The following is a 110,467-nucleotide window of genomic DNA, read 5'->3' as shown; positions in this document are numbered from 1 at the left end:
TCGAGCAGGTCACCGCCGACGGTGGTGGTCGGCAGCTCGGCCTTGCGCAGCAGGACGGCGGTGCCGGGGTCGAGCCGGTCGGCGGAGAAGACCCCGCTGGCCGAGGCCAGGATGTAGTCGCGCCCGGCGACGGAGAACTCGACCTCCCGCGGGCGCGCCGCAGCGGTGGGTTTGGTGGAGAAGTAGTGGTCGCCGGTCACGTCCGGCATTCTCCCACCGGGCCGCAGCGCGGTCGCGGTCGCCTCGGCGGGGCGGACCCCGACGCGCCCGCGCCGGAATTTCCCGTTATTACCCCCTAAAGGGGCAATGGCTCCTACTCTGGGCGACATGGTGTATCGGTACGAGTCCGATGAGGACGCCTTCGTGGACCACCCGCGGTCCGAGTCGGACCTGCCGGAGTTCCCGCCCGGCCCGCCCGCGCCGGCCGGGCCGTCTCCGTCCCGCTTCCCCACCCCGTCACTGCCGCGGACCACCCGGCCGACCCTCCCGGCCGCCGAACCGGTTCCGGTCCGCTCGTCCGTCCAGATCCCGCCGCCACCCACCCTCCCCCGCGAGTACGCCCCGACCGAGCCGCTGGAGCCGCTGGAGCCGCCGGCGCCGCCCGCGTCCGGCCCGTCCGGCTCCGGGCGCGGCGGCGGCCGGCTGTGGCAGGTGCTCGTCGGCGGCGCGGCGGTGCTGGTCCTGCTCGCGCTCTGCGGCCTCGGCGCGGCGGCCCTGCTCGTCGACCGCACGCCGAGCGACGACCCGACCGCGGCGGCACCGCAGCCCACCACGGCCGCTCCGGTCGACGAGTCGACCGCCGGCCACCTCGACTCCCGCGACACCGACCAGCAGCCGCTGACCGCCCGCGAGGTCTTCGCAGGCAAGAAGCTGGTGGTGGCCGACGGACGACCCGCCTACGACGTGCTGAAGACGCAATCCGGCGGCAGTTGCGCGGTCGCCGCCACCGGCGAGATCGCCGACCTGCTGGTCCGGCTCGGGTGCAGCCAGGTGGTACGGGGCACACTGCGCTCCCCCGACGGCCAGCACCTGGTCACCGCCGGCCTGTTCAACCTGACCGACAAGGCCAGCGCGCAACGCGTCCGGGACCGGATCCGGCAGCTGCTTGACGAGCGGCAGGGCCGCTTCCGCGGCCTGGCCGCCGGTGACGGCACCGAGGCGCTCACCACCGCCGCCGCCCGGGTCGGCTGGCAGGTACGCGGCCACTACATCGCCTACTGCCTGGTCGTCCGCACCGACGGCGGCGCCGTGCCGGCCGGCGACACCGCGGTCCGCGACATCATCTACGACGTGATCGAGCTGCACCTCGACAAGGGCGTGCTCGAACGCCGGGCCGCCGGCGGCAGCGCCGTCCAGCCCACCGCGAAGGCGACCGAGGGCACCGGCACCCAGGGCGGGAACGCCACTCCCGACGAGCTGCCCGGCGACTGATCCGCCGGTCGACAGCGACCCGACGCGAGGCCCGGTCCGAGTCCTGCGGACCGGGCCTCGCCACGTCTCCTGGCTCGCCTCGCCTCGCCTCGGCACGGCCCGGTCACGCGTCACGCCGCCTGCCCGGGCGCGCGCCGCGCACCGGCCCGGCGAGGATGCGGTCTCGCGAACCCCGGTGGGCTCAGGCCTCGGTGGGGACGCGGAGGCGGCGGGTCAGGTCGGCGCGGCGGGCGTACTCGGCCGGGTCGTCCGGGTAGCCGACCGCGACCAGGGTCAACCCGTGCGCCGCCGCGACGCTCACCTCGCTGGAGCGTTCCCGCCGGCTCAGCAGGCTCGCCGGCCACTCGACCGGCCGCCGGCCGTCCCCGGCGACCAGCATCGCCCCGACCAGGCTGCGCACCATCGCCTGGCAGAACGCGTCGGCCTGCACGGTGGCCACGAGGATGCCGTCCGGGTCGCGCCGCCAGTCCAGCCGGGTCACCTCGCGCAGCGTGGTGGCGTTCTCCTTGCGCCGGCAGTACGCGGCGAAGTCGTGCTCCCCCACCAGCCCGGCCGCGGCGGCGTTCAGCGCCGCCAGGTCCAACGGCTTCGGCCAGGCGAGGGTGTCGTGCCGGCGCAGCGGCTCGGCGCCCCACGGGGCGTCGGTCACCCGGTACTCGTAGCGGCGGAAGGTCGCCGAGAAACGGGCGTCGAAGTCGGCCGGCACCTCGCTCATGGCGCGGATCCGCACGTCGGTCGGGAGCAGCCGGGCCAACCGGCGCAGCAGCCGCCCGTCGTGCTCCCGCCACACGGCGGTGGGGAGGTCGAGGTGGCAGACCTGACCGGTGGCGTGCACCCCGGCGTCGGTGCGGCCGGCGACGGTCAGCCCGGTCGCCGTGCCCGCGCCGAGGACGAGGTCCAGCGTCTGGGTCAGCACCCCGGCGACCGTCCGCCGGGTCGGCTGGGCGGCCCAGCCGGAGAAGTCCGTGCCGTCGTACGAGACGTCCAGCCGCAGCCGGGTCCGCTCGTCCACCTCGTACCTCCCGTTCACGCCGTCGGGCCCGGCACCCCAGGAAGGGATACCGGGCCCGACGAAGGTGCCTTTGCTCAGGCCTTGTTCTCGTTGGCCTCGTCGCTGTCCTCGCGGGCGGCGTCGGTGTCACCGGACGCCGACACCGGCGGCTCGGAGTCCTGGTCCGACGAGTTCGACTCCGGGGTCTCCTCGGCCGGGGCCAGGGCCTCGACCTTGTCCTGCTGGGCGGCCTTGCGGGCGGCGGTCTTCTTGTTCGCCTTGGGCTCGGCGACCTGAAGCTCCTCGACCAGCTCGATGACGACCATCGGAGCGTTGTCACCCTTGCGCGGACCGGTCTTCACGATCCGAGTGTAGCCGCCGGGGCGGTTGGCGTACCGGGGCGCGATCTGGTCGAACAGGGCGTAGACCACGTCCTTGTCCTTGACGACGCCCAGCACCCGCCGGCGCGCGGCGAGGTCGCCACGCTTGGCCTTGGTGATGAGCTGCTCGGCCAGCGGACGCAGCCGCCGGGCCTTCGTCTCGGTGGTCTTGATCTTGCCGTGCTGGAACAGCGCGGTGGCCAGGTTGGCCAGCATCAGCCGCTCGTGCGCGGGGCTGCCGCCGAGGCGGGGGCCCTTGGTGGGCGTGGGCATGCTTGGTGCTCCTCAGGTGTGGCGGCAGCGCGGACTAGAGCTGCTCGGTCTCGCGGTAGTCGTCGGTGTCGTAGTCGGCCTCGCCGAAGGCGTCCACGACGTGCGCCGGGTCGAAGTTCGGGGCCGAGTCCTTCAGCCCGAGACCCATCCCGGCGAGCTTCATCTTGACCTCGTCGATCGACTTCTGACCGAAATTCCGGATGTCGAGGAGGTCGGCCTCGGTACGCCCGATGAGCTCACCAACGGAGTTGATGCCCTCGCGCTTGAGGCAGTTGTAGGAGCGGACGGTGAGGTCCAGCTCCTCGATCGGCAGGGCCAGGTCCGCCGCGAGCTGGGCGTCCTGCGGGGACGGCCCGATGTCGATGCCCTCGGCGGTCTCGTCCAGCTCCCGGGCCAGGCCGAAGAGCTCCACCAGCGTCGAGCCGGCGGAGGCCAGCGCGGTACGCGGGCCCATCGACGGCTTGGTCTCGACGTCGATGATCAGCCGGTCGAAGTCGGTCCGCTGCTCGACGCGGGTCGCCTCGACGCGGTACGTCACCTTGAGCACCGGCGAGTAGATCGAGTCGACCGGGATCCGGCCGATCTCGGCGCCGGCCTGCTTGTTCTGCGCCGCCGTGACATAGCCACGACCCCGCTCGACGGTCAGCTCCATGTCGAGCCGGCCCTTGCCGTTGAGGGTGGCGAGCTTCAGGTCCGGGTTGTGCACCGAGACGCCGGCCGGGGGCTGGATGTCGCCGGCCGTCACATCGCCCGGGCCCTGCTTGCGCAGGTACATGCTGACCGGCTCGTCGTGCTCGGAGCTGACGCACAGCTCCTTGATGTTCATGACGAGCTCGACCACGTCCTCCTTGACACCGGGGATCGTGGTGAACTCGTGCAGCACACCGTCGATCTTGATCGAGGTGACCGCCGCACCCGGGATGGACGACAGCAGCGTGCGCCGCAGCGAGTTACCCAGGGTGTAGCCGAAACCGGGCTCCAGCGGCTCGATGGTGAACCGGGACCGGGTCTCGTTGATCGACTCCTCGGAGAGGGAGGGTCGCTGGCTGATGAGCATTTTTTCTCTTCTCTTCCGGGACGCCCGCTATATGACGCCCACGACACAAACTGTTCCGGTGGCCCGCCCCGGAGGGCGGGCCACCGCAACGAGCCCTTACTTGGAGTAGAGCTCGACGATCAGCTGCTCCTGGACCTGGGTGTCGATCACCTGGCGGGCCGGGAGCGAGTGCACGAGGATCTTCATCTGGCTCGGGATGGCCTCAAGCCACGCCGGAACCGACCGCGAACCGGCCTGAGCCTGCGCCACCAGGAACGGGGTGAGCTCCTTGCTCTTGCCCCGGACCTCGATGATGTCGTGCTCCTTGACGCGGTACGACGGGATGTCGACCTTCTTGCCGTTCACGGTGAAGTGGCCGTGCTTGACCAGCTGGCGGGCCTGGTCACGCGAGCTGGCGTAGCCGGCCCGGTAGACCACGTTGTCCAGCCGCGACTCGAGGATCTGCAGGAGAACCTCACCGGTCTTGGCCTTCTTGCCCACGGCCTCTTCGTAGTAGCCGCGGAACTGCTTCTCCAGCACGCCGTAGACACGACGGGCCTTCTGCTTCTCACGGAGCTGGAGCAGGTACTCCGTCTCCTTCGTGCGGCCGCGTCCGTGCTGCCCGGGCGGGAACGGCCGGGACTCGAACGGGCACTTCGGACCATCGCACTTGCTGCCCTTGAGGAACAGCTTCATCTTCTCCCGCCGGCAACGGCGGCAGTCAGCACCGGTGTAACGAGCCATCTCTCTCTAACCTCTCAGACCCGGCGACGCTTCGGCGGACGGCATCCGTTGTGCGGCTGCGGGGTGACGTCGGAGATCTGCCCGACCTCGAGGCCCACGGCCTGCAGCGAACGGATGGCGGTCTCCCGGCCGGAGCCGGGGCCCTTGACGAACACGTCGACCTTGCGCATGCCGTGCTCCATCGCCCGACGCGCGGCGGCCTCGGCGGCGAGCTGCGCGGCGAACGGGGTCGACTTGCGGGAGCCCTTGAAGCCCACCTGGCCGGACGAGGCCCAGGAGATGACCGCACCGGTCGGGTCGGTGATCGACACGATGGTGTTGTTGAAGGTGCTCTTGATGTGCGCCTGCCCGTGGGCGACGTTCTTGCGTTCCTTGCGCCGGACCTTCTTGACAGCGGCTCCGGCACGAGCCTTCGGTGGCATAAGTCTGTGCGCTCCTAGTTACTTCTTGCCGGGCTTCTTCTTGCCGGCGACGGTCCGCTTCGGGCCCTTGCGGGTCCGGGCGTTGGTCTTGGTCCGCTGGCCACGCACGGGCAGGCCCCGGCGGTGCCGGATGCCGGCGTAGCAGCCGATCTCGACCTTGCGGCGGATGTCAGCGGCGACCTCGCGGCGCAGGTCGCCTTCAACCTTGTAGTTGCCCTCGATGTGGCTGCGGAGCTGGACCAGCTCCTCATCCGTGAGGTCCCGAACGCGCTTGTCCGGCGAGATGCCGGTAGCGGTGAGCGTCTCCAGGGCGCGGGTACGACCGACCCCGAAGATGTAGGTGAGCGCGATCTCCATCCGCTTCTCGCGGGGGAGGTCGACGCCGACTAGACGTGCCATGTGCGGGCGTACTCCTCGTGGTGTTGTGGCGGAGGTCTGGACCCGTCCCACCCCGCTACCGGCCGTCCCGTCCTTCCGACGCTGTCAGCGCCGGCGACCGGGATCGGTCGTGCCCGAGCGGGCCCCGGCCTCCGACCGGGGGTCAACCACGATTGAGTACGCACTGCGTACCGCTCGCGGCTGGAACGAGCTGATGATGTGCTGTCTGGATCTGCGGCCCGGACCGATCCGACCGGCCGTGTCACGACCGGTGGGACTGGTTCAGCCCTGGCGCTGCTTGTGGCGCGGGTCGGTGCAGATGACCATGACCCGGCCGTGCCGGCGGATCACCCGGCACTTGTTGCAGATCCTCTTGACGCTCGGCTTGACCTTCACGGTTGCCTTACTTCCCATCTGGCCCGGTGACGCGACCACGCGCGACGCCGGACGTCGAAGACGGACACGGGGACGTCCCGGCCGTCGTCAGGATTACTTGTAGCGGTAGACGATGCGCCCGCGGGTCAGGTCGTACGGCGAGAGTTCGACGACGACCCGGTCCTCCGGCAGGATACGGATGTAGTGCTGCCGCATCTTGCCGCTGATGTGAGCCAGCACCTTGTGGCCGTTCGCGAGCTCCACCCGGAACATTGCGTTCGGCAGGGGCTCGATGACCCGACCCTCGATCTCGATGGCTCCGTCTTTTTTCGGCATGTCCTCCGCTGTCCTGACGTCGGTTACTCCGGACGGCCCACAACGTCTTACACGGGCAACCGACCGAGATCGGAGAGCCCGCGCCAGCCGCGGCTCCGACTCCCACCGAAGCGCGTAGTGGGCATGCCGGAGTGGACGCTGTGCGCCGATCTGAAAGTGTACGCCCGAGTGCGGGCCGTCGCCAAACCGGCCACCGATCGACACGGCGGATGGCACGAAAAGTGACGCGCACCATCCGCACCGCCTCTCTCTGGGCAGTCAGTCCTGCTCCGCGCCCTCCGGCTCCCCCGCGCGGCGCGCCACGCGGCGCCTCCGCTCGGCGGCCCTGGCCCGGCGCCTGCGGGCCCGCCTTGCCGCCCGCCGCTCCTGCTCGACCGCCCACCGCCGCGGCTCTCCGCCCGCCACGCCGGTGACGGTACGCACCAGGAGCACCGCACCCCACGGCCCGGCCACCCACGCCGGCCAGAAGTAGAGCACCTCACCGGCGAGCATCGAGGTCACCGCCCAGACCGCCACCACGATCGGGATCACCCGGAGATACGGCTGCCACACCTCGGCGAGCCACCGCCGAACGACCGGGCGCAGGTCCGTCGGGAGCGCCGGCAGCGGGTCGGTTCCGTCCGGCATCGCCAGCGTCGACGCGCCCGGCGCCGCCGGCGTCGGCAGGTCGGCCACCAGGCCGTCCAGCTCGGCGTACGTCCGGGCGGCATAGGCCCGCTGCAGCCGCTCGTCGTAATCGTGCAGGTCCAACCGGCCCTCGTCGACGGCGATCCGCAGCCGGTCGGCCACCGCCCGGCGGTCGGCGTCGGCGGCCCGCATTCCGTCCCGCCCGTCCATGCCGCCCAGCATGGCACCACCCCGCCACCCGCCGATCCGGACAGCCCGTACGCTCCGGCGCGAGCTGCGCGAACGGCGACTGAGAGGGCCAACCGTCGCGGGGGCGATCCGAAGCGCCGCGGTCAGACCGCCGGGGAGTCGGCCGGCTGGCGGGACGTGACCAGGTCACCGAGGCGGGCCCGCCCGCCGTCGAAGGCGGTGAGCACCCAGACCCCATCCTCGAGCAGCGCCATCGAGTGCTCCACGTGCACCGCCATCGACCGGTCCCGGGTGACGACCGTCCAACCGTCGGCCAGTTCGACGGTACGCGGCGACCCCATCGTGATCATCGGCTCGATGGCCAGCGCCAGGCCCGGCACCAGGCGCGGACCCTTGCCGGGCCGCCCGTGGTTGAGCACGTGCGGGTCCTGGTGCATCTCGGTGCCGATGCCGTGCCCGCCGTAGCCGTCGACGATGCCGTACCGGCCGCCCTTGCGGACCGCGTTCTCCACCGCGTGCGAGATGTCGGTCAGCCGGCCCTTGCCGCTGGCGGCGCCCCGGGCGGCGGCGGCGATCCCGGCCCACATGGCGTCCTCCGCCACCTCGGCCATCTTCAGCAATGCCGGGTCGACCTCGCCCACGCCCACGGTGATCGCGGCGTCGCCGTGCCAGCCGTTCAGCACCGCGCCGCAGTCGATGGAGATCACGTCGCCGTCGCGGAGCACCTGCTGCGCCGACGGGATGGCGTGCACCACCTGCTCGTTCACCGAGGAGCAGATCGAGGCGGGGAAGCCGTGGTAGCCCTTGAACGAGGGGACGGCCCCGGCCTCGCGGATCGTCGACTCGGCGATCGCGTCCAGGTCGGCGGTGCTGACGCCGGGGGCGACGGCCTCCCGCATCCGACGCAGGGCCTCGGCGACCACCAGGCCGGCGGCCCGCATCTTCTCGATCTGGTCGGGGGTCTTCAGCTGGATGTCCAGCTGGGGACGGCGCATGGAGCCAATACCTTTCGTTGCCGGACAGCGATCAGCGGGGCACGTCGCACGTACCCCGCTGATCGCACTCTATCCGCCGGAGTCCGGCAGGACCTCAGCCGCCGTACGACCGCAGCGCGTCTATGGCGCGGACCGTGACGTCCTCCACCGGCCCGGTGGCGTCGATCCCGACCAGCTTGTTCTGGGCGCCGTAGTAGTCGACCAGCGGCGCCGTCTTCTCGGCGTACTCCCGCAGGCGGGCCGCGATCGTCTCCGGCTTGTCGTCGTCCCGCTGGAACAGCTCGGCACCGCAGCGGTCGCAGATGCCCTCGCGGGTGGTGGCGTCGAACTCGACGTGCCAGATCTTGCCGCAGCCGCGGCAGGTGCGCCGGCCGGAGAGCCGCCGGATCACCTCGTCGTCGTCAACGACCAGCTCCAGCACCAGGTCCAGCGCGGTGCCGAGGTCCGCGAGGAGCTTGTCCAGCGCGGCGGCCTGCGGCGTCGTACGCGGGAAGCCGTCGAGCAGGAAGCCCTCGGCGGCGTCCGGCTCGGCGAGCCGGTCCCGGACCATGTTGATGGTGACCTCGTCCGGGACCAGCTTGCCGGCGTCCATGTACCGCTTGGCCTCGACACCCAGCGGGGTGCCCTGCGAGACGTTCGCCCGGAAGATGTCACCGGTCGAGATCTTCGGCACCGAGAGGTGCGCGGCGATGAATTCCGCCTGCGTGCCCTTGCCCGCGCCCGGCGGGCCAACCAGAACGAGTCGCATCTACCGCAGGAACCCTTCGTAGTTCCGCTGCATGAGTTGGCTCTCGATCTGCTTCACGGTCTCGAGACCGACGCCGACCATGATGAGCACAGCGGTGCCGCCGAACGGGAAGTTCTGGAACTGCTGGCTGTTCAGCCAGATGAAGAAGAAGTTCGGCAGGATCGCGACGATGCCCAGGTAGAGCGCGCCCGGCAGGGTGATCCGGCTGAGGATGAAGTCGAGGTACTCGGCGGTCGGCTTGCCGGGGCGGATGCCCGGCACGAAGCCGCCGTACTTCTTCATGTTGTCCGCGACCTCGGTCGGGTTGAACGTGATCGACACGTAGAAGTACGTGAAGAAGATGATCAGCAGGAAGTACATCACGATGTGCAGCGGCGAGTCGGCCTGCACGATGTTGTTCTGGATCCAGGCCTGGGTCTTGCCCGGGTTGGTCTGGTCGAAGAACTGGAGCGCCAGCTGCGGCAGGTAGAGCAGCGAGGAGGCGAAGATGACCGGGATGACACCCGCCTGGTTGACCTTGAGCGGGATGTAGGTCGAGGTGCCGCCGTACATCCGCCGGCCGATCATCCGCTTGGCGTACTGCACCGGGATCCGGCGCTGCGCCTGCTCGATGAAGCAGACCGCGGTGATGACCAGCAGGACCAGGACGAGGACGAGGACGAACTTGCCCCAACCCTCGTTGGTCTTGATCTTCCAGCCCTCGCTGGGGAGCCGGGCGGCGATCGAGGTGAAGATGAGGACGGACATGCCGTTGCCGACGCCGCGGTCGGTGATCAGCTCACCGAGCCACATCACCATGCCGGTGCCGGCGGTCATCGTCATGACCAGGATGCTCAGCGTCAGCCAGTTCGGGATGCCGGTGCCCTCGGGGATGATCGGGAACTGGTCGCAGCGGTTCTGGAACAGCTGCCCGGAGCGGGCCAGCGCCACGAAGGCCGACGACTGGAGGATGCCCAGGCCGAGGGTCAGGTAGCGGGTGTACTGGGTGATCTTCGCCTGGCCGGCCTGGCCCTCCTTGCGGAGCTGCTCCAGCCGCGGAATGACCACGGTGAGCAGCTGCAGGATGATCGACGCGGTGATGTAGGGCATGATGCCCAGCGCGAAGACCGAGAGCTGCAGCAGTGCGCCGCCGGAGAAGAGGTCCAGCAGGTTCAGCACTCCGGTGCTCTGACCCTGGAGGGTGTCGAGGCACTTCTGCACGTTGCCGTACGAGACGCCGGGGCTGGGCAGAGTGGCGCCGAGCCGGTAGACCGCGATGATGCCTACTGTGAACAGCAGCTTCTTGCGCAGGTCAGGCGTACGGAACGCACTGAGAAAGGCGGACAGCAACTTCTTCCTCCTGCGCGAGGCGGGCCGCCGGTGATCCCTGGCGGGGGCGGGGTGGGTGCCGGGCGAGTGCCCGATATCCATAGCTGGGAAGGGACTCTAACAGCCCGCTCCCGGTCCGGGCAGATGCGCCCGGCTACATAAACCGAATCCGATGTTACCCGGCGCACACATGCCTGGTAGACCACGGCGCCCGCCCAGTTGGGGACAACTGAGCGGGCGCCATGGGTCGTGCCTTACAGCTCGGTGACGGAGCCACCGGCAGCGGTGATCTTCTCCTTGGCCGACGCGCTGAAACCGTGCGCCGACACCTGGAGGGCCACACCGCCGAGGTCGCCGGTGCCGAGGACCTTGATCGGCTGGCCCTTGCGGACCGCGCCGACCTCGACCAGCTCCTGCGGGCCGACCTGGCCGCCGTTCGGGAAGAGCTCGGCCAGCCGGTCCAGGTTGACCACCTGGAAGACGACCTTGAACTTGTTCTTGAAGCCCTTCATCTTCGGCAGGCGCATGTGGATGGGCATCTGCCCACCCTCGAACGCCGCCGAGATGTTCTTGCGGGCCTTGGAACCCTTGGTACCGCGACCGGCGGTCTTGCCCTTGGAGCCCTCACCGCGACCCACCCGGGTCTTCGCGGTCTTGGCGCCCGGGGCCGGGCGCAGGTGGTGAACCTTGATCGTCATTACTCGACCTCCTCGACCTTCACGAGGTGGTTTACCGCGAAGATCATGCCGCGAATCTCGGGCCGGTCCTCCTTGACCACCACGTCGTTGATCCGCTTCAGACCGAGCGAACGCAGCGACTCACGCTGGTTCTGCTTGGTGCCGATGCCGGACCGGACCTGGGTGACCTTCAGGCGTGCCATCAGGACGCCACCCCCGCCCGCGACGCCAGCATGGCGGCCGGCGCGACGTCCTCCACCGGCAGACCACGACGGGCCGCGACGGCCTCGGGGGACTCGAGCCCCTTCAGCGCCGCCACCGTGGCGTGCACGATGTTGATCGGGTTCGACGAGCCGAGGCTCTTGGAGAGCACGTCGTGGATGCCCGCGCACTCCAGCACGGCACGCACCGGGCCACCGGCGATGACACCGGTACCGGCGGACGCCGGCTTGAGCAGCACGACACCGGCAGCGGCCTCGCCCTGCACCGGGTGCGGGATCGACTGGCCGATCCGCGGCACCTTGAAGAAGTGCTTCTTGGCCTCCTCGACACCCTTGGCGATCGCCGCGGGCACCTCCTTGGCCTTTCCGTAGCCCACGCCGACGGTGCCGTCGCCGTCGCCCACGATCACCAGGGCGGTGAAGCTGAAGCGACGACCACCCTTCACGACCTTGGCGACGCGGTTGATCGCGACGACCCGCTCGAGGTGCGGGGTCTTCTCGACGGGCGCGTTTCCGCGGCCGCCCTCACGGCGGTTGTCGCGGCGACCACCCTCGTTGCCACCGGACCCGCCGCCACGGCGCTGTTGACCTGGCATCAGCAGCCTTCCTTATCTCTCGTGACGGGGTTTCTAGAACTCGAGCCCGGCTTCGCGGGCGGCGTCGGCAAGCGCGGCGACCCGCCCCGCGTACCGGTTGCCACCGCGGTCGAAGACGACCTTGGAGACGCCGGCGGCCTTGGCGCGCTCGGCGAGCAGGGCGCCCACCTTGCCGGCCAGGGCGCTCTTGTCGCCCTCCGCACCACGCAGCGACGCGTCCAGGGTCGAGGCCGACGCCAGGGTGTGACCCTTGGTGTCGTCCACGATCTGGGCGACGATGTGCCGCAGGGAGCGGGTGACCACCAGGCGGGGACGCTCGGCGGTACCGCTGACGTTCTTGCGGACCCGGAAGTGCCGGCGCGCACGCCCGACGGCACGCTTGGCGGCGACGCCGCGGCGGCGCTTGAGCAGCGTGGCGCTCACTTCTTACCTGCCTTTCCAGCCTTGCGGCGGATGACCTCGCCCTGGTACTTCACGCCCTTGCCCTTGTAGGGCTCCGGCGGGCGGATCTTCCGGATGTTGGCGGCGACCTCACCGACCTGCTGCTTGTCGATGCCGGCCACGTGGAACAGCGTCGGCTTCTCCACCGTGAAGGTGATGCCGTCCGGAGCCGGCACCAGCACCGGGTGCGAGAACCCGAGCGCGAACTCGAGGTCCTTGCCCTTGGCGGTGACGCGGTAACCGGTACCGGCGATCTCCAGGCTCTTGCGGTAGCCCTCGGTCACACCGACGATCATGTTGGCGACCAGGGTACGGCTGAGGCCGTGCAGTTCCTTGGCCTTGCGCTCGTCGTTCGGCCGGTTGACGTGCACCTGGCCGTCCTCGCCCCGCTCCGCCTTGATCGGCTCGGCGAGCGTGTGCGACAGCTCGCCCTTCGGGCCCTTGACCTTGACGGTCTGGCCGTCGATCGTGATGTCGACGCCGGAGGGTACCGGGATCGACTTACGTCCAATACGCGACATTTCTACCTGTCTCCCGTTACCAGACGAAGGCGAGGACTTCCCCGCCAACGCTCCGCTTGCGGGCCTGCCGGTCGGTGAGCAGCCCCTGGGACGTCGAAATGATCGCCACGCCCAGCCCGCCGAGCACCCGCGGGAGCCCGTCCGACTTGGCGTACACCCGGAGACCGGGCTTGGACACGCGCTTGATGCCGGCCAGGCTCCGCTCGCGGTTCTGGCCGTACTTCAGCTCGACGACCAGTCGCTTGCCGACGGCGCCCTCCTCGGGCTCCTCGACCAACCAGGTGGCGATGTAACCCTCGGCCTTGAGGACCTCGGCGATGTTCGCCTTGATCTTCGAGTAGGGCATCGTCACCCGGTCGTGGTACGCCTGGTTGGCGTTACGCAGACGCGTGAGCATGTCTGCGATCGGGTCGGTCATCGTCATGAAATTCGTCAACCTTTCTCGCCGGGGTTCCCCGGGCTGGGCCCGGGGCCTACGGCGAAGAGACAGTTCAGCTGACGCGCGAAGCGCGCCGGGCTATTACCAGGAAGCCTTGGACACGCCGGGCAGCTCACCGCGGTGGGCCATCTCCCGGATGCACACCCGGCAGAGACCGAACTTGCGGTAGACCGCCTTCGGACGCCCGCACCGCTGGCAGCGGGTGTAGGCGCGAACCGAGAACTTCGGCTTCGCGGCCGCCTTGATGATCAGCGCCTTCTTGGCCATCTCAGTTCTCCTTGAACGGGAAGCCCAGGAGCTTGAGCAGCGCCCGGCCCTCGTCGTCGGTCGTGGCGGTCGTGACCACCGTGATGTCCATGCCCCGCTGGCGATCGATCTTGTCCTGGTCGATCTCGTGGAACACCGACTGCTCGGTCAGACCGAACGTGTAGTTGCCGTGCCCGTCGAGCTTGCGCCCGTCCAGGCCGCGGAAGTCACGGATACGCGGCAGCGCGATCGACAGCAGCCGGTCCAGGAACTCCCACATCCGGTCGCCGCGCAGGGTGACCTTCGCGCCGATCGGCATGCCCTCGCGGAGCTTGAACTGCGCGATGGACTTGGTCGCCCGCCGCACCAGCGGCTTCTGGCCGGTGATGGTGGCCAGGTCACGGACCGCGCCGTCGATCAGCTTGGCATCCCGAGCGGCCTCGCCGACACCCATGTTGACGACGATCTTGACGAGCCCGGGCACCTGCATGGGGTTGCCGTAGTTGTGCTGCTCCTGCAGCTTCGCCACGACCTCGTTGCGGTACCGCTCCTTGAGGCGCGGCATGGTCTTGGTTTCGGTAGCCGTGGTCATCAGAGGTCCTTACCGGTGCTACGCGCGATGCGGACCTTCTGGCCGTTGTCGTCGATCCGGTAACCGACCCGGGTCGGCTTCCCTTCGGAATCCACGACCTGCACGTTCGAGACGTGGATCGGGGCCTCCTGGGTGACGATGCCACCGGTCTTGGCGCCACGCTGGGTGGTGCTGATGCGGGTGTGCTTCTTGACCCGGTTCACGCCCTCGACCAGGACCTTGTCCTGCCGCGGGTAGGCCGCGATGACCTTGCCCTTGGCACCCTTGTCCTTGCCGGCGATGACGACGACCGTGTCGCCCTTCTTGACCTTCACGGTCACAACACCTCCGGCGCGAGAGAGATGATCTTCATGAACCGCTTGTCCCGCAGCTCCCGACCCACCGGGCCGAAGATACGGGTACCGCGCGGGTCCCCACCGTCCTTGATGATGACGGCGGCGTTCTCGTCGAAACGGATGTACGAACCGTCCGGCCGCCGCCTCTCCTTGGCGGTGCGGACGACGACCGCCTTGACGACGTCGCCCTTCTTCACACCGGCACCCGGGATCGCGTCCTTGACGGTGGCCACGATGACGTCGCCGATGCTCGCGTAGCGCCGACCGGAGCCACCGAGAACCCGGATGCACAGGATCTCCCGGGCACCCGTGTTGTCGGCGACGCGCAGTCGCGACTCCTGCTGAATCACGTCTATCTCCTATGTCTGCCGGTTCTCCGGCCGCCCTCGCGGACGGCCGGAGCCTGGCGGAACCTGCGCCCGACCGATACCGGCCGAGCTCGAGCCTTCGCTACTTGGCCTTCTCGAGGATCTCCACGAGCCGCCACCGCTTGGTGGCGGAGAGCGGCCGGGTCTCCATGATCAGGACCCGGTCGCCGATACCGGCCGAGTTCTGCTCGTCGTGCACCTTCAGCTTGCGGGTACGACGCATGATCTTGCCGTACAGCGCGTGCTTGACCCGGTCCTCGACCTCGACCACGACGGTCTTTTCCATCTTGTCGCTGACCACGAGGCCCTCACGCACCTTACGGCGGGCCCGCGTGGTAGCGGTGGTGTTCTCGCTCATGATGCAGTCACCTCAGTCGGCGCGGCCGAGAGCCCCAGCTCGCGCTCACGCATGATCGTGTAGATCCGGGCGATCTCCCGACGGATGATCTGCAGCCGCCGGTTGTTGTCCAGCTGCCCGGTCGCGGCCTGCACGCGGAGGTTGAACAGCTCCGCCTTGGCCTCCCGCAGCTTCGTGACCAGCTCCTCCTCGGAGAGCTCACGCAGCTCGGTCGCCTTAACGCCCGCTGCCATCAGGATTCACCCACTTCGCGCGTCACAATGCGGCACTTCATCGGGAGCTTGTGGATCGCGCGACGCATCGCCTCTCGCGCGATCTGCTCGTTGGGGAAGGACATCTCGAAGAGAACCCGCCCCGGCTTGACGTTGGCGACCCACCACTCGGGCGAGCCCTTACCGGAACCCATCCGGGTTTCGGCCGGCTTCTTGGTCAGGGCCTGGTCCGGGAAGATCGTGATCCAGACCTTGCCGCCACGCTTGATGTGACGAGTCATCGCGATACGCGCCGACTCGATCTGGCGGTTGGTCACGTAAGCCGGCTCGAGAGCCTGGATCCCGAACTCGCCGAACACCACCCGGTTACCACCCTTGGACGCGCCGTGGCGGTCCGGGTGGTGCGGCTTGCGGAAGCCCTTCGGGGGCTTGCGCGGCATCAGCATCTGTCAGCCCTCCTGCTGCGTTTCTGCCGGAGCAGCCGCGGCCGAGGCGACAGCAGCACTGTCGATCGGCTCGCCACTCGGCGTCTCGGCCTGCTGAGCGATGGTGGTCGCAGCAGCCCGGCCGGCCTCGGTGCCGCCGGCGGTCGTGCCGGACGAACCCGACCGGCCACGGCGCGGCCGCTCGGGGCGGTCGCCGCGGTCACGGCGCGGGCGGGACGGACCGGCCTCGGCCGGAGCCTCCCGGCCCGGGACGGCGTCGCCCTTGTAGATCCAGACCTTCACGCCGATCCGGCCGAAGGTGGTACGGGCCTCGAAGAAGCCGTACTCGATGTTGGCCCGCAGCGTGTGCAGCGGGACGCGACCCTCGCGGTAGAACTCGGTCCGGCTCATCTCGGCACCGCCGAGACGACCCGACACCTGGACCCGGATGCCCTTGCAGACCGGGTTCTTCATCGCCGACTGCATCGCCTTGCGCATCGCCCGACGGAAGCTGACCCGGCTGGAGAGCTGCTCGGCGACGCCCTGGGCGACCAGCTGCGCGTCCGACTCGGGGTTCTTCACCTCGATGATGTTCAGCTGCACCTGCTTGCCGGTGAGCTTCTCCAGCTCGCCGCGGATCCGGTCGGCCTCCGCACCCTTCCGGCCGATGACGATGCCCGGCCGGGCGGTGTGGATGTCCACGCGGACCCGGTCACGGGTGCGCTCGATGTCGACCTTGGAAATGCCGGCACGCTCGAGGCCCTTGGACATCATCCGGCGGATCTTGACATCCTCGCCGATGTAGTCCTTGTAGAGCTTGTCCGCGAACCAACGGGACTTCCAGTCGGTCGAGATGCCGAGCCGGAACCCAGTGGGGTGAACCTTCTGACCCATTACTCGGCGCCCTCCGTCTTGCTCTCCGTCTCAGCGGCCTCGGCCTGCTTCGCCGGGGCGGCCTTCTTCGCGGCAGCCTTCTTCGGCGCAGCCGGCGCGACCGCCTCGACCGCCACGGTGATGTGGCAGGTGCGCTTGCGGATCCGGTACGCCCGGCCCTGCGCCCGCGGCCGGAACCGCTTCATAGTCGGGCCCTCGTCGACGAACGCCTCGCTGACGAGCAGCGCGTCGGGGTCCAGCCGCTCGTTGTTCTCCGCGTTGGCGATCGCGCTCGCGAGCACCTTGTACACCTGCTCGCTCGCAGCCTGCGGCGCGAACTGCAGCACCGTGAGCGCCTCCTTCGCGGGCAGGCCGCGGACGAGGTTGACCACCCGGCGCGCCTTCATCGGCGAGATGCGCACGTGCCGCGCAACCGCCCGCGCGCCCGGAAGCACCGGAGCGTCGCCCTTTCCTGGCATCGCTGTAACCCCTTGTTCCTCTATCCGTATGCCCGCGGCGTCAGCGCCGACGGCTCTTCCGGTCGTCCTTCTCGTGACCCTTGAACGTGCGGGTCAGCGCGAACTCGCCGAGCTTGTGCCCGACCATCGCCTCGGTCACGAACACCGGGACGTGCTTGCGTCCGTCGTGCACGGCGATCGTGTGACCCAGCATCTCCGGGATGATCGTCGAGCGCCGCGACCAGGTCTTGATGACGTTCTTCGAGCCCTTGTCGTTCTGCGTCTCCACCTTCTTGAGCAGGTGGTCGTCGACGAACGGGCCCTTCTTCAGGCTGCGAGGCATGTCTTATCTCCCTCAGCCGCGCTTACGCGTGGCGTAGCGACGGCGGACGATCAGCCGGTCACTCGGCTGGCCCTTACGACGGGTGCGGCCCTCGGGCTTACCCTGCGGGTTGACCGGGTGGCGACCGCCGGAGGTCTTACCCTCACCACCACCGTGCGGGTGGTCGACCGGGTTCATCGCGACACCACGGACGGTCGGGCGCCTGCCCTTCCACCGCATCCGGCCGGCCTTGCCCCAGTTGATGTTCGACTGGTCGGCGTTGCCGATCTCGCCGATGCTGGCGCGGCAGCGCACGTCCACCCGCCGGATCTCACCGGACGGCATGCGGAGGGTCGCGTACACACCCTCACGGCCGAGCAGCTGGATGCCGACGCCGGCCGAGCGGGCCAGCTTGGCGCCGCCGCCCGGACGAAGCTCCACGTTGTGGATCGTCGTACCGACCGGGATGTTGCGCAGCGGCAGGTTGTTGCCCGGCTTGATGTCGGCGCCCGGACCGGACTCGACGCGGTCGCCCTGCTTCAGGTCCTTCGGCGCGATGATGTACCGCTTCTCGCCGTCGGCGTAGTGCAGCAGCGCGATGCGCGCGGTGCGGTTCGGGTCGTACTCGATGTGCGCGACCTTCGCCGGCACGCCGTCCTTGTCGACCCGCTTGAAGTCGATCAGGCGGTACTGCCGCTTGTGGCCGCCACCGTGGTGCCGGGTGGTGATCCGGCCGTGGGCGTTGCGTCCGCCCTTCTTCGGCAGCGGAGCCAGCAGCGACTTCTCGGGCGTCGACCGGGTGATCTCGGCGAAGTCGGCGACGCTGGAGCCACGCCGGCCCGGCGTCGTCGGCTTGTACTTACGGATAGCCATTGTCTACACCCCTCAGCTGACCGGGCCGCCGAAGGCCTCGATACGGTCACCGTCAGCCAGCTTCACGATCGCCCGCTTGGTCGCCTTGCGCTGACCGAAACCGGTCTTGGTGCGCTTGCGCTTGCCCTCGCGGTTGAGCGTGTTGACCGTCAGGACGCGGACGTTGAAGATCTGCTGGATAGCGATCTTGATCTCGGTCTTGTTCGCGTCCGGGTGCACCAGGAAGGTGTACCAGTTGCGGTTCAGCTCGCTGTAGCTCTTCTCCGAGACGACCGGCGCGACGATGATGTCGCGCGGATCGGCGATCGTGCTCACTTGCCACCCTCCTCGGTGGTCTCGGCGGGAACGCCCAGGAACTCGTCCAGGGCCTCCTTGGTGAAGACCACGTCGTCGGCCACCAGCACGTCGTACGTGTTGAGCTGGCCGGCCTCGATCAGGTGCACCCGCGGCTCGTTGCGCAGCGACACCCAGTTCAGCTCGTCGGTGCTGCTCAGCACGACCAGGACCCGACGGGCCTCGGTCAGCTTCACCAGCGTGGCCAGAGCGGCCTTGGTCGACGGCTTCTCGCCCGAGACGAAGGCCTCGACGACGTGCACCTGGCCGGCGCGCGCCCGGTCGGAGAGGGCGCCACGCAGGGCGGCGGCCTTCATCTTCTTGGGGGTGCGCTGGCTGTAGTCGCGCGGGACCGGGCCGTGCACCACGCCACCGCCGGCGAACTGCGGCGCGCGGATCGAGCCCTGCCGGGCACGACCGGTGCCCTTCTGCTTGTACGGCTTCTTGCCGCCACCGGCGACCTCGCCGCGGGTCTTGACCTTGTGCGTGCCCTGCCGGGCCGCCGCGAGCTGGGCCACCACGACCTGGTGCATCAGCGCGAGGTTGGCCTGGACGTCGAAGATGTCGGCCGGCAGCTCGACGGAGCCGCTCTTGGCGCCCTCGACGTTGCGGACGTCAACGGTGGTCACTTGGCCGCACCGCCCTTCTTCACCTTGGTCTTGGCCGCGGTACGGACCAGGACCAGCGCGCCCTTGGGGCCGGGGATGGCGCCACGGACGAGCAGGAGGTTGTTCTCGGTGTCGACCGCCTGGACGGTCAGGTTCTGGACGGTGTAGCGCACGCCACCCATCCGGCCCGCCATCCGGGTGCCCTTGAAGACGCGACCCGGGGTGGCGCAGGCGCCGATGGAGCCCGGCGAGCGGTGCTTGCGCTCGACACCGTGGCCGGCGCCCAGGCCGTGGAAGCCGTGCCGCTTCATCGGGCCGGCGTAGCCCTTGCCCTTGGTCTTGCCGGTGACGTCGATGGTGACGCCGGCCGGGAACTGCTCGACCGTGACCTCCTGGCCCAGCGAGTAGTCCGCGGCGTCCGCGGTGCGCAGCTCGACGATGTGCCGGCGCGGCGCCACGTCCGCCTTCGCGTAGTGCCCGCCCACCGGCTTCTTGACCTTGCGCGGGTCGATCGTGCCGTAGGCGAGCTGGACCGCGGAGTAACCGTCCTTCTCGGCGCTACGAACCTGGCTGACGACGCACGGGCCGGCCTGAACCACGGTCACCGGAACAACACGGTTGTTGTCCCAGACCTGGGTCATGCCGAGCTTTGCGCCCAGGATCCCCTTGACTTGCCTGTCCATTTGTCCGGTCCCTACAGCTTGATCTCGATGTCGACGCCAGCCGGCAGGTCGAGGCGCATGAGCGAGTCGACCGTCTTCGGGGTCGGGTCGATGATGTCGATCAGCCGCTTGTGCGTGCGCATCTCGAAGTGCTCGCGCGAGTCCTTGTACTTGTGCGGCGAGCGGATGACGCAGAAACGGTTGATCTCCGTGGGCAGCGGCACCGGTCCTGCGACCTGCGCCCCGGTACGCGTCACCGTCTCGACGATCTTCCGAGCCGAGGAGTCGACGACCTCGTGGTCATAGGCCTTGAGCCGGATGCGGATCTTCTGTCCCGCCATGGTGGCTTCTGTTCCTTCTCTCGATGCCGCTGTGTTGCGGGCGCCTGTACCGGCTGGTACAGGCCCACTTCGCCGACCCCCGCGGTCGGGCGTGTCGCGCCCTGGGGCCAGGCTCCGCCCCGGGACTCCGGAGCGGTTCTTGAACCACGCGGTGGGTCAAGGCGCCGATCGCATCACAGCGATCCGGACGCCGTGCGAGGGTGGTTGACCGCCAGGGGCGATCAACCACCCTGCGCGCGACTGTTGGTCTCCCGGAGGTCCAGCATTCACCGGACGCAGGTGACTAACCGTCGTTACGCAACCTGACTAGTATGCCGCACGACCGGCGGCGACGCTAATCGGGGTTACCCAGCTCACTTGAGGATGTTGGTGACGCGACCAGCGCCGACCGTACGTCCACCCTCGCGGATCGCGAACTTGAGGTTCTCCTCCATGGCGATGGGCTGAATCAGCTTCACCGTCATGGTGGTGTTGTCGCCCGGCATGACCATCTCGGTGCCCTCGGGCAGCGTGACGACGCCGGTGACGTCCGTGGTCCGGAAGTAGAACTGCGGACGGTAGTTCTGGAAGAACGGGGTGTGCCGGCCGCCTTCCTCCTTGGAGAGGATGTAGACCGTCGCCTCGAACTCGGTGTGCGGGGTGTTGGAGCCCGGCTTCACCACGACCATGCCACGCTCGACCTCGTCGCGCTTGGTGCCGCGCAGCAGCAGGCCGACGTTCTCGCCTGCGCGGGCGTCGTCCAGGGTCTTGCGGAACATCTCGATCGCGGTGACCTTGGTCTTGAAGCCCTTCTCCTTGATACCGACGAGCTCAACATCCTCGTTCGGCAGGAGAACGCCGCGCTCCACGCGACCGGTGACGACGGTGCCACGACCGGTGATCGTGAAGACGTCCTCGACCGGCATCAGGAACGGCTTGTCGACGTCGCGCTCCGGCTGCGGGATCGCGGTGTCGACCGCGTTCATCAGCTCCAGGAGGCGGCCGGTCCACTCGGGGTCGCCCTCGAGGGCCTTCAGCGCCGAGACCCGGACGACCGGCAGGTCGTCACCCGGGTACTCCTGCGAGGAGAGCAGCTCGCGGACCTCGAGCTCGACGAGCTCCAGGAGCTCCTCGTCGTCGACCATGTCGCTCTTGTTGAGCGCCACGACGATGTACGGCACACCGACCTGACGGGCCAGCAGCACGTGCTCGCGGGTCTGCGGCATCGGGCCGTCGGTCGCCGCCACCACCAGGATCGCGCCGTCCATCTGCGCGGCACCGGTGATCATGTTCTTGATGTAGTCGGCGTGACCGGGGCAGTCGACGTGCGCGTAGTGACGCGCCTCGGTCTGGTACTCGACGTGCGCGATGGAGATCGTGATGCCGCGGGCCTTCTCCTCCGGCGCCTTGTCGATCTGGTCGAACGGCGTGTACGGGTTCAGGTCCGGGAACTGGTCGTGCAGGACCTTGGTGATGGCCGCCGTCAGCGTCGTCTTACCGTGGTCGATGTGACCAATGGTGCCGATGTTGACGTGCGGCTTAGTCCGCTCGAACTTAGCCTTCGCCACTGGTGTCCTCCTGTGGACTTCTTGGTTCGTTCGCCCCGGCGCGCCGATTGGCGCTTAGGACTCTGTCGACAGCCTTTCCGGCCTGACGGCCGGAGAGCTTTGGTGGGTTCTGCGGCGATGAAGCCTACAGGCCCGGTCTCACGCAACCCGATCCAGGTGGCCGCGGGCGGGAAGGCCCTCCCGCGACCAGCCTCGACTCATCGGATCAGCTCAGGTGAGCGTCACTCACCCGTCGCCTTGGCGATGATCTCCTTCGCCACGCTCTGCGGAACCTCGGCGTAGGAGTCGAACTGCATGCTGTAGCTAGCCCGGCCCTGGGTCTTCGACCGCAGGTCGCCGACGTAGCCGAACATCTCCGACAGCGGCACCAGGGCCCGGACGATGCGAGCGCCACTGCGCTCCTCCATCGCCTGGATGATGCCCCGCCGGGAGTTGAGGTCGCCGATGACGTCACCCATGTTCTCCTCAGGAGTGGTGACTTCAACGGCCATCATCGGCTCGAGGAGCGCGGGGTCGGCCTTGCGGGCCGCCTCCTTCATCACCATCGAGCCGGCGATCTTGAATGCCATTTCCGACGAGTCGACCTCGTGGTACTGGCCGTCCAGCAGCGTCAGCTTGACACCCACCAGCGGGAAGCCGGCGAGGATGCCGTACTGCATCGCGTCCTGGGCACCCGCGTCCACCGACGGGATGAACTCCCGGGGGATGCGGCCACCGGTGACGGCGTTGGCGAACTCGTAGGTCGGCGAGTCGTTGTCCAGCGGCAGCGGCTCGATGCTCACGATGACGCGGGCGTACTGGCCGGAACCACCGGTCTGCTTCTTGTGGGTGTACTCGATCTTCTCCACCTTGCGGCGGATCGTCTCGCGGTACGCCACCTGCGGCTTGCCGATGTTCGCCTCGACGTTGAACTCGCGGCGCATCCGGTCGACCAGGATGTCCAGGTGCAGCTCGCCCATGCCGGAGATGACCGTCTGACCGGTCTCCTCGTCCAGCTTGACGCGGAAGGTCGGGTCCTCCTCGGCCAGCCGCTGGATGGCCGTGCCCAGCTTCTCCTGGTCGGCCTTGGTCTTCGGCTCGATCGCCACCGAGATGACCGGCTCCGGGAAGGTCATCGACTCCAGGATCACCGGGTTCGCCGGGTCGCAGAGCGTGTCACCGGTGGTGGTCTGCTTGAGACCCTGCACCGCGATGATGTCGCCAGCCTGGGCCGAGCCGCGCTCTTCCCGCTTGTTGGCGTGCATCTGGTAGATCTTGCCGATCCGCTCCTTCCGGTCCTTGGTGGAGTTGACCACCTGAGATCCGGAGTCGAGCGTGCCGGAGTAGACCCGCACGTAGGTGAGCTTGCCGAGGTGCTTATCGGTCTGGATCTTGAAGGCCAGGCCGGAGAACGGCTCGTTCTTCGACGGCTTCCGCTGCAGCGGGGTCTCGCCGTCGGTGGCCGTACCCTCGATGGCCGGGACGTCCAGCGGCGACGGCAGGAAGTCGACGACGGCGTCGAGCATGGGCTGCACGCCCTTGTTCTTGAACGCCGAGCCGCAGAGCACCGGGTTGGCCTTGCTGGCGATGGTGGCGCGCCGGATGGCGGCCTTGATCTCCGCGACGGAGATCTCCTCGCCCTCCAGGTACTTCTCCATCACCGCGTCGTCGACGTCGGCCAGGGTCTCCATCAGCTTCTCGCGCCACTCGGCCGCGGAGTCGGCCAGCTCGGCCGGGATCTCCTCGATGGCGTAGTCCTCACCCTTCTGGGTCTCCCCGCGCCAGGTGAGCGCCTTCATTTCGATCAGGTCCACGACACCGATGTGGTCGCCCTCGAGCCCGATCGGGATCTGGAGCACCAGCGGGGTGGCGTTGAGCCGGTCGATCATCATCTGCACGCAGCGGAAGTAGTCGGCACCGGTCCGGTCGAGCTTGTTGACGAAGCACATCCGGGGGACGTGGTACTTGTCGGCCTGACGCCAGACATTCTCCGTCTGGGGCTCCACGCCGGCGACACCGTCGTAGACCGCGACCGCACCATCCAGCACCCGCAGCGACCGCTCGACCTCGACCGTGAAGTCGACGTGACCGGGCGTGTCGATGATCTGGATCGTGTGGCCCTTCCACTCACACTTGGTAGCAGCGGAGGTGATGGTGATACCACGCTCCTGCTCCTGCTCCATCCAGTCCATGACGGCAGCGCCCTCGTGGACCTCACCGATCTTGTACGTGATACCGGTGTAGAACAGGATCCGCTCGGTGGTCGTGGTCTTACCGGCATCGATGTGGGCCATGATGCCGATGTTGCGTACGTTGGCGAGCGCGTCTGCGGCGGCCACTTCAATCCCTACTTATCGTCGTCTCGACTCAACTGGTGGCGGTTCCGGCGCCGGTCCGGCGCCGGAACCAGGGTGTTACCAGCGGTAGTGCGCGAAGGCCTTGTTCGACTCGGCCATCTTGTGCGTGTCCTCGCGCCGCTTGACGGCGGCACCCAGACCGTTGCTCGCGTCCAGCAGCTCGTTCATCAGCCGCTCGACCATGGTCTTCTCACGACGGGCCTTGGAGTAGGTCACCAGCCAGCGCAGACCGAGGGTGGTCGCGCGGGCCGGACGAACCTCGACCGGCACCTGGTAGGTCGCGCCACCGACGCGGCGGCTGCGGACCTCGAGGGTCGGCTTGACGTTGTCCATCGCGCGCTTGAGCGTGACGACCGGGTCGGTGCCGCTCTTCTCGCGGCAGCCCTCCAGGGCGGCGTACACGATGCGCTCGGCGAGCTGACGCTTACCGCGCATCAGGATCTTGTTCACCAGCTGGGTGACCAACGGCGAGTTGTACACCGGGTCAGCGACCAGCGGCTTCCGCGGAGCGGGTCCCTTACGCGGCATGTCAGCTCTTCTCCTTCTTCGCGCCGTACCGGCTGCGCGCCTGCTTGCGGTTGCGGACACCCTGGGTGTCCAGCGAACCGCGGACGATCTTGTAACGCACGCCGGGGAGGTCCTTCACCCGGCCGCCGCGGACGAGCACGATCGAGTGCTCCTGCAGGTTGTGACCGACGCCCGGGATGTAGGCGGTCACCTCGATCTGGCTGCTGAGCTTGACACGAGCGACCTTGCGGAGCGCCGAGTTCGGCTTCTTGGGGGTGGTGGTGTACACGCGGGTGCACACACCGCGCCGCTGAGGGCTGCCCTTCAGCGCCGGGGTCTTGGTCTTGGTCGTCTTGGCCTGGCGGCCCTTTCGGACCAGCTGCTGGATGGTGGGCACCGGGTTTCTCCGCTCCCTTCGGCCGCTCACGCGGCCGCGCCGTCTGCTCGTTAGCCGCCCTGATGGACGGCTCTCCTACATTCCGGCCAGGGCCACCTCACGGAGGTCCCGGCACCCGCGGTCGGGCGTGTCGCCCAGATCACGGTCCCGGTGCCGTCGCTCGCGCGTCGCACCGGATTCTGTTCGCCGGCACGCGATGGACCGTGCGCCGGGTCTTGGACTGTGTCGTACGGCCACTCGATCGCCGGATGAACCGCGACCCGCGCACGCACGAGTTGCCCGGGCAGGCCCGGGCACAAGGGGAAAGAGTACCTACCACAGCCTCGCAGGTCAAAACGGAATGGTCCGGCGGATCTCAAACCCCGCCGGTCGCCGCCCCGTGGCGCCTGCTCGCCCGTGCTGGGCACCTACGGCTCCAAGTGTACCGGCTGCCCACGGAAGCGGCCCGTCGCCCCCGCCGCGACCGCCGTCACCCGAACTGCAGCAGCAACGCCAGCCCCAGGCCGGCCAGGCAGAGCAGCAGACCCGTCGCGCCGCAGCTGATCCCCGCCGTGGCCAGCCCCCGCCCGGTGAACCGGACCGCCGGCGGCGGCGCCGCCCGCCCGATCTGCCGCCGGGCCAGCAGCCCGGCCACGATCGCGGCCGCCCCGGCCAGCACACCCGGCACGGTGAACGCGCCGGCCGCCCAGGCCCCGCCGTACCGCGCCGCCCCGACACCGAAGCAGACCACCAGCACCGACACCAGGATCGACACCACCCCGGCCACCAGCGAGCCCACCGCCGGACCGGAGGTCACCGCCGGCACGTCGAGATGGACCACCCCGAACGGGGTACCCGGTACCGCGTCGACCCGCTTGGGCGGTTTGGGCGCCTCCCGCGGTGGCGGGGGCAGCCACCCCGGGCCGGCCGGCCACCCGCCGCCCGGCGTCCCACCGGGGTACGCCCCCGCCGGCAGCGGAGACGGCCCCGGGTACGGCCCGGACACCTGGCCCGGCTGCCCCGGCGACAACTGCCCGGGATGACCACCGGAAACCTGACCCGGCTGCGCCGGCGACAACTGCCCGGGATGACCACCGAAGGGCTGACCCGGCGACAACTGCCCGGGGTACGCCGGCGCCGGCGACGCGTACCCGATGGGTGCGGCCTCCGGCGGCGTGCCGGTGCCCTGGTCCGACCGCTCGCCCGTGGCGGCCCCCGGCGCCGACCAGGGCGACACCTCGGGTGCGGCGGTCGCGGGCGGGGCCACACCGGCGGAACCGGGCGGGCCCGTCTCCGGGGGCCCGGCGGGCTGGCCGCCCGGGTCGGCTCCCGACGGCGGCGCCGGTTCCGTCACGTGGTCCTCCTGTCGACAAGCCAGATCCCTCGCCGCGCGACGGACACCGGCCAGGCTACCGTCGGCGCGCACCGCCCCGCAGGGCCCGCACGAGCACCGGCGCTCAGTCCACGTTCGGGGCGTAGTCCTGCCCGAACGGGGCGTCGGCCAGCCGGACCACGCCGATCACCACCAGCGTCACCACGGCGACCGCGACCAGCACCAGACCCGTCCAGGCCAGCCGCTCCCCCTGCCGCAGCCAGGCCGCGCCGGTGAGGTACCCGCCGGAGGCGTACGCCTCCCGCCGGGCCTGCCGGGCGAGCTGGAGCGCCACCGTGGCGGGCACCACCCCGCCGACGAACAGCCCGGTCAGCGCCCCGATCAGGCCCAGCGCGAAGACGGCGCGGGCCTTCGTCGCGGGCGCCGGGTCGGGGTCGAGCGGGTGGCGTGGCGGCTGGTGCGCCACGGGCAGCTGCCCGGGAGCGGTCGTCATACCCCCATCATGCCCGCCGGCGCCCGCCGGGACCGGCCACCTCGGCCCCGAAGGCCGGCCCACCCCGGAACACGACGAGGCCCCCGGCGGTCACGCCGGGGGCCTCGTCGGTCACTGCTTAGCGGTACGACCCGAAGTCGAAGTCGTCCAGCGGCACAGCCTGCCCGCTGGCCGGCCCGAAGCCGTAGTCGGTCTCCGGGTAGCCGGTCATCGAGTAGACCTTGGCCTTCGCCTCCTCGGTCGGCTCGACCCGGACGTTGCGGTACTTGCTGATGCCCGTACCGGCCGGGATGAGCTTACCGATGATCACGTTCTCCTTGAGGCCGACGAGCGAGTCGCTGCGCGAGTTGATCGCCGCGTCGGTCAGCACCCGGGTGGTCTCCTGGAAGGAGGCCGCCGAGAGCCAGGAGTCGGTGGCCAGCGAGGCCTTGGTGATACCCATCAGCACCGGGCGACCGGCGGCGGGCTCGCCACCCTCGCCGACGAGCCGGCGGTTCTCCGACTCGAACAGCGCCCGGTCGACCAGCACGCCCGGCAGGAACTCGGTCGAGCCGGAGTCGATGACCGTCACCCGCTTGAGCATCTGGCGGATGATGATCTCGATGTGCTTGTCGTGGATGAGCACACCCTGCGAGCGGTAGACCTCCTGGACCTCCTGGGTCAGGTGGACCTGGACCGCGCGCGGGCCGAGGATGCGGAGCAGCTCGTGCGGGTCGATGGTGCCCTCGGTGAGCTTCTCGCCGACCTCGACGTGGTCCCCGTCGTGGGTCCGCAGCTTGACCCGCTTGGAGATCTTGTCGTAGACGATCTCGTCGCTGCCGTCGTCCGGCACCACGATGATCTTCCGGGACCGCTCGCCGTCCTCGATCCGGACCCGGCCCGGGGTGTCGGCGATGGGCGCCTTGCCCTTCGGGATCCGGGCCTCGAAGATCTCCTGGACCCGGGGCAGACCCTGGGTGATGTCCTCACCCGCGACACCACCGGTGTGGAAGGTACGCATCGTCAGCTGCGTACCCGGCTCACCGATCGACTGGGCGGCGATGATGCCGACCGCCTCGCCGATGTCGACCGACTTGCCGGTCGGCAGCGAGCGGCCGTAGCAGGCCGCGCAGACGCCCAGCTTCGACTCGCAGGTGAGCACGCTGCGCACCCGGACCGTCTCCACCCCGGCGGCGACGATCTTGTCGACCAGGATCGAGTTGAGGTCCTGACCGCGGTGCGCCACCACGGTGCCGTCCGGCCCCTTGATGTCGTCGGCCAGGGTCCGGGCGTGCACGCTGGTCTCGGCGTGCGTGTGCACGACCAGCTTGCTGTCCAGCCGCTCGCCGATCTGCATCGGGATCGCCCGGTCGGTGCCGCAGTCCTCCTCGCGGATGATCACGTCCTGCGAGACGTCCACCAGACGACGGGTCAGGTAACCCGAGTCGGCGGTCCGCAGCGCGGTGTCGGCGAGACCCTTACGGGCACCGTGCGTGGAGATGAAGTACTCCAGCACGGACAGACCCTCCCGGTAGCTGGCCTTGATCGGCCGCGGGATGATCTCACCCTTCGGGTTGGCCACCAGACCACGGATCGCCGCAATCTGCCGGAGCTGGAGCAGGTTACCGCGGGCACCCGAGTGGATCATCTTCCACAGCGGGTTCTCCTGCGGCAGCGCGGTGTCCATCTCCTTGGCGACCTCGTTGGTCGCCTTGGTCCAGATCTCGATGAGCTCGCCGCGACGCTCCTCGGCGGTCATCAGACCACGCTGGTACTGCTTGTCGATCTGGTCGGCGTCCTTCTCGTACCGCGCCAGGATCTCCCGCTTGCGCGGCGGCGCGATGACGTCCTCCATGCCGATGGTGACGCCGGACCAGGTGGCCCAGTGGAAACCGGCCTCCTTGAGCCCGTCCAGGGTGGCCGCGAGAGCCACCTTCGGGAAGCGCTCGGCGAGGTCGTTGACGATCGCGGAGAGCTGGCCCTTGCGGATCTCGTAGTTCACGAAGCGGTAGCCCTGCGGCAGCGTCTCGTTGAACAGGACCCGACCGAGCGTGGTCTCCACGGTCAGCGGCTCGCCCTCGGCCCAGCCCTCGGGCGCGACCCACGGCTCGGCGCCGGCGCCGTTGTCGACACCGACCACGCCGCGCAGCCGGATCTTGACCGGCGCCCCCAGGCTCAGCTCGCCGGCGTCGAAGGCCATCCGCGCCTCGGCGTCCGAGCTGAACGCCCGGCCCTCGCCCTTCTCACCGGGGGTGAGGTGGGTGAGGTGGTACAGACCGATGACCATGTCCTGGGTCGGCATGGTGACCGGCTTGCCGTCGGCCGGCTTGAGGATGTTGTTCGACGACAGCATCAGGATCCGCGCCTCGGCCTGGGCCTCGGCGGACAGCGGCACGTGCACCGCCATCTGGTCACCGTCGAAGTCCGCGTTGAACGCGGTGCAGACGAGCGGGTGGATCTGGATCGCCTTGCCCTCGACCAGCTGCGGCTCGAAGGCCTGGATGCCCAGGCGGTGCAGGGTCGGCGCACGGTTCAGCAGCACCGGGTGCTCGCCGATGACCTCTTCCAGCACGTCCCACACGACCGGCCGCTGCCGCTCGACCATCCGCTTGGCGGACTTGATGTTCTGCGCGTGGTTGAGGTCCACCAGCCGCTTCATCACGAACGGCTTGAACAGCTCCAGCGCCATCTGCTTGGGCAGGCCGCACTGGTGCAGCTTCAGCTTCGGGCCGACCACGATGACCGAACGGCCGGAGTAGTCGACGCGCTTGCCGAGCAGGTTCTGGCGGAACCGGCCCTGCTTGCCCTTGAGCATGTCCGACAGCGACTTCAGCGGGCGGTTACCCGGACCGGTGACCGGCCGGCCGCGACGGCCGTTGTCGAACAGCGCGTCGACGGCCTCCTGGAGCATCCGCTTCTCGTTGTTGACGATGATCTCGGGCGCGCCGAGGTCGATCAGCCGCTTGAGGCGGTTGTTCCGGTTGATCACGCGGCGGTACAGGTCGTTCAGGTCGGAGGTCGCGAAGCGGCCACCGTCGAGCTGCACCATCGGGCGCAGGTCCGGCGGGATGACCGGGACGCAGTCCAGCACCATGCCGAGCGGCGAGTTGCGGGTGTTCAGGAACGCCGCGACGACCTTGAGCCGCTTGAGCGCCCGGATCTTCCGCTGGCCCTTGCCGGAGCGGATGGTCTCGCGCAGGCTCTCGGCCTCGGCCTGGAGGTCCATGTTCTGGACAAGCGCCTTGATGGCCTCGGCGCCCATGCCGCCGGTGAAGTACTCGCCGAACCGGTCGCGCAGCTCGCGGTAGAGCAGCTCGTCGGTGACCAGCTGCTTCGGCTCCAGCTTGCGGAAGGTGTCCAGCACCTCGTCGAGGCGGTCGATCTCGCGCTGGGCCCGGTCGCGGATCTGGCGCATCTCGCGCTCTCCGCCCTCCTTGACCTTGCGCCGGACGTCCGCCTTGGCGCCCTCGGCCTCCAGCTCGGCCAGGTCGGCCTCGAGCTTGGCGGCCCGCTTCTCGATCTCCGAGTCGCGGCTGTTCTCGGACTGCCGCTTCTCGGCCAGGATCTCGTTCTCGATCGTCGAGAGGTCACGGTGACGCGACTCGGCGTCCACGCTCGTCACGACGTACGAGGCGAAGTAGATGATCTTCTCGAGGTCCTTGGGGGCGAGGTCCAGCAGGTAGCCCAGCCGGCTCGGCACGCCCTTGAAGTACCAGATGTGGGTCACCGGAGCGGCGAGCTCGATGTGCCCCATCCGCTCACGACGGACCTTGGAACGGGTCACCTCGACGCCGCAGCGCTCGCAGATGATGCCCTTGAAGCGGACCCGCTTGTACTTACCGCAGTAGCACTCCCAGTCCCGCTGCGGACCGAAGATCTTCTCGCAGAAGAGCCCGTCCTTTTCCGGCTTCAGGGTGCGGTAGTTGATCGTCTCAGGCTTCTTGACCTCACCGTGCGACCACTGACGGATGTCGTCGGCGGTGGCGAGGCCGATGCGCAGCTCGTCGAAGAAGTTGACGTCGAGCACTATGTCCCCTATGTCGTCGTCTGTACTGCTAGCTAGTGGGTGGGGTCGGGAGCCGGCGAGCCTGCTCCCGACCGCTCACCTCAGACCTCTTCGACCGAGCTCGGCTCGCGCCGGGACAGGTCGATGCCCAGCTCCTCCGCGGCCCGGAACACCTCGTCGTCGGTCTCGCGCATCTCCAGGGCCACGCCGTCGCTGGAGAGCACCTCGACGTTGAGGCACAGCGACTGCAGCTCCTTGAGCAGCACCTTGAACGACTCCGGGATGCCCGGCTCGGGGATGTTCTCGCCCTTGACGATCGCCTCGTAGACCTTGACCCGGCCCAGGACGTCGTCGGACTTGATGGTCAGCAGCTCCTGCAGGGCGTAGGCGGCGCCGTACGCCTGCATGGCCCAGCACTCCATCTCACCGAAGCGCTGGCCACCGAACTGCGCCTTACCACCCAGCGGCTGCTGCGTGATCATCGAGTACGGGCCGGTCGACCGGGCGTGGATCTTGTCGTCGACCAGGTGGTTGAGCTTCAGGATGTAGATGTAGCCGACCGCGATCGGGTCCGGCAGCGGCTCACCGGAACGACCGTCGAACAGCTGCGCCTTGCCGGAGGACCCGATCAGCTGCTTGCCGTCCCGGTTGGGCAGGGTCGACGCGAGCAGACCGGAGATCTCCGCCTCGCGGGCACCGTCGAAGACCGGCGTGGCCACGTTGGTGTCCGGCTCGGACTCGTGGGCGTCGATCGAGCGCAGCGCCTTCTTCCACTCCGCGTCGTCACCGTCCACGCTCCAGCCGGTCTTGGCGACCCAGCCGAGGTGGGTCTCCAGCACCTGACCGATGTTCATCCGGCTGGGCACACCCAGCGGGTTGAGCACGATGTCGACCGGCGTGCCGTCCTCCAGGAACGGCATGTCCTCGACCGGCAGGATCTTGGAGATGACGCCCTTGTTGCCGTGCCGGCCGGCGAGCTTGTCGCCGTCCTGGATCTTGCGCTTCTGGGCGACGTAGACCCGGACCAGCTCGTTGACGCCCGGCGGCAGCTCGTCGCCGTCCTCGCGGGAGAAGGTACGCACGCCGATGACCGTGCCGGTCTCGCCGTGCGGCACCTTCAGCGAGGTGTCCCGAACCTCGCGCGCCTTCTCACCGAAGATCGCGCGGAGCAGCCGCTCCTCCGGGGTCAGCTCGGTCTCGCCCTTGGGCGTGACCTTGCCGACCAGGATGTCGCCGGGGACGACCTCGGCGCCGATCCGGATGATGCCGCGCTCGTCGAGGTCCGCGAGCATTTCCTCGCTGACGTTCGGGATGTCGCGGGTGATCTCCTCCGGGCCGAGCTTGGTGTCCCGGGCGTCGACCTCGTGCTCCTCGATGTGGATCGAGGTGAGCACGTCCTGCTGCACGAGGCGCTGCGACAGGATGATCGCGTCCTCGTAGTTGTGGCCCTCCCAGCACATGAACGCCACCAGCAGGTTGCGCCCGAGCGCCATCTCGCCCTCGTCGGTGCACGGACCGTCGGCGATGACCTGGCCGGCCTCGACGCGGTCGCCCTCGAAGACGACCGGCTTCTGGTTGACGCAGGAGCCGGCGTTGGAGCGGCGGAACTTGTGCAGCAGGTACGTCCGGCGGTGGCCGTCGTCCTGGTGGATGGTGATGTAGTCGGCGCAGAGGTCCTCGATCACACCGCCGACCTCGGCGACGACGACGTCACCGGCGTCGACGGCGGCCCGGTACTCCATGCCCGTACCGACCAGCGGCGCCTCGGCCTTGACCAGCGGCACCGCCTGGCGCTGCATGTTCGCGCCCATCAGGGCCCGGTTGGCGTCGTCGTGCTCGAGGAACGGGATCATCGCGGTCGCGACCGAGGTCATCTGCCGCGGCGAGACGTCCATGTAGTCGACGGCGGCGGGAACCACGTCCTCGGTCTCGCCGCCCTTACGGCGGCACAGGACCCGGTCCTCGGCGAAGGTGCCGTCCGCCTTCAGCGGCGCGTTGGCCTGCGCCTTGACGTACCGGTCCTCCTCGTCCGCGGTCAGGTAGTCGATCTGGTCGGTGACCCGACCCTCGACGACCTTCCGGTACGGCGTCTCGATGAAGCCGAACGGGTTGACCCGGGCGAAGGTGGAGAGCGCGCCGATCAGGCCGATGTTCGGGCCTTCCGGCGTCTCGATCGGGCACATCCGGCCGTAGTGCGACGGGTGCACGTCACGGACCTCGAAGCCGGCCCGCTCCCGGGACAGACCACCGGGGCCGAGCGCGCTCAGCCGGCGCCGGTGGGTCAGGCCCGCCAGCGGGTTGGTCTGGTCCATGAACTGGGACAGCTGCGACGTACCGAAGAACTCCTTGATCGCCGCCACCACCGGGCGGATGTTGATCAGGGTCTGCGGCGTGATCGCCTCGACGTCCTGCGTGGTCATCCGCTCGCGGACGACCCGCTCCATCCGGGACAGGCCGACCCGGACCTGGTTCTGGATCAGCTCGCCGACCGTACGCAGTCGCCGGTTGCCGAAGTGGTCGATGTCGTCGGCCTCGTAGCCGTCCTCACCGGCGTGCAGCCGGCAGAGGTACTCCACGGTGGCGACGATGTCGTCCTCGGTGAGCGTGCCCGTGGTGATCGGGACGCCCACTTCGAGCTTCTTGTTGAACTTGTAACGCCCGACCTTGGCGACGTCGTACCGCTTCGGGTTGAAGAAGAGGTTGTCGAGCAGGGTCTGGGCGTTCTCACGGGTCGGCGGCTCGCCAGGGCGGAGCTTCCGGTAGATGTCGAGCAGCGCCTCGTCCTGGCCGGCGATGTGGTCCTTCTCGAGCGTGGTCATCATCAGCTCGGACCAGCCGAACCGCTCACGGATCTGCTCGGCCGACCATCCGATGGCCTTGAGCAGGACCGTGACGGCCTGCCGACGCTTGCGGTCGATGCGGACGCCGACCGTGTCGCGCTTGTCGATGTCGAACTCCAGCCAGGCACCCCGACTCGGGATGACCTTGACGCTGGAGAGGTCGCGGTCGGAGGTCTTGTCCGGCTGCTTGTCGAAGTAGACGCCCGGGGACCGGACGAGCTGGCTGACCACGACGCGCTCAGTGCCGTTGATGATGAAGGTGCCCTTCGGCGTCATCATCGGGAAGTCACCCATGAACACCGTCTGGCTCTTGATCTCGCCAGTGGTGTTGTTGGTGAACTCCGCGGTCACGAACAGCGGCGCGCAGTAGGTCAGGTCCTTCTCCTTGCACTCCTCGATCGAGGCCTTGACCTCGTCGAAGCGCGGAGCCGAGAAGGAGAGCGACATGGTGCCGGAGAAGTCCTCAATGGGACTGATCTCTTCGAGGATCTCCGCGAGACCCGATCGTGCGTGCGGGTCGTCCGCCGACCGGCCCTGCCAAGCCTCGTTGCCGACGAGCCAGTCGAAGGACTCGTTCTGAATGGCGAGGAGGTTGGGGACCTCGAGGTGTTCGGTGATCCTGCCGAAAGAAACTCGGCGGGGAGCGAAAGCGCTCGACGTACGACTGGTCTTCGCAGGGCGGGAAGCTGCCAAGATGCGTCCTTCCGAGGACCGGTGCTGCAGAACGGCTGGTACGCGTGCACTCCAATGACCCCACCAGAAATATCCGTAAACGGACATTTCCGAGCAGGGGTCAAGTCGGAAGGCAGCGCAAACTAGCAGTGTAGCCGAGAGGCTAACCGCTGTCCAGTCCACCCCGCAGGTCGTCGCGGAACGTGCCTCGGGACCCCGGAAACCGGGGCTGCCGGGCCGCTCGGAACGCGGCGTTCCTGCGGGCCGCTCGGGTGTTGCGGCGGGTGGTGCTGCCGCTGCCATTACCCAAGTGGTGGCCGTCGCAAGCGCGGAAGGTCTTGCTGGTGTCAGCGTGCCTGGCAGTCCGGTGCCGCGTCAAGGGCCGGTGTCGGGTCGCCGCCCTCTTTCCGCTCCGGAGCAACCGCCGGGCGCCGCCGTGGTGCCGCACGCCGGGTGCCGGACGTCCTGCTCACGCCGCTGCCACCGGTAGCCACCAACCACAGCGGGCGGTGATCCGTTCCCGGATCACCGCCCGCCGCGATGCGGTGTGCCCCGGCTCACGTGAGCCGGACGCGCGCCTGGTCGTACCTCAATTACTTGAGGGTGACCTTGGCGCCCTCGCCCTCGAGCTTGGCCTTGGCCTTCTCGGCGGTCTCCTTGTTGACCTTCTCCAGGATGGCCTTCGGCGCGGACTCGACCGCGTCCTTGGCCTCCTTGAGGCCCAGGCCGGTCAGCTCACGCACGACCTTGATGACCTGGATCTTCTTGCCACCGTCGCCCTCGAGGACGACGTCGAACTCGTCCTTCTCCGGCTCGGCCTCGGCCGGGGCAGCAGCGCCACCGGCAGCGGCGACCGCGACCGGAGCGGCGGCGGTGACCTCGAAGGTCTCCTCGAACTGCTTCACGAACTCGGAGAGCTCGATCAGCGTCATCTCCTTGAACGCGTCGAGCAGCTCGTCGGTGCTGAGCTTCGCCATGTCTGGCGTCCTTTCCTGAATCTGTTAGGTAAGAACTGGGTGCGCCGGGAGGCCTCAGGCCGCCTCGGCGCCCTCCTTCTCGCGCTTGTCCTGCAGGGCGGCCGCCAGACGGGCGGTCTTGGAGAGCGGAGCCTGGAACAGGGCCGCGGCCTTGCTCAGGTTGCCCTTCATCGCGCCGGCCAGCTTGGCCAGCAGCACCTCACGGGACTCCAGGTCGGCGAGCTTCGTGACCTCGGCCGCGGAAATGGCCTTGCCCTCGAAGACACCGCCCTTGATGACGAGCTTCGGGTTGGCCTTCGCGAAGTCGCGAAGCCCCTTCGCCGCCTCGACGACGTCGCCCGAAACGAAAGTCAGCGCGGTAGGACCGGTGAACAGCTCGTCGAGGCCGGAGATGCCCGCCTCGGTCGCGGCACGCTTGGCCAGCGTGTTCTTCGCGACCGTGTAGGTGGTCTCCGTGCCGAGCGAGCGCCGCAGCTGGGTGAGCTGGGAAACCGTCAGACCACGGTACTCGGTGAGCACCGCAGCGCCCGCGTTACGGAAGCTCTCGGTCAGCTCAGCGACGGCCGTGGCCTTGTCGGCCCGGATCGGCTTGTCCGCCATGTCCCTCCTCTCTCGTTGCTCGAGGCTGGTCGCCGTCGGCAGGCCGGGTGGCCTTCCGACGGCGGCGGAGGATCACGACAACGAGAAAAGCCCCGGCGCAGGGCGCACGGGGCGAGGGCCGGCACGATCACCATGGTCGGCGGACCACGGGAAGAGCCGATTTTCGCTTGCCGCCCTGCGCGGGTCGCCCGTCATCGCGGGACCTTCGACCGTGCCGGAGCACGGTGACCAGCGGTCTCTGGGTGGAACTTCGTCACCAGGTTACGGCACGCGACGGTGAGCACCAAATCGCCCCCCACGTGCGCCCGGTCACTCCGGCGCGGCACCTCCGACGGCGGTCCGCCGGCGTGGCCGGCCCGCTCAGGGCCGGACCCGGCGCCGCCAGACGTAGCCGGCCAGGGCCACCGCCGCCCAGGCCAGCGCGCCGGCGCTGAGCAGCAGCGCCGTGGAGACCACCAGCGGGCCGGTCAACGCCCGGGCGGTCGCCATCACCGGCGGCGCCAGCCAGGGCGCCACCGAGCCGCTCAGGCCGAGGACCAGGGCGCCGACCGCGCCCAGGGCCAGCACCGCCACGCCGTAGCCCGCGCTGCCGGTGACCGCCCGGCTGGCCAGGGCGCCGAGTGCCACCGCCGCCGGCAGGGCCAGCAGGTGGGCCCAGAGCCCGAGGGCGAGACCCACCGGCAACGACCGGTCCCCCGACCCCACCGGGCCGGTCACCCCGCCGACCAACCACGGGAAGACCATCGCGACGGCCACGGTGCCGAGCCCGGCCACCGTCGCCGCCAGCAGGCCGGCCGCGCGCTCCCGGGCCGGGCCGACCACGACCAGGGCCAACCGGCGCTGCACGTCCGGCTCCACGTCGAGCAGGATCCTGGTCTGCCAGGCCAGCACGGGGAAGAGCACCACCGCGGAGACGCCGTACGCCTCCGCCGGCTGGGCCCGGCCGCCGCCGTACAGGACGCCGAGGGCGAGCAGGCCGGCCAGCAGCGGCGCCGGGCGCCCGTCCGGTACGCAGGAAGCCGGCCAGCCGCAGCCGCACCAGCGCGCTCACCGGGACACCTCCCGCGCCGGGCCGTCCGCTCCGACGCCCTCTCCCGCCGCCGGCTCGGGTGACCCGGCGGTCGGCGGGGCGGCGTCGGGGCGTACCCGCAGGACGTGGTGGCCCTCGGCGCGCAACCGGGCGACGGCGCCGGCCACCCGGGCGGCCGGCACGGCGACCTCGACCACGGCGATCGGCTCCGCCCCGGCGGACGTCTCCTCGGTCACCACGCCGTCCGCGACGGTCCAGCGACGGGCGCTCGGCAGCCGGACGGTCTCCCCCCGGTGGTCGCTGACCAGCACCGATCCGCCGGCCGCCAGCACCTCGTCGACCAGGGCGGGGACCAGCTCGCGGGCGGCGGAGTCCAGGCCCTCCCAGGGCTCGTCCAGCACCAGCAGGCCGGGTCGGCGGAGCATCGCCTGGGCCAGTCCGACCTTCTGCGCGGTGCCCTTGGACAGCTCGGGCAGCTTCACGCCCCGGAACCGGGTCAGGCCCAGCCGCTCGGTCCACCGGTCGACCTCCCGCGCCGCCCCGGACCGGGACAGCCCGGCGACCCGGCCCATCGCGGTGAGGTAGGCCTGGACGGTGAAGGGCTGGTCGGCGGGGAACCGCTCCGGCACCCAGCCCACGTGGCGGGGCCGGTCGAGGACCCGGCCCCGGCCCGGCCGGAGCACCCCGGCCGCGAGCTGGAGCAGGGTGGACTTGCCCACGCCGTTGCGGCCGAGCACGACCGCCACCTCACCGGGCTCGATCCGGGCCTGCGCCGCCCGCAGCACCCACGGGCCGCGCCGGTGGTACCGGAGCCAGACGTCCTCCAGCAGCATGCCGCGAGCCTGCCACAGCCGGACGAACGGCAGGGGCCCCGCCACGAGTCCGTGGCGGGGCCCCTGCGCGGGAGTCGTGCTCAGCCCTCGGTCGGGGCCTCGTGAAGGTTCTTCACCAGCTTCGGGTCGACCGGAACGCCCGGGCCCATGGTGGTGGTGAGGACGACCTTCTTGAGGTACGTGCCCTTGGCCGCCGACGGCTTGGCGCGGAGCACCTCGTCGAGGACGGCGGCGTAGTTGTCCACCAGCTGGGTCTCGGAGAACGAGGCCTTGCCGATGATCAGGTGCAGGTTGGAGTGCTTGTCCACCCGGAAGGTGATCTTGCCGCCCTTGATGTCCTGAACGGCCTTGGTGACGTCCATGGTCACCGTGCCCGTCTTCGGGTTCGGCATCAGGCCGCGCGGGCCCAGGATCCGCGCGATCCGGCCGATCTTGGCCATCTGGTCGGGGGTGGCGATCGCGGCGTCGAAGTCCAGCCAGCCGCCCTGGATCCGGGCGACGAGCTCGTCCGTGCCCACCTCGTCGGCACCGGCGGCGGCGGCCTCCTCGGCCTTCGCGCCGGCGGCGAACACGATCACGCGGGCGGTCTTACCGGTGCCGTGCGGCAGGTTGACCGTGCCGCGGACCATCTGGTCCGCCTTGCGGGGGTCGACGCCGAGGCGCATCGCGACCTCGACCGTGGCGTCGAACTTGACGTTGGTGGTCTCCTTGGCCAGCTTCACGGCCTCGACGGGGGTGTAGAGCTTCGACCGGTCGATGACGTCGGCGGCCTTGCGGTAGCTCTTGCTGCGCTGCATTTCTGGTTACTCCTGTGGTCTCTGGCGGGCCGCGGTCATCGCGCGCCCTCCCACGAACTGATCGGGTGAGTGCTCAGACGACGTCAGTCGCTGACGATGATGCCCATCGACCGGGCGGTGCCGGCGATGATCTTCGCAGCCTGGTCGATGTCGTTGGCGTTGAGGTCGACCATCTTCTTCTCGGCGATCTCACGCACCTGGGCCTGCGACACGGAGCCGACCTTGTCCTTCTGCGGGACGCCGGAGCCCTTCTCCACGCCGGCGGCCTTGAGCAGCAGCCGGGCGGCGGGCGGGGTCTTCAGGACGAAGGTGAAGGACCGGTCCTCGTACACGCTGATCTCGGCGGGGACGATGTCGCCCCGCTGGGACTCGGTCTGCGCGTTGTAGGACTTGCAGAACTCCATGATGTTCACGCCGTGCTGACCGAGCGCGGGGCCCACCGGCGGCGCCGGCGTGGCCTGGCCCGCCTTCAGCTGAAGCGTGAACGTCTTGACGAGCTTCTTCTTCGGAGGCATGTCACTTCCTGGGGCTTGGAACTGGGAAAGGTGCCGGGCCGCGGGCGCGCACGGTCAGCGCGATGCGACAGCGACGACGTTCTAGGGTAGCGCAGCGTTGCACCGCCCCGTCCGTCGAGGTCCGTCGAGGTCCAACGGAGGGGCGGAAACGGGTACGCCGACGGCGGGCGAATACCCACCGCCGGCGACCCGGACGTCAGATCTTGGCGACCTGGTTGAAGTTCAGCTCGACCGGAGTCTCCCGGCCGAAGATCGACACCAGCACCTTGAGCTTCTGCTGGTCGGCGTTGATCTCACTGATCGTCGCCGGCAGCGAGGCGAACGCGCCGTCGGTGACGGTGACCGAGTCGCCGACCTCGAAGTCGAGGACCCTGATCTCGGGCTTGGCCTTCTTCTCCACCGCCTCGACCGCCGGGGCCAGCCACTTCAGCACCTCGTCGAGGCTCAGCGGCGCCGGCCGGTCGGCCCGGTCGGTGGCACCGACGAAGCCGGTGACTCCCGGCGTGTTGCGCACGCAGGAGTACGACTCGGCGGTCAGCTCCATCCGGACCAGGATGTAGCCCGGGAAGACCTTGGCCTGGACCTGCGACCGCTTGCCGTTCTTGACCTCGACCTCTTCCCGGGTCGGCACCTCGACCTGGTAGATGAAGTCCTCCATGTCGAGGGAGGTGATCCGGGTCTCGAGGTTGGTCTTGACCTTGTTCTCGTAGCCGGCGTACGAGTGCACCACGTACCAGTCACCCGGGGCGTAGCGCAGCTTCTGGCGCAGCTCGGCGACCGGGTCGTACTCCTCGTCCGGGGCCGGCTCGGTGGTCGGGAATTCCGGCTCGCTGGCGGCCTCGACCGACTCGTCGCTCGCCGCCGTCGCCACCGTGGACTGGTCGTCCGTGGTCTCGGCGGTCTCGTCGTACTCAGGCACGCTCGCTCACTTCCGTCACTATCGGCTCAGTCGGCCGGTCAGCTGGGGTTGCCGAAGACCCACAGCACGCCCTTCGCGAAGGCGAAGTCGAGAAGGCCGACGATCGTCAGCATCACCGCGACGAACGTCACCACCACGGCCGTGTAGGTCAGCAGCTCCTTGCGGGTCGGCCAGATGACCTTACGCAGTTCGGCGACCACCTCGCGGAAGAAACGCGCGATGCGGGCGAACAGCCCGATCCGGTCGGTGTCGGCACGGGTCTTCGGCTTGCTGTCGGCCGAACCGGCACGGGCCCGCGAACGGGTCGCGGTGCCGCCCCGGGAGACCGGCTCGTCCGCGCCGGTGGCGTCGTCGTCGGCGGCCACGTCGTCGACGAGCTCGTCGCGCTCGTCGCGCAGACCCTCGTCGCCGGCGTCCTCGCCGCGCCGCTTGCTCTCGGCCACTTCGCCCTCCGTCGCGGGATGTCGGTCGTACGCCTGATGGGCGTACGCGGCGTGTGGTCACGCCGGCCGGACCAGCCGTCCCGCGACGGGCCGCGGCCGGCGGACCGGACGAAGGGGCCCGATGCCTCGGAACCACCCCGCCGATGCCACCACCACGGGCCGGACGCCGCCAGTCGGCGGCGCGACCCACGGGAACGGTCAGGCCTGAGGCGCAGGGGTGACAGGACTTGAACCTGCAGCCTGCGGTTTTGGAGACCGCTGCTCTGCCAATTGAGCTACACCCCTGTGCGGCGACGCTCGCCCCGCTCGACCACGAGGGCCGGGCAGGGGTCACTTGCCCCACGGCGGACCAGTGTACGGGTAGTGCCCCGACTTTCCCAACCGGTACCGCCCATCACCTGTCCGGCACCGGTCAGCGGGTGGTCCGGACGATCGCCCGGGCCTGCGAGAGGACCTTCTCCCCCAGGCAGGTGGCGGTCACGTCGAGCCTGGTCAGGCCCTCCTCGGTGACCTCCTTCACCACCGCGTTCACCTCGATCTCGGTGCCCTGCTCGTCGTCCGGCACCACCACCGGCCGGGTGAACCGGACGCCGAAGTCGACCACCGCGTCCGGGGCGCCCGCCCAGGTGGTGACGGCCCGACCGACCAGCGCCATGGTGAACATGCCGTGCGCGATCACCCCGGGCAGGCCCACCTTGGTGGCGGTCCGGTCGTTCCAGTGGATCGGGTTGAAGTCGCCGGAGGCGCCCGCGTAACGGACCAGGTCCGCCCGGGTGATCCGGAACGTCTGAGTCGGCAGCTCCATCTCAGGCCTCCCCGCGTACGACGAGCTTGGACCAGACCGCGACCACCGGCTCGCCGGCGACGGTGCGCACGTCGGTACGGGTGGTCAGGAAGCCGTGCCCGCCCCGGTTGGTGACCTCCTCGATGGTGTTCACGCAGACCAGCTCGTCCCCGGCCACCACCGGACGGTTGTACGCGAAGCGCTGGTCGCCGTGCACCACCCGGCTGTAGTCGACGCCCAGCGCCGGGTCCTCGATGATCTGGCGGTTCGCGGCCATGGTGATCACGAAGGGGAAGGTCGGCGGGGCGACCACGTCCGGGTGGCCCAGCGCCCGGGCCACCTCCGGATCGTGGTGGGCCGGGTCGGTGGCGCCGATGGCGGCGGCGAACTCGCGGATCTTTTCTCGGCCCACCTGATAGGGGGCGGTCGGCGGATAGGTCCGGCCGACGAAGGACGGGTCCAGGGACATGCCGCCGAACCTACACGCAAAGCACGAACGCCGATCCGTACGGGAGGGGCGGCGAAAATGCCGCGCCATCCGTGCGGATCGGCGTCCGGGAACTGCTCAGGGACCGGGCCGGCGGTGCCGGCCGCAGGTCAGCGGGTCTCGCGGTGGACCGTGTGCTTGCCGTCCCGGGGGCAGAACTTCTTCAGCTCGATGCGGTCCGGGTCGTTACGACGGTTCTTGCGCGTGATGTAGTTGCGCTCCTTGCACTCCACACACGCCAAAGTGATCTTCGGCCGGACATCGGTCGCCTTCGCCACGGCGGAGTGCCTTCCTCGCTGGGGTATCAACTACGACGCATCAACCTACGCGGTCGATGCGCGGACATGCAAAGTGGGCGCCAGTGGCGCCCGTCCCGTCGGCCGCCGGGAACCAGGCCCGGAGGACGAGAGTAGCGGTGGCCGGACTTGAACCGGCGACACAGCGATTATGAGCCGCTTGCTCTGCCATCTGAGCTACACCGCCGCAGGCGGGTCCAGCCGGACCCTCTGAGCCCCCTTACGGAATCGAACCGTAGACCTTCTCCTTACCATGGAGACGCTCTGCCGACTGAGCTAAGGGGGCCTGCTTGATCACCCCGAAGGGCGTCGCGCAGGGGTAACAGTACATGACCCCGCCGCCGAGGTGAAATCCGATCCCCCTGCCCCACGTTTCCGCAGATCAGGGCACAACCCGCAGTCTCGGCGACTCACCTGCGGAGATCGTCTCCGGGTCCACCTGGGCGCCGAACCAGGCCTCCAGGCGCTCGTACGGCAGCGGGCGGCTGAACAGGAAGCCCTGGCCGATCTCGCAGCCGATGTCCTGGAGCAGCTCCAGGGTCAGCTCGCTCTCCACGCCCTCGGCCACCACGGCGAGGCCGAACTGCTGGGAGAGCGTGACCACGGCGTTGACGATCGCCAGGTCGCCCGGATCCGTCGCCATGCCCTGCACGAAGGAGCGGTCGACCTTGACCTCGTGCACCGGTAGCCGGCGCAGGTGGGCCAGCGACGAGTCGCCGGTGCCGAAGTCGTCCACCGAGAGCCGTACGCCCAGGTCGCGCAGCCGGCGCAGGGTCGGGATCGGCCGGTCGGTGCCGTCCAGCACCCCGGACTCGCGGATCTCCAAGGTGAGCCGCTGCGGCGGCACGCCGTACTCCTCGAGCAGCTCCCGGACGTGGGCCGGGAAGTGCTGGTCGGTGAGCGTACGGGCGGAGATGTTGACCGCGACGGCGAGCGGCTGGCCGGTGTGGCTCCAGTCCCGGCTGCGCCGCAGCCCCTCCCGCAGCACCACCTCGGTGAGCCGGCCCAGCTGGCCGGTGTGCTCGGCCACCGCGACGAAGTCCTCCGGACTCACCGTGCCGTGCGTCGGGTGTTCCCACCGGGCCAGGCACTCGACCCCGACCAACCGTCGGTCGCGCAGCGTCACCTTCGGCTGGAAGTAGACCTCCAGCGCGCCCTCGTCCAGCGCCCGCCGCAGATCGCCGGCGAGGCCGAGCCGGCGCAGCGACCGCGACTCCAACGCCGGATTGAACAGCTGCACGCTGCCCGGGACCGACTTGGCGGCCGTCGCGGCCAGGTCGACCCGTTGCAGCAGCGAAGCGGCGTCGCTGCCGTGGTCCGGGTGTACGGCCACCCCGACCGCGGTGTCGACGTCGAGGGTGAGGGCGTCGAAGACCATCTCGTCGCGGATCTGTTCGCGCAGTTGCGCGGCCAGCTCCAGCGCCGCCTCGGCGTTCTCCAGCCGGAGGGTGACCAGGAACTCGTCGCCGCCGGCACGGCCCACCAGGGCCGAGGAGGGCGCGCAGGCGCGCAGCCGCTCGGCCACCTCGACGAGGACCTTGTCGCCCGCGGCGTGGCCGAGGGACTCGTTGACCTGGCGCAGGCCGTCCACGTCGAAGAGCAGCACCGCCACCACCTCACCCGGTGCGCGGATCTTGACCGCCTCGTCGAGCGCGCCGGTGATCCGGCGGCGGTTGGGCAGCTTGGTGAGCGTGTCGTGGTACGCGTCGTGGCGCAGCCGGTCGACCAGGCGGGAATTCTCCAGGGCGACCGCGGCGTGCGCCGCGACCGTCTCGAAGATGGGAATGTCGCTGTCGGTGAAGTGGCCGACGTCGCTGAGCCGGTTGGCCACCTCCAGGGTGCCGATGACGGCCTGCCCGGAGCGCAGCGGTACGGCGATGACGTCCTTGACACCGGTCGTCCGCAGCGACGCCCGCAGCTCTTCGTCCCCGCCGAGCCGCACGCCGAGCGCCAGGCTCCGCTGCTGCCGTCGGGTCTCCTCCCGGATCACCTCGGGGGTGGGAGCCACGTCCAGCAGGCCCGAGTCGTCCACCCGGGCGGTCAACATGACTTCGGGGTGCCGCCCCTGGGCGGGCAGCCAGAGGGTCGCGTACTCGGCCTGCATGAACGCCCGGATCCGGCCGAGCAGGACGTCCACCAGGTTGCCGCTCTGCCCCTCCGCGGTCATCGCCTTGGTCAGGTCGTACATCCCACCGAGCGTCCGGTGCTGCCGGAAGAACTGGGCGTACGAGCGGTAGACCAGGGCGACGGCGCCCGCCAGCGCGGCGATCAGGACCGCCGACCACCAGGTGGTGTCCAGCACGATGAGTACGACCAGACCGACCACCACGTTGACCGCAGAGGTCGGCAGCGTCGACGGCGCGTTCCGTAACACCTTGGCACCGGCCTGCCAGCCGTGCATGACCATGATGACCCCGGCCACGCCGAACAGGGTGGCCAGCGTGAACGTGCTGACCGAGGCGAAAAGGATGCCCCAGGTGCCCGGCCCCACCCCACGGATCGGCGGGAGGGCCAGCAGCACCAGCGCGGCGAAGGACGCCGCAGCGGAGGCGTTGGCCACGTTGAACGCGAGCTTGGCGACCCCGAACCGGTAACGCAGGTGGGTGAGCAGGGTGGCCAGCGTGTACGCCAGCACCACCATCAGCGGCGGCAGGAAATAGAAGGCCAGGACCAGCGGGATCTCGGTGAGCCGCACCCCGAAGGACTGCCGGCCGATCACGAAGTTGAGCATCGGCAGGCCCGCCACCACCATGACGGTGAGCAGAACCGCGGCGATGCTCCATGACCCGAGCGCCGGCGAAGTGAACAGGCCGATCGCGGTGGAGAAGACGATGGCCACGAGGGCCAGCGGTCCGGTGACCAACCAGGCGTGTTCGGCGGGCCGCCGAGGGGACGATGCCCCCGCCGATGACGACCGACGGTCGGCCATAACTCTCCTCATCGGTCATCGTGCCGAGGACCGTGGACTGATCGGCGTCAGGTCGCCATCGACAGGGTGCCCGGACTCGAGCGGGCACCGACGAGACTACGGAGCTGGCGGGGCCGTCCAGACATAGTCAAAGGTCCGGAACTCGACCGGCCCGTCACCGACCAGCCCCATGCCGTAACCAGCGGCGAGGGCGACAAGCATGAGCATCACGCCGACCCGCCGGGCCAGCCTTCGACCAGACATTCGCGTGCTCCTGTCGGCAGGTGTGTCGGAGGTGAAGATTCCACGATCGTGCCACAAGCTCCCCGGCCCGCAAAGCGGACGGACGGCCGATCGGCATCGTCCGTACCGGCTGGTTCGGACGGTGCACGACAAGTCGCCAGCCGGGGCGACCTGCGGGCCTGAGCAGCGCACAGATGACGCGTCTTCCGTCTTTAGCCGCGATTCCCACCGTCCTCCGGCGAGTGGGACCTTTGCCCCGAGAGCCGGCCAGTCAGAAGATCCGGTCAGAAGCGACGGAGGCGGTGGTATGGCCCGGACCGGTCTCGACCCTTCCCGGGAGCCGCGGCCTCCGGCCGCCGCGGCCCGGCGGGGGAAGCCGGGCGAGGAATCGGTCGACCGGCGCTCCGCCGACGGCCAACACATCCACGACCGTCAGAATGCTCTACCCGACGCCGAAGCGCCAGCCCCTATCCGACAGCAAGCGACGTAAATACGCTCACCCGTTGGCGCCGGTGGCCGGGACGAGGGCCACCGACCCGCTCCTCCGCAGGTCAGGGCCCCTCGGGTCCGCTGCTGGTCGGCCACCTCAGGTCGATTGATCCGCTGGGCTGCGGGGCGTGCCGCACACGGCCGGCGGCCGGGAAGCGGGGTGCCGGCCGGTCAGCCGCCGACCACGAGCTGGACCCTCACCAGGTCTCCGATGTTGAGCCCCTCGGCCGCCCGGACGCCCGCCTTCACCGGCACGACGTACCGGCCGTCCTTGGGGAACAGCGACGTCGTCCACCGGGTCCGCCCGATCCGGGCCGTGACCGGCACCATGCCCCAGCCGTAGCTCACGGACCCGGCGGTGGCGCTCAGCTCCAGGCAGTCCTCTTCGGGGACGGTGATGAAGTGCCAGGGCGCCGGGCCCTTCCAGAACCACACCTCGCCGCTGAACTCCAGCTCCATCGGGCCAGGATAGGAGCGCGCCGGCCGGAGTGGGGTGACGAGAAGGCCCGCCACAGCATTGCTGCTGCCGACGGGCCTTCTGCACACCTGGTGGCGAGGATTCGAACCGCTGCAGCTTTCGAGACGGATTTCGGGCTTTGCCCGTTCTCAAGGTCATCGGTGAATGTTTTCGCAGCTCAAGCGCATCACCTACAACCGGGGCTACGTCGGCAAGGTCAAGCAAGGCGAGAAGTTCCCCGACCGCCAGTTCACCGAGCGGGCCGACCAAGCGCTCAACCGGTGGCACGGGAACTGGTGGGGCGCTGGTGGAACGGGGTTGGGGCCGGCTCACCCGCCGTGAAGTGTGGCTCGCCCGCGAGGTCCGTTGGCATGTCGTCGCTAGGGCAGGCGACTCGGAGACGGGCCAGGTGCTCCGGTGGCAGTTCGATACCGAGGACGAGGCCCGGTCAATGATCCGGCGTCTCGTCCAAGCGGACGGCGGTCAGTGGCGCGCGCAGGCAGCCAACATCAACCGCCAAGGTGAGGCCGACGCCCGCAGGGGTGGCTAAGCAGAGGCTTCGCTGCGGGAGTTGGCCGCGATCAGTGCGACCCCCGGCCAGCAACATTGCGCACAGTCCGACCCACATGCCCCAGCCGACGTCGGCAGTAAGGCCCGGCGAATGGAAGGACCGGAGGTGATCGCGCTCCATGAAACCTGCGGTGATCTCCGCGACCGCGTCCATACGCGGCGGCTCGGCACCCGGCGGGGAGATGGACCGTTGACCGGCTTACGGAACCCGTTGGGGGCCAGCCTTCGACGTCACGCCACTGCTGCACGACCAGAAAGACCGACAATGCCACCGCCGCCAACGTGGCGACACGCACCAGCGATGGCACGCGACCTCGGACATCACGCCAGACCAACGAAACGACGACCGCGCCCAGGGCAAGCAGCACCGCTGCGCTCCACCGGGACGACATGCCCCACGCGGAGCCGAAGGAGGTCTCGTAGGTGGTCTCGTGTTCGGTCATGCTCCGAACCCGCACCACCCACCAGGGCAGGAAGCTGCTGGCCAGTACCAGGAGCCCGGCACCGGGCAAGAGTCGACGTCGCCACTCCAAGGTCACAGCCGATCAACCTAGTCGTCAACGACATGCTCGGCCCAGACGTAGACACCACACCAAGTCGGCAGGTGTACCAACCTGCGGCCGGCTGCCGGCGTGTCGGGTCTCAGGACCTGCGTGACAGATCAGTCTCGGGACATGGGTGACACGTCCGGCTAGCTTTCCTCCTGCGCCAGCGTGACGGCGGTCGCCGGGACATCGAGCTGACCGGTCCCGCGCGGGTGCTCGACGCGGTACAGGTCCGGCGGTCCGACCGTCCGCCGGTTGTGCCAGCGGGCGCTCATTACGGTGGTGACGGCGCCGGCATAGTCGCCTTCGATTAGCCGCACCCGCACGCCTGGCCCGTAGCCGGACGAACCGGCGAGCGGCGGAACGGCCGGATCGCGCCAGCTGGGCCCAGGCTGCCGTCCCCGCACCAGCAATTCGCTCGGCCGCATGTCATCGGCGTCCGTCTCCACGTGGAACCCGACCGCCACAAGGATCTCCGCTATGGCCGCGAGCATCGCGGACGTGACCGTCGAAGAATGCCGGAGGGCGGGATGTACCTCCGAGCCGCCGGGCCGGTATGCGCCCGCTTGCAGAGCGGTGATGGCGGCGTTGCGCATGGCCTCGCTCTCCACCCAACCGATCCAGACCTCTGGATCGTCTGCGTCGGCAAGGATGGAGACGCCCGTGCCGCGGACCTCACTCGGCTCCCACGGCAGCACGGGTAGGCCGGCGGCTACCAACTCGTCTCTAACGGCGTCGGCAAGGGCGTTGGGCCCGACGGGCTGAGAGGAACTCACGTGCCTCATGATCCCGCTAAGTCGGCCAGAAGTGTCACCCAGGTCCTGATACCGATCTGTCACGCAGGTCCCGAGACCGGACAGCCGGCTGCCGGCGAGCGGTTCAAAGTTTCTGTACGTCTTCAAGGCGGCCCGACAAGCGGGCCGCACGCGCCGCCGCCTGGGCGCGCGCCGGCCGCTTAGCTGTCGCACGCGGCCGACACGCCAACGCCCGGCGGCTGGCGCGGAGAGCGGGGAAGCCCGGAGGCCGCCGAGACGGTAGCGGCAAGGGGTGATTGAGGCTCGTGGGCCGGCAGCCGGCCGGGCACCGTGCCCGAGCGGCGCGGCGCAGGAACGGTGCGCGCCGGGTCCGTGCGGCAAGCCCCAAGCATGGGGGCGGTGACCGCGTCACGGCATGCCGGTCGTCCGGGAGCCGGATTCACAGCCGGTCAGGGGGGTGTTGCCTGGTTGACGCTCTCAACAGTACGAGCGGGGTGTGACATCACTCCTTACCCGCAACTGACCGCATCGCCTCACCTGCGCTGAGTAACGATCCGGCAAGTCTCGACGTTACCGCAACGCGCGATGTCGTCAACGGCGGAACGGTCACAACCTGACAAGGGTGCCGACGACGGGCACTGACATCGCAAGGTGCCCCTCGGGCTCCCCCCGATACGCCCCCGAACGTTGAGCGACGGTGGGCGACGGTCGGACTCAGCGGGACCAAACAAGATCGGCCCCTGACCGCATTTCTGCTGGTCAGAGGCCGTCTTCGCACCTGGTGGCGGGTAGAGGATTCGAACCTCTGAAGCTTTCGCGACGGATTTACAGTCCGCTCCCATTGGCCGCTCGGGCAACCCGCCAGGGCATACCACCGCACTCGCGCGCGGCAGCGACGCCAAGGATAGCGGTTGCCCCCGGGATCGTCGCAACCGGGTACGGTCAGGGGGTCGTGCCGCTGGCCAGCGGACGACGGTACGTGACAGACCGCCGGACAGCAGGAGCATGAGCATGGCAGCGAACCCGTCGTTCGACATCGTGAGCAAGGTCGACCGCCAGGAGGTCGACAACGCCCTCCGTCAGGCGGAGAAGGAGCTCGCGCAGCGGTTCGACTTCCGCGGCACCGGCGCCGAGATCTCCTGGTCCGGCGAGGAGTCGATCAGCCTCCAGGCGGAGACCGAGGAGCGGGTCCGGGCGGCGCTCGACGTCTTCAAGGAGAAGCTGGTCAAGCGGAACATCTCGCTCAAGTCGCTGGACGCCGGCGACCCCCGCGCCTCGGGCAAGATCTTCAAGATCGACGCCAAGGTCATCCAGGGCATCGACACGGACAAGGCCAAGGCGATCAGCAAGAAGATCCGCGACGAGGGCCCGAAGGGCGTGCAGGCGCAGATCCAGGGCGACCAGCTCCGGGTCACCGGCAAGAAGAAGGACGACCTCCAGGCCGTCATCGCGCTGCTCAAGGGCGAGGACTTCGGCGTGGCGCTGCAGTTCACCAACTACCGGTAAGGCACTGCCTGCGCCGCAGTCACCATGGGCCACGCTGCGCTACCTGCGCGAACCGTCGTCGCCGATGGTCGCCATTGGTTGGCCTTGTCCGACCTCTGACGGCCTGGATACTTCTACCGACCGGGGCTTGCATCCGGTACCCAGGTACAGGCTTACCGTCAGAGTATGAGCGACCGACACGTCACGACGGATGACTCCTGGGCACCGGATGCCTGCACCCTGCCGACCCCCGAACGGCCACTGCGGCTCGCCGAGTTCGATCAGTTCTTCCGCGATGCGGTCCAGGGTGTCGACCGGCTGTCGGCACAGCACCTGCGGTTGCAGCTCGACGGCGCGGCGCAGGTCGAGGAGACAGCGCGGGACCTGACCGCCCGTGAACAGTCCTGCTGCTCGTTCTTCGCTTTCGACATCGCACGACCTGGCCCGGATTCGCTGACGCTGGACGTTCGGGTGCCGGCGGCGCACGTCGACGTCCTCGATGCCCTCGCCGAGCGGGCGACGTCCGTCCGGGGCCCGAGATGACCGGGTCTGGGCTGCGCACCGGCCAGCTGGCCGACGCGGCCGGCGTCAACCTGCAGACGCTGCGCTACTACGAGCGCCGGGGACTACTTGCCTCCCCACAGCGGTCGCCGGGCGGGCACCGGCTCTACCCGTCCGACACCCTGACCCTGCTGCGGGTCATCAAGACCGCACAGCGCCTCGGCTTCACGCTCAACGAGGTCGCCGACCTGCTCGACGCGGGCCGACACCAGCACAACCGCCGACCCGACACCGGCCTCCAGGCACGGGCAAAGGAAAAGCTCGTCGAGGTGGAACAGAAGTTGGCCGACCTGACCGTCATCCGCGACACCCTGCGCGCCGCCATCTCGGCCGGCTGCGACGACCTGGTCGCCTGCGCCGGCAGTACCTGCTGCCCCCTGCCGTTTGCTGAACTCGGCGAAAGGAACGACCGTGCCGACACCTGCTGACCGGCTTCGCCGCCTGCTCCCCTCCGGGATGACGGGACTCGCGGGAGCCGCCTGCGCCGCCTGCTGCATCCTGCCGCCGCTGCTGGCCGCCGGGGTCCTCGGTGGTGTCGGTTGGGCCGCAGCCAACCGCTTCCTGCCCGGCGTCGCCGTCGCCCTGGCCGTGCTCGCGGGCCTGTCCTGGTGGTGGGCCAGCAAGCGCCGCCACACCACCGGCTGTGTCGGCGGCAACTGCTCCTGCGGCCAATCCGACCAGCACGACCGCCAGGTGGTCCCGCTACGGTCCGACGCGTGACGGTTGCCCGCTCGATCCTGCTGTTCCTACTCGCCGCGCCCGCCGAAATCGGCGGTGCCTGGCTGCTGTGGCACGGCTGGCGGGAAAACCGAGGGCTGCCCTGGATCGCTTTCGTCAGGGCCTGATCTGCCCGCCCAGGCAGAGCCATGTAACACGCACCCGGGCTAGTCACGCCTCCAGGAGGTGGAGTCAAGCCTCAGTGAATGGCGCGACGTGCCTGATCTTTCCAGGGTCGCGCGCGAGCGGACAGCGCTGGCGGCAATTGCCGACGCGATCGCGGCAGCGTCGATCGGCAAAGGCCTTCGAGTGGCCGTGTCCTGTCCCAATACCCACCTTGCCCTGGTTGATCACCTGGCGCAGGCACTGCACGCCCGTGGCCGGACATGCCGCTGCCTGCCCGGGGAACCGGATCTGGGCGACGGCCGCGGCCTGCTGCCGGCGTGGCACGAAGAGGGTAGGACCGTTGTCGTCATCGTGAGCGGACTCGCTACGGAGACGGACCGTGCCGTGCGGCACGTGAACATCAGCGTGACGGCCGGCATCCCCACGGGGGACAGTGGCGACGTCAGCCAGCAAGGAACGAGCGAGCCAACCTCATCGACCGGCGGTGCACCGGACATCCTTCTTGACTATCGCGATCCACACGGACCCCTGATCCGCTACATGGCGCCCCACCTGTCACCAGACAGCCAACGGTAGGCACTGGCGCTCCACTCGAACCCGAGCGCATGACCAGGGCGCAGTCTCGTCAGCACATTCGCTCCACCGTGAGCGCCGCGGTTACAGGTCTCGTCCTCGGCGGCGCCGGCGTCGCTCGGGCCGCCCCCGCACATCCGAGTTCCCCAGCGTTGCCACGGGGTACGAATGCTCCAAGCCGCGACAAAGTCGGCAGAACGGGCGAGCCGATGATGACGAGCGGTGCCAAAGCTGCTGCGAGGTCCCGAGGAGCCACGGACAAACTTTCTGGAGCTCTTCTTCGACCTGGTGTTTGTCGTCGCGCTCGCCCAGCTCTCGCACGGGCTGATCCAGGATCTCCGGTGGAGCGACCGACTTGTATGACCCACAACGGGGCAGCGATACAGCTGCTGGGTGCTCGGCGAGTTGATCCTGGTTTCCGGTTTGACTCTTTACGGCAGCGGCTTCGCGGCTGATCGGAGCGCGGCGTTCGTGGTGTCGTTCGCCACCACGGTGCTGTTCTGGCGGATCTTCATCTACCGCGCCGAGGAACTGTTGGCCGAGGCTGGCACAACGGCCCCGGACCCGACCCGCGTCGCCTTCTGGGCGACATACTCCTACCCCTTCATGGTGGCCGGCATCGTCGTCACCGCCGTCGGCGTCGAACTCGTCATCGCCCATCCACTCGGACACCCGCAACCGGCCTGGGTCGCCGTCATCCTCGGCGAACCCGCGCTGTTCCTGGCCGGGCGTGCCGGCTTCGAATACACGGTATTCAGCCGGGTGTCCCGGAATCGGCCGATCGGTGTGCTCGTGCTGGCCGCCCTGGCACCGGCGATGCTGTTCGTGCCGCCGCTGCTGGCCGCCCTCGCCGCGACCGCAGTCCTGGCAGGGATCGCCGTCACCGACGCGGCCCGCGCGAGAGGACGCCCACCCGAGCCACCGTCACCACCTGGCTAGCCGAGCGGGACGGTCCGACCACCGACTCAGCGCGAGAAGATCAACAGGGCTCAGCGCGAGAAGATCAACAGCAGGATCACCGTCAGGATGGCGCTGATCAGGATCGAGCCGAGACAGCCGATCCGGTTCGAGAAGAAGAGAAACATGGCGGTGAGGTACCCCGTCGAGTCCGGTTGAGACCCGCTCAGCCGCCCAGGGGGACATCATTCGGTGACGACGCGCACCTGGTCGAACTCGAACTCGCAGTTGTCGCCGCGCAGCCCGATCGCGCCGGCGCCGGTGATCGGTGATCCCGAGTCGCCCTTGTCGGTGGCGGCCACCAGCATCCGGTCGTCCTGTCGCACGTCGATGCCGACCCCGCCGGAGGGGGTGGTCGCGATGGCCACCTCGAACGACTGCCAGGCACCCGTACGCACCTGGTAGGGCGCCTGGCCCATGGTCACGTACGTCCCGCCGTTGACGTCGCCACCGCTCAGCTTCTTCTTGATCACTATCCGGTCGTCGCGCCGGTTCAGCGACACCACGTACAGCTCGGTCTCGTCCTTCCAACGCAGGAAGAGGTGCACGCCGTCGGTCTCCGACGCCGCCTCCCGCCCGGCGTCGGTCAGTCCGAGGTTGCGCAGCCGCAGCGACACGCGGACGTTCTCGAAGTCGTGCCGCCGGCTGGTCATGCGGAAGACGCTGGAGCCCGTACCGGTGGACGAGTCGACGCCCGGCGCCGCGGCGTCCGGCGTCCCGGTCCACGCCACCCCACCCCGGCGGTACAGCGACCCGCTGGTGACCTGCCAGTCGTCCGACCGGTGCACCCCCGGCCGGTCCGGATGCCGGTACGCGTACTCGTTGGTCACCAGCCCGTCGGGGCCGGAGAACGACGGGGCGAAGTCGGCCGGCCCGCGCGTACGGGTCAGGAGCAGCGCGACCCCGGCGGCGACCAGCAGCACGACCACCGCGCCGGCCGCGAGCGCCAGCCACCACCGGCGGGACCGGGGCGCGGTGCGGACGGCTGGCGGCCGCGACAGTGTCGACACCCTGCCACCCCCTCCGGTCATGAGCGCATCGATGCGGTGCAGAAGCCACGTTCCCGCAGGCCCTCGATGATCCCGGGAAGGGCCCGGACGGTGTTGCCCGACTCGCGGCTGCCGTCGTGCAGCAGGATCACCGATCCCGGCCGCACCCCGGCGAGCACCGCGTCCCGGATGTCCGCCGGGGCGCGCCCGCGCCAGTCGTTGGTGTCGATGCTCCACCGGACCTCGCGCAACCGCAACGCCTCCGCCTGTGCGTGGACGACCGGACCGCTGTTGCCGAACGGGGGCCGCACCAGGGTCGGCGCCGGCGCACCGGCCGCCACCACGGCCGCCTGCGTGTCGGCGAGCTGGGTGCGCACCTCGGCCGCGCTCAGGTCCGCCAGGTGCGGATGGTCCCAGCTGTGGTTCTCCACCTGATGCCCGTCGGCCACCTCGGCCGCTACCAGCTCGGGGTGGGCGCGGACCTTGACGCCCAGCACGAAGAAGGTGGCCCGCGCGTCGTAGGCGCGCAGCACCTCCAGCACTCCCCGCGTGTGCGCGTCCGGACCGTCGTCGAAGGTCAGCATCACCCGCCCGCGGAGGCAGGGGTTCGCGGTGCTGGCCGGGCGCGGCACCGCCGGACCCGCCTCGTCCGCGGGGCCTGCCTCGGCGGCGGGCGGGTGCCGTACGTAACTGGTGAAGGCGAGCATGGCCGCCAGCGCGAGCAGGGCGGCGCCGAGTTCGGCGAGGTGCCGGCGCAGGGCGGGTCGGCGTGGCCCACCCTGCGCCGCAGGCAGCGGAGTCGTCATCCCGTCGCGGAGTCGACGAGGGTGTAGTCGTCGGTGGTCAGGTTCCCCGCGCCGACCAGGGCCAGCCCGAAGCTCAGGGCCGTTGCGCCGGCCGGGACCGCCGGGCTCAGGTAGGCCGGGGTCCGGATCCACGAGGCGCTGGCCGGCACCGCCGGACCGGTGGCCCAGTAGACCCAGGCGCCGCTGGAGTTGCGGTAGTAGAGCACCAGTTGCACGCGGGCGGTCGAGCCCCAGCTCCCCCGGTACCAGACACCGGCGGAGTACGTGTGGCCGGCGACGGCCGGCGGTGCGCAGCTCCCGGCGTCCTGCCGGGTGACGAGCTTGCGGTCGCCGCTGCTCCAGGCGGAGACGGCCAGTTGCTGGGCGTACGAGCCGGTGTGCGCGTCGGTGGTGCGGGTCCAGGCGTACGTGTTGGTGCCGAAGCCGCCGTACTGGAAGCAGGACGGCAGTCCGTTCGTGCCGACCGACTCCAGCGAGGCGTTCTGCACCAGCTCCCCCGGCTCGGGTGAGGCGAGCGTCGGGCCGGGAACCCCCGGCTGGAGCGGCCCGCCGACCACCTCGTCGACGGTGCGGACCGTGGTACCGGACGCGGCGCGCGGGGCGAGCCAGTCCAGGAAGGCCGCCAGCACCGTGGGGCTCACCTCGTATTCAGCGCCGCAACCGTCGCAGACGTGGTGCATGACCAGTTGCACCCAGCCGCCGCCGTGCTCCTCTGCCTGGCTGACGTACCTCTTCATCTGGTCGAGGGTGGTGACGGTCCGCACCGAGTCCGGGGTCTGGGTGAAGTACGCGTCGGTCGGCGGCACCGACTCGGCGTACGGGCAGCCGCCGCAGGAGCCGGGCGAGACGACCCCGCCCACCGACCGTCCGCTGTTGTAGCCGCACTCGACGGCCACCTGTTTGGTGGTCGCGTCGGCGGAGCCGTACGGGTAGGCGAGGTTCTTCACGGTGAAGCCCATGCCGAGCAGGGCGACCCGGTCGTTGCAGATCTCCCGGCGCTGGTCGTCGGCCGAGAGCGTGTTCAACGCCGCGTGGCTGACCGTGTGGCCGCCGATCTCGTGCCCGGCGGCGGCGAGGGCGCTGAGGTTGGCCTGGGACATGTATCCGCCGGCGCCGACCCGGCCGCTGTTGATGTAGAAGGTGCCGTGCATGCCGTGCGCGTCCAGCAGCGGACGGGCGTTGGCGTACTGGTCGTAGCCGCCGTCGTCGAAGGTGAGCGAGACGACGGTGGCCGGTGTGGCCTGCGCCGCGCCGGGCAGCACGACCGGCGCGAGCAGGGCGGCCAGGCCGACCAGCAGCGCGCGTGACGCGATCGACCGCGCTCGGCGGTGGAACCGGTTGAGGGCGGACATCTGGGGCTCCCTACTGCCTGGTGGACTGGGCTCAACTGGACGGGGCGAGGGTGGGTGCGTGGTAGCCGATGGTCGTCCGGGCGGGTCCGGTGAGCGAGAAGACGACGCCGCCCTCGTGCAGCCGGTTGTCGAAGGCGGCCGTCACCGGAGGCGCACCGGGCGGATGTACGGTGATCCGGTCCTGCCGGACCTCGATGCGGAGCAGGCCCCGGGCCGGCGTCCGCCGGCTCGCCCTCACCAGCGTCGCGGTGGGCCCGTCGCCGACCTGTTGCCGGATCGTCAGTTCCCGCCGGCCGATCAGCACCTCTACCGCGCCGCGGTGGCCGGCGCCCGCGCCGTCCCGGACGGAGACGAGGGCGGAGACGCCCGGCCGGATGCCGTCGACCTCGACGGAGAGGGTGTAGTCCCGCCACTGGCTGGTGTTCACCTCGTCCAACCGGCACTCCCCGGCGCCCTCGCTGTCGACGGCGACCTGGATCCGGGCGGGCTGCACCGCACACCGACCCGGCACACCGAGCCAGGGCACGGCGGTGAGATCGCGCGGCACGGCGGTGGGAACGGACCGGTGGATCATCGTCACCAGCCCGTCGACGGAGGTGCTGCGGCGGACGCCGATGCGCGGCAGCAGCCAGCGGGGCGACGCGCCGCTGGCCGCGTTGACGTGGCCGCCGGGCACGTTCTCGCCGGTGAAGGCCAATGAGAAACCGGCCCGCTCCAGCAGGACGGGCAGTTCCCGGGCGATCTCCGGACTGTTGGAGAGCCGGCCGGCCTCGCCGTACGGGTAGGCGAACGTGTCGACCCGATGCCCCAGCACCCGCAGGAAGAACTCCTGGCTGCGTTCCAGGTCCGCACCCACCCGGCGGCGCCACGTGTCCAGCGTCTCCGGCCGGCCGTCGACCAGGATCTGGTTGGTGAGCGCGGGTTGGATGTCGCCCGCCACCGGCACCCAGTCGTGCAGGGCGTCGGTGTGCGAGCCGAACTCCCACCGCCCGCTGTCGGCCATGTCCCGGACCTGCCGGGTGGAGAGGAAGGCCGACGGGGTGCCGGGCGCGACGATCCGCCCGGTGGTCAGGAAGGCCACCCCGGTGAAGCCGTACGCCCGCAGCACGGGGTCGACCGTGGTCCACGTGGTCAGCGATCCGTCGTCGAAGGTGAGCAGCAGCGGCCGCTCCGGCAACCTGCTGGCCCCGCCGGCCAGCGCGTCGCGTACCTCGCTGAGCCGTACGGTCCGGTATCCGGCGGCGGCCAGGGTGGCCAGGTGCTCGGCGAAGGTCCGCCGGCTCAGGGTGGTGGCGGACGCGTCGGTGTCGGACACCCCGTGGTACGTCAGCACGGTGACCGCGCCGGGGTAGCGGGGCAGGTTCGGTGGGTCCGACGACGCGTCGACCGTCAGCGCGGCGAGCTGCGGCGGGTCGAACGGGCGGCTCAACGTCACCCAGCTGAGCCCGGCGGCGAGCAGCGCGGCCACCGCGACGAGGCCGGTGAGCAGGCCGAGCAGCCGGCGGCCCAGCGGCGGACGGTCAGTCACGGCTCACCGCCGGCACGCGCACGGGCAGGATCGCGGGGACGGCGACCGGCGGCGCGTCCGGGCTCGCGGCGGACGGGGGTGGCGGCGCCGCGCCGCGGGTGCCCCAGCTGCCGTCCCGGATCCGCGCCACCGCCCAGAGCAGTTGCGGGGAGAACAGGATGTAGAAGAAGGTGCCGAGCAGCGCGTACAGCCACAGGCCGTCGTGCCGCAGCATCCGGTAGACCAGCGCGTACGCGCCGGCCACCAGGTAGAGGCCGGTGAAGTAGACCAGCGGGAAGCGCCCGTCGACGAAGGGCTGGACCAGGCTGTAGAGGACGATCACGGGGCTGAGCAGGCCGGCCGCCGTCTGCACGGCGACCGACGGCAGGGCCCGGGTGCGGGTACGCCAGATGTGCGCCAGCAGCAGCGGCCCCTCCCGGGTCCACGACTTCTTCCAGCGCAGCTGCTGGCGGAGGAACTTCCCGTACGCCTCGGGCGCGTCGGTCCAGGCCTCCGCCCGGGCGTCGTACCGGGTGGTCCAGCCCGCCCGCAGGACCCGGTTGGTGAGCGCCCGGTCGTCGCCGTAGGTGCACTCCACGCCGAGGAACCGTTGGTGCTCCCAGGCCTCCAGCAGCTCCACCACGGCCGCCCGCCGGTACGCCGCGAAGCAGCCGGAGCAGCAGGTGACCGCCCCCAGGACGGATTCCGCGCTCTTCAACAGCTGGAACGACACGTAGTACCGGACCGCCTGCATCCGGGTGAGGGTGTTGGCCTCGGCGTTGCGCACGTAGGTGAGCCCGGAGATGGCGCCCACCTTCGGGTCGGCGAAGCCCTGCACGAGGAGGCGGATGGCGTCCGGCGCCGGCATGGAGTCGGAGTCGACGAAGACCAGGATCTCCGCCGAGGTGGCCCGGATGCCGGCCGCCATCGCGGCCCGCTTCCCCTGGTTGTGGCCCAGGTCGAGGCAGCGCACCGCGCCCGGCCGGTACCGGCCGGCCGCGCGCAGCATCTGCTCCCAGGTGTCGTCGCTGGAGCCGTCGTTGATCACGACGATCTCCAATTTCTCGGCCGGATAGTCCAGCGCCAGGCAGGAGTGGATGGTGCGGCCGACCGCCTCGCCCTCGTTGTAGGCCGGCACGATGATCGCGACGGACGGCTCCAGGCCGACGTCCCGCGGCGGCCGGTAGAACGCGGCGAGCACGAAGCGGCTCAGCACGTAGCTGCTGATAAGGATCGTGTAGCAGGCGGCCGCCAGGTTGCCCCGGAGGAACATCACCTTCACTCCGACGTGCCAGCCGATCAGTGCGCAGATCGCCGCGATGCCCAGCAGGGCGACGATCTGCCGGGGGCCTCGCCGGGTGCGCTCGGCCCGGTGCCGATCCGCCCCGGCGCTCGCGCTCGACAGCTCCCGTCCGGCTTCGGCGTGCCGGACGGACACCGGCAGGCGCACGGTGTCGGTGGGGTCGGCGTACCGCCAGGCGAGCGGGAACCCCGGCAGTCGCGCGCTGCCCACCGGGTCGCGGCCGTGGGCGACCGGGCTTCCCGCCCACGGCTGGTGGTGCGGAGGTGGCTGGGGCCGGTCCCTCACAGCCGGAACCGTCCCGGCGCCGGGGCCAGCCGGTAGGTGGCGTCCAGGACCAACGGGTGCCGGTCGAGCCAGCCGACGTCGGTCGCGCGGTGCAGGGTGTGCACCAGCACCAGATCGGCCGGGGCGGTGTCCGGGTGCGGCACGCTGTGCGCGGTGCCGGACGCGAGCGGCAGCCGGGGCACGTGCGGATCGTGGTAGGCGACCGTGGCGCCGGCGGACCGCAGGTGCTCCATGATCTCCAGGGCCGGCGACTCCCGCAGGTCCTCCACGTCGGGCTTGTAGGCGACGCCGAGGACCAGCACCCGGGCGGCGCGCAGCGGCACGCCGGTGTCGGCGAGCAGCGTCCTGATCCGGTCGACCACCAGGCGAGGCCGGCCCGCCAGCGCCGTCATGGCGTGTTCGATGACGGGGGCCGGCGTCCGGGCACCGCGGAGCTGCCAGAGCAGGTAGTGCGGGTCGCAGGGGATGCAGTGCCCGCCCACCCCCGGTCCCGGGTAGAAGGGCATGAACCCGAACGGCTTGGTGGCGGCCGCCTCGATCACCTCCTGGACGTCCAGCCCGAACGCCCGGCTCGCCTCGGCGATCTCGTTGGCGAAGGCGATGTTGACGGCACGGAAGGTGTTCTCCAGCAGCTTCGTCATCTCGGCGGTGTCGGCGGAGGAGACCTCGTGCAGCGTCGGGCCGTACCCGCGCAGCGCGGCGGTGGCCCGGTCCCGGCACTCGGGCGTCACCCCGCCCACCACCCGGGGCACCAGGGCCTGCGGCCGTTCGTTGCCCGGATCGATCCGCTCGGGGCTGAAGGCGACGAAGACGTCCACGCCGGGGCGCAGCCCGCGCGCCGCCAGCGGCTCGGCGAGCAGTTCCCGGGTGGTGCCGACGTAGCTGGTCGAGGTCAGCACCAGCACCTGTCCGGGCACCGCGTGGGCGACCACGGTCTCGCAGGCCCGGCGGAGGATCCGCAGGTCCGGCACGAGCTGCGGGTCGACCGGTGTGGGGACGCAGATCAGCACGGTGGCGGCGTCGGCCAGCCGGGCCGGCTCGTCGGTGAGTTCGAAGGCGGACCGGTCGGCCAGGGCCTGGTCCAGCCGCAGGAGGTCGGCGGGGAGCAGGTCGACGCGCCGCTTCCCGATCGCGGTCAGCCGAGCCGGGTCGACGTCGATGCCCAGCACCCGGCGGCCGGTGGCGTGCAGAGCCAGCGCGGTGGGGAGGCCGACGTAGCCGAGGCCGACGACCGCGACGTCGTGAGCGGGCCCGGCGCCGGCGGCCACCGGCCCCTCGGACACCGCCGTCCGCAATTCTGCAACGGCGCCCGCAGGGGCAGAAATAGCGACCGTCATTACCGTTCTCCTCTGCTCCGGAAAACACGGTTCAGCCGCAGTGGAAGCAAACAGCGCTCGACCGCGTCATTGTGTTACGCGATTGTCGGCTAGCCGACAATACGCCATTAGTGGGTCACTAATCAGGCGGTGCTGAGCAGGAAACGAGCGGCAAGGGCCTGGCCCTGCGCTCGTAGGAGTGGAACGCGAAAGCGACCTGAAAAGCAATCGGGAAAGCCCGCTTCTCCATTCTTCGCGGGCCACCTGAGTACTAACGGCCGACTGCGGCCAGCCGTCCAACCGGGGCAGCCGACAATCGTCCTCGCGGGCCGCCGGAATTGCGGAGAACCGAATGTCGGTCAGGTTTGCCGATCATCCAGGTCGGTACGGCCGTTCACGTCCCGCACCACGCCGGCCAACCGCCCCGGCCGACCGAAGCGGCACCGCGGGACACCGTCACCCGGCACCGTCGTGATCGGACCGGAGGCGCGGCATCACCCGAGCCTTCGGGCACACTGACCGTCCGGCCCGCTGCCGATCCGGGGCAGGCCGGCGTAATCCCGGGGGCCGGTCAGGCGGCGACAGGCTGCTCGGCGCGTACCGCTGTCGCCTCGGCCCGGGCGATCGGCCCGGCGGGCAGCGCGGCCACCGCGGCCCCGACGGCCACCGCCGCCCCGGCGAAGAGGAACGCCCACGGCACGCCGCCGGCGTGGTCGACGATCAGCCCGGCCACCGCGCCGCCGGCGGCGCTCGCCGCGACCGACATGGTCACCACCCAGGTGTACGCCTCGTTCAGCATGCCGGGCGGGGCGATCCGTCCCACCAGGGTGTTCTCCAGGGTGAGCGCCGGCGCGATGGTGGCACCGCCGACCACCAGCGCGACACCCAGCGCCGCCGGGCCGGGCATCACCGCGAAGACGGCGAAGCTGGCGGCCACCGCACCGAGCAGCCAGGCGAACTGGCGGGTCATGTTCGTCGACGGCTTGCGTACGCCGAACCAGAAGCCCCCGGCGGCGCTGCCGACGCCCCAGACGGCGAGCAGGATGCCGGCGAGGCTCTCCGGGTCGGCGGTGGGCTGATCACCGGCGAAGGCCGGCACGATCACCCCGGCGGCGCCGAACGCGATGCCGAGGCTGGCGACGCAGACCAGCAGCGCGGGGAAGCCACCCACCCGCAGCGGGCCGAGACCCCTGGCGTGGTGCTCGCGCGGGTGCGGCTGCCAGCCGCGCATCACCCGCCCCAGCGCCACGGCGGCCGTGCCGACCAGGGTGACCAGGGCGGCGCCGACCAGTGCGGCGGCGGCGTCGGCGACGAGCACGAAGCCGGCCACCAGCAGCGGGCCGAGCACGAAGACGACCTCGAAGAGCGAGGTCTCGGCGGCCAACGCGGTGTTGCGCAGGTGGTACCGCCCGGAGTTCGGGCCGGTGAGGTCGTTCCAGGCGCCCCGGATCGCGGCGGTCAGCGGCGGGTAGGTCGCACCGGCGATCCCGGCGGCCAGGTAGATCAGGCCCAGGTTGCCGGCCTCGGACCGGCTGGCCCCGAGCAGCCCGAAGAGCGCGAGGGGATGGGCGACGGACGTGGCCAGCAGCACGGGGGTGGGGCCGACCCGGTCGGCGATCCGCCCGGCGACCGGGCTGAGCGCGGCGCCGCACAGGGCGTAGATGCCGCCGGCGACCGCGGCGAGCGAGTACCGCCCGGTCACCTGCTCGACGACGAGCAGCAGCGCCAGCGGGGTCATGCCGATCCCGAGCCGGCCGATGACGCCGAGGATCAGCAGCATCGGCGCGCCGGGGATCCGCCAGACGCCCAGGTACTGGCGCAGTGCGGCCACGGTCGACCTCCGAGGATGTAATGGGTGAGAGACGTTTCGACCCTAACGGCGGGCAGGACGGGAGGGAACCAGTTTGTGCCCGGACACACGACTCCGCCCGCGTCCGGACCGGACGCGGGCGGAGGTGGCGGGTGGGTCAGCGCTGGAACTGCACGGGACCGCTGTTGGCGGCCAGCTGCTCAAGCCGGGCGACCCGCTCCTCCATCCGGGGGTGGGTGGAGAAGAGCGCGGCGATGCCGCCACCCCGCTTGAACGGGTTGTCGATCATCAGGTGGGCGGTGCTGGTCAGCTGACCCTGCGCGGGCAGCGGACGCGTCTGGGTACCCATGTGGATCTTCTTCAGGGCGCTGGCCAGGGCCAGCGGGTCCCGGGTGAGCTGGGCGCCGGAGGCGTCCGCCTGGAACTCCCGGCTCCGGCTGATCGCCAGCTGGATCACGGTGGCCGCGATCGGGCCGAGGATCAGGGCGAGCAGCAGCACGGCCGGGTTCGGGGCGTCCTCGTCGTCGCCACCGCCCAGCGGGATGAACCAGGCGATGTTGGCCAGCGCGGTGATGATGCCGGCCAGGCCGGCCGCCACGCTGGAGATGAGGATGTCCCGGTTGTAGACGTGCGACAGCTCGTGACCGATCACCCCGCGCAGCTCCCGGTAGTCCAGGATCTCGGTGATGCCCTGGGTGACGCAGACCGCCGCGTGGGCCGGGTTGCGCCCGGTCGCGAACGCGTTGGGCTGCGAGGTCGGGCTGACGTACAGGCGGGGCATCGGCTGCCGCGCCTCGGTGGCCAGCTCACGGACCATCCGGTACAGCTCGGGGAATTCGGCCTCGCTGACCGGTTGCGCCCGCATCGAGCGCAGCGCCAGCTTGTCCGAGAAGAAGTAGGACACACCGTTCATCAGCAACGAGACGACGACGGCGATGACGAGGCCGCCGCTGCCGCCGAACCAGTAGCCGACCGCGAGGATCAGCGAGGTCAACAGGCCGAGCAGCGCTGCGGTCTTCAGACGGTTGTGATGCACGATCACTCCTTCGGTGCGCGGGCCACGCGGGACCCGCTGACCGGTCCAACGTCACCGGTACCCGTCAACCATCCTGCTCATGACTGTGAGTTGGCTGGAGGTCGCTGTGGGCGGGCTGCGAGCGCCGCCTCGCGCGGTTTGCGGCGTGTCGCGGCATCCCTCGGCCGGGACACCGCTCACCGCGAACCGCGCGGTCGGGGTGCAAGGGTGCGAGGGATTCGAGACGGCACGCCCGGGGTCCGAACGTGCGGCCGGTGGCGAAAATGCCGGCGAGGTCGCGACGGGGGGCGGCGAGGCGGCGAGGCCCAGCAGCCCGGAGAAGGGGTCAGCGAGCGGCGAGGTCGAGGACGAGCTGCGGGGCGAAACCCACCACCACGGCCAGCACGGTGGCCAGGGCCAGCGCCGTGGTGACCGTCCAGGCCACCCGAACGCTGGCGGCCGGCACCCCGCCTTCCTCGCCGGACCGGTCGTCCCGGGCGTCGCCGGCGTAGAGGGTGGCGGCGAGGCGCAGGTAGTAGGCCAGCCCGATCACCGCGTTGACCGCGACCACCAGGGCCAGCCAGCCGGCGCCGCCGGTCAGCAGCGACCGGACCACGGTGACCTTGGCGAAAAGACCGGCCAGCCCCGGCGGCAGGCCGGCCAGGCCGATCAGCGCCAGCGCGAGGGCCGCCGCCACCCACGGCTGTCGGCGGGCCGACCCGCGCAGGTCGTCGACCGTGCCGCCGTCCGCGCCGGCCGGGCGCAACGCCACCAGCGCCGCGAAGGCCGCCAGCTCCAGCAGCACGAAGAAGACCGCGTACGCGACCGCGGCGGCGTACGCCTCCGCCCGGGCCTCGTCGGTGCGCCCGGCGGCCAGCGCCAACGCGCCCAGCGGGGCCAGGATGTAGCCGGCCTGGGCCACCGACGACCAGGCGAGCAGTCGGACCGTCCGCCGCTGGCGCAGCGCCACCAGGTTGCCGACCGTCATGGTCAGCACGGCGAGCAGGGCGAGCACCGGGCCGGTGACGTCGGCCGGCAGTGCGCGCTGCACCACGGCGAGCAGGGCCACCACCCCGCCGAGCTTGGAGGCGGTGGAGAGGTACGCGGCCACCGGCAACGGCGCGCCGTCGTAGGTGGCCGGCGCCCAGGCGTGGAACGGTACCGCCGCCACCTTGAACGCCAGCCCGAGCACCACCAGCGCGACGGCGGCGGTGGCCAGCGGCAGGTCGAGCAGCTCCGGGCGGTCGCCGAGGATCGCGCCCAGCCGGTCCAGGTGCAGCCCGCCGGTGACCGCGTAGAGCAGCGCCGCGCCGAGCAGGGTCAGGGTGGTCGCGACCACGCTGACCACGAAGAAGGTGACCGCCGCCTCGGCACTGGCCAGGCTGCCCCGGCGCAGGCCGACCAGCACGTACAGCGGCAGGGTGAGCGTCTCCAGCGCGACGATCAGGGTGATCAGGTCACCGGCGGCGCCGAGCACCACGCCACCGGTCATCGAGCAGGCGAGCAGGAAGCAGAACTCCCCCGGCGGCGTCGGCCCGCCGCGCAGCAGCGGCCCGGAGAGCCCGAGCACCCCGAGGGTGAGCAGGGCGAAGACGGCGGCGACCAGGGCCGCCCGGCCGTCCAGGACCCAGGAGCAGTCGGCGCCGACGCAGAAGGTCCGCCGGGTCTCCCCCGCGCCGACCAGCGCCGCGCCGGCGGCGGTGGCGACGGCGCCCGCGGCGGCCACGGCCACCGTCGCGCCGCGCCGGGCCACCAGCAGGTCGGCCAGGAGCACGAGTACGGCGGTGCCGGCGGCCAGGTACGCCGGCAGCAGCGCCACGTTGTCCACGCTCTGCACGAGACTCATGCCGCCCACTCCCGCCGCCCGGCCACCCGGCCGCCTCCGACCGCGACCGTCGCGCCGCACGTCCGACGCGCGACGGTCCACCTCCGCCCACGACCGCGCGGCCCCGCCGTGCCGCCCGTACCCACCGCGCCGCCGCCGACCGGGGTCCGCGCGCTCACCGGAGCACTCCCACCAGTGCGTCGACCGGACCGGTGGCGAGGCCGAGCACGAGCGTGGGCGCCAGGCCGACCGCCAGCGCGAGCAGCACCAGGGGCGCCCAGGCGGTCAGCTCGGCCCCGGCCAGCCCGGGCGCGAGCCGGCCCACCGCCGGGCTGGGCCGCCCGTGGGTGACCTGCCGCAGCAGCCGCAGGAAGTACGCGGCGGTGAGCGCCCCGCCCACCGCGGCCAGCACGGCCAGCGTGATCCAGAGCGGCCCGCCCCGCCGGACGGCGGCGAAGACGGCGAACGCCTCACCCCAGAAGCCGGCCAGCCCGGGCAGGCCGAGCGAGGCCACCGCGGCGAAGCCGAGCAGCCCGGCGAGCCGGGGCGCGGTCTCCCGCAGCCCGGACAGCTCGGCGAGCGCGCCGGTGTGCGTACGGTCCTTGACCGCCCCGGCGAGGAAGAAGAGCAGGCCGGTGATCACCCCGTGCGCGATGTTGCCGATCAGGGCCGCCTGGATGCCGGTGGCGGTCAGCGTGGCCACCCCGAGCAGCACGAACCCCATGTGACCGACGCTGGAGTACGCGATCAGCCGCTTCAGCTCGTCCTGCGCGAGGCAGACCAGGGACCCGATCAGGATCGCCGCGACGGCCAGCACGCCGAGCACCGGCGCGGCCCAGCGGGCCCCCTCCGGGGCGACCCCGACCGCGACCCGGATCAGGCCGTACGTACCCATCTTGAGCAGCACCCCGGCGAGGATCACGCTGCCGACGGTGGGCGCCTGGGTGTGCGCGTCGGGCAGCCAGGAGTGCAGCGGCCAGAGCGGGGCCTTCACCGCGAAGGCGAGCCCCAGCAGGGTGAACGCGGCCAGCTGGGTGCCCCGGGACAGCCCGGCCCCACCGGTGAGCGCGACGATGTCGGCGGTGCCGGCGGCGGCGACGACCACGTAGACGCCGACCAGCAGCAGCACCGAGCCGAGCAGCGTGTACAGCGCGAACTTCCGCGCCGCCCGACGCCGGTCCGCGCCGCCCCAGCCCGCGATGATCGCGTACATCGGAAGCAGCACGACCTCGAAGAACGCGAAGAAGAGCACCAGGTCGAGGGCGAGGAAGGTGCCGAGGATGCCCACCTCGACCACCAGCAGCAGCGCCACCAGCGCCCGCCCGCTCCCGCCGGCCGGCACCCGCCAGAGGGTGTAGCCGCAGCAGAGCAGGGTGAGCAGGGCGGTGAGCACCACCAGCGGCCAGGAGATCCCGTCCACGCCGAGGTGGAAGCGCAGGTCCAGGCCGGGTACCCAGGGCAGGTCGAGCTGGTGCCACGGCTGCACCGCCGGCGCCGGGCCGTAGCCGAACCAGCCGTGGTCGCCGAACACCAGCAGCACCGCGCCGACCAGGGTCAACGCGGCCACCGCCGTGCCGACCAGTCGAGCCACCCGATCCCGGGGCGTCACCGCGACCAGGACCGCACCGACCGCCGGCAGCGCCAGCACCGCGACCAGCAGGAACTCTCCGAAGCTCACGGCACCACCTCAGTTCGCGACTGCGGGCTCACGGCAGTCCTCCGATCAGGACGGTGGCCAACCCGATCAGCAGCGCGCCGGCCAGCACCGCCGCCGCCGCGCGGGGCAGCGCCGCCCGGTGCAGCGCGGCCAGGCCACCGCCGAGGCCGGACGCGCCCCGGCCGCTCCCCTCGACCAGGCCGTCCACCCCCACCTCGTCACCGGTACGCGCGAGGCGGGCGAGCGCCCTCGCCGGGCGTACGACGAGGGCGTGCTGGACGTCGTCGAGCCGGAACGCCCGGGCGAAGACCGGCCGCAGCGGGCCCAGCACGCGGGCCGGGTCGGCGGTCGGCTCCCGGCGCCAGCCGGCCCAGGCCAGCCCGGCCCCGAGCAGCAGCAGCGCGGTCGGCAGCAGCAGCGCCGGCCCGACGTGGACGAGCAGCGCCTCGCCCGGTGCCAAGCTCGGCACGGTCGGGAAGAGCAGCCGGTGCGCGAACGCCTGCCCGAAGCCGACCAGTCCGAGCAGCGCGGCCGGGACCGCGAGCAGCAGCACCGGCCAGCGCATCGCGGCCGGCGGGTCGTGCGGGCGCAGCAGCGGCATCCGGGGCTCGCCGAGGAACGTGCGCAGCAGCAGCCGGGTGGCGTACCAGGCGGTGATCACGACGCCGACCAGCCCGGCGAGCCAGACCAGCCAGCCGACCCAGGCCGGCGCCGGGCCGGTGCCGTCCAGGGCGGCGGCCTCGGCGACGGCGAGCACGCCGTCCTTGCTCCAGAACCCGGACAGCGGCGGCACCCCGGCCAGCGCGCCCAGCCCGATCAGGGTGCACCAGAAGGTCACCGGCATGCCCCGGCGCAGGCCGCCCATCCGGGACATCAGCGTGCTGCCGACGGCGTGGATCACCGCACCGGCGGCGAGGAAGAGCAGCGCCTTGAAGGCGGCGTGGGTGAGCAGGTGGAACAGCGCGGCGGCCGGCGCGCCGACGGCGAGCGCCCCGGTCATGTAGCCGATCTGGGAGACCGTCGACCAGGCGAGCACCCGCTTGAGGTCGTCCTGCGCGGTCGCCGCGAGGGCACCGAGGAGCAGGGTGATCGAGGCCATCACCCCGAGCACGGCCAGCGCGGTCGGGGTGGCCTCGAACAGGGGGTAGAGCCGGGCCACCGCGTACACGCCGGCGGCGACCATGGTGGCCGCGTGGATCAGCGCGGAGATCGGGGTCGGGCCGGCCATCGCGTCCGGCAGCCAGGTGTGCAGCGGGAACTGCGCGCTCTTGCCGGCCACCCCGGCCAGCAGCAGCAGGCAGGCGGCGGTGAGGATGCCGGTGGCGTGGTCGTGGGCGAGCACGTCGGCGATCCGGAAACTGCCCGCCGAGACGCCGAGCAGCGCGATGCCGAGCAGGAAGCCGACGTCGCCCACCCGGGTGACCAGGAACGCCTTCATCGCGGCGGCCGGCGCCTCGGGCAGCCGCCGGTCGTGGGCGATCAGCAGGTAGGAACAGAGGCCCATCACCTCCCAGCCGACCAGCAGCATGACCAGGTCGCCGGCGACCACCACCAGCAGCATCGCGGCGGTGAAGAGGCTGATCTGGGCCGCGTACGGCGGGTAGCGGTGGTCGACCTCGACGTCGTCGTGCGGGCCCCGCTTCAGGTAGGCGGTGGAGTAGACCTGGACGGCCAGCGCGACCGCCGCGACGGCCGCCGCGACCAGGGCGGCGGTGCCGTCCAGCCGGACCCCGAGGGTGACCCGCAGCCCGCCCAGGTCGATCCAGGTGGTGGAGGTCTCGACCGGGTCGCCGACCCGGGCCAGCAGGACCAGCGCGATCAGCAGCGCCCCGGCCGCGCCGGCCACCCCGAGGCCGATCGCGACCCGTCGGGCCCGGTCCTCCCCGGTGGCCGCGCCACGCGGCGACGGCGGCAGCAGCAGCCCGATCAGGCCGGCCACCATGGGTACGGCCGGCAGCGCGGCCCCGAGCAGCCCGGTCACCGGTCCCCCTCCGGCCGGCCGGCGGGCCCGCTTGACGACCGCTCGACCACGGCCGCCGCAGCGAGCGGCTCGGCCGGCACGAGCGCCACAGCCTCGGTCAGCGGCACCTCGTCCACGGCGACGCTGGCCCGCAGCCGGTAGAGCTGGAGCACGATGGCCAGGCCCACGCCGATCTCGGCGGCGGCCAGCACGATCACGAAGAGCGCGAAGACCTGCCCGCCGTGCGGCAGAGCGGCCTTCGCCGTGGTGTCGGCGGTGACCAGGATCAGGTTGACGGCGTTGAGCATCAGCTCGACCGCCATCAGCACCAGCACCGCGTTGCGGCGGCGCAGCACGCCGTAGACGCCGAGGCCGAAGAGCAGCGCGGCGGTGACGTACGGGATGACGGGTCTCACCGGCGGCCGCCCTCGTCGGGGCGGCGGCCGATGTCGGGGCGAGAAAGGACGATCGCGCCGACCAGGGCGGCGAGCAGCAGCACCGAGAGCACCTCGAACGGCAGCACCCAGGAGCGGAAGACCTGCTCACCCAGGCGCTCGGCGGTGCCCGCCGCCGGCAGCTCGACCCGCGTCCAGCGGAACGCGTCGACCAGCAGCACGGCCAGCCCCAGCCCGCTGCCCGCACCGATCAGCGCGGCCGGCCAGCCGGGACGGTCCAGGTCGTCGGAGGCGCCGATCGGGGCGCGGGTCAGCATCACCGCGAACAGCAGCAGCACCACCACCGCGCCCACGTAGATCAGCACCTGCACCCAGGCCACCAGCTCGGCGGTGAGCACCAGGTAGTCACCGGCCAGCGCGCCGAGGCAGACCACCAGGTAGAGGCCGGCCCGCACCAGGTGCTTCGTGCCCACCACGAGCACGCCCGCCCCGACCGCCACCGCGCCGAGGGCGAGCAGCAGCACGTCCGCACCGGTCATCAGGGCGTACCCCCGTCGGCGGCGGTGTCGGACTCGGGGCGTACCACGGTGGGGCGGGCGGCGGAGCTGGTCGGGGCCGCGGCCCTGCGCGCGGCGGTGGCCTCCTCCTTGGCCGGCTCGCCGTTGTGGTCGTGCGCGGGCGGCGGTGGGACCGTCCCCATCCACTGGCCGAGGTGGTCCTTGTCGTGCAGCAGGTCCTTGATGTCGTACTCGGCGTACTCGAACTCCGGCGACCAGTAGAGCGCGTCGAACGGGCAGACCTCGACACAGATCCCGCAGTACATGCAGAGCGAGAAGTCGATGTCGAACTTGTCGAGCACGTTGCGCTGGCGGGGGCGGGCGGCCCCGGCCACCACCACCTCCTCCTTGTGGGAGTCGATGTAGATGCACCAGTCGGGGCACTCCCGGGCGCAGAGCATGCAGACCGTGCAGTTCTCCGCCAGCAGCGCGATCACGCCCCGGGAGCGGGGCGGCAGTTCGGGGGCGACGTCCGGGTACTGCTGAGTGGTCGACCGGCTGGTCATCGTCTTCAGCGTGACCGCCAGCCCCTTCACCAGCCCTTCGCCGGGAATGCCGCTGCGCTCGCTCATGACGCTCATCCTGCCCTGTGCCCCCGGCGCGCGCGACCACCACCCTTCTGTTGGCGGCGCCAGCTCGACGCCGCCGAGCGGAACCCGTCGCACTACCGCCCGCACGAGGTGCTGCTGGTGGTGGAGATCGTCTTCGAGGGCTCCCGAAGCGTGGACCGGATCACCCCCCGCCGCGCGTGACCTGATCCGGGGCTCCGCCGCGGCCCGTGCCGGCGTTCCCCGCGAAGGGCGCCGGCGCGGGGCCGCGGTCGTTCCCGCCGCAGCGGACCGCGGACCGGCGCCGGAGGCGGATGCCGGTACGAGCGTGATACCTCAGCGGCATCTTGATGACTCAGGGGTATCACACTCATCCGCCCTCGCGTCGCCGGCGAGGTGACCGTGAGTGACGGAGCCGGCGAGCGAGGCGCCGGGCGCCGGGTCAGGTCGGCGGCAGCATCTCCACGCCGAGCTGCTGGAGGAGCTGGAACAGCTCGTTGACGCTCCATACGTCGACGATCCGCCCCTGGGTGTCGAAGCGCAGGAACGTCGCCCCCGAGTAGCTGACCACCTGCCCGGTCGGCGGCACCGGCCCGAACTGCCCGGCCTGGGTGCCGGCCGCCCGCCAGCGCACCGCCACCCGGTCGCCGGTGGCCACCACGTCAACGATCTTGTAGCGCAGGTCGGGGAAGGCCGCCCGGCGGTCCCGGTGCCAGGCCAGCGTCGCCTCCGGCCCGGCCCCGCCGAGCCCCGGGCAGTCCGCCCCGATCAGCTCGTACACGGACTCCTCGCGCCCGCCGTTCCACACGTCGGCGACGAACCGCCGCGCCAGCGCCTCCAGATCGATCACCCGGGCAGCCTAGCCGGGGCGCGCCGGGGCGAAGTGCGGCCGTGGGACCACGGAGTCACCGGGCCGGGGCGCGGGAGATCGGCAAAGATGGAACGGGACACGACGAACGGACTCCAGGGGGCGACGTGGGCGAAGCGGCAGGCGGGACGAGCGGCGGCAAGTACGTCGAGCCGGGCGGTGAGTTCACCCGCGACCAGCGCTACATCGCCACCCGGATCACCGCCGACGGGCGGGACGGCTACCCGGTCGAGCCGGGGCGGTACCGGCTCGCGGTCAGCCGCGCCTGCCCCTGGGCGAACCGGCTGATCATCGTGCGGCGGCTGCTCGGGCTGGAGGACGCCATCTCGATGGCGGTGGCCGGGCCGACCCACGACGCCCGGAGCTGGACGTTCGACCTGGACCCGGGCGGGCGGGACCCGGTGCTCGGCATCGAGCGGCTCCAGGAGGCGTACTTCGCCCGCTTCCCCGGCTACGAGCGGGGCATCACCGTGCCGGCGATCGTGGACGTGCCGACCGGGCAGGTGGTCACCAACAACTTCGGGCAGATGAGCCTGGACCTGTCCACCGAGTGGACGGCGTACCACCGCGAGGGCGCGCCGCAGCTCTACCCGGAACGGCTGCGCGACGAGATCGACGAGGTGAGCGCGGTGCTGTTCCGGGACGTCAACAACGGCGTCTACCGGTGCGGCTTCGCCGGCAGCCAGGAGGCGTACGAGAAGGCGTACCACCAGCTCTTCGACCGGCTGGACTGGTTGACCGAGCGGCTGGCGGGCCAGCGCTACCTGGTCGGCGACACCATCACCGAGGCGGACGTGCGGTTGTTCACCACCCTGGTCCGCTTCGACCCGGTCTACCACGGCCACTTCAAGTGCAACCGCAGCAAGCTGACCGAGATGCCGGTGCTGTGGGCGTACGCGCGGGACCTGTTCCAGACCCCCGGCTTCGGCGACACGGTCGACTTCGACCACATCAAGCAGCACTACTACGAGGTGCACCGGGACATCAACCCGACCGGCGTGGTGCCGCTCGGCCCCGACCTGTCCAACTGGCTCACCCCGCACGGCCGGGAGGAACTCGGCGGACGGCCCTTCGGCGACGGCACCGCACCGCCGCCACCGCCGGCCGGCGAGCGGGTCGACCCCGCACACACCCCGCTGCGCTGAGCGGAGTCCGCTAGAGCGCGACGCGCACGGCGGCGGTGAGGACCAGCTGGGCCAGGGAGAGCGGCACCAGCACCAGCCAGCAGAGGCGTTGCAGCTGGTCCTCCCGCAGCCGCGGGTACGAGACCCGCAGCCAGATGATCACGAACGAGACCGCGAAGACCTTCAGCAGCGTCCACAGCCAGCCGAGCTGACCGTCGGCGAACGGGCCCTGCCAGCCGCCGAGGAAGAGCACGGTGGTCAGCGCGGCGATCACCACGATGCCGACGTACTCGGCGAGCAGGAAGAAGGCGAAGCGCAGGCCGGTGTACTCGGTCATGTAGCCGAAGACCAGCTCGGAGTCGGCGATCGGCATGTCGAACGGGGGCCGCCGGATCTCGGCCAGCCCGGCGACGAAGAAGACGAACATCGCGGGCGCCTGCCAGAGCAGCCACCAGGGCTGCCACGCCTCGACGATGCCGGAGAGGCTGAGCGTGCCCGCCGCCATCGCCACCGAGGCGGCGGAGAGCACCAGCGGCAGCTCGTAGCCGAGCAGCTGGGCCGCCCCGCGCAGGCCGCCGAGCAGGCTGTACTTGTTGGCCGAGGCCCAGGCCGACATCAGCACCGCGACCACGCCCACGCCCACCACGGCGAGGACGAAGAAGAGGCCGATGTCCAGCGGCTGCCCGACCAGGTCGTCCGGGCCGAGCGGGATGACCAGCAGGACCAGCAGGTAGGGCACCAGGGCCACCACCGGGGCGAGCCGGAACACCGCCCGGTCCGCCTCGCGCGGGGTGACGTCCTCCTTCTGCACGAACTTCACCCCGTCGGCGACCAGCTGCGCCCAGCCGTGGAAGCCGCCCGCGTACATCGGGCCGAGCCGGCCCTGCATGTGCGCCATCACCTTGTGCTCGGCCTGGCCGACCACCAGCGGCAGGGTGAGGAAGGCGACCAGCACGCCACCGACCCGGATCACCAGCTCCAACCAGGTGGGCATCAGGCCGTACCTTCCTCGTCGCGCGGCGCCGGGCGGTCGCCGGTCGCGGGCTCTCCGGCCGCCGCCGGGCCGTCGCCGGTCGCCCCGGCCGTCGGGGTACGCGCCGCCCGCGCGCCCGGAGCCGGCCGGGCGGGCCGCTCCCGGGCCGGACGGGCCGGGACACCGCCGCGCGGCCCCTCGCCCACCCCGGCCGCCCCGGCGGGCGTCGGCGTGGTGCCCCACTCCCCCGGCGCGGGTACGCCCGGCGGCCGGATCGGCCGGCGACCGCCGCCGGCCTCCGACTCGCCCGGCTCCTTCGCCCCCGGCCAGGGCTTGGCCACCCGGGAGGCGAGCACGAACTCCTTGCGCAGCGGGTGCCCCTCGAACTCCGGCGGCAGCAGCAGCGGGGCCAGCCCGGGGTGGCCGGCGAAGTCGATGCCGAACATCTCGTGGGTCTCCCGCTCGTGCCAGGCGGCGCCCGGCCAGAGCTCGACCACCGAGGCCACCGTCGGCGACTCGCGGGGCACCCGGGTGCGCAGCAGCACCCCGTGCCGGCGGGTGGTCGACCAGAGGTGGACCACCACGTCGAACCCGGCGGCCAGCTCGTCCACGGCGGAGAGCCAGTCGAAGAAGTCGCAGGCCAGCTCGGCGTCGTCGCGCGCCGCGCGCAAAGCGTCCGCCCAGCTCGCGAGGGGTACGTCGACGGTGGCGCGGGCGTGGGACTGACCGCCGGAGACCGACGCGGTGGCCTCGACCGGCGCCAGCAGCGCGACCACCCGCTGGCCGACCTCTTCCGGAGTCATGCCGCTGATCCTAGGGCCGCCGGCCCACGGCCGTGTCGGGCCGCCCGGGCGGGCATCTGGCCGCTTTACCCGGCGGGTGGCCGCCGGAGGGGGAAAGATGGTCACCGTGCGCGCTGTCACTGTGACTCCCGGAATGCCCGACTCGCTGCGACTCGTCGACGACTGGCCCGAGCCGGCGCCCGAGGAGGGCGCGATCCTGGTCGAGGCGCTGGCGGTCGGCATCTGCGGCACCGATCTGGAGATCGCCGCGGGCGAGTACGGCGAGGCCCCGCCCGGCCAGGAGCGGCTGGTGCTCGGGCACGAGTCGCTGGGCCGGGTGCTGGAGGACCCGACCGGCACCCTGCAACCCGGCGACCTGGTGGCGGGCGTGGTCCGACGCCCCGACCCGGTGCCCTGCCCGAACTGTGCGGTCGACGAGTGGGACATGTGCCGCAACGGGCGGTACACCGAGCACGGCATCAAGGGCCTGCCCGGCTTCGCCCGGGACCGGTGGCGGATCCAACCGAAGTTCGCCGTCGGCCTGGACCCGGCCCTCGCCCCGGTCGGCATGCTGCTGGAACCGACCAGCGTGGTGGCGAAGGCCTGGGACCACATCGAGCGGATCGGCGCCCGCGCCGAGTGGAAGCCGCAGACCGCGCTGGTCACCGGCGCCGGACCGATCGGCCTGCTGGCCGCGCTGCTGGCCACCCAGCGCGGCCTGGCGGTGCACGTTCTCGACCGGAACACCACCGGCCCGAAGCCGGACCTGGTCCGGGCGCTGGGCGCGACGTACCACACCGTGCCGGTGGCCGAGCTGGACTTCGAACCGGACGTGGTGGTCGAGTGCACCGGCGCGCCGCCGGTGCTGCTGGACGCGATGCGCAAGGCCGGGCCGATCGGCATCGTCTGCCTGACCGGCGTCTCCAGCGGCGGCCGGACCATGGACTTCGACGCGGGCGCGCTCAACCGGGACCTGGTACTGGAGAACAACGTGGTCTTCGGGTCGGTGAACGCCAACCGGCGGCACTGGGACCTGGCCGCCCAGGCGCTCGCCCGGGCCGACCAGTCCTGGCTGAACTCGCTGGTCACCCGCCGGGTGCCGGTGTCGGCGTACGCCGAGGCGTACACCCACACCGGCGGAGACATCAAGACGGTGCTCGACTTCACCGCCTGAGCCGGCGGACGCCTCAGATACCGGGCAGGCGGCCGTTGCGGAACAGGTCCACGAAGAGCTGGTGGTCCTCCCGCGTCCGGACGCCGTACCCGTGCGCGAAGTCGACGAGGTGGGCGACGAAGCCCGCCTCGTCGGCGTCGACCGCCGCCACGATCGACTCCTCGGTGGAGTAGTCCACCAGGTCGTGGCTGGACTCGTCGTCGGCGACCGAGTGCATCCGGGCCACCGCCCGGCCCAGGTCGCTCAGCACCCCGGCCAGCTCGTCCGGCTCGTTGACGTCCGCCCAGTCCAGGTCGGCGGCGTACGGGGAGACCTCGGCGACGAGCTGGCCGGTCCCGTCCAGCTCGGTGAAGCCCAGCCACGGGTCGGCGTGCGCCTGCAGTGCCCGCTGCGACTCGGCCGTACGGTGGCCCTGGTGCCGGAAGTAGCCGCGGACCCGCTCGTCGTCGATGTGCCGGGCCACCGCGGGCACCTGCGCCTGCTTCATGTAGATCACGACGTCGTTCTCCAGCGCCTGGGTGTGCCCCTCCAGCAGCAGGTTGTACGACGGCAGCCCGGCCGAGCCGATGCCCACACCCTTGCGCAGCACCACGTCCTTGATCTGGGCCGCGACCGGACGCAGCCGCGCGGTGGTCTCGGGCAGCGTGGTCAGGTAGTGCTCGAAGGCCGCGCAGACCCTTTTCCGGGTGGCCGCGTCGATCTCGAACACCCCGTCACCGAGGGAGAAGCGGCGCTCGTAGTTGTCGATGGTCGTCTGCGTGGCGAGCAGGTCCACCCGGGTGTTGAGCCGGGCCTGCTGCAGCACCCGGCGCAGCACGCCGTCGGCGTTGTCCAGGGTGATCGAGCCGATCGCGTCGTCCCCGCCGGCCGCGATGGCCCGCAGCTCGGTCAGGTACGACCGGGCGAACCGGGCGACCAGGTCGCTGATCACCTGGTCGGACAGGGCCTTGGCGTAGCAGAGCAGGGCCACGCTGGCCGCCAGGCGCTTGAGGTCCCAGGAGAACGGCCCGACGTACGCCTCGTCGAAGTCGTTGACGTTGAACACCAGCTGCCCGGAGCCGTTCATGTAGGTGCCGAAGTTCTCCGCGTGCAGGTCGCCGTGGATCCACACCCGGCTGGTCCACTCGTCGAGGAACGCCTCGTCGGCGAAGTCGCCGCGCTGGTCGGCGTAGAACAGGGACGCGCTGCCCCGGTAGAAGGCGAACGGGGAGGCGGCCATCTTGCGGAACTTGCGGCGGAAGGCCGCCGGGTCGAGTGCCATCGACGCACCGAACTCCTCGGTGAGCACGTCGACGATGAAGGCGGAACGCTGCTCCGCGGACTGGGTCATGGACCGCAGGCTAACCCCCGGCCGCCAGCCGCGGCGCTCATCCGAGCGGGTCGGCCGGGTGGGCCGGGTGGCGGGTCAGGACGCCGGCGGACGGACCGGCGGGGAGGTGAGCGAGCTGACGGAGCGGGGTGGGGAGTCCGGGCGCGGCGCGGCGTCCGCCGGCGAGGCGAGCGCGTCGGGGCGGGCCACGCCGCCGATACCGGACTGCTCGGCGGCGATCTTCTCCTGAAGGCGGAGGATGCCGTGCAGCAGCGCCTCCGGCCGTGGCGGACAGCCGGGCACGTAGACGTCGACCGGGATGAGCTGGTCGACGCCCTTGGTCACCGAGTACGAGTCCCAGTACGGGCCGCCGCAGTTGGAGCAGGCGCCGAACGAGATCACGTACTTCGGCTCGGGCATCTGGTCGTAAAGGCGCTTGATCGCCGGGGCCATCTTGTCGGTGACCGTGCCGGAGACCACCATCAGGTCGGCCTGCCGAGGGCCGTGGGCGAACGGGATCACGCCCAGCCGGATGAAATCGTGCCGCCCCATGCTGGTGGCGATGAACTCGATCGCGCAGCAGGCCAGGCCGAAGTTGAAGACCCAGAGCGAGTAGCGGCGGCCCCAGTTCAGCACGAACCGGATCGGCTCGCCGAGCACTCCCGGCAGCTGCACGACCGCCCCCCTCCTGTCTCCACCGACAGTCAACCACAGGTCCGGTGGCACGCTCCGCGGCGGCGGGTTGCGCCGGAAACAGTCGGGTTCATGGCAGGAAGGGCTGCAACCTCCACCGATGGCATGGAGTGTTACCGGCGCCCAGGGCACACCGGCCCGACGGCAACGGGGAGGGGCAGTGACAGCAGTGATGGGAGCCCGCGCCAACGAACCACCGGGGACGCTCGGCGCGACGGACCGGTTGCTCCAGCCGGCGATCACCTTCGACGACTTCTACCACGCGCACTTCCGTGCCGTGACCACGCAGCTCTGCGCGTACACCGGTGATCTGGGGCAGGCGCAGGACCTGGCCCAGGAGGCGTTCTGCCGGGCGCTGGCCCGCTGGGACCGCCTGGTCCGGTACGACGATCCGGTGGCCTGGGTCCGCCAGGTCGCCTGGAACCTGGCCCGCAGCCGCTGGCGGCGGCTGCGCATCGCTCGCAGCCACCTGCTCCGGCAGCGGCGGACCGAGGCCGAGGTGGCCGGTCCGACGCCCGACCGGGTGGCCATCGACGCGGCGCTGGCGAAGCTGCCCGCCAACCATCGGCGAGCGGTCGTCCTGCATTACCTGGCCGACCTGTCGGTCAACCAGATCGCCGCCGAGGAAGGGGTGGCCGAGGGCACGGTCAAGTCCTGGCTGCACCGCGGCCGGACCGCGCTGGCCGGACTGCTCGACGAGAACACCGAGGGGGTGTGCGATGTCTGACGTCGATCCGCGACTGCGGGAGCGGTTCGCCGCGTACCGCAACGACGTGACCACCCGGGTCGCCGGTCCTGGTCCCGACCAGGCCCGGCGCACCCTGCGCCGGCGTCGCCGCACGGCGATGGTGGCCGCGGCCGCCGCGGCGGTCGTGCTGGTGGCGGCCCCGGTCGTCGCCAACGCGACGCTGAACGGCGAGCGGCCCAAGCCGGTACCGGGGCAGTCCATCGACCCGACCGCCCCGCCGACGTCGGCCCCGTCGCCCACGCCGTCCGCGACCGGGTCGCCGAGCGCGACCGCGACCGCGACGGCTGGCCCGGAGGCTCCGGACGGCCGGATCAGCCGGGCGCAGCTGCTCGCCGCCCGCGTGGACCTCCCGGACTGGCCGTCGCTGGTCCCGAAGAGCTGCACGACCTCGGACGTGCGGCTGCGCAGCAGCGCGACGGACTTTGTGCCGGTGTTGGCCGACGCCGAACTCGGCCATGGGGACGTGGACGGCGACGGGGCCACCGAGACGGTCGCCCTGGTCGCCTGCCGGTACGGCGAGGCGTCGGCGAAGCAGGTGGTCGCCTTCGACCGGGACTCCCAGGGCCGGATCGTGACGCTGGGCCGGGTCGTCCGGACCAACGACGGTTTCGACGACATCCTCGGGCTGGAGGTCAGCCCGGCCGGGTCGGTCCAGGTGCGGGTGGCCGACATCCAGCCGTGCTGCCGCACTCCGAGGTACTGGGTCCGGGACCAGGTGCGGACGTACCGGTGGAACGGGGACCGGTTCGTTCAGACCGACGGCCCGACGACGTTCGGGAAGGACCCCCGGCTCACCGACCTGAAGCTGAGCATGACCTACAAGCTGGGCGCCTTCATCGACAACGACACCCGGCAGTACCTGACCACCGTCCTGACCGTCACCAACGCCGGGCCCCGCGACGCGGAACAGATCAGCTTCTACGGGCTGGACGTGGGCGACGAGGCGGGCGGCGACTGGGCGAAGTGCAATCCGTCGCCCGCGGCGGAGGCCGACAATCCGGCGTGCCTGTTGCCCGGGGTGCCGGCCGGTGAGACCCGCCAATACACCTTCGTGCACCTGGTGCCCGGCGGGGCGCGGCAGGAGTACATGGACCCCCGGTACATCATCGTGTCGCACTGCGACGGGCAGGACCGCCAATGGCGCGACCTGGCGCAGGGCAACAACAGGGTGACGCTCCCCTTCCCGCTCTGACCGGCCGGCCGGTGCCCCGCCCCCGTTCGGGGCGGGGCACCGGCGTGTTCAGTCGCCGGTCGGCCAGGCGGGGCGTTGCAGCAGGCCGACGAACTCGACCAGCAGCCGTTCCCGCAGCGCCGGCGGGGCGGCGTCGAGCAGCGTGTTCACCGTCGCCATCCGGTCCGGCAGCGGACCGGCCCCGCCGCCGAGGCCGAGGCCGGCGGCAAGCCCGGCGATCAGCTCCGGGGTGAGCGCCGCCGGGGTCAGCGAGGTCGCCAGCGCGGCCAGTTCGGCCGGCAACCGGACCGGCCCGGCCGCCCGGGCCGCCGCGACCGCGTCGGCCAGGGCCGGCCCGAACTCCGCCACCCGGGGCGCCACCGAGGCGGTCACGGTCAGGTGCACGCTGGCCGGCAGGTCGGCGTACCGGAGCTGGGGCTGGGTGTGCCAGCCCCGGGCGGTCAGCTCGTCGACCAGCACGAAGAGGTCCAGCTCGGGGTCGGCGGTGGTGAAGCAGACCACCGTCGACTCCGGCTCGGCCATCAGCCGCAGCCCGTCGACGCCACGCACGGTGTCGGCCAGCGCGGTGACCGCGTCCCGGGTCGCGGCGGCCAGCCGCAGGTAGCCGGCGTCGCCGAGGTGCCGCAGGGTGGCGTACGCGGCGGCGATCGGCCCGCCCGAGCGGGTCGAGGCGAGCACCGGGTTGACCATCGTGTACCCGGGCCAGTCCGCGTACGCGAAGTACTGCGGGGCGCGCAGCGCCGGGTCGCGGTGCAGCAGCACCGACACGCCCTTCGGGGCGTACGCGTACTTGTGCAGGTCCACCGAGATCGAGGTGACCCCGTCGACGGCGAAGTCGAACGGCGGCACCGGCACGCCGAGGCGGCGCAGGTAGGGCAGCGTCCAGCCGCCGAAGCAGGCATCCACGTGGCAGCGCACCCCGGCCGCCGCGGCCGCCGCGGCGATCTCCGCCACCGGGTCGATGACGCCGTGCGCGTACGAGGGGGCGGAGCAGGCGACCAGCACCGTCTCCGGTCGGATCGCGGCGGCCACGTCGGCGGCCGCCGGGCGCAGCGTCCTCGGGTCGACGGGCACCGTGTCGAGGGTGACCCCGAGCAGGTGGGCGGCCTTGGCGAAGGCGGCGTGCCCGCTGGCCGGCACCACGATCCGGGGCGCGGTCAGCTCGGGGCGGGCGTCCCGGGCGGCCTTGACGGCGAGGATCAGCGACTCGGTGCCACCGCTGGTGACGCTGCCGACAACCTCCGCAGCGGTCGTGCCGGGGCCGCCGCCGAGCAGCCGGGCGGCCGCCCCGACCAGCGCGTTCTCCATCGCCAGCAGGGACGGGAAGGCGGTCGGGTCGAGCCCGTTGACGTGCGCGCTGGCGGCGTGCGCGGCGGCGGCCAGCTCATCCAGGCCGGGCACGGCGGGGTCGTAGACGTAGGCGAACAGCCGCCCGCCGTGCGTCGGCCGGTCGAGGGCCCGCAGCTCGCGGATCTCCGCCAACACCCGCTCGGCGGGTGCGCCGTCCTCGTCGATCATCGGTCGCCCTTTCCGTCGGGGTCCAGGGTCCAGCCGCGCAGCAGCAGCACGCCGAGCCCGACCAGCAGGGCGGGCAGCACGGTGAAGCCGAGCAGCACGCCGAGCCGGGCCTGGTCGGACTGGGCCGCCGCGGTGCCGGTGTCGGAGGAGACGTAGCCGGAGATCTGGAGCACCAGGCCGTAGAGGCCGGGGCCCAGCGCCAGCCCGAAGGTCTCCCCCGCCGTCCACAGGCCGGTGAAGACGCCCGCCTGCCGGCGGCCGGTCCGTGCGGTCTCGTGGGCGACGCAGTCCGGCAGCAGGGCCAGGGCGAAGACCTGCTGACCGGCGTACCCGACGCCGAGCAGCGCGACCACCGCGTAGACGGCGGCGGCGGGCAGCGCGGGCGCGGCGACCAGGGCCAGCGCCCCGGCGGCGAGCAGCAGCGAGGCGGCGACCAGGGCGGTCCGCTTGCCGAGCCGGGCGCCAAGCCGGGACCACAGCGGCATCACCAGCAGCGCCGGCCCGACGAAACAGGCGAAGAGCAGGGTCGGCCCGTTCTCCGGGTCGCGCAGGATCTGGTCGGCGAAGTAGCTGACCCCGGCCAGGATGGTCGCCACCCCGGCCGACTGGATCACGAAGCAGAGCAGCAACGCCCGGAACGGCCGGTTGCCGGCGGCCACCGCGAGCTGGGCGCGCAGCGTCGGCTCGGTCTCGGTCACCGCGCCGGTCGCGACCGCGCGGGTGCCGAGGAAGGCGCCGACCGCGCCGAGGGCGATCAGCGCGGCGACGAAGAGGCCCATCCACCGGTGCCCGGCGAGGCCGTCGCCGGTCGCGGTCACCACCATCGGGGCCACCGCGCCGGAGACCAGGATGGCCAGCGCCAGCACCGCGATCCGCCAGGTCATCAGCCGGGTACGCTCCGCGCGGTCGCCGGTCAGCTCGGCCGGCATCGCCACGTACGGCACCTGGAAGAAGGCGAACGCGGTGGCGGCGGCGAGGAAGGCGAGCGCCACGTACGCCCCGGCGGCGGGACCGGCGCCGAAGGGCGCGGCGAAGATGGCGGCGAAGAGCACCGCGAGGGCCAGCCCGGCGCCGAGCAGCCACGGCCGGCGCGGCCCCCAACGGGAACGGGTGCGGTCGGAGAGCCGCCCGGCCACCGGGTTCACCAGCACGTCCCACGCCTTGGGCAGCAGCACCAGCAGGGCGGCCACCCCGGCGGCCACGCCCAGGGTGTCGGTGAGGTACGGCAGCAGCAGCAGCCCCGGCACGGTGCCGAACGCGCCGGTGGCCAGCGAGCCGAGGGCGTAGCCGGCGTGCACCCGGCGCGGCAGCCGGTCCGATCGCCGCGCCCCGCTCGGGCCGGCAACCGAGGGGTCGGCTTCAGCCGGCGGCGCGTCCATGGGGCCGAATGTTACTCACGTTATGGCCGGGGTCACATTCCCTCTTCCGGCCACCAGCTCGCCGCCGACATGTCCACCCCGGCGGCCCGCAACGGGCAGCCCTCGGCCCGCAACCGCGCCCGCGCCTCGACCTCGTGACCGGGCGGCAGCCGGCCGGCGGAGGTCACCACCCGGTGCCAGGGCACCCCGCCGCCGTGCCGGGCCATGATCGAGCCGACCAGCCGCGCGGAGGCCCGGCCCGAGCGCTCGGCGAGGGCGTCGGCGACCGCCCCGTACGACATCACCCGGCCCGGCGGGATCCGCTCGACCAGCGCGAGCACCGCCTCGACGTACTCCTCAGGCGTCATGACCGGCCACGATGTGACTCCCCGGCACATCAGGTGCGCCGGCTTCTCGGGGCGCGGGACCGACCCGACGGGCAAGCCCTGCCCGGTGGATATTGATCGCACCGACAACATCAGCATTGGCCAGATAGCCACAACTGATGCATGCGAAGCGAGATTGGCTGACGCGATTCTCCGACGCGCAGTGCCCGCAGGCGGGACACGTACGCGAAGTGTTGCGAGGGTTGACTGCCACGATCGTTCGCCCGGCACTCTCAGCCTTGGCGGACAGAATTGACAGGAAAGCAGCCCACCCCGCGTCCAGAATGGCTTTGTTCAGGGACGCCTTGGCCCTGACGTTGATGCCGGGCTGGTCCCGGCTGCCCCCAGCCGAGCGAACCATGTTCGATACAGGCAGGTCCTCATGAGCAATCAAATCGTAGTGTTTGACCAGCTGAAGGGCTGTCTTGTGGGCGTGGTCCAAGCGTTGCCGCCTCACCTTGCTGTGCAAGCCGGCGAGACGTTCACGAACCTTCCGCCGTCTGTTCGACCCACGTTGGCACCGACCGAGCGCCCGCTGCGCTTCTGCCAATCGGCAGCGGGAGGCGTCGAGGCAGCGTGGGTTCTCGACATGCTTTCCCTCTGAGGTCGTCAAAAAATGCGTCAAGCCCATGTCGATGCCAACTACGCCGCCGGTCGGCGGCAACGGCGTGGTGGGCACCTCGTCGCACGAAAGTAGCAGAAACCAACGTCTACCCTCTCGCTTTACGCCGACCGTCTTCACCTTGCCCTGGATTGTTCGATGGGCATGAACACGAATATGCCCGATTGCCTGCAGATAGACCCGGAACCCACCAGTGTCCGGGGCTGAGTCCCACCGGCAACCGTCACGATCTTTGGGCCACTCAACCGAGTTGAATCGGCCGATGCCCTTGAAGCGGGGATGGCCAGGGCGGTGGTCCGCCTTGACACGCTCGAAGAAACCGCGCATGGCCTTGTCGAGACGACGGAGGGTCGCCTGCTGGGATGAGAACGACCATCGTCCCTGACCACAGGGATCGCCGCTCCGGATCTCCTTCAACTGCGCCGACTGATCCGTGTAGCGGATGCAGACGCCCGCTCGCCGGTAGGCCTCTCTACGCTCTGCCAGAGCCGCGTTGTAGATCTGCCGGTGGTCCTCCAGACACGCCGTCAAGGCGGCCGCTTGCCGTTTGGTCGGCCGCAGCAGGAACTTGTAGGCCCGTCTCACCGCCGTGAGCCCAGCCGACCCGCCCAACCAATTGAGATCGGCACCGGCCACAGGGAGAGCCCTCGGCAGCTCACCTGGCGAATGCAACGTGATCCCCATCCAGCCGGCATACCGAGAACATAACGACCCACCCTGACAGAAACGTCCGGCGCTCCGCAGCACCCCGCAGTCCCGGGAGAACGGCATGTCATCCAATGTGTGGGAAGCCTGCTGGGTCGCGCGGACCCGACCGCGCAGAATGGGCGGGTGCGCGAAGCAGTCACCCAGGCCCGGCGGATCGTCGTCAAGATCGGTTCGTCCTCGCTGACCACCGGCGGCGGTGGGCTGGACGACGCCCGGGTCGACGCCCTGGTGGACACCCTCGGCGCGCTCGCCGCCCAGGGGCACGAGGTGGTGCTGGTCTCCTCCGGCGCGATCGCCGCCGGCCTGGCCCCGCTCGGGCTGGCCCGGCGTCCCCGCGACCTGGCCACCCAGCAGGCCGCCGCGAGCGTCGGGCAGGGCCTGCTCATCGGCCGGTACGCGACCAACTTCGCCCGGCACCGGCTCACCGTCGGCCAGGTGCTGCTCACCGTCGACGACGTGACCCGGCGGGCGCACTACCGCAACGCGTACCGGACCCTGCGCAAGCTGCTCGACCTGCGCGCCGTGCCGATCGTCAACGAGAACGACACGGTCGCCACCGAGGAGATCCGCTTCGGCGACAACGACCGGCTGGCCGCGCTGGTCGCCGCCCTGGTCGACGCCGACCTGCTGGTGCTCCTATCCGACGTGGACGCGCTCTGGACCGGGGACCCGACCCAGCCGGGCAGCACCCGGATCACCGAGGTGCGCGGCGAGGCCGACCTGGCCGGCATCGACATCGGGGGCGCGGGCCGCTCCGGCGTCGGCACCGGCGGCATGGTCACCAAGGTCGAGGCGGCCCGGATCGCCACCGGCTTCGGCATTCCGGTGGTGCTGACCGCCGCGCCGCTGGCCGCCGAGGCGCTGGCCGGCGAGCCGGTCGGCACCTTCTTCCACCCCAGCCGGCGGCGGCCCGCGGCCCGGCTGTTCTGGCTCGCGCACGCCACCGCGCCCCGGGGGCGACTGCACCTCGACCCGGGGGCGGTGCAGGCGGTGGTGGGGCGGCGCAAGTCGCTGCTGCCGGCCGGGATCACCGCCGTGGACGGCGCGTTCACCGCCGGCGACCCGGTCGACCTGGTGGACGCCGAGGGCGCGCCGGTGGCCCGGGGGCTGGTCAACTACGACGCGGTGGAGCTGCCGGGGCTGCTCGGCCGCTCCACCGGAGAACTCGCCGCGGCGCTCGGCCCGGCGTACGAACGGGAGGTCGTCCACCGCGACGACCTCGTGCTGCTGTGAGGAGTGGACGGATGAGCGTCGTCGAGCAGGCCCGCCGGGCCCGGGACGCGGCGGGCGAGCTGGCGGTCGCCACGCGTACCGCCAAGGACGCCGCGCTGCACGCGATGGCCGACGCGCTGGTGGCCCGTACGCCGGAGATCCTGACCGCGAACGAGGCGGACCTGGCGGCGGGGCGCGAGGCCGGGCTGAGCGTGGCCGTGCTGGACCGGCTGGCGCTCGACGCGGGCCGGGTGGCGGGCATCGCGGACGCGCTGCGCCAGATGGCCGCGCTGCCCGACCCGGTGGGCGAGGTGGTCCGCGGCTCGACCCTGCCCAACGGGCTGGAGCTGCGCCAGATCCGGGTGCCCTTCGGGGTGGTCGGCATCATCTACGAGGCCCGGCCGAACGTGACGGTGGACGCCGCCGGGATCTGCCTGAAGTCCGGCAACGCCGCGCTGCTGCGCGGCTCCTCGTCGGCGGCGCACTCGAACGCGGCGCTGGTCGCCGTGCTGCGGGACGCGGTCGCCGGGGCCGGCCTGCCGGCGGACGCGGTGCAGCTGCTCGACGCCACCTCGCGCGACTCGGTCAAGGAGCTGATGCGGGCGCGCGGGCTGGTCGACGTGCTGATCCCGCGCGGCGGCGCGTCGCTGATCCGCACCGTGGTCGAGGAGTCGACGGTGCCGGTGATCGAGACCGGGGTGGGCAACTGCCACGTCTACGTCGACGCCGCGGCGGACGTGGCGAAGGCGGTGGCGGTTGCCCTCAACGCGAAGACCCAGCGGCTGTCCACCTGCAACACCGCCGAGTCGCTGCTCGTGCACGCGGACGTCGCGGACGCCTTCCTGCCGCCGGCGCTGGCCGCCTTCGCCGAGGCCGGGGTGACCGTGCACGGCGACGACCGGGTGGCCGCGTTCTCCGCCGCGGTGGTGCCGGCCACCGACGAGGACTTCGCCACCGAGTACCTCTCGGCGGACATCTCGGTGGCCGTGGTCGACTCGCTCGACGCGGCGGTCGCGCACATCCGCCGCTACGGCACCGGGCACACCGAGGCGATCCTCACCGACTCCGCCTCGGCGGCTCGGGAGTTCGTGGCCCGGGTGGACGCGGCGGCGGTGATGGTGAACGCGTCGACCCGGTTCACCGACGGCGGCGAGTTCGGCTTCGGCGCCGAGATCGGCATCTCCACCCAGAAGCTGCACGCCCGCGGCCCGATGGGTCTGCCCGAGCTGACCTCGACGAAGTACGTGGTCACCGGGGACGGGCACCTGCGCGGCTGACTGTCCGGGATGGACGGGCGTACGCGGGGGTGCGCGGGGCCGCTAGTCTGAGGCCGGTTCGGCACGGCTTGTCTGGGGAGGCGGCATGCTGGGCGAGAGCGCCCTGGAAGAGCAGTTGGCGCAGGCGCGTGCCGCGCTGCGCGAGGTGAGCCGCACCGTCACGCCCCGGGAACGGGTCGAGTCGGTCGGCGAGGCCGACGACGGTCGGATCCGGGTCACCCTCGGCACCGACGGGCGGGTCAGCGCCGTCGACCTCGACCCCCGGGTGCTGCGCGAGGGGGCGGAACACCTCGCCGAGGAGCTGCGCCGGGCGGTGAACGCGGCGCTCGACGGGCGGGACGACCCGGCCGCGGCCGAGCCGATGCCGGACCTCGCCGCGATGACCGCCACCGTCGAGCGCCTGCAGGACCAGGGCCTGCGCCAGATGCGCGAGATCAGCCAGGCCATCAGCGAGACCATGCGCAAGATCCAGCAACGGAGCTGACGATGGAGAACCTCGAGGTCGACATCGACGCCCTGCGCCGCGGCGCGGACGAGCTGGCCCAGGCCAAGGAGGAGGTCCGGCAGGCCTTCGAGGCGTTCCAGGGCGCGCTGGGCAGCTACGCGCAGGCCTTCGGCGGCGACGAGATCGGCATGCTGGTCGGCGTCGCCCACCAGGCCTGTGTGGACGCCCTGACCGAGTGCCTCAGCACCAACGTCGCCGAACTGGAGAGCTACGCCGACGGCCTGCACGGGATGGCCGAGAACTACCGGTCGATCGAGGAGGACGTCACCGCCTCGTTCCGCTCGATCCTCGGCTCGCTGGGCGGCTGAGCCCTCCGCACGTACGAAAGGAGTCGCCGTGGGCCTGACGCTTCCGGGCGAGCTCGCGTCCCTGCTCTCGATGATCGGGTACGACTGGCCGGAGTCCGACGAGACCGGGATCTTCCAGCTCGCCGGCGAGTGGACCGGGATGGCCGACCGGATCAACGGCTCGGTCGCCCGGTTGGACTCGGCGGCGCGGACGGTGCTGGAGACCAACCGGGGCGAGAGCATCACCGCCTTCGCCAGCGAGTGGAACGACAAGGAGTCGGCCGCCCGCAACATCGCCGACGCCACCAACCCGACGAACGTGATCGCCATCGGGCTGATGGCCGCGGCGGGCGTGGTGCTGGCCCTGAAGATCCAGGTGATCATCCAGCTGATTCTGCTGGCCATCCAGATCGCGCAGGCGATCGCCACGGCGGTGGCCACCTTCGGCGCGTCGCTGCTGGAGATCCCGATCTTCAAGATGATCACCGGGCTGATCGTCGACCAGCTGATCGGGCTGGCGGTGGACACGGTGCTCAATGGCTAAGAAGCGGACCAGCCCGCCCCGGCAGGCGCAGGCCAAGGGCGCCAAGATCGTCTCGGCGTACCTGGAGAACGCCGACGTGTTCCGCACCGCCAAGACGGCCGGGACCAAACCGAATGGCCCGGCGGTCCTGGTGCTGCGCAACCGGCCGGATTTCCACAAGCGCGACTTCGAGCGGAAGGCCAGGGACCTGGTCCGGCTCGGCCAGGAAGGCCGGCTGAGCAAGGCGAAGTCGGACCGGACGGCCAACAACGTCTACCACCGGGGAGGCCGAGGGACCAGGCCGGGCACCCGGACCCGCACCAACGTCTTCCGGGACCGGGTGACCCGCCGGCTGACCAGGAACAAGCGACTGACCCAGCAGCACGGCACCCGGGACACCAACCAGTACGTGGCCAACAAGGACCTCGTCGACCGCCTCTACGACGGCCGGGGGCCGATCACTGCGCGGGGCCAGGGACTCGACCCGGACCACGTCCACGAGCTACAACTCGACGGAAAGGACGAATACGCTAACCTCAGGCTGATGGACGCCTGGACCAACCGCGAGATCGGCCGCGAGATCTCCGTGGCGTTGCGCGACGTCCCCGAGGGCACCCCGGTCATCGTGAAGGTCCTGCCATGACCCGGCCGGATCCCGCCGTCCTCGCCCGGATCGCCGAGAAGTTGGAACTGCTCACCCGGGTCGAGTCGGAGCACGGCTTCGGTGTCCGCATCGACGGGCCGGCGCCGCTGGAGCCGATCGCCGACCTGCCCGGCGTTGCCGAGGTCTACAGCCTGTTCCAGCGCTTGGAGGGCGACAGCTTCCGGTTTCACGCGCCGAAGGAGATCCTGAGCCCGCAGGCGTGGGAGGAGTACGAGGTCAACCCGAACGATCCGATGGGCAGCCCGCTGATCGTCGGCTACGAGATGGACAGCGTCCCCCGCGGCCTACGCGCCGAGATCCGCGGCGGCGATCCGATCTACCTCGACCTGGAAGATCTGGACGTGTACTACATGGAGTCCAGCGCCTACGTCTACCAGTACGAGCACCCCGACGAGGACGTCGAGTTCACCGTTATCGCTCCCGATGTCGCCACCTTCTTCGACGAGCACGTGCTCGGCCCCCGCTACCCGGAGCTGACGGCCGTCGTCCTCGGCCCCGCCGCTCCCGAGCAACGGCTGCGCAAGGGCCGGCACACCGGCGAGTACGCCGACAACTGGCGGCGCCTGCTGATCGCCGCCGGCCTGTCCTCCTGAATCCCCCGTCGACCCGAAGGACCGTCATGGCAGCTGATCCCCGGTTCACGGCACTGTGGAGCGAGGACGAGCTCATCCCGTACCCGCGCGAGGCGTGGCTGGAGGGTGGGTTCAGCCCCGACCTGCTCCCCGCCGGCGATGAGATCCCGCTCGACGTGGCGGTCGTCTACACCGCCTTCCTCGAAGGCGACATCGAGCTGTACGACACCATCCAGCTCAGCACCGAGGACGGTTCGCTGGACGTCCGGCTGATCGTGGTGGGCGCGGTCGCCGACAACCCGGACCTGCTCTACGTGCTGGACCCGCGCAACGGCGAGATCCTCCAGTTCGACCTGGACCAGCAGGACATCCAGGGCGTCAACAGCAGCTTCCGCACCTTCATCGAGTTCCTCTACCAGTTCGCGCTCTTCGTCGAGGCGGACGAGGGCAAGGCGGGCCGGGCCGAGCGGGCCGAGACGCTGCGGATGGTGCTGGAGAGCATCGACCCGGCCGCGTTCGCCCCGGACGGTTGGTGGCCGCTGGTGATCAGCCAGTTGAAGTGACCGTCCGGCAGGCCCGGATCGCCCGCAGCGTGGTGTGCACGTCGAACTGGTGACCGTCGTCGCTGTCCCAGCCGCCGTCGCTGCGCTGGGTCTCGGCGAGCCGGCGGCGGGCCGAGACCAGCAGCCACTGCTCCTCGCCCACCTCGACGCGGCGCAGCGTCGCGGCCAGCCAGGCCACGTCGGCCGGGGACATCCGCGGGATCCGCTCGGCCAGCACCGCCTGGATCCGCGCCGACTCGTAGTACATCTCCTGCCGGTGCAGCACGGCCGCGCTCAGCCAGCCGGCGGGCAGGAAGGACGGCCAGCCGCCGTCCGGGGTGAGCTGCGCGGCGACCGCGTGCGCCGCCGCCTGCACCACCCCGGCGTACGCGCCGCCGACACGGTGGTCGAGCGGGCCGGCGGCGCGGGCGTCCAGGCCGGCCACGGTCAGCCAGAACCCGGCGTTGGCGGTCAGGTAGAACCGGGCCTCCGGATCGCCCGGCCGGGCCCACTCCGGGGCGAGGCCGGCCAGCGACGGGTCCTCGTCCCAGCCGCCGTCGGGCAGCTGGCGGGCGGCGAGCCAGTCCAGCGCGTGCCGGGCCGCCGGGCGGCCGAGGGCGCCGAGGTCGTCCAGCTCGGCCAGGCGGAAGCAGGTCGCGTCGACGGAGCCGACGGCACCGTCCAGGACGGCCGGCCAGCCGCCGTCGGGCGTCTGCCCGGCCTCGGCGGCGTCGAGCAGCTCGACCGGCACCGGCGCGCCGGTGCGCAGCCGGGAGAGACGGGCGCGGTCCACCGCATCCCCGTGCGCCACGACGAAGCCGATAGCGGCGTCCATGTCCACCACGGCGGTCACGCTACCTGCGCAAAGATGATCGCGCCTCGGTGGATCGGCCGAGGCCGGGGCGGGTGAGTGGCCCGCCGCCGGCCCCGGCCGTCGCTCAGTACGCGGGCAGCGAGGGATCGATCTGCTTGATCCAGGAGAGCACACCACCCTGGACGTGCACCGCGTCGCGGAACCCGGCCGCCTTGAGGGCGGCGAGCGCCTCGGCGGAGCGGACGCCGGACTTGCAGTGCAGCACGATCTGCCGGTCCTGCGGCAGCTTCGCCAGCGCCTCGCCGGAGATGATGTCGCCCTTGGGGATCAGCGTGGCGCCGGGGATGCGGACGATCTCGTACTCGGCGGGCTCGCGGACGTCGACCAGGAAGATGTCCTTGCCGGCGTCCTGCCACTCCTTGAGCTCCAGTGCGGTGATGGTGGCGTCGACCACCGCCTCCTGCGCCTCCTCGGAAACCGCGCCGCAGAAGTCCTCGTAGTCCTCCAGCAGGTCGGTGACCGTCGGGTTCTCGCCGCAGAGCACGCAGTTCGGGTCCTTGCGAACCTTGATCTTGCGGTACGACATCTCCAGGGCGTCGTAGACCATCAGCCGGCCGACCAGCGGCTCGCCGATGCCGGTGAGCAGCTTGATCGCCTCGTTGACCTGGATCGAGCCGATCGACGCGCAGAGCACGCCGAGCACGCCGCCCTCGGCGCAGGACGGGACCATGCCGGGCGGCGGGGGCTCCGGGTAGAGGCAGCGGTAGCAGGGGCCGTGCTCGGCCCAGAACACCGACGCCTGGCCGTCGAAGCGGTAGATCGAACCCCAGACGTACGGCTTGCCGAGCAGCACCGCGGCGTCGTTGACCATGTAGCGGGTGGCGAAGTTGTCGGTGCCGTCGACGATCAGGTCGTACTCGGCGAAGATCTCGCGGACGTTCTCCCGGTCCAGCGCGGTGTTGTGGATCCGCACGTTCACCAGCGGGTTGATCTCGCTGATCGAGGCCGCGGCGGACTCCGCCTTCGGGCGGCCGACGTCGGAGACGCCGTGGATGACCTGCCGCTGGAGGTTGGACTCGTCGACCGTGTCGAAGTCGATGATGCCGAGCGTGCCGACGCCGGCCGCGGCGAGGTACAGCAGGGCGGGTGAGCCGAGACCGCCGGCGCCCACACAGAGCACCCGGGCGTTCTTCAGCCGCTTCTGGCCCGTGACCCCGACGTCCGGGATGATCAGGTGGCGCGAGTAGCGGCGGATCTCGTCAACGGTCAGCTCGGCGGCGGGCTCGACGAGCGGGGGCAGCGACACGGTGGACTCCCCGGGATCGGCTGGTGGCGAACCGCGCCATTGTCGCTCGCCGGAGGCCCGGTCGGCCATGAGCAGTGACACGTAGCCCGACATGCGGGAGCGGGAATAACTCAGACACCGGGGACGAGTGCGCCCTCATGGCGCACCCCGTCGACGTACGGCCAGGCGTTGGCGACGCAGCCGTCCAGCCCGTACGTCTGCTGCTGCATGACCGGGGCCGGCACGCCGGGGCCGGGGCAGGCCTGGTGCTCCTCGCCCAACTCGTGGCCGACCTCGTGGTTGACCACGTACATCCGGTAGACGGCCAGCGGGGCACCGTAGTCGGGCACCGCGTCCATCCAGCGGGCCAGGTTGATGATCACCTGACCGGGCAGCCGGCAGGAGGTGTACCCCTCGGTGCTCAACCCGCCCTCGGCGCACAGCCGCTCGGAGGTGGCCGGGGTGGCGAGGTAGACGGTGAAGTCGGCGGCGGCGGCCTCGGGCACCCGCTGCACCCGCAGTTCGCCGGAGGCGATCCAGCTGCGCCGGTCGGCGAGCGCCTCGTCCACGGTGTCGGCGAAGAGGTCTGCGTCCTGCCCGGTGCCCTCCTCGACCGCCACCCGGTAGCGGCGCAGCGGGCCGCCGTACCCGCGCACCGGCGAGCGGCCGTCGGCGGCGGCGAAACGACCGGAGCCGTCGGTCGGGTACGCGGTGGGCGCGGGTTGCTCGCCGAAGCCGTGCGCCCGCGAGAGCCCGGCGGACGCGGGCACGGACGGCCGGTCGTCGGTCCGGACCAGAGCGACGCCGGCCACGGTCGCGCCGAGCGCCACCAGGCCGAGCAGGGCGGCACGCCGCCGGCGGCGGCGCATCCGGACCAGCCCGGGTCGGGTGTCGCCGGCAGGGCGGACGGCGGGGTCGGCGGATTCCGGTTCGCCACCCTCGGCGAGTGGGGAGAACGGGGTCACCCGATCAGCATGGCAGACTAATCGGGCATAAGGGCGCTTTTACCGCTGATTACGTGAGCATGTTTCAGAGCGCGCGGCGGGGCTCAGACCGGACGGCCGGTGTACCGCCGCCCGTTGAGGTACGGCCACTGGTTGGCGGTGCAGCCGTCCAGGAAGAGCGACTGCTGCTGCATCACCGGCGCCGGCCGGCCCGGCCCCGGGCAGCGCTCGTGGTGGTGCCCCAACTGGTGGCCCGCCTCGTGGTTGACCACGTAGGTGCGGTAGAGCGACAGCGGCACACCGGCCCGCACGAAGTGCGGCACCGAGGTCCGCCACCGGTCCAGGTTGATGATCACCTTCCCCGGCGCCCGGCACGACGTGTACGGCCGGCCGCCCACCCGGATGTCCACTCCCCCGGCCCGGCACATCCGCCCCGCCGTGGTCGGCGTGGCCAGGTAGATCGTGAAGTCGTACGCCTCGCCCGCCGGCACCCGGCGCAACCGCAGCCGCCCGCTGTCCACCCAGCTCCCCGGCCCGGCCAGCGCCGCCTGCGCCTCGTCGGAGAAGGCGTGCACGTCCTCACCGGAGCCGTTCTCCACCGCCACCCGGTACCGCTGCACCGGGCCGCCCCGCCCCAGCACCGGACCGGCCCGGTCGTCGTACCCGAAACTGCCCCGCCCGGCGGACGGCACCGGGCCCGCGAGCAGGAGCAGCGGGGCCGTACTGGTCACGGACGGGCTCGGGGTGACCACCGGCAACGGCGACGGGGTGAGCGGCGTGGCGGTCGGCCGGGGAGCCGGCGTCCCGGCGGCGAACGTCTCGGCCACGGCCCCGGGACGGCCGGCGGAGAGCGCCGCGCCCGCACCGACCACCACCGCGAGCATCGCCAGCAGCAGGACCGTCCAGCGACGGCCTGCGCCGGGCGCGCGGCGGCCACGGTGGGTCGCACGCGCGCGCCGGTGATCGTGGGGGAGGTACTCGGGCATCGGGGGTCAGCCTGCCATGTCGGAGCGCCTCCCGGCCTCCTCCGTTTCGGCGAGCAGGTGCAGAACCGCCCGGGCCACCGTGCGCGGTACCTCCACCTGCGCCACGTGGCCGACCCCTTCGAGCATCATCAGCCGGCTGTCCGGGATCGCCCGGGCCGCCTGCGGCGCCACCCGCACGTCCACCAGCTTGTCCTGCAGGCCGCCCACCACCAGCGTCGGGGCCTGCACGGACGCGGCGATCCGCCACATCGACCCCGCGCCCGGCAGGTACGAGCGCAGGAAGCTGGAGACCAGGCCGCGGAACGTCCGGACGTACGCGGCGGCGTAGTGCGAGGCCTCGTAGCGCACCCGGATCTCCTCCAGCGCCTCCTGCCGGCGCTGCTCGCTGATCCGGCTCAGGTCGGCGAAGCACGCCTCCAGCACCTGCTGGGCCATCACCTCGGGGGCGAGCTGGGCCAGCCGCCAGGCCGCCAGCCACTCCCCGCGCGGGATGGCCAGCAGCGGCAGCATCCGCCCCTGCAACGAGCGGCGGAAATCCAGGAACGGCAGCGCCGGGGAGACCAGCGTGAGGGTACGCACCAACTCCGGCCGCAGCCCCGCCACGTGCACCGCGATCGCCCCGCCCAGGGAGTTGCCGAACAGGTGCACCGGCCCCCGGTCGGAGTGCTCGATCCAGCGGACCACCCGCTCGGCGAAGGCCGGGATCGTGTAGCGCCGCCCCGGCTCGCTGCGCCCGAACCCGGGCAGGTCGATGGCCTGCCCGTCGAGCCGGTGGGCGAGCAGGCCGGCCAGGTCCGTCCAGTTCTGCGACGAGCCGCCCAGCCCGTGCACGTAGAGCGCCGGCTCCGCGTCCGCACTCGTGGCCGGGGTGTCCCGGACGTAGGTGACCGTGCCGTCGAGGCGTACCTCCCGGCCCGGCCAGGGCGGCGGAACATGGTGCGGGGGCAGCAGGTGCTCGGGCCAGAGGGCGGCTCGCTTCATGCTTCCCAGTGTGCCCAGCACGACCCGCCGGCGAACAGCGCGCCGCTCAGGCCAGCAACGCCTCCAGGCGCCGGTTGACGGCGGCCAGCCTGGCGCGGACCACCGCCTGCCGGGGATCACCGGCGACCAGCGCGGAGCCGGCGAGCTGCTCGACCCAGCCGTCGCAGACCAGCAGCACCACCACAGTGGCCACCTCACAGTTGCCGAACGGGACCACCGCGGCGTGCTCGACGAAGCACCGACCGCGCTCGGGGGTGCCGTCGGCGCCGCGCAGCAGCTGGTCCACCGCCGCCGCGGCGGCGACCGCACAGAGCCGCAGGACGTACCCGTCCACGGCCGGCCCGGTGGAGTTCCCGGCCGCCTGCTCGCCGCCGGCGAGCAGGCGCACCTCGACGGTGGCGTCGAGGCCGAAGGTGCTCACCTGGACGTGGTCGATCACCACCCGCGGCCCCGGCGCGCCGCCGGTGTCCAGCGGTCGGGAGGGCGCGGTCTCCGTCGTGGTCATCTGCCCGCCGGAGTACGAGGTGCCGAGCGTGGCCGGGCTGCCGGTGGCCGGCGGCGCGGAGGCCGCGCTCGCCTCCTCCACACTGGCCCGGCCCCGGTGCGCGGAGACCTGCCGGCGCCGGCGGGGCACCCCCTCGACCGTGCCCGGGTAGTCCTCCACCCGGCCGGGCGCGGGGGCGGTGGCCGCCTCGGCCGTCGGGCGGGCCCCGGGCGACTGGTCGGCGACGCCGCGCCCGGTGCCGGCGGGCGCGCGACCCGCACCGGACGGGTCGGCCGGACGGGACCGCCTCGACGGGCCCGCCCCCGGCTCCTGCCGGCGCAGGTCGCCGGGGCGGGACTCCGTGTCGCGCGGCCGGGCCGGCGCCTCGCCGGGGCGCGGCTCGGCGCCCCGCGGCTCGGGCGTTCGGGTCTCGGGCGCGCGGGTCTCGGCGGAGCGGCGGCGCAACGGTGCCGGGGCGGGGGTCGTGCCGGGCAGGTTCTGCGGAGCGGCGGCCAGCCCCATCCGCTCCTGGAGCAGTCGGGCCACCATCCGGCTCACCTCGGCCGGGTCCGCCCCGTCGGCGAGGTCCAGCCGGAGGCTGTGCGCGCCGGCCGGGGTACGGCGCAACGCGGCGTCGCGCACGCCGGCCACCTCCCGCACGGCGTCCAGGATGGCGTTGACGTCGAAGCCCTCCGGCCGCTCCCGCAACGGGGCGGGCTCGTCGTCCCGGCGCAGGTGGGTGGCGATACGGGCGAGTTCCGGGGTCTCGGCGGGTGGCTCCACGGCTGGCGGCTCCGGCACAACGGGCACGTCCGGCTCGGCGGGGACGCGCTGCGGCAGCACCACCGCGCCGGGCTCCGACGTCCCGTCCTCCACGGCCGGCTCGGCCGGAGGCGCCGGATCGGGTGCGGAGCGGCGGGCCGCGTAGTGGGGTGCGCTCGTCGGAGCGGGCGCGGAGGGAGTGCGGTCCAGGCGGCGTGGCCCGCTCGTGGCGGGGTCCGCCGCGGCGCCGGGACCGGTGGGAGTCGGCTGGTGGCCGGGAAGCTCCGCCGGGGCGCTCGCGGTCTCCGCCGGCACGGACCGGAGCCGGAACGGCCGGTCGGCCCGGTCGATGGTCGGACTGCTGTCAGCGGCCGGCGCCTGGGCGGGGGCGGGCGGCGCGCTGTAGGGGGCGGTCGTGCCGGCCGGAGGAGCGCTCCGGGGCGCGGCGGCCGGCGCCTCGACCGGCGGCACGGCAGTGGGCGTCTCGCCGTAGGACCGGGTGCTCGCCGCTGCGCCGGACGTCTCGCCGTAGGAGTCGATGCTCGGTGCGGCGCCGGACGTCTGGCCGTAGGGGCCGGTGCTCGGTGCGGCGCGGTAGGAGCCGCTGGTCGCCGACCGGCCGTACCACCCCGTGCTCGGTGCCGATCCGTAGGACCCGGTGCTCGGTGCCGAACCGGAGGAGTCGGTCCCCGGTGCCGAAGCGGAGGACCCGGCGGTCGGTGCCGCGCCGTACGAGCCGGCCGTCGGTGCCGAAGCGGATGACCCGACCGACGGCGCCGATCCGTAGGAACCGCTGGCCGGTGACGTGCGGTAGGCCCGATCCGCCGGGAGTTCGCGGTGCGGCCCGGCGGCGGGCGGGGCACTGGCGGGCGGGGCGCTGGCGGGGGCTACGACCGGGGGCGCGCTGGCGGGCGCGGCGGCCGGCGGGGCGCTGCGGGGGGCGGCGGAGGGCGGCGGGGCGGATCGGGAACCGGCCCACCCGGCGGCTCCGTCCACGGCGGACCGATCCGGCGCCGGTCGGTCGGTCGACGCTTCCCGGTCGGCCCGGGCCTCCCGGTCGGCGCGGGTCGGCTCGTACGGCCGGGGCTCCTCGGACCGCACCGGCTCGAAGGGGCGGGCGGGCTCGGCCGGGACCGGCTCGTACGGCCGGGCCGGCTCGGCGCGGACCGGCTCGTACGGCCGGGCGGGCTCGGCCGACCGCTCCGGCGTCCGGTCGGGCCGGGACCGGCGGCTGGTCGGCGGCTCGTCCTCGCGCGCCCACGGCGGCGCCCAGCCGCCGCCCCAGCTCGGCCGGTTCCAGCTCGGGCCGGACCAGTCCGGTTCGTCGGCGGGACGATGGCCGGCGTAGGGCTGCTCGGCGTGCGGGTCCGGCTCACCGCGCCCGGCGGCCGCCTCGTCACCGCCGCGGGCACCGGTCGACTCGTCCGGTGAGCCGGCGTGCGGACGGTCGGCCCGGGCGCCGGGCACGTCGGGCGGGAACTCGTCGGCCTCGGCCCGGTCGGCCTGGCCACGCTCCGGACGGGGCGCGTGGAAGCCCGGCGGGACCTCGAAGCCGGAGGCGGCGGTGCCGACCGGCGGGACCTGCACGGCCGGTGGCGCGGACGTGGGCAGCCCCCCGTCCGCCCAGCGGCCGAGCCGGGGTGGCTCCTCCGAGGAGTGCCGCGCGGCGGCGTCCGGGTCGGCCGACCCGGCCTGCTGCTCGGTCGAGGGCGCCGGCCGCTGCGCCGGTACGACGAGTCGGTCGCCGTCGGCGTCCCGCCGCAGGTCAGCGCCGAAGCGGGGGGCGTCGGCGGGCGGGGCGCTCACCGGGGACGGTCGGCCGCGCGGCTCCTCGCCGGGGTGGCCGACGCCGTTGAGGTGGGCGCGCCCGTTGCGCGGCGCGGGGTCGGGCTCGGGGTCGGTCAGCGGCGCCGGCAGGTCGCCGTGGCGCGCGGAGGAGGCGGCCCAGCCGGTTGCCAGGTCGGGCCGGTGCCAGGGGGCGACGGTGTCCCGGTACGCGGGGGCGTCCGCCCCGCCGGACCACCCGGTCGCCGGGGGTGCCCACCCGCTGACGGAACGGGCCAGGTCGTCCTGCTGACCCGTCCCGTCACCGTGCTCTCCCGGGGTGGCGGCACCGGGTTGCCCTGTTTCACTCACCGCGCGCTCCTTGGTCGCCCTCGCTGAGGCTACCGTGTGGTGACAGTGGCGATAAGTTACAGCGGCGGGCCAATTCCGGGACCGGGGTACATGCCCCGGACCGGTACGGGATAAAAGTGCCGGCTCGTAGGAAGAAACTCGGAGGTTCCCATGACCGCTGTGGGGAACGGTGCGCAGACCGCCGGCCGGCCCACCAGGCTGCCCCGCTCGGCCCGCCGTAAGCAGCTGCTCGCGGCAGCGCAGGAGGTGTTCGTCGCGCAGGGTTACCACGCTGCCGCGATGGACGACATCGCCGAGCGGGCGGGGGTCTCCAAGCCGGTGCTCTACCAGCACTTTCCCGGCAAAATGGAGCTCTACCTGGCGCTGCTCGACACGCACTGTGACGCCATGGTCGCCAAGGTGCACGACGCGATGCGCGGTACCAGCGACAACAAGGAGCGGGTCGGGGCCTCGGTCCGCGCCTACTTCGACTTCGTCGACCACGAGAGCGAGGCGTTCCGTCTCGTCTTCGAGTCGGACCTGCGCAACGACCCGGCGGTGCGGCAGCGCGTCGAGCGGGTCGAGCAGGGCGCCATCGCGGCGATCACCGACACCATCATCTCGGACACCGGCGTCAGCCGCGAGCACGCCGAGCTGCTCGCCTCCGGTCTGGTCGGGGCGGCCGAGACGGCCGCCCAGTTCTGGCTGGCCGGCGGTCGCCAGGTGCCCAAGGCGGAGGCGGAGGCGCTGGTCGCGGCGCTGTCGTGGCGTGGGATCGCGAGCTTCCCGCTGCAAGGTGAGTCAGCCTGAACATCCGGCCCCGAGATCGGATAGCCTTCCCAACGGCGGCTCTTTCGCCCACCTGAGGAGGCACAGTGGAGGTCAAGATCGGCGTGCAGTACGCGCCGCGCGAGCTGGTTCTGGAGAGCGCGCAGTCGCCGGCCGAGATCGAGCAGATCGTGACCGACGCCTTCGGCAAGGACGAGGGGACGCTGTCCCTGACCGACGAGAAGGGCCGGCGGGTCATCGTGCCGGTCAACAAGGTCGCCTACGTCGAGATCGCCGAGGCGTCCCCGCGGGCGGTCGGGTTCACCGTCCGCTGATCCGGTCCGGCCACCGCGGCGGGTGCGCCCGCCGCGGGCCGGGCCCGACCGGGCGGGTCAGTTGTTCAGCCCGACGGCGGCCATCCGGGCGGTGTGCTTGGCGGTGAGCCGGCGGAACGTCGCCTGCACGTCCGTGCCGTCCCGCGCGATCAGCGCGGTCAACGCGCCCCGGTCCGCCGCCGCGACCCGGCCCGCCTGGGACAGCGCCTCGCCGACGAGCCGCCGCGCCCACATCGACAGCCGGTTGGCCACCCGCGGGTCGGCCCCGATCGCCGCGCGCATCTCGGCCGCGGCGAACTCGGCGTACCGGGACTCGTGCAGCACGTCCAGCACGAGCTGCCGGTCCGGTTCGTCCAGCGTGTCGGCAATTTCGCCCAGGAAGTCGTCCGTGATCGCGTCACCGACGTACGCCTTGGTGACCGCCTCCAGCCAGTCCTTCGGCTCGGTCGAGTCGTGGTACGCCTGCAACGGCCCGACATACGGCGCCATCGCGTCGTCGGGTGACACCCCGAGCGCGGCCAGCCGGTAGGCGAGGCGCCGGTAGTTACCGATCTCGGCGGCGGCCATCTCGCTCAGCGCGGCCCGGCGGCGCAGGTCGGGGGCGAGTCGGGCGTCGGCGGCCATCCGGTCGAAGGCGAGCAGCTCGCCGTAGGCGACCAGGCCGAGCAGGTCGACCACGGCCTCGGATGTTGTCGGGGCGGACACGAGCGCAGGGTACCGCCCAAACGGGCACACCGAGACCCAAAAACAGTGACGCAGGTCACAAATGACACCCCCGGCGAAGTGCCGGTCACCGCGCTCGGGGACGCGCGCAGGGTCGCTCGGGTAGTATGGAGCAGTTGCCGCGGGCGCCGATCTGATCGAAGTCCTGCCTGCGGCGCGCGTGCGGCCCGGTCCGGCTCGGCGAATCCGCCCCCGACCGCGTGGCCCGCGCCAAACCGAACGCGCCCTGAGGACAAGACGGGGCGCACCACGAGAGGGCACCCCCAGATCCAGATGAGCGAACAGATTCTCGAAGAGCTGGGTGGCCACGAACTGGCCCCCACCGCCCCGGTCCGTCCGGAGGCCCCCACCTTCGCCGCGCTCGGTGCGCGGCCCGAGACCGTCGTGGCCCTGGCCGCGGCGGGCATCACCCGCGCCTTCGCGATCCAGGAGTACGCGATCCCGATCGCGCTGCGCGGCACCGACATGATCGGCCAGGCGCCGACCGGCACCGGCAAGACCCTCGGCTTCGGCGTACCGCTGCTGGAGCGGGTCTTCGCGCCGGGCGAGGGCAGCGACGGCGTGCCCCAGGCACTGGTCGTCGTCCCCACCCGCGAGCTGGGCATCCAGGTCGCCAAGGACCTCGCCGCCGCGGGCCGGACCCGGGGCGTCCGGGTGCTGCCGATCTACGGCGGCGTGGCGTACGAGCCGCAGATCGACGCGCTGCGCAAGGGCGTGGAGATCCTGGTCGGCACGCCCGGCCGGCTGATGGACCTGCAGAAGCAGAAGCACCTGCGGCTCGACCGGGTGCGCGCGCTGGTTCTCGACGAGGCCGACCGGATGCTCGACCTGGGCTTCCTCGACGACGTCGAGAAGATCCTGGCGATGCTGCCGGAGGACCGGCAGACCATGCTCTTCTCGGCCACCATGCCGGACCCGATCGTCACGCTCTCCCGGCGCTTCCTGCGCCGTCCGATGACGATCCACGCCGGGCACACCGCCGAGACCGGCCCGTCGCCGCAGACCCAGCAGCTGGCCTACCGCACCCACTCGATGAACAAGGTCGAGATCGTGGCCCGGATCCTCCAGGCCGAGGGGCGCGGACTGACCATGATCTTCACCCGGACCAAGCGGGCCGCCGACCGGGTGGCCGAGGACCTCGACTTCCGCGGCTTCGCGGTCGCCGCCGTCCACGGCGATCTGGGTCAGGGCGCCCGTGAGCGGGCACTGCGGGCGTTCCGGGCCGGGAAGATCGACACTCTGGTCGCCACCGACGTGGCGGCCCGGGGCATCGACGTCAGTGGCGTCACCCACGTCATCAACTACGACTGCCCCGAGGACCAGGACACCTACACCCACCGGATCGGTCGTACCGGCCGGGCCGGGGCCACGGGCGTCGCGGTGACCTTCGTCGACTGGGACGACATGCCCCGCTGGCGGATCATCGACAAGACGCTCGGCCTGGAGATGCCGGAGCCGCCGGAGACGTACCACACCTCTCCGCACCTCTACACCGACCTCGGCATCTCCACCGAGATCACCGGCACCCTGCCGACCGCCGAGCGGACCCGCGCCGGGCTCTCCGCCGAGGTCGAGGAGGACCTGGGCGGCCGGCCACGGCGCGGCGAGAGCGGCCGGGGCTCCCGGCGCGGCGACAGCCGTGGCGAGGGCCGTGGCGAGGGCCGTGGCGAGAGCCGTGGCGAGAGCCGTGGCGAGGGCCGGGGCCGGGGCGAGCGCCGGGGCGGCGGTCACTCCGACGCCGGCACGTCGGCCGCCGACGCGCCGGCCGACGCCGCCGCCGAGGAAGGCACCCGCACCCCCCGCCGCCGGCGTCGTCGCCGGGCCGGCGAGGCGGTCGCGGGCGAGTCGACCGCGGCGGTCGCCACCGACACCGGCTCCCCGGAGCCGGCCGTGGCCGCCGTCGAGGGCGAGTCGTCGAAGCCGCGCCGTCGCCGGCGCCGCCGTGGCGGCTCCGGTGCCGGTACCCCGGCCGAGGCGATCGCCGACTGACCGCTGCGACACCCGACGTCCCCCGCACCGTTCACCGGTTCGGGGGACGTCCCCTTTTCCGGTGCCGGATTTCGACGGTTCTCCGGTGCGGCTCCTGACCGGACTCCGACCTGGCGCCCGTCCCCAGGGAGCTTGCCCGCAGGCTTTGCTCTGCTGCCTCGACCGCAACACAAAACCGCCTGCGGTGTTGCCGTCGAGGCAGCAGAGCAAAGCGTCCGCCCGGGTGCTCCGGTGTCGGCCGACGCGCGGGGACCGGTCCGGCGCGGCGGACGAGCGACGCACGGCACCATGCGGTGGCCTGCCGACGGGCGGCCCGGACCAGGAAGGAAGATGGTGGGATGCCGGAACCGTTGGACGCCGCCCTGACCGAGGTCCGGGCCCTGCTGCTCGACCCCGCGCTGACCCGCGCGGTCGCCGCCGGTCGCCGCCGTGGGCAGCGCCCCTCGGTGGTCCGCGCCGAGCTGCGCCCGGTCGCGCTCAAGGCCGGCCCCCGATTGCAGATCTCCACCTCCGACGGCGCCCGGCCGTACACCCGCAACGTGGCTCCGGGGGCGGAGGCCGGCGCGGCGGTCGACGCGCTGCTGGCCGAGCCGTTCGGCAACTGGCACGTGGAGACCGCGGACGCCACGCTCCAGCTCCGGGTGACCAAGTCCGGCGAGGCGCAGGTGCACCGGGCGGCGGCGAGCCGCCCGGACGCCGAGCCGGGTGGCCACGACCGCGCCAAGGAGTACCTGCTCGACCCGGGCGACCCGATCTTCGCCGAGATCGGCGGCTCGGCCGCCAAGCGCCGCCAGGTCGACGCGTTCCTGCGCGCGCTCGCCGCCACGCTCCCCGACGAGCTGACCGGCCCGCTGCGGGTGGTGGACCTGGGCTGCGGCAACGCGTACCTGACCTTCGCCGCGCACCGCTACCTGACCCAGCGGGGTCTCGACGTCGAGCTGGTCGGCGTGGACGTCCGCGAGGACCAGCGGCGGCGCAACACCGAGCTGGCCGAGCGGCTCGGCTGGGCCGACCAGGTCTCCTTCGTGGCCGGCACCATCGCCGACGCGGTGGTCGAGCCCGCCCCGGACCTGGTGCTGGCGCTGCACGCCTGCGACACCGCCACCGACGAGGCGCTGGCCCGCGCGGTGCGCTGGGACGCCCGGTGGGTGCTCGCCGCCCCGTGTTGCCACCACGACATCGCCGCGCAGCTACGCGCGCACCCGGCTCCCGCGCCGTACGAGCTGCTGACCCGGCAGGGCATCCTGCGGGAACGCTTCGCCGACGTGCTCACCGACTCGCTGCGCGCCGGCCTGCTCCGGCTGCACGGCTACCGGGCCGAGGTGGTGGAGTTCGTCGATTCCCGGCACACCCCGCGCAACCTGCTGATCCGGGCCCGCCGTACCGGCACCGGGCCGACCCAGGGGCAGCGGGCCGAGTACCGGGACCTGGTCGACCAGTGGCGGATCACGCCGCGCCTGGAGACGCTGCTGACCGAGGCCGGCCCGACAGCCTGAGACCGGCCGCCCCCGACGACCCCCTGAGGTCGGCGGCGGCGCGGGTCAGCGACGGCGGTCGCCGCCCCGGTCCCGCCCCGACCGCTCGCCCCCCGGGGCCCGGTCGAACACCGAGATCCGTTCCCGCGGAGATCGCTCGTCCTCGCCCGGCGCGGTGGGGAACGGGACGACCTTGCCCGAGGTCTCGGCGTTGCCGGCGGCGGCGAAGGCGTTCCAGGAGATGTCGACCAGCAGCCGCTTCAACTCGGCGTGCCGGACGGCGGCGCTGCGCTGCAACGCCAGCCGAATGCCGAGCACCACGCCGACCAGGGTGGTGGTGATCGCGCCGGTGGCGGCCAGCACGTGCGCGCCGGTGGCCTCGTCGCCGGTCAGCACCAGCACCAGCAGCCAGATCCAGCAGCCGAGGGCGAACACGCCGGCCTTGGCCACGAAGAACATACTGACCGCACCCGGGCGGTGCGGCACCGGAAGGACGGGGTCGGCCATGCTGCTCCTCATCGGTGCACCGGGACTCGTCAGCGCCACGTCGCTGGTGGCGCCGGCGCGTCGAGCTTAGTTGATACCTGTCTATCAACGCTGACCTCAGGACCAGCACAAATGCCGGGATGCGGCGCCCACCGACGCCGAAGTCCGGTCGGCGGGACGTTCGGGTCGATCGGTCGGCTGCTCCGACACCTTGTCGTACTACCCTGGGAGGGCGCACCGAATCTGGGCTCCGGCCGGAAAGGGAAGACCCCGCAGGAATGGGTTCCGCAGAGGTATCACCGCAGATGGCCTTCGCACGTTTCGTGCGACGTGCCATCGACGACGCCCGCGACGAGCGGGGTTGGACGGTGAGCGACCTGGCGGCGCACACCGGGGTCGGCCGCTCCACCGTCTTCCGTTGGCTCGCCGGCGACTGGCAGGACTATCCCGAGCTGGCCAAGGTGCGCGGGTTCTGCGCGGCCCTCGACCTGCCCGTCGCGGCGGCGTTCCGGGCGCTCGGGCTGCCCGACGCCGGTCCCGCGCCGCGTCGCCGGGCCGACGACTCCCCCGTCGAGGCGGACGTGCGGGTCATCCTGGAGCGGCTGGCCGACCCGACCGTGCCGGCCGAGGAGAAGCACCACATCCGCGACCTGCTTCGCTACCTGGCTCGCCGCCCGGTCCGCCGAGCCGGCTGAGCGACCGGTCCCCCCGGCCACCCGGCAGCCGCCGTCGTCGTCAGGGCACGGTGACGGTGAACTCGGCGGTGCGCACCACACCGGCCACCTGGAAGTCCAGGTACATCCGGTAGCGGCCCGGCCCGGGGGCGGTCACCCGGAAGGTGACCGTGTCGCCCGCCGGCGTCGCCACCGGGTGCACGTGCAGGTAGCCCAGGTCGCCTTCGCGGAGGGCGACCAGGTGGCCGTACGCGCCGAGGTAGCGTTCCAGCGCGACGGGGGCGCCACCGGCGCTGACGGTGAAGCGCAGCGGGAGGGCCCTGCCGACCTCCGGAGTGCCCTCGTACCCGACGGTGAGGCCGTCGACGGTCGTGGTGGTGGCCGGGGCGGGCAGCGGCCGTGGGGCGTAACCGCCGGGCGCGACCAGGTCCACCCCGAGGGTCGCCGCCGTCTGCCGGCCGTCGTCGGCGACCGCGGTGAAGTCGGCGTACGCCCGCCAGACGCCCGGCTGCTTGAGGGTCAGCGGTACGGACCAGGTGCCGTCGGGCGCCATCGTCGGGTGCAGGTGCTGGTAGCCGCTGAGGTCCCGGCGCACCACGACCAGGTGCATCGGCTTGTCGTGCACGACAGCGAACCGGGTGACCGGCCGCCGCCGCTCGTCGCGTACCTGGAAGCGGAACTCGCCGGCCCGGCCGACGCCGAACTCCACGGCCGACGGGGCGAGCGTGTGGCCGGCGGAGCTGATTGAGAGACCGCCGGCGCCGCTGTCGGCGGCCTGGTCGGTGCCAACGCCGTGGTCGTGCGCGCCGGTGCCGGGGGCGTGGGTGTGCTCGGCGGTGGCCGCGGCGGCGCTGGTCGCCGAGGGCGTGCCCGGGCCGGGGTTGGCCCGGCCGAGGCCGAAGCCGAGCAGCACCGCGAGCACCAGCCCGCCGACGGTCAGCGCCAGCCGCAGCGTGCTCCGGTCCGCCCCCGCCGGTTGGGCGTCGGGCACCCCGGAGCGCTCGCCGCCCACGGACTCGGGACGGACCGGCGGGGTGGGTGGGTGCTCAGGCACCGCCGACGGCCAGTTCGTACCCCGCCTCGTCCACGGCGGCCCGGACCGACGCCTCGGACAGCGGCGCGGTGCTGGTCACCGTCGCGGTGCCGGCGGCCAGGTCGACCCGCACCTCGTCGACGCCGGGCAGCGCGGACAGCTCCTCGGTGACCGCGCGCACGCAGTGCTCGCAGGTCATCCCGGTGACGGCATAGGTCTGCGTGACGGTTCCCTCGGCCATGCGCCCACGGTACCGCCGACCCGGCCGCCGTCCGCCGTACCGACGCCGAGCGTGGCGACTGTCCCAATCCACCCGCGCCGGGAACTTTCCACCCGCACCCGCCGACGACCAGCGAAGACCGCGGCGACTGCGGTGCGCCGCAGGGACCGGGAAGGGTGCCCCTCAGCCGGCGACGGCGAGGGCGAGGGGGAGCACGTCCGGGGCGCCGGCCCGGCGCAGCAGCCCGGCCACCATGGTCATCGTCCAGCCGGAGTCGACCAGGTCGTCGACGAGCAGCACCGGCCCGTCCAGTCCGGCCAGCGCGTCGGCAAGCTCGTCCGGCACGGCGAACGCGCCGTGCAGCGCGCGTACCCGCTGGGCGCTGTTGCCGCGCGGCCCGCCGGCCCCGGCCGTGCCGGTCGGGACCACCCGGCCGAGCAGCCGCAGCCGGCCCACCGCGGCGATCCGCTCGGCCAGCGAGCCGACCAGCGCGGGGTGCGTGCGGGACCCGATGGCGACCACGCCGGCCGGGCGGCGCGGCCACGGCTCGTCGCCGTGCGCCCACGCCTTCAGCACCTCCACCACCGCCGCCGCCACGTCGTCGGGGACCGGGCCGTCCGCCGCCTCCGGGCCGACCAGGCCGCGCAGTCGCCCACCCCAGCCCAGGTCCGACAGGCGTCCCACGGCCCGCCCCGGCAGCGCCTGCTCGCCGGGGGAAATCCGCCCCTTGAGGGGTACGCCGACCGCGTCCAGCCCGGTCGGCCAGAGCTTCTTCGGCGGGATCTCCACGCCGGGGCGGCCCAGGAAGGTCTGCGCGGCGGTCAGCGCGGCGTCGGAGACCTCGGGCGTGAACAGCGGCGCGGCGCAGCGGTCGCACCGCCCGCAGTCGCCCGCGCCGGCGTCGTCCAGGCACTCGCGCAGGTAGCGCATCCGGCAGCCGGCGGTGGTCGCGTACTCCCGCATGGCCTGCTGCTCGGCGGTGCGCGCCTGGGCGACGCGGCGCAACCGGGCCTCGTCGTAGACCCAGGGCTCGCCGGTGGCGAGCCAGCCGCCGCGGACCCGGCGGACCGCGCCGTCGACGTCGAGCACCTTGAGCATCAGCTCCAGCCGGGCCCGGCGCAGGTCGACGATCGGTTCGAGGGCCTGGGTGGAGAGCGGCCGGTCGGTCTGCAGCGCGCCGAGCACCGCCCGGACCTGCTCCTCGGGCGGGAAGGCGAGCGAGGCGAAGTAGCGCCAGATGGCCGCGTCCTCGACGCCGGGCAGCAGCAGCACCTCGGCGTGCTCCACGGCCCGGCCGGCCCGGCCGACCTGCTGGTAGTAGGCGATCGGCGAGGGCGGCGCGCCGAGGTGCACCACGAACCCGAGGTCCGGCTTGTCGAAGCCCATGCCCAGCGCGGAGGTGGCGACCAGCGCCTTGATCTTGTTGTCCAGCAGGTCCTGCTCGGCGGCCCGCCGGTCGGCGTCGTCGGCCTGCCCGGTGTAGGAGGCCACCGACCAGCCACGGGAGCGGAGGAACTCGGCCGTCTCCCCCGCCGCCGCCACGGTCAGGGTGTAGATGATCCCGGAGCCGGGGAGCCGGTCCAGGTGGTCGGCGAGCCAGGCCAGCCGGTGCGCCGGGCTGGGCAGGTCCAGCACGGCCAGCCGCAGCGACTCGCGGTCGAGGGTGCCGCGCAGCACCAGGGCGTCGCCCAACTGCTCGGCGACGTCGGCGGTGACCCGCTCGTTCGCCGTGGCGGTGGTGGCGAGCACCGGGGTGCGCTCGGGCAGGTTGCCGAGGAAGGTACGCAGCCGGCGGTAGTCGGGCCGGAAGTCGTGCCCCCAGTCGGAGACGCAGTGCGCCTCGTCCACCACCAGCAGCCCGGTGGTGCCGGCCAGCTTCGGCAGCACGGTGTCCCGGAAGTCCGGATTGTTGAGCCGTTCCGGGCTGATCAGCAGCACGTCCACCGCGCCGGCGTGGATCTCGGCGGTGATCTCGTCCCACTCGTCCAGGTTGGCGGAGTTGATGGTGCGGGCCCGGATGCCCGCCCGGGCCGCCGACTCCACCTGGTTGCGCATCAACGCCAGCAGCGGCGAGACGATCACGGTCGGCCCGTGCTCGCCGTGCTCCCGCAGCAGGGCGGTGGCCACGAAGTAGACCGCCGACTTGCCCCAGCCGGTGCGCTGGACGCACAGCACCCGGCGCCGGTCCACCACCAGCGCCTCGATCGCCCGCCACTGGTCCTCGCGGAGCCGGGCGTGCTCGCCGGCCAGCCGGCGCAGCACCGCCTCGGCCCGCTCCCGTACCGCCGCCCGATCCTGGCTCATCCGGCATTTCTACCAGCGGCGCCGGACATCTCCGAGCCGGCCGGGAGTTCGCCCGGTCACCGTGGCGCGGTCGACGGGGGCGTCGCGGGCGGCAGGGGTGGCAGGAAGAGGAGGACGTCGCGCAGGCCGTCACTGACCGTCGGCGGAAGCAGGCAGCGCCCGGCCAGTTCCTCCATCGACCCGAACGGACCGCGCAGCCAGCGGTCCATCACCACCTGGCGGCGCTGCTCCGCGCTGAGCCCCGGCAGCCCCGCGAGCACCTGGTCGGGAACCGCGTTGATGTCCACCAGCCCGCCGTCGTCGAAGGCCCGGGGCAGGTCGGGTCGGCCGATGGCCAGCTCGTGCCGGGCCGCCGGGTAGTGGTGCAGCAGGTAACGGGCCTGCTCGCGACGTACCCGGCGATGCTCGGCGAGGGGGTCCGACGGCGGGCTCCCGGTGCCGGTGATCGCCTGCCAGAGCCCACGGCTGAGCAGCACCACGTGCCCGGCCCCGAGCGGCCAGCAGACCGCCACCAGCCCCGTGACGAGCACCACCTCGACGTACGACGGTTCCGCTTCCGGGTCGCCGGTGGCCAGCACCCCGAACGCCACGGCCGCGGCGGCCAGGTACCCGACGGCCGCCAGCCCGAGCCGCCAGCTGCGCCGCCACAACGCGTACGCCCCGATCACCGCCCACGTGAAGCAACCGAACGAGAGCAGCGCCAGGGCGCCACCGGCGATGGTGCCCAGCGCGCTCGCCCAGCGGGGTGCCTGCCGGCGCGCCCGCGCGGGCGCCGGCGCCTCGGGCAGGAACGGCGGCGGCCCGCCGGGGTACCCCGCCGGGGTGGCCGCGAGCGGAGGTGGGGTCGGCACCGTGCCGGCCATGGCGTACGGATTCGGGCCCGGCGGCACCGGGACGGAACCCACCGGCATGGCGTCCAGAGCCGGACCACCCGATGTCGGACCGATCGGGCCGCCCGGCTCCGGGGCCTGGTCCTGGTCGGCGGAGCTGGGGTTGACCTGCTGCGGGACCTGAAGACCCGGGGCCGGCACCGGGGTGACCTGCCGCGGAACCTGATTCTCCGGAGCCGGCGCCGGGGTGGCGTGCGGCGGCTGGTTCCCCGCGGCGAGGGCGGGGCTCACCTGCTGCGGGACGTGATCCTCCGCAGCCGGGACCGGGATCGCCGGGGTCGGGGCCGGCGCGGGCGGGGCCACCGGGGCCGAGGCCGGCGGGGCCGAGGCCGGCGGGGCCGAGGCCGGCGGGGCCGAGGCCGGGGCCGGAGCGGGCGGGGCCGGAGCGGGCGGAGACGCCGGCGGGGGTGGGACGGGCTGCCCGGCCGTACCGGCGGGCACGAGCGCCGGATCGGAGCGCAGGATGCGCCGGTGCAGCTCCTGAAGCGCGTTGCCGGGCTCGATGCCGTACTCCTCGCGCAGCAGGTCGCCGATCTCCCGGTACGCGGCGAGCGCCTCGGCCTGCCGGCCGCTGCGGTAGAGCGCCAGCATGAGCTGGTGGCGCAGCCGCTCCCGCAGCGGGAACTCGGCCACCAGCTCCACCAGCTCGCCGATCAGCTCGCGGTGCCGGCCCAGCTCCAGCTCCAGCTCGGCCCGGGTCTCCAGGGCGGCGGCGCGCAGCTCGACCAGCCGGTGCCGCGCCGAGTCGAAGAGCGGACCGGGCAGGCCAGCCAGCGGTTCACCCCGCCACAGGTCGGTGGCCGCCCGCAGCTCGGCGACCGCGTCGGCGGGTCGCCCCTCGGCGCGCAGCCCGCGCGCCCGGTGCACCGAGCGTTCGAACAGGATGGCGTCCACCGCCTCCGGCGGCACCCGCAGCCGGTAGCCGGCCTCGGTGAGGGTGAGCACCTGACCCGGCGTACGTGGGGAGCGGTCCGGTTCCAGCACCCGGCGCAGCCCGGCGACGTACTTCTGCACGACGTTGGGGCCGTTGGCCGGCGGATCCTCCGGCCAGACCGCGTCGACGATCTGCCCGGTCGGCACCGCTCGGCCCGCGGCGAGCAGCAGCACGGCCAGCACGGCGCGCTGCTTGCCGGGGCCGGTGTCGATCTGCCGGTCGTCGTACCAGGCCCGCTGAGGACCGAGAATCTCGAAGCGCAGCGTTCCTGACATGCGAGTTTCCGCTCCTGACACCCCCGCTCGAGCCGGCGGCAGCCGCACGGCAGTCGGACGGCAGCATAGCGGCAGCCATCCCGCAGTGGCGGCCCGCAACATCGTCATCGGCAACACCGGACATCTGAGAAAGAGAAACCGATGACACAGCGCACCCGTACCGCCGGGCTCCTCCGTCGGGTCGTCACCACCTCCACCGCCGCCCTGGCCGCGACCGCCCTGGTCGCGGGCTGCGACGCCGGCGACGGCGACCGGGCGGCCGCGCCGGTGGGGTCGAGCGCCGCGCCGACGCCGAAGGCCGCGCTGCTCGCGGCCGTCCCCGACGGTACGGAGGGGACGTTCCGGTTCACCGGCCACGACTCGTCCAGCGACGTCTCCGGACTGGTCGACCCGACGGCGAAGGGGGCCGAGCTGACCACCGCCGTCAAGGACCCCGACCTGGGCTTCACCACCCGGATGTCGTTCCGGATCGTCGCCGACCAGACCTGGATGAAGGTGAAGTTCACCGGCACCAAGGGGCTGACCGGCCTGCCGAAGCTGCCCGATCGCTGGCTCAGGCTGGACCGCGCGCGACTCGCCGACGCCGCGAGCGCGCCGGTCTACGACGGCGTGGACGTCGGCAACACCGGGCCGCTGATCGAGGCGGCGACGGCGGTCGAGGAGAAGGGCGCCGGCCGGTACGCGGGGACCGTCGACCTGACCGCCGGCGAGGCGGCGAAGGTGCTCGAAGCCGAGGAGATGACCGCGCTCGGCGACGCGGCGAAGGCGGTGCCGTTCACGGCCGAGGTCGGCTCGGACGGCAACCTCGCCAAGCTGACCCTCCAGGTGCCGGCGGTGGGCCGGCACAAGGCGTACGCGTACGTGGTCGAGTACCGCGACTACGGCACCGCCCCGAAGGTCACCGCGCCGACGGGCGGCGCCGCGCAGGACGCGCCGAAGGTGGCGTACGAGCTGCTCAACGGCTGACGGAGAACGAGGAACGGGGACGCGGCCACACGGGGGGCCGCGTCCCCACTCACGTTGCAGGGGTCAGCGGCCGAGCACGGACCCGCCGTTGACCCCGAGCACCTGACCGGTGACGTACCCGGCCGAGGGGCCGGCCAGGTAGCGGACCGCCGCGGCGACGTCGTCCGGCTCGCCAGCCCGCCCGACCAGGGTGGCCGCGACGCGCTTGGCGTGCCCCTCGGGGGTCATCCGTTCGCCGAAGAACTCCGTGTCGGCGACGTAGCCGGGGCTGACCACGTTGACCGTGACCTGTTCCGGGCCGAGCTGGGTGGCCAGGTCGTACGCCCAGCCGTGCAGTGCCGCCTTCGCCGCCGAGTACGCCCCGCCGCCGCC

General features: G+C 71.9%; 121 protein-coding genes and 4 tRNA genes (2 of these 125 cut by a window edge). 28 read left to right on the top strand and 97 right to left on the bottom strand.

All coding sequences use genetic code 11. The features are described from left to right. On the bottom strand, positions 1–200 hold the start of the coding sequence (locus GA0074696_RS06630) for a class I SAM-dependent methyltransferase (protein WP_088964395.1). 406 nt of this gene lie to the left of the window's left edge; 200 of the gene's 606 nt are visible here — the first part of the coding sequence; its start codon is at positions 198–200; its stop codon lies beyond the left edge, outside the window. A gap of 127 nt (positions 201–327) precedes the next feature. Between GA0074696_RS06630 and GA0074696_RS06625 the strand changes: the two genes are divergently transcribed. Further along, positions 328–1,431 carry a hypothetical protein gene (locus GA0074696_RS06625; protein WP_172894203.1) on the top strand — a complete coding sequence of 368 codons (1,104 nt, stop codon included), beginning with the start codon at positions 328–330 and terminating at the stop codon, positions 1,429–1,431. A gap of 181 nt (positions 1,432–1,612) precedes the next feature. Here GA0074696_RS06625 and truA read toward each other — a convergent pair whose 3' ends face one another. The 58 genes from truA to GA0074696_RS06340 form a co-directional block, all read right to left on the bottom strand. Continuing rightward, positions 1,613–2,443 carry a tRNA pseudouridine(38-40) synthase TruA gene (truA, locus tag GA0074696_RS06620; RefSeq protein ID WP_088960271.1) on the bottom strand — a complete coding sequence of 277 codons (831 nt, stop codon included), beginning with the start codon at positions 2,441–2,443 and terminating at the stop codon, positions 1,613–1,615. Positions 2,444–2,517: 74 nt separating this feature from the next. After that, entirely contained in the window at positions 2,518–3,075 is a 558-nt protein-coding gene (gene rplQ, locus GA0074696_RS06615; protein ID WP_088960270.1) for a 50S ribosomal protein L17, read from the bottom strand. 34 nt (positions 3,076–3,109) lie between these two features. Further along, positions 3,110–4,132, bottom strand: a complete 1,023-nt coding sequence (locus GA0074696_RS06610) for a DNA-directed RNA polymerase subunit alpha (RefSeq protein ID WP_007073009.1) — start codon at positions 4,130–4,132, stop codon at positions 3,110–3,112. Positions 4,133–4,228: 96 nt separating this feature from the next. After that, positions 4,229–4,855: a 30S ribosomal protein S4 gene (gene rpsD, locus GA0074696_RS06605; protein ID WP_088960269.1), complete on the bottom strand. Its 627-nt coding sequence runs from the start codon at positions 4,853–4,855 to the stop codon at positions 4,229–4,231. A gap of 14 nt (positions 4,856–4,869) precedes the next feature. Beyond that, entirely contained in the window at positions 4,870–5,277 is a 408-nt protein-coding gene (rpsK, locus tag GA0074696_RS06600) for a 30S ribosomal protein S11 (protein WP_013288613.1), read from the bottom strand. Positions 5,278–5,295: 18 nt separating this feature from the next. Then, positions 5,296–5,676, bottom strand: a complete 381-nt coding sequence (gene rpsM / locus GA0074696_RS06595) for a 30S ribosomal protein S13 (protein WP_088960268.1) — start codon at positions 5,674–5,676, stop codon at positions 5,296–5,298. A 261-nt stretch (positions 5,677–5,937) separates the two neighbouring features. Next, on the bottom strand, positions 5,938–6,051 hold the full coding sequence (gene rpmJ, locus GA0074696_RS06590) for a 50S ribosomal protein L36 (RefSeq protein ID WP_012184307.1): 114 nt from the start codon (positions 6,049–6,051) through the stop codon (positions 5,938–5,940). A 93-nt stretch (positions 6,052–6,144) separates the two neighbouring features. After that, positions 6,145–6,366: a translation initiation factor IF-1 gene (gene infA / locus GA0074696_RS06585; protein ID WP_007073013.1), complete on the bottom strand. Its 222-nt coding sequence runs from the start codon at positions 6,364–6,366 to the stop codon at positions 6,145–6,147. Between the two features lie 258 nt (positions 6,367–6,624). Then, positions 6,625–7,203, bottom strand: coding sequence for a DUF1707 SHOCT-like domain-containing protein (locus GA0074696_RS06580; protein ID WP_088964393.1), 579 nt, complete (start codon positions 7,201–7,203; stop codon positions 6,625–6,627). A 122-nt stretch (positions 7,204–7,325) separates the two neighbouring features. Beyond that, positions 7,326–8,177 carry a type I methionyl aminopeptidase gene (map, locus tag GA0074696_RS06575; protein WP_088960267.1) on the bottom strand — a complete coding sequence of 284 codons (852 nt, stop codon included), beginning with the start codon at positions 8,175–8,177 and terminating at the stop codon, positions 7,326–7,328. Positions 8,178–8,271: 94 nt separating this feature from the next. Continuing rightward, on the bottom strand, positions 8,272–8,925 hold the full coding sequence (locus GA0074696_RS06570; RefSeq protein ID WP_088960266.1) for an adenylate kinase: 654 nt from the start codon (positions 8,923–8,925) through the stop codon (positions 8,272–8,274). Next, a complete protein-coding gene (gene secY / locus GA0074696_RS06565; protein WP_088960265.1) occupies positions 8,926–10,254 on the bottom strand; it encodes a preprotein translocase subunit SecY in 1,329 nt (442 codons plus the stop codon). Between the two features lie 233 nt (positions 10,255–10,487). Beyond that, positions 10,488–10,931, bottom strand: coding sequence for a 50S ribosomal protein L15 (gene rplO / locus GA0074696_RS06560; protein WP_088960264.1), 444 nt, complete (start codon positions 10,929–10,931; stop codon positions 10,488–10,490). Beyond that, positions 10,931–11,113 (bottom strand): 50S ribosomal protein L30, encoded by a 183-nt coding sequence (rpmD, locus tag GA0074696_RS06555; RefSeq protein WP_088960263.1) that lies wholly within the window; start codon positions 11,111–11,113, stop codon positions 10,931–10,933. Before rpmD ends, rplO begins: the two co-directional genes overlap by 1 nt. Then, positions 11,113–11,727 carry a 30S ribosomal protein S5 gene (gene rpsE / locus GA0074696_RS06550; protein WP_088960262.1) on the bottom strand — a complete coding sequence of 205 codons (615 nt, stop codon included), beginning with the start codon at positions 11,725–11,727 and terminating at the stop codon, positions 11,113–11,115. The genes rpmD and rpsE overlap by 1 nt, the downstream gene beginning before the upstream one ends. Before the next feature lie 33 nt (positions 11,728–11,760). Continuing rightward, complete coding sequence (gene rplR / locus GA0074696_RS06545; protein ID WP_088960261.1) at positions 11,761–12,150, bottom strand: 50S ribosomal protein L18; 390 nt, start codon at positions 12,148–12,150, stop codon at positions 11,761–11,763. Beyond that, on the bottom strand, positions 12,147–12,689 hold the full coding sequence (rplF, locus tag GA0074696_RS06540) for a 50S ribosomal protein L6 (RefSeq protein ID WP_088960260.1): 543 nt from the start codon (positions 12,687–12,689) through the stop codon (positions 12,147–12,149). The genes rplR and rplF overlap by 4 nt, the downstream gene beginning before the upstream one ends. A 16-nt stretch (positions 12,690–12,705) precedes the next feature. Then, a complete protein-coding gene (gene rpsH / locus GA0074696_RS06535) occupies positions 12,706–13,113 on the bottom strand; it encodes a 30S ribosomal protein S8 (RefSeq protein ID WP_067301438.1) in 408 nt (135 codons plus the stop codon). Between the two features lie 96 nt (positions 13,114–13,209). Continuing rightward, positions 13,210–13,395, bottom strand: coding sequence for a type Z 30S ribosomal protein S14 (locus GA0074696_RS06530; RefSeq protein ID WP_007465272.1), 186 nt, complete (start codon positions 13,393–13,395; stop codon positions 13,210–13,212). A gap of 1 nt (position 13,396) precedes the next feature. After that, positions 13,397–13,966, bottom strand: coding sequence for a 50S ribosomal protein L5 (gene rplE, locus GA0074696_RS06525; RefSeq protein WP_088960259.1), 570 nt, complete (start codon positions 13,964–13,966; stop codon positions 13,397–13,399). After that, on the bottom strand, positions 13,966–14,286 hold the full coding sequence (gene rplX, locus GA0074696_RS06520) for a 50S ribosomal protein L24 (RefSeq protein ID WP_172894201.1): 321 nt from the start codon (positions 14,284–14,286) through the stop codon (positions 13,966–13,968). Before rplX ends, rplE begins: the two co-directional genes overlap by 1 nt. Then, a complete protein-coding gene (gene rplN / locus GA0074696_RS06515; RefSeq protein ID WP_007465279.1) occupies positions 14,283–14,651 on the bottom strand; it encodes a 50S ribosomal protein L14 in 369 nt (122 codons plus the stop codon). Before rplN ends, rplX begins: the two co-directional genes overlap by 4 nt. 100 nt (positions 14,652–14,751) lie before the next feature. Then, positions 14,752–15,027, bottom strand: coding sequence for a 30S ribosomal protein S17 (gene rpsQ, locus GA0074696_RS06510; RefSeq protein ID WP_088960258.1), 276 nt, complete (start codon positions 15,025–15,027; stop codon positions 14,752–14,754). Beyond that, complete coding sequence (rpmC, locus tag GA0074696_RS06505) at positions 15,024–15,260, bottom strand: 50S ribosomal protein L29 (RefSeq protein WP_088960257.1); 237 nt, start codon at positions 15,258–15,260, stop codon at positions 15,024–15,026. The genes rpsQ and rpmC overlap by 4 nt, the downstream gene beginning before the upstream one ends. After that, a complete protein-coding gene (rplP, locus tag GA0074696_RS06500; RefSeq protein ID WP_073834927.1) occupies positions 15,260–15,685 on the bottom strand; it encodes a 50S ribosomal protein L16 in 426 nt (141 codons plus the stop codon). The genes rpmC and rplP overlap by 1 nt, the downstream gene beginning before the upstream one ends. A gap of 3 nt (positions 15,686–15,688) precedes the next feature. Beyond that, a complete protein-coding gene (rpsC, locus tag GA0074696_RS06495; RefSeq protein WP_088960256.1) occupies positions 15,689–16,558 on the bottom strand; it encodes a 30S ribosomal protein S3 in 870 nt (289 codons plus the stop codon). Further along, the gene (gene rplV, locus GA0074696_RS06490) at positions 16,558–17,016 is read right to left on the bottom strand and encodes a 50S ribosomal protein L22 (protein ID WP_088960255.1); all 459 of its coding nucleotides are present in this window, start codon (positions 17,014–17,016) and stop codon (positions 16,558–16,560) included. The genes rpsC and rplV overlap by 1 nt, the downstream gene beginning before the upstream one ends. A gap of 40 nt (positions 17,017–17,056) precedes the next feature. Next, positions 17,057–17,338, bottom strand: a complete 282-nt coding sequence (gene rpsS / locus GA0074696_RS06485; protein WP_007073032.1) for a 30S ribosomal protein S19 — start codon at positions 17,336–17,338, stop codon at positions 17,057–17,059. A 12-nt stretch (positions 17,339–17,350) separates the two neighbouring features. Continuing rightward, positions 17,351–18,190: a 50S ribosomal protein L2 gene (gene rplB, locus GA0074696_RS06480; protein WP_088960254.1), complete on the bottom strand. Its 840-nt coding sequence runs from the start codon at positions 18,188–18,190 to the stop codon at positions 17,351–17,353. A gap of 12 nt (positions 18,191–18,202) precedes the next feature. Then, entirely contained in the window at positions 18,203–18,505 is a 303-nt protein-coding gene (gene rplW, locus GA0074696_RS06475) for a 50S ribosomal protein L23 (RefSeq protein ID WP_073834931.1), read from the bottom strand. Further along, on the bottom strand, positions 18,502–19,152 hold the full coding sequence (gene rplD / locus GA0074696_RS06470; protein WP_088960253.1) for a 50S ribosomal protein L4: 651 nt from the start codon (positions 19,150–19,152) through the stop codon (positions 18,502–18,504). Before rplD ends, rplW begins: the two co-directional genes overlap by 4 nt. Next, on the bottom strand, positions 19,149–19,814 hold the full coding sequence (rplC, locus tag GA0074696_RS06465; RefSeq protein WP_088960252.1) for a 50S ribosomal protein L3: 666 nt from the start codon (positions 19,812–19,814) through the stop codon (positions 19,149–19,151). Before rplC ends, rplD begins: the two co-directional genes overlap by 4 nt. Before the next feature lie 11 nt (positions 19,815–19,825). After that, the gene (gene rpsJ / locus GA0074696_RS06460; RefSeq protein ID WP_007073037.1) at positions 19,826–20,134 is read right to left on the bottom strand and encodes a 30S ribosomal protein S10; all 309 of its coding nucleotides are present in this window, start codon (positions 20,132–20,134) and stop codon (positions 19,826–19,828) included. Between the two features lie 353 nt (positions 20,135–20,487). After that, the gene (gene tuf / locus GA0074696_RS06455; RefSeq protein ID WP_088960251.1) at positions 20,488–21,681 is read right to left on the bottom strand and encodes an elongation factor Tu; all 1,194 of its coding nucleotides are present in this window, start codon (positions 21,679–21,681) and stop codon (positions 20,488–20,490) included. Between the two features lie 221 nt (positions 21,682–21,902). After that, a complete protein-coding gene (fusA, locus tag GA0074696_RS06450; protein ID WP_088960250.1) occupies positions 21,903–23,999 on the bottom strand; it encodes an elongation factor G in 2,097 nt (698 codons plus the stop codon). A 75-nt stretch (positions 24,000–24,074) separates the two neighbouring features. After that, complete coding sequence (gene rpsG, locus GA0074696_RS06445) at positions 24,075–24,545, bottom strand: 30S ribosomal protein S7 (RefSeq protein WP_088647009.1); 471 nt, start codon at positions 24,543–24,545, stop codon at positions 24,075–24,077. Between the two features lies 1 nt (position 24,546). Then, positions 24,547–24,921, bottom strand: coding sequence for a 30S ribosomal protein S12 (gene rpsL / locus GA0074696_RS06440; RefSeq protein ID WP_007465318.1), 375 nt, complete (start codon positions 24,919–24,921; stop codon positions 24,547–24,549). A gap of 469 nt (positions 24,922–25,390) precedes the next feature. Next, complete coding sequence (locus GA0074696_RS06435; protein ID WP_088964391.1) at positions 25,391–25,813, bottom strand: hypothetical protein; 423 nt, start codon at positions 25,811–25,813, stop codon at positions 25,391–25,393. A gap of 544 nt (positions 25,814–26,357) precedes the next feature. Next, the gene (locus GA0074696_RS06430; RefSeq protein ID WP_088960249.1) at positions 26,358–26,726 is read right to left on the bottom strand and encodes a hypothetical protein; all 369 of its coding nucleotides are present in this window, start codon (positions 26,724–26,726) and stop codon (positions 26,358–26,360) included. 118 nt (positions 26,727–26,844) lie between these two features. After that, positions 26,845–30,732 (bottom strand): DNA-directed RNA polymerase subunit beta', encoded by a 3,888-nt coding sequence (locus GA0074696_RS06425; RefSeq protein WP_088960248.1) that lies wholly within the window; start codon positions 30,730–30,732, stop codon positions 26,845–26,847. A gap of 80 nt (positions 30,733–30,812) precedes the next feature. Next, positions 30,813–34,244, bottom strand: coding sequence for a DNA-directed RNA polymerase subunit beta (gene rpoB / locus GA0074696_RS06420; protein ID WP_088960247.1), 3,432 nt, complete (start codon positions 34,242–34,244; stop codon positions 30,813–30,815). Between the two features lie 572 nt (positions 34,245–34,816). Continuing rightward, on the bottom strand, positions 34,817–35,200 hold the full coding sequence (gene rplL, locus GA0074696_RS06415) for a 50S ribosomal protein L7/L12 (RefSeq protein WP_088960246.1): 384 nt from the start codon (positions 35,198–35,200) through the stop codon (positions 34,817–34,819). A 54-nt stretch (positions 35,201–35,254) separates the two neighbouring features. Continuing rightward, complete coding sequence (gene rplJ / locus GA0074696_RS06410) at positions 35,255–35,800, bottom strand: 50S ribosomal protein L10 (RefSeq protein ID WP_088960245.1); 546 nt, start codon at positions 35,798–35,800, stop codon at positions 35,255–35,257. A 360-nt stretch (positions 35,801–36,160) separates the two neighbouring features. Next, positions 36,161–36,706, bottom strand: a complete 546-nt coding sequence (locus GA0074696_RS06405) for a hypothetical protein (RefSeq protein WP_231925282.1) — start codon at positions 36,704–36,706, stop codon at positions 36,161–36,163. A gap of 141 nt (positions 36,707–36,847) precedes the next feature. After that, positions 36,848–37,663, bottom strand: a complete 816-nt coding sequence (locus tag GA0074696_RS06400; RefSeq protein WP_088964390.1) for an ATP-binding cassette domain-containing protein — start codon at positions 37,661–37,663, stop codon at positions 36,848–36,850. 80 nt (positions 37,664–37,743) lie between these two features. After that, positions 37,744–38,460 (bottom strand): 50S ribosomal protein L1, encoded by a 717-nt coding sequence (rplA, locus tag GA0074696_RS06395; protein ID WP_088960244.1) that lies wholly within the window; start codon positions 38,458–38,460, stop codon positions 37,744–37,746. 83 nt (positions 38,461–38,543) lie between these two features. Further along, a complete protein-coding gene (gene rplK / locus GA0074696_RS06390; protein WP_088960243.1) occupies positions 38,544–38,975 on the bottom strand; it encodes a 50S ribosomal protein L11 in 432 nt (143 codons plus the stop codon). A 196-nt stretch (positions 38,976–39,171) separates the two neighbouring features. Continuing rightward, positions 39,172–39,894: a transcription termination/antitermination protein NusG gene (gene nusG / locus GA0074696_RS06385; RefSeq protein ID WP_088960242.1), complete on the bottom strand. Its 723-nt coding sequence runs from the start codon at positions 39,892–39,894 to the stop codon at positions 39,172–39,174. Between the two features lie 38 nt (positions 39,895–39,932). Next, positions 39,933–40,337, bottom strand: a complete 405-nt coding sequence (gene secE / locus GA0074696_RS06380; RefSeq protein WP_088960241.1) for a preprotein translocase subunit SecE — start codon at positions 40,335–40,337, stop codon at positions 39,933–39,935. Positions 40,338–40,549: 212 nt separating this feature from the next. Beyond that, positions 40,550–40,622, bottom strand: a tRNA-Trp gene (locus tag GA0074696_RS06375). A gap of 127 nt (positions 40,623–40,749) precedes the next feature. After that, positions 40,750–41,142, bottom strand: a complete 393-nt coding sequence (locus GA0074696_RS06370; RefSeq protein WP_088960240.1) for a MaoC family dehydratase — start codon at positions 41,140–41,142, stop codon at positions 40,750–40,752. Between the two features lies 1 nt (position 41,143). Continuing rightward, positions 41,144–41,590: a MaoC family dehydratase N-terminal domain-containing protein gene (locus GA0074696_RS06365; RefSeq protein ID WP_088960239.1), complete on the bottom strand. Its 447-nt coding sequence runs from the start codon at positions 41,588–41,590 to the stop codon at positions 41,144–41,146. Positions 41,591–41,718: 128 nt separating this feature from the next. After that, a complete protein-coding gene (gene rpmG / locus GA0074696_RS06360; protein WP_013288652.1) occupies positions 41,719–41,886 on the bottom strand; it encodes a 50S ribosomal protein L33 in 168 nt (55 codons plus the stop codon). A gap of 132 nt (positions 41,887–42,018) precedes the next feature. Beyond that, positions 42,019–42,091: transfer RNA gene (locus GA0074696_RS06355), tRNA-Met, on the bottom strand. 26 nt (positions 42,092–42,117) lie between these two features. Then, positions 42,118–42,190: transfer RNA gene (locus GA0074696_RS06350), tRNA-Thr, on the bottom strand. 96 nt (positions 42,191–42,286) lie between these two features. Further along, positions 42,287–44,833, bottom strand: a complete 2,547-nt coding sequence (locus GA0074696_RS06345; protein ID WP_088960238.1) for a putative bifunctional diguanylate cyclase/phosphodiesterase — start codon at positions 44,831–44,833, stop codon at positions 42,287–42,289. 96 nt (positions 44,834–44,929) lie between these two features. Next, entirely contained in the window at positions 44,930–45,076 is a 147-nt protein-coding gene (locus GA0074696_RS30680; RefSeq protein WP_157745841.1) for a hypothetical protein, read from the bottom strand. A 639-nt stretch (positions 45,077–45,715) separates the two neighbouring features. Next, a complete protein-coding gene (locus GA0074696_RS06340; protein ID WP_088960237.1) occupies positions 45,716–46,003 on the bottom strand; it encodes a DUF1905 domain-containing protein in 288 nt (95 codons plus the stop codon). 163 nt (positions 46,004–46,166) lie between these two features. Between GA0074696_RS06340 and GA0074696_RS30675 the strand changes: the two genes are divergently transcribed. After that, the gene (locus GA0074696_RS30675) at positions 46,167–46,343 is read left to right on the top strand and encodes a hypothetical protein (protein WP_157745838.1); all 177 of its coding nucleotides are present in this window, start codon (positions 46,167–46,169) and stop codon (positions 46,341–46,343) included. A 919-nt stretch (positions 46,344–47,262) separates the two neighbouring features. On the opposite strand, the gene GA0074696_RS06330 is transcribed toward GA0074696_RS30675, so the two are convergent. After that, positions 47,263–47,892, bottom strand: a complete 630-nt coding sequence (locus GA0074696_RS06330) for a hypothetical protein (RefSeq protein ID WP_157745836.1) — start codon at positions 47,890–47,892, stop codon at positions 47,263–47,265. A gap of 758 nt (positions 47,893–48,650) precedes the next feature. Beyond that, positions 48,651–48,734 (bottom strand) — tRNA-Tyr (locus tag GA0074696_RS06325). 148 nt (positions 48,735–48,882) lie between these two features. Between GA0074696_RS06325 and GA0074696_RS06320 the strand changes: the two genes are divergently transcribed. The 8 genes from GA0074696_RS06320 to GA0074696_RS06290 all read left to right on the top strand — a co-directional run bounded on the left by GA0074696_RS06320 (position 48,883) and on the right by GA0074696_RS06290 (position 52,272). Continuing rightward, entirely contained in the window at positions 48,883–49,377 is a 495-nt protein-coding gene (locus GA0074696_RS06320) for a YajQ family cyclic di-GMP-binding protein (protein WP_157745834.1), read from the top strand. A gap of 165 nt (positions 49,378–49,542) precedes the next feature. Further along, positions 49,543–49,899 carry a hypothetical protein gene (locus tag GA0074696_RS06315; protein WP_088960233.1) on the top strand — a complete coding sequence of 119 codons (357 nt, stop codon included), beginning with the start codon at positions 49,543–49,545 and terminating at the stop codon, positions 49,897–49,899. Further along, positions 49,896–50,345 (top strand): MerR family transcriptional regulator, encoded by a 450-nt coding sequence (locus GA0074696_RS06310; protein WP_088960232.1) that lies wholly within the window; start codon positions 49,896–49,898, stop codon positions 50,343–50,345. Before GA0074696_RS06315 ends, GA0074696_RS06310 begins: the two co-directional genes overlap by 4 nt. Further along, entirely contained in the window at positions 50,329–50,637 is a 309-nt protein-coding gene (locus tag GA0074696_RS06305) for a hypothetical protein (RefSeq protein ID WP_157745832.1), read from the top strand. Before GA0074696_RS06310 ends, GA0074696_RS06305 begins: the two co-directional genes overlap by 17 nt. Beyond that, positions 50,634–50,762 carry a YnfA family protein gene (locus tag GA0074696_RS06300; RefSeq protein ID WP_407940556.1) on the top strand — a complete coding sequence of 43 codons (129 nt, stop codon included), beginning with the start codon at positions 50,634–50,636 and terminating at the stop codon, positions 50,760–50,762. The genes GA0074696_RS06305 and GA0074696_RS06300 overlap by 4 nt, the downstream gene beginning before the upstream one ends. Positions 50,763–50,820: 58 nt before the next feature. Further along, the gene (locus GA0074696_RS30670) at positions 50,821–51,336 is read left to right on the top strand and encodes a hypothetical protein (RefSeq protein WP_157745830.1); all 516 of its coding nucleotides are present in this window, start codon (positions 50,821–50,823) and stop codon (positions 51,334–51,336) included. A gap of 219 nt (positions 51,337–51,555) precedes the next feature. Next, complete coding sequence (locus tag GA0074696_RS32525; protein WP_088960230.1) at positions 51,556–51,696, top strand: low temperature requirement protein A; 141 nt, start codon at positions 51,556–51,558, stop codon at positions 51,694–51,696. 30 nt (positions 51,697–51,726) lie between these two features. Continuing rightward, the gene (locus GA0074696_RS06290; protein WP_088960229.1) at positions 51,727–52,272 is read left to right on the top strand and encodes a low temperature requirement protein A; all 546 of its coding nucleotides are present in this window, start codon (positions 51,727–51,729) and stop codon (positions 52,270–52,272) included. Positions 52,273–52,475: 203 nt separating this feature from the next. Here the strand turns inward: GA0074696_RS06290 and GA0074696_RS06285 are convergent, their stop codons facing one another. From GA0074696_RS06285 to GA0074696_RS06215, 15 genes are all read right to left on the bottom strand, one after another. Next, the gene (locus GA0074696_RS06285; RefSeq protein ID WP_088960228.1) at positions 52,476–53,300 is read right to left on the bottom strand and encodes a hypothetical protein; all 825 of its coding nucleotides are present in this window, start codon (positions 53,298–53,300) and stop codon (positions 52,476–52,478) included. Positions 53,301–53,317: 17 nt separating this feature from the next. Then, positions 53,318–54,085 (bottom strand): polysaccharide deacetylase family protein, encoded by a 768-nt coding sequence (locus GA0074696_RS06280; RefSeq protein ID WP_088960227.1) that lies wholly within the window; start codon positions 54,083–54,085, stop codon positions 53,318–53,320. Further along, the gene (locus tag GA0074696_RS06275) at positions 54,082–55,437 is read right to left on the bottom strand and encodes a polysaccharide deacetylase family protein (RefSeq protein ID WP_088960226.1); all 1,356 of its coding nucleotides are present in this window, start codon (positions 55,435–55,437) and stop codon (positions 54,082–54,084) included. The genes GA0074696_RS06280 and GA0074696_RS06275 overlap by 4 nt, the downstream gene beginning before the upstream one ends. Positions 55,438–55,468: 31 nt before the next feature. Beyond that, positions 55,469–56,965 (bottom strand): polysaccharide deacetylase family protein, encoded by a 1,497-nt coding sequence (locus GA0074696_RS06270; protein WP_088960225.1) that lies wholly within the window; start codon positions 56,963–56,965, stop codon positions 55,469–55,471. Further along, positions 56,958–58,532: a glycosyltransferase family 2 protein gene (locus GA0074696_RS06265; RefSeq protein WP_197700817.1), complete on the bottom strand. Its 1,575-nt coding sequence runs from the start codon at positions 58,530–58,532 to the stop codon at positions 56,958–56,960. The genes GA0074696_RS06270 and GA0074696_RS06265 overlap by 8 nt, the downstream gene beginning before the upstream one ends. Next, positions 58,529–59,815: a nucleotide sugar dehydrogenase gene (locus GA0074696_RS06260; protein ID WP_231925281.1), complete on the bottom strand. Its 1,287-nt coding sequence runs from the start codon at positions 59,813–59,815 to the stop codon at positions 58,529–58,531. The genes GA0074696_RS06265 and GA0074696_RS06260 overlap by 4 nt, the downstream gene beginning before the upstream one ends. 604 nt (positions 59,816–60,419) lie before the next feature. Beyond that, entirely contained in the window at positions 60,420–61,679 is a 1,260-nt protein-coding gene (locus tag GA0074696_RS06255; RefSeq protein ID WP_088960223.1) for an MFS transporter, read from the bottom strand. Positions 61,680–61,815: 136 nt separating this feature from the next. Next, the gene (htpX, locus tag GA0074696_RS06250; protein WP_088964388.1) at positions 61,816–62,694 is read right to left on the bottom strand and encodes a zinc metalloprotease HtpX; all 879 of its coding nucleotides are present in this window, start codon (positions 62,692–62,694) and stop codon (positions 61,816–61,818) included. 325 nt (positions 62,695–63,019) lie between these two features. Next, on the bottom strand, positions 63,020–64,519 hold the full coding sequence (locus GA0074696_RS06245; protein ID WP_088960222.1) for an NADH-quinone oxidoreductase subunit N: 1,500 nt from the start codon (positions 64,517–64,519) through the stop codon (positions 63,020–63,022). Between the two features lie 154 nt (positions 64,520–64,673). Beyond that, complete coding sequence (locus GA0074696_RS06240) at positions 64,674–66,176, bottom strand: complex I subunit 4 family protein (RefSeq protein WP_088960221.1); 1,503 nt, start codon at positions 66,174–66,176, stop codon at positions 64,674–64,676. A 28-nt stretch (positions 66,177–66,204) separates the two neighbouring features. Then, positions 66,205–68,097, bottom strand: a complete 1,893-nt coding sequence (locus GA0074696_RS06235) for an NADH-quinone oxidoreductase subunit 5 family protein (protein ID WP_088964387.1) — start codon at positions 68,095–68,097, stop codon at positions 66,205–66,207. A gap of 35 nt (positions 68,098–68,132) precedes the next feature. Beyond that, positions 68,133–68,531 carry an NADH-quinone oxidoreductase subunit NuoK gene (gene nuoK, locus GA0074696_RS06230; RefSeq protein WP_231925280.1) on the bottom strand — a complete coding sequence of 133 codons (399 nt, stop codon included), beginning with the start codon at positions 68,529–68,531 and terminating at the stop codon, positions 68,133–68,135. Next, entirely contained in the window at positions 68,528–69,049 is a 522-nt protein-coding gene (locus GA0074696_RS06225) for an NADH-quinone oxidoreductase subunit J family protein (protein WP_088960220.1), read from the bottom strand. Before GA0074696_RS06225 ends, nuoK begins: the two co-directional genes overlap by 4 nt. Continuing rightward, complete coding sequence (locus GA0074696_RS06220; protein WP_172894198.1) at positions 69,049–69,639, bottom strand: NuoI/complex I 23 kDa subunit family protein; 591 nt, start codon at positions 69,637–69,639, stop codon at positions 69,049–69,051. Before GA0074696_RS06220 ends, GA0074696_RS06225 begins: the two co-directional genes overlap by 1 nt. 418 nt (positions 69,640–70,057) lie before the next feature. After that, positions 70,058–70,465 carry an ester cyclase gene (locus GA0074696_RS06215; protein WP_088960218.1) on the bottom strand — a complete coding sequence of 136 codons (408 nt, stop codon included), beginning with the start codon at positions 70,463–70,465 and terminating at the stop codon, positions 70,058–70,060. A 125-nt stretch (positions 70,466–70,590) separates the two neighbouring features. On the opposite strand from GA0074696_RS06215, the gene GA0074696_RS06210 reads away from it, so the two are divergent. After that, positions 70,591–71,628: a glutathione S-transferase family protein gene (locus GA0074696_RS06210; protein WP_088960217.1), complete on the top strand. Its 1,038-nt coding sequence runs from the start codon at positions 70,591–70,593 to the stop codon at positions 71,626–71,628. Between the two features lie 10 nt (positions 71,629–71,638). On the opposite strand, the gene nuoH is transcribed toward GA0074696_RS06210, so the two are convergent. Together nuoH and GA0074696_RS06200 are read right to left on the bottom strand one after the other, a co-directional pair. Beyond that, a complete protein-coding gene (gene nuoH, locus GA0074696_RS06205) occupies positions 71,639–72,601 on the bottom strand; it encodes an NADH-quinone oxidoreductase subunit NuoH (protein ID WP_088960216.1) in 963 nt (320 codons plus the stop codon). Then, the gene (locus GA0074696_RS06200) at positions 72,601–73,383 is read right to left on the bottom strand and encodes an NADH-quinone oxidoreductase subunit C (protein WP_088960215.1); all 783 of its coding nucleotides are present in this window, start codon (positions 73,381–73,383) and stop codon (positions 72,601–72,603) included. The genes nuoH and GA0074696_RS06200 overlap by 1 nt, the downstream gene beginning before the upstream one ends. A gap of 106 nt (positions 73,384–73,489) precedes the next feature. On the opposite strand from GA0074696_RS06200, the gene GA0074696_RS06195 reads away from it, so the two are divergent. Continuing rightward, a complete protein-coding gene (locus GA0074696_RS06195; protein ID WP_172894196.1) occupies positions 73,490–74,536 on the top strand; it encodes a glucose 1-dehydrogenase in 1,047 nt (348 codons plus the stop codon). A gap of 13 nt (positions 74,537–74,549) precedes the next feature. On the opposite strand, the gene GA0074696_RS06190 is transcribed toward GA0074696_RS06195, so the two are convergent. Next, positions 74,550–75,866: a DUF2252 domain-containing protein gene (locus GA0074696_RS06190; protein WP_088960213.1), complete on the bottom strand. Its 1,317-nt coding sequence runs from the start codon at positions 75,864–75,866 to the stop codon at positions 74,550–74,552. Between the two features lie 75 nt (positions 75,867–75,941). Next, the gene (locus tag GA0074696_RS06185; protein WP_088960212.1) at positions 75,942–76,520 is read right to left on the bottom strand and encodes an NADH-quinone oxidoreductase subunit B; all 579 of its coding nucleotides are present in this window, start codon (positions 76,518–76,520) and stop codon (positions 75,942–75,944) included. 190 nt (positions 76,521–76,710) lie between these two features. Between GA0074696_RS06185 and GA0074696_RS06180 the strand changes: the two genes are divergently transcribed. Together GA0074696_RS06180 and GA0074696_RS06175 are read left to right on the top strand one after the other, a co-directional pair. After that, on the top strand, positions 76,711–77,265 hold the full coding sequence (locus tag GA0074696_RS06180; RefSeq protein ID WP_088960211.1) for a SigE family RNA polymerase sigma factor: 555 nt from the start codon (positions 76,711–76,713) through the stop codon (positions 77,263–77,265). Further along, positions 77,258–78,478, top strand: coding sequence for a hypothetical protein (locus GA0074696_RS06175; RefSeq protein ID WP_088960210.1), 1,221 nt, complete (start codon positions 77,258–77,260; stop codon positions 78,476–78,478). The genes GA0074696_RS06180 and GA0074696_RS06175 overlap by 8 nt, the downstream gene beginning before the upstream one ends. 48 nt (positions 78,479–78,526) lie before the next feature. On the opposite strand, the gene GA0074696_RS06170 is transcribed toward GA0074696_RS06175, so the two are convergent. The 4 genes from GA0074696_RS06170 to GA0074696_RS06155 are packed head-to-tail and all read right to left on the bottom strand — an operon-like array spanning position 78,527 to position 83,046. Beyond that, a complete protein-coding gene (locus tag GA0074696_RS06170) occupies positions 78,527–79,996 on the bottom strand; it encodes a pyridoxal phosphate-dependent decarboxylase family protein (RefSeq protein WP_088960209.1) in 1,470 nt (489 codons plus the stop codon). Continuing rightward, positions 79,993–81,375, bottom strand: a complete 1,383-nt coding sequence (locus GA0074696_RS06165; protein ID WP_088960208.1) for an MFS transporter — start codon at positions 81,373–81,375, stop codon at positions 79,993–79,995. The genes GA0074696_RS06170 and GA0074696_RS06165 overlap by 4 nt, the downstream gene beginning before the upstream one ends. Positions 81,376–81,407: 32 nt before the next feature. Continuing rightward, positions 81,408–81,722, bottom strand: coding sequence for an MGMT family protein (locus GA0074696_RS06160; RefSeq protein WP_088960207.1), 315 nt, complete (start codon positions 81,720–81,722; stop codon positions 81,408–81,410). Continuing rightward, positions 81,712–83,046: an RNA-guided endonuclease InsQ/TnpB family protein gene (locus GA0074696_RS06155; RefSeq protein WP_197700816.1), complete on the bottom strand. Its 1,335-nt coding sequence runs from the start codon at positions 83,044–83,046 to the stop codon at positions 81,712–81,714. The genes GA0074696_RS06160 and GA0074696_RS06155 overlap by 11 nt, the downstream gene beginning before the upstream one ends. A 147-nt stretch (positions 83,047–83,193) precedes the next feature. Between GA0074696_RS06155 and proB the strand changes: the two genes are divergently transcribed. The 8 genes from proB to GA0074696_RS06115 all read left to right on the top strand — a co-directional run bounded on the left by proB (position 83,194) and on the right by GA0074696_RS06115 (position 88,673). Further along, complete coding sequence (proB, locus tag GA0074696_RS06150; RefSeq protein ID WP_088960206.1) at positions 83,194–84,303, top strand: glutamate 5-kinase; 1,110 nt, start codon at positions 83,194–83,196, stop codon at positions 84,301–84,303. Positions 84,304–84,314: 11 nt separating this feature from the next. Continuing rightward, on the top strand, positions 84,315–85,559 hold the full coding sequence (locus GA0074696_RS06145) for a glutamate-5-semialdehyde dehydrogenase (RefSeq protein WP_088960205.1): 1,245 nt from the start codon (positions 84,315–84,317) through the stop codon (positions 85,557–85,559). A gap of 85 nt (positions 85,560–85,644) precedes the next feature. Then, positions 85,645–86,043, top strand: coding sequence for a YbaB/EbfC family nucleoid-associated protein (locus tag GA0074696_RS06140; RefSeq protein ID WP_088960204.1), 399 nt, complete (start codon positions 85,645–85,647; stop codon positions 86,041–86,043). Between the two features lie 2 nt (positions 86,044–86,045). After that, on the top strand, positions 86,046–86,372 hold the full coding sequence (locus GA0074696_RS06135; protein ID WP_088960203.1) for a WXG100 family type VII secretion target: 327 nt from the start codon (positions 86,046–86,048) through the stop codon (positions 86,370–86,372). A 28-nt stretch (positions 86,373–86,400) separates the two neighbouring features. Continuing rightward, positions 86,401–86,895, top strand: coding sequence for a WXG100-like domain-containing protein (locus GA0074696_RS06130; RefSeq protein WP_088960202.1), 495 nt, complete (start codon positions 86,401–86,403; stop codon positions 86,893–86,895). Then, entirely contained in the window at positions 86,888–87,517 is a 630-nt protein-coding gene (locus GA0074696_RS06125; protein ID WP_088960201.1) for a hypothetical protein, read from the top strand. The genes GA0074696_RS06130 and GA0074696_RS06125 overlap by 8 nt, the downstream gene beginning before the upstream one ends. Next, entirely contained in the window at positions 87,514–88,131 is a 618-nt protein-coding gene (locus tag GA0074696_RS06120; RefSeq protein WP_088960200.1) for a hypothetical protein, read from the top strand. The genes GA0074696_RS06125 and GA0074696_RS06120 overlap by 4 nt, the downstream gene beginning before the upstream one ends. Before the next feature lie 26 nt (positions 88,132–88,157). Next, positions 88,158–88,673: an SUKH-4 family immunity protein gene (locus GA0074696_RS06115; protein WP_088960199.1), complete on the top strand. Its 516-nt coding sequence runs from the start codon at positions 88,158–88,160 to the stop codon at positions 88,671–88,673. Here the strand turns inward: GA0074696_RS06115 and GA0074696_RS06110 are convergent. The 6 genes from GA0074696_RS06110 to GA0074696_RS32520 form a co-directional block, all read right to left on the bottom strand. After that, complete coding sequence (locus tag GA0074696_RS06110; protein ID WP_088964386.1) at positions 88,657–89,487, bottom strand: prenyltransferase/squalene oxidase repeat-containing protein; 831 nt, start codon at positions 89,485–89,487, stop codon at positions 88,657–88,659. The two genes, GA0074696_RS06115 and GA0074696_RS06110, sit on opposite strands and share 17 nt — an antisense overlap. A 103-nt stretch (positions 89,488–89,590) precedes the next feature. Beyond that, positions 89,591–90,841, bottom strand: a complete 1,251-nt coding sequence (gene moeZ, locus GA0074696_RS06105; RefSeq protein WP_407940599.1) for an adenylyltransferase/sulfurtransferase MoeZ — start codon at positions 90,839–90,841, stop codon at positions 89,591–89,593. Positions 90,842–90,882: 41 nt separating this feature from the next. Next, positions 90,883–91,716: a DUF3152 domain-containing protein gene (locus GA0074696_RS06100; RefSeq protein ID WP_231925278.1), complete on the bottom strand. Its 834-nt coding sequence runs from the start codon at positions 91,714–91,716 to the stop codon at positions 90,883–90,885. An 83-nt stretch (positions 91,717–91,799) separates the two neighbouring features. After that, complete coding sequence (locus GA0074696_RS06095) at positions 91,800–92,681, bottom strand: DUF3152 domain-containing protein (RefSeq protein ID WP_231925277.1); 882 nt, start codon at positions 92,679–92,681, stop codon at positions 91,800–91,802. Between the two features lie 6 nt (positions 92,682–92,687). Continuing rightward, positions 92,688–93,662: an alpha/beta fold hydrolase gene (locus tag GA0074696_RS06090; RefSeq protein WP_088960197.1), complete on the bottom strand. Its 975-nt coding sequence runs from the start codon at positions 93,660–93,662 to the stop codon at positions 92,688–92,690. A gap of 46 nt (positions 93,663–93,708) precedes the next feature. Further along, positions 93,709–95,379, bottom strand: coding sequence for a hypothetical protein (locus GA0074696_RS32520; protein WP_407940598.1), 1,671 nt, complete (start codon positions 95,377–95,379; stop codon positions 93,709–93,711). A 1,815-nt stretch (positions 95,380–97,194) separates the two neighbouring features. Between GA0074696_RS32520 and GA0074696_RS06080 the strand changes: the two genes are divergently transcribed. Together GA0074696_RS06080 and GA0074696_RS06075 are read left to right on the top strand one after the other, a co-directional pair. After that, positions 97,195–97,833, top strand: coding sequence for a TetR/AcrR family transcriptional regulator (locus GA0074696_RS06080; protein WP_088960195.1), 639 nt, complete (start codon positions 97,195–97,197; stop codon positions 97,831–97,833). A gap of 65 nt (positions 97,834–97,898) precedes the next feature. Continuing rightward, the gene (locus GA0074696_RS06075) at positions 97,899–98,126 is read left to right on the top strand and encodes a DUF3107 domain-containing protein (protein WP_088960194.1); all 228 of its coding nucleotides are present in this window, start codon (positions 97,899–97,901) and stop codon (positions 98,124–98,126) included. Positions 98,127–98,183: 57 nt separating this feature from the next. On the opposite strand, the gene GA0074696_RS06070 is transcribed toward GA0074696_RS06075, so the two are convergent. Further along, positions 98,184–98,831, bottom strand: a complete 648-nt coding sequence (locus GA0074696_RS06070) for a ferritin-like fold-containing protein (RefSeq protein WP_088960193.1) — start codon at positions 98,829–98,831, stop codon at positions 98,184–98,186. Between the two features lie 291 nt (positions 98,832–99,122). Between GA0074696_RS06070 and GA0074696_RS06065 the strand changes: the two genes are divergently transcribed. Continuing rightward, entirely contained in the window at positions 99,123–100,838 is a 1,716-nt protein-coding gene (locus GA0074696_RS06065) for a DEAD/DEAH box helicase (protein ID WP_088960192.1), read from the top strand. A gap of 338 nt (positions 100,839–101,176) precedes the next feature. Next, positions 101,177–102,334: a class I SAM-dependent methyltransferase gene (locus GA0074696_RS06060; RefSeq protein ID WP_088960191.1), complete on the top strand. Its 1,158-nt coding sequence runs from the start codon at positions 101,177–101,179 to the stop codon at positions 102,332–102,334. Between the two features lie 45 nt (positions 102,335–102,379). On the opposite strand, the gene GA0074696_RS06055 is transcribed toward GA0074696_RS06060, so the two are convergent. Continuing rightward, positions 102,380–102,820 (bottom strand): hypothetical protein, encoded by a 441-nt coding sequence (locus tag GA0074696_RS06055; protein ID WP_088960190.1) that lies wholly within the window; start codon positions 102,818–102,820, stop codon positions 102,380–102,382. A 257-nt stretch (positions 102,821–103,077) separates the two neighbouring features. Here GA0074696_RS06055 and GA0074696_RS06050 point away from each other — a divergent pair, with 257 nt between their 5' ends. Further along, entirely contained in the window at positions 103,078–103,494 is a 417-nt protein-coding gene (locus GA0074696_RS06050) for a helix-turn-helix domain-containing protein (RefSeq protein WP_088960189.1), read from the top strand. 40 nt (positions 103,495–103,534) lie between these two features. On the opposite strand, the gene GA0074696_RS06045 is transcribed toward GA0074696_RS06050, so the two are convergent. The 4 genes from GA0074696_RS06045 to GA0074696_RS30665 form a co-directional block, all read right to left on the bottom strand. After that, positions 103,535–104,527: a hypothetical protein gene (locus GA0074696_RS06045; protein ID WP_407940554.1), complete on the bottom strand. Its 993-nt coding sequence runs from the start codon at positions 104,525–104,527 to the stop codon at positions 103,535–103,537. Continuing rightward, entirely contained in the window at positions 104,520–104,747 is a 228-nt protein-coding gene (locus GA0074696_RS06040; RefSeq protein ID WP_088960188.1) for a heavy-metal-associated domain-containing protein, read from the bottom strand. The genes GA0074696_RS06045 and GA0074696_RS06040 overlap by 8 nt, the downstream gene beginning before the upstream one ends. 162 nt (positions 104,748–104,909) lie before the next feature. Further along, positions 104,910–107,030 carry a RecQ family ATP-dependent DNA helicase gene (locus tag GA0074696_RS06035; RefSeq protein WP_088960187.1) on the bottom strand — a complete coding sequence of 707 codons (2,121 nt, stop codon included), beginning with the start codon at positions 107,028–107,030 and terminating at the stop codon, positions 104,910–104,912. A gap of 56 nt (positions 107,031–107,086) precedes the next feature. Next, positions 107,087–109,129 (bottom strand): AfsR/SARP family transcriptional regulator, encoded by a 2,043-nt coding sequence (locus GA0074696_RS30665; RefSeq protein ID WP_157745828.1) that lies wholly within the window; start codon positions 109,127–109,129, stop codon positions 107,087–107,089. Positions 109,130–109,270: 141 nt separating this feature from the next. Here GA0074696_RS30665 and GA0074696_RS06025 point away from each other — a divergent pair, with 141 nt between their 5' ends. Further along, entirely contained in the window at positions 109,271–110,095 is an 825-nt protein-coding gene (locus GA0074696_RS06025) for a hypothetical protein (RefSeq protein ID WP_088960186.1), read from the top strand. Positions 110,096–110,158: 63 nt separating this feature from the next. Here GA0074696_RS06025 and GA0074696_RS06020 read toward each other — a convergent pair whose 3' ends face one another. Next, positions 110,159–110,467 carry the final stretch of an SDR family NAD(P)-dependent oxidoreductase gene (locus GA0074696_RS06020; RefSeq protein WP_088960185.1) on the bottom strand. Its footprint extends 438 nt past the window's final position, so only the last 309 of its 747 coding nucleotides appear in the window; its start codon lies off the right edge, out of view — the gene reads right to left on this strand; its stop codon occupies positions 110,159–110,161.

The organism is Micromonospora purpureochromogenes, assembly GCF_900091515.1.
GTDB lineage: Bacteria > Actinomycetota > Actinomycetes > Mycobacteriales > Micromonosporaceae > Micromonospora > Micromonospora purpureochromogenes.
The sequence above is the reverse complement of the archived record's forward strand: the minus strand, read 5'-3'. Positions and strand labels throughout refer to the sequence as shown.

Bases quoted from the DNA above. Each gene is read 5' to 3' on its own strand.
- rplV (WP_088960255.1), bottom strand. From the start codon at position 17,016: ATGCCAGGAAAGGGCGACGCTCCGGTGCTTCCGGGCGCGCGGGCGGTT.
- GA0074696_RS06110 (WP_088964386.1), bottom strand. From the start codon at position 89,487: ATGGACGCCGCTATCGGCTTCGTCGTGGCGCACGGGGATGCGGTGGAC.
- rplA (WP_088960244.1), bottom strand. From the start codon at position 38,460: ATGCAGCGCAGCAAGAGCTACCGCAAGGCCGCCGACGTCATCGACCGG.
- rplF (WP_088960260.1), bottom strand. From the start codon at position 12,689: ATGTCGCGTATTGGACGTAAGTCGATCCCGGTACCCTCCGGCGTCGAC.
- GA0074696_RS06235 (WP_088964387.1), bottom strand. From the start codon at position 68,097: ATGGTGGCCGGCCTGATCGGGCTGCTGCTGCCGCCGTCGCCGCGTGGC.
- rpsJ (WP_007073037.1), bottom strand. From the start codon at position 20,134: ATGGCGGGACAGAAGATCCGCATCCGGCTCAAGGCCTATGACCACGAG.
- GA0074696_RS06345 (WP_088960238.1), bottom strand. From the start codon at position 44,833: ATGGCCGACCGTCGGTCGTCATCGGCGGGGGCATCGTCCCCTCGGCGG.
- infA (WP_007073013.1), bottom strand. From the start codon at position 6,366: ATGCCGAAAAAAGACGGAGCCATCGAGATCGAGGGTCGGGTCATCGAG.
- rpmD (WP_088960263.1), bottom strand. From the start codon at position 11,113: ATGGCACGCCTGAAGGTCACCCAGGTCCGGTCCGGCATCGGCACCAAG.
- GA0074696_RS06315 (WP_088960233.1), top strand. From the start codon at position 49,543: ATGAGCGACCGACACGTCACGACGGATGACTCCTGGGCACCGGATGCC.
- GA0074696_RS06050 (WP_088960189.1), top strand. From the start codon at position 103,078: ATGGGTTCCGCAGAGGTATCACCGCAGATGGCCTTCGCACGTTTCGTG.
- GA0074696_RS30665 (WP_157745828.1), bottom strand. From the start codon at position 109,129: ATGTCAGGAACGCTGCGCTTCGAGATTCTCGGTCCTCAGCGGGCCTGG.
- GA0074696_RS06225 (WP_088960220.1), bottom strand. From the start codon at position 69,049: ATGACCGGTGCGGACGTGCTGCTGCTCGCCCTCGGCGCGGTGGCGGTC.
- GA0074696_RS30680 (WP_157745841.1), bottom strand. From the start codon at position 45,076: ATGTCTGGTCGAAGGCTGGCCCGGCGGGTCGGCGTGATGCTCATGCTT.
- GA0074696_RS06040 (WP_088960188.1), bottom strand. From the start codon at position 104,747: ATGGCCGAGGGAACCGTCACGCAGACCTATGCCGTCACCGGGATGACC.
- rpsQ (WP_088960258.1), bottom strand. From the start codon at position 15,027: ATGAGCGAGAACACCACCGCTACCACGCGGGCCCGCCGTAAGGTGCGT.
- GA0074696_RS06310 (WP_088960232.1), top strand. From the start codon at position 49,896: ATGACCGGGTCTGGGCTGCGCACCGGCCAGCTGGCCGACGCGGCCGGC.
- GA0074696_RS06160 (WP_088960207.1), bottom strand. From the start codon at position 81,722: ATGACGCCTGAGGAGTACGTCGAGGCGGTGCTCGCGCTGGTCGAGCGG.
- GA0074696_RS06055 (WP_088960190.1), bottom strand. From the start codon at position 102,820: ATGGCCGACCCCGTCCTTCCGGTGCCGCACCGCCCGGGTGCGGTCAGT.
- GA0074696_RS06025 (WP_088960186.1), top strand. From the start codon at position 109,271: ATGACACAGCGCACCCGTACCGCCGGGCTCCTCCGTCGGGTCGTCACC.
- rpsH (WP_067301438.1), bottom strand. From the start codon at position 13,113: ATGACGATGACCGACCCGATCGCAGACATGCTCACGCGTCTGCGTAAC.
- GA0074696_RS06430 (WP_088960249.1), bottom strand. From the start codon at position 26,726: ATGACGACCGCTCCCGGGCAGCTGCCCGTGGCGCACCAGCCGCCACGC.
- rplO (WP_088960264.1), bottom strand. From the start codon at position 10,931: ATGACGATCAAGGTTCACCACCTGCGCCCGGCCCCGGGCGCCAAGACC.
- rplE (WP_088960259.1), bottom strand. From the start codon at position 13,966: ATGACCACGGCTACCGAAACCAAGACCATGCCGCGCCTCAAGGAGCGG.
- GA0074696_RS06530 (WP_007465272.1), bottom strand. From the start codon at position 13,395: ATGGCCAAGAAGGCGCTGATCATCAAGGCGGCCGCGAAGCCGAAGTTC.
- GA0074696_RS06065 (WP_088960192.1), top strand. From the start codon at position 99,123: ATGAGCGAACAGATTCTCGAAGAGCTGGGTGGCCACGAACTGGCCCCC.
- GA0074696_RS06625 (WP_172894203.1), top strand. From the start codon at position 328: ATGGTGTATCGGTACGAGTCCGATGAGGACGCCTTCGTGGACCACCCG.
- rpsC (WP_088960256.1), bottom strand. From the start codon at position 16,558: ATGGGTCAGAAGGTTCACCCCACTGGGTTCCGGCTCGGCATCTCGACC.
- GA0074696_RS06080 (WP_088960195.1), top strand. From the start codon at position 97,195: ATGACCGCTGTGGGGAACGGTGCGCAGACCGCCGGCCGGCCCACCAGG.
- GA0074696_RS06190 (WP_088960213.1), bottom strand. From the start codon at position 75,866: ATGACCCAGTCCGCGGAGCAGCGTTCCGCCTTCATCGTCGACGTGCTC.
- GA0074696_RS06365 (WP_088960239.1), bottom strand. From the start codon at position 41,590: ATGTCCCTGGACCCGTCCTTCGTCGGCCGGACCTATCCGCCGACCGCC.
- GA0074696_RS06060 (WP_088960191.1), top strand. From the start codon at position 101,177: ATGCCGGAACCGTTGGACGCCGCCCTGACCGAGGTCCGGGCCCTGCTG.
- GA0074696_RS06570 (WP_088960266.1), bottom strand. From the start codon at position 8,925: ATGCGACTCGTTCTGGTTGGCCCGCCGGGCGCGGGCAAGGGCACGCAG.
- rplB (WP_088960254.1), bottom strand. From the start codon at position 18,190: ATGGCTATCCGTAAGTACAAGCCGACGACGCCGGGCCGGCGTGGCTCC.
- GA0074696_RS06220 (WP_172894198.1), bottom strand. From the start codon at position 69,639: ATGAGCGAGCGCAGCGGCATTCCCGGCGAAGGGCTGGTGAAGGGGCTG.
- rplC (WP_088960252.1), bottom strand. From the start codon at position 19,814: ATGGACAGGCAAGTCAAGGGGATCCTGGGCGCAAAGCTCGGCATGACC.
- GA0074696_RS30675 (WP_157745838.1), top strand. From the start codon at position 46,167: ATGTTTTCGCAGCTCAAGCGCATCACCTACAACCGGGGCTACGTCGGC.
- GA0074696_RS06155 (WP_197700816.1), bottom strand. From the start codon at position 83,046: ATGGGGATCACGTTGCATTCGCCAGGTGAGCTGCCGAGGGCTCTCCCT.
- rpsD (WP_088960269.1), bottom strand. From the start codon at position 4,855: ATGGCTCGTTACACCGGTGCTGACTGCCGCCGTTGCCGGCGGGAGAAG.
- GA0074696_RS06165 (WP_088960208.1), bottom strand. From the start codon at position 81,375: ATGGACGCGCCGCCGGCTGAAGCCGACCCCTCGGTTGCCGGCCCGAGC.
- GA0074696_RS06245 (WP_088960222.1), bottom strand. From the start codon at position 64,519: ATGAGTCTCGTGCAGAGCGTGGACAACGTGGCGCTGCTGCCGGCGTAC.
- GA0074696_RS06135 (WP_088960203.1), top strand. From the start codon at position 86,046: ATGGAGAACCTCGAGGTCGACATCGACGCCCTGCGCCGCGGCGCGGAC.
- rplJ (WP_088960245.1), bottom strand. From the start codon at position 35,800: ATGGCGGACAAGCCGATCCGGGCCGACAAGGCCACGGCCGTCGCTGAG.
- rplP (WP_073834927.1), bottom strand. From the start codon at position 15,685: ATGCTGATGCCGCGCAAGCCCCCGAAGGGCTTCCGCAAGCCGCACCAC.
- GA0074696_RS06280 (WP_088960227.1), bottom strand. From the start codon at position 54,085: ATGACGACTCCGCTGCCTGCGGCGCAGGGTGGGCCACGCCGACCCGCC.
- GA0074696_RS06400 (WP_088964390.1), bottom strand. From the start codon at position 37,663: ATGCTGCTGGAGGACGTCTGGCTCCGGTACCACCGGCGCGGCCCGTGG.
- GA0074696_RS06125 (WP_088960201.1), top strand. From the start codon at position 86,888: ATGGCTAAGAAGCGGACCAGCCCGCCCCGGCAGGCGCAGGCCAAGGGC.
- rpsG (WP_088647009.1), bottom strand. From the start codon at position 24,545: ATGCCGCGTAAGGGACCCGCTCCGCGGAAGCCGCTGGTCGCTGACCCG.
- GA0074696_RS06090 (WP_088960197.1), bottom strand. From the start codon at position 93,662: ATGAAGCGAGCCGCCCTCTGGCCCGAGCACCTGCTGCCCCCGCACCAT.
- GA0074696_RS06275 (WP_088960226.1), bottom strand. From the start codon at position 55,437: ATGTCCGCCCTCAACCGGTTCCACCGCCGAGCGCGGTCGATCGCGTCA.
- rplQ (WP_088960270.1), bottom strand. From the start codon at position 3,075: ATGCCCACGCCCACCAAGGGCCCCCGCCTCGGCGGCAGCCCCGCGCAC.
- GA0074696_RS06610 (WP_007073009.1), bottom strand. From the start codon at position 4,132: ATGCTCATCAGCCAGCGACCCTCCCTCTCCGAGGAGTCGATCAACGAG.
- GA0074696_RS06370 (WP_088960240.1), bottom strand. From the start codon at position 41,142: ATGGAGCTGCCGACTCAGACGTTCCGGATCACCCGGGCGGACCTGGTC.
- rplK (WP_088960243.1), bottom strand. From the start codon at position 38,975: ATGCCTCCGAAGAAGAAGCTCGTCAAGACGTTCACGCTTCAGCTGAAG.
- GA0074696_RS06200 (WP_088960215.1), bottom strand. From the start codon at position 73,383: ATGACTCCGGAAGAGGTCGGCCAGCGGGTGGTCGCGCTGCTGGCGCCG.
- map (WP_088960267.1), bottom strand. From the start codon at position 8,177: ATGCGCCGTCCCCAGCTGGACATCCAGCTGAAGACCCCCGACCAGATC.
- GA0074696_RS06175 (WP_088960210.1), top strand. From the start codon at position 77,258: ATGTCTGACGTCGATCCGCGACTGCGGGAGCGGTTCGCCGCGTACCGC.
- GA0074696_RS06170 (WP_088960209.1), bottom strand. From the start codon at position 79,996: ATGATCGACGAGGACGGCGCACCCGCCGAGCGGGTGTTGGCGGAGATC.
- GA0074696_RS06320 (WP_157745834.1), top strand. From the start codon at position 48,883: ATGGCAGCGAACCCGTCGTTCGACATCGTGAGCAAGGTCGACCGCCAG.
- rplL (WP_088960246.1), bottom strand. From the start codon at position 35,200: ATGGCGAAGCTCAGCACCGACGAGCTGCTCGACGCGTTCAAGGAGATG.
- GA0074696_RS06035 (WP_088960187.1), bottom strand. From the start codon at position 107,030: ATGAGCCAGGATCGGGCGGCGGTACGGGAGCGGGCCGAGGCGGTGCTG.
- rpsM (WP_088960268.1), bottom strand. From the start codon at position 5,676: ATGGCACGTCTAGTCGGCGTCGACCTCCCCCGCGAGAAGCGGATGGAG.
- rpsS (WP_007073032.1), bottom strand. From the start codon at position 17,338: ATGCCTCGCAGCCTGAAGAAGGGCCCGTTCGTCGACGACCACCTGCTC.
- rpsE (WP_088960262.1), bottom strand. From the start codon at position 11,727: ATGCCAGGTCAACAGCGCCGTGGCGGCGGGTCCGGTGGCAACGAGGGT.
- rpsK (WP_013288613.1), bottom strand. From the start codon at position 5,277: ATGCCACCGAAGGCTCGTGCCGGAGCCGCTGTCAAGAAGGTCCGGCGC.
- GA0074696_RS06120 (WP_088960200.1), top strand. From the start codon at position 87,514: ATGACCCGGCCGGATCCCGCCGTCCTCGCCCGGATCGCCGAGAAGTTG.
- GA0074696_RS06140 (WP_088960204.1), top strand. From the start codon at position 85,645: ATGCTGGGCGAGAGCGCCCTGGAAGAGCAGTTGGCGCAGGCGCGTGCC.
- GA0074696_RS06340 (WP_088960237.1), bottom strand. From the start codon at position 46,003: ATGGAGCTGGAGTTCAGCGGCGAGGTGTGGTTCTGGAAGGGCCCGGCG.
- moeZ (WP_407940599.1), bottom strand. From the start codon at position 90,841: ATGGCCGACCGGGCCTCCGGCGAGCGACAATGGCGCGGTTCGCCACCA.
- GA0074696_RS06180 (WP_088960211.1), top strand. From the start codon at position 76,711: ATGGGAGCCCGCGCCAACGAACCACCGGGGACGCTCGGCGCGACGGAC.
- GA0074696_RS06095 (WP_231925277.1), bottom strand. From the start codon at position 92,681: ATGCCCGAGTACCTCCCCCACGATCACCGGCGCGCGCGTGCGACCCAC.
- GA0074696_RS06115 (WP_088960199.1), top strand. From the start codon at position 88,158: ATGGCAGCTGATCCCCGGTTCACGGCACTGTGGAGCGAGGACGAGCTC.
- rpmC (WP_088960257.1), bottom strand. From the start codon at position 15,260: ATGGCAGCGGGCGTTAAGGCGACCGAGCTGCGTGAGCTCTCCGAGGAG.
- GA0074696_RS06145 (WP_088960205.1), top strand. From the start codon at position 84,315: ATGAGCGTCGTCGAGCAGGCCCGCCGGGCCCGGGACGCGGCGGGCGAG.
- GA0074696_RS06580 (WP_088964393.1), bottom strand. From the start codon at position 7,203: ATGGACGGGCGGGACGGAATGCGGGCCGCCGACGCCGACCGCCGGGCG.
- nuoH (WP_088960216.1), bottom strand. From the start codon at position 72,601: ATGCCCACCTGGTTGGAGCTGGTGATCCGGGTCGGTGGCGTGCTGGTC.